Here is a 112031-nt window from a genome sequence, read left to right on the forward strand (position 1 = left end):
CTTCCTCCAGCCATGCTGCCGACTGCCGGAATAAGCTTCCATCGCCTAGCCCTTCGTCGCGCCGGAGGTGAGCCCCTGGATGAACTCCTTCTGTGCCAGCAGGAACAGAAGGATGCCGGGCGCGAGCACCATGATGCAGAAAGCGTAGAGCGCCCCGGTCGTATCCTCCTGATAGGACAGGAAGCGCGCCAGCCCGAGCGGCAGGGTCTGCATCTCCGGCGTCCGCGTCATGATCAGCGGCCAGAGGAAATTGTTCCAGGACCAGATGAAGGAGAGGATCACGTTCGTCGCCATGGCGGACTTGGCCAGCGGCAGCATGATCGTCCAGACGATGCGCCATTCCGGCAGTCCGTCGACCTTGGCCGCGTCGATCAGCGAGCCCGGGATCGCATCGAAGCTCGCCTTGAACACGAAGATGCAGATGATCGTCGAGAACTGCGGCAAAGCGAGGCCGACATAGGAATTCAGCAACCCGAGCTGGCCGGTGATCAGGTAGGCCGGAATGATCGTCGCCTGGAACGGCACCATCATGCAGGACAGGAACAGGATCAGGATGAAGCCCTTGCCCCGGAATTCGCGGGTCAGCGCATAGCCCGCCATCGCGTTGAAGACGACATTGGCGGCGATGGTGATGACCGAGACGATGACGCTGTTCAGGAAGTAGCGGGCGAACGGGATCGCGTACCAGACATCGACGTAATAGAAGAGGTGCGGGTTCCGCGGGATGATGCTCGGCGGAAAAGTGAAGATGTTTTCGCCCGAGACGGATGTCTTCAGCACCCAATAGAAGGGCACCAGCATCACGAAGCAGACGGCGATCAGCGCCAGATGGATCGGCCAGGTCGGGGAGCGGCGCATCATTCCATGTCCCAAATCATTCCATGTCCCTCGCGCCGGCATTGCCGCCGGAGATGCGATTCGCCGCCCAGGCGACCGTGATCAGGAAGATGAAGAACACGACCGTGACGGCAGCCGCATAGTCGAAGCGCGTCTGCACGAAGCCGAGCTTGTAGATGTAGGTGACGAGGATCTCGGTGGCGCGGCCGGGGCCGCCGCCGGTCATGACATAGACCAGGTCGAAGCTGGTCACCGAGTTCAGCATGCCGATGACGAAGCACAGGAAGATCGACGGCCGCAGCAGCGGCAGGATGATGCGCCAGAAGCGATCGCTGGCGGTGGCGCCGTCGATCTCGGCCGCCTCGAACAGCGAGCTCGGGATGTTCTGCAGCCCCGTCAACAGGATGATCATGTAGAAGCCGAGCATCTGCCAGATATTGGCGACGACGACCGAAGGCAGCGCCCAGAAGAACGAGTTCAGGAACGGGATCGGCGTATCGGTCAGGTGCAGGAGCCGCGCCACATAGTTCAACAGGCCGACGCGCTCGTCATACATCCAGCGCCAGATGATCGCGACCGCGACCGTCATCAGCGGATAGGAGAGGAAGATCAGCGTGCGATAGAGGTTGCGGCCGCTGATGTTCGAGTTGACCAGCAGCGCGAGGCCGAGCGCCATCGCGATGCCGACCGGCGCCGACAGGATGATGAAGACGGTGTTCCAGAGTGATTGCCAGAACACCTCGTCGGTCAGCATCTCCTCGTAGTTCTCGAGGCCGATGAAGACCGCCGGCTTCAACGGCGACCAGGCCTGGAACGAGAGGACGATGTTCCAGGCCAGCGGCAGGATGCGATAGAGCAGGAAGACCAGTAGCGACGGCGCGAGGAAGCACCAGACCAGCATGGCCTGGCGCGTCGTCGCCTTGCGCAGGAAGGAAGTCGACCGCCGTTCGGGCGCGGCGGGCAGAGCCATTGCCATGGCAGGCGCTATCCTCAGCTTCAGGAGCGACGCATGACGCGCGTCACGGCGCGTTCGGCATCCGCCAGCGCCGTCTTGGCGTCCTTGCGGCCGAGCACGGCATTCTGGACCTCGGCCCAGAATGCGTCCTTGACCTGCGCGTCATTCGGCAGGGGCCAGTTGCCGCACATCTTGTCGGTGTGCTCGAGCTGGGTCAGCAGCACGGCATGGGCCAGCGGATCCTCGGTCTTGACCTTCTCCAGCCCGGCCTTGTCCGCGGCGAGGTTGCCGGTGAGGATGCGGCGGCGCAGGGAGAATTCCGTCGCCCATTTGTTGCTGGTCATGTGCTTGACCAGGGCCCAGGCGAGATCCGGATTCTTCGACGATTTCGAGATGGCGAAGCCGTGATTGGTCGGGGTCGACCAGTTGCCCGGGTTCTGGACAGCGCCGAGCGTGTCGGGATTGACCCAGGGCGCCTGGCCCTTGACGAAGAAGTACGAGGCCGAGTGGGCCTGCAGCATGCCGACATTGCCAGAGGCGAAGGCGCCGTTGGGCTCGACCCAGCGCCCGGTCCAGGCGATCTTGTTGATCCCGCCCGACGCCGTGGCCTTGGCCAGCTTGTCGAGCACTTCCATTGTCTTCGGCGTATTGAAAGCCGGCGTCTTCATGTCGGGCTTCAGCAGCTCGACGCCGTTCATCTGCATCAGCGGCCAATAGAGCCAGTCGAAGTTCAGCGTCAGGAAACCGGTCTTCTCGCCCTTCGCCATCGCCTGGCTGAAATTGACGATCTCGTCGAACGATTTTGGCGCCTCCGCCAGGCCCGCCTCCTTGAACATCAGCTTGTTGTAGAAGAGCAGCGTCTTGGCGATGTAGAAGGGCACGACATAGTTCTTCTTGTCGTAGACGAAGCTCGCCAGGTAATCCTGATTGTAGAGCTTGGCGACATCCGGCTCCTTCTGCATATAGGGCGTCAGGTCGAGCAGGGCGCCGTTCGCCGCCCACTCCACCCAGATCGCGCCCTGGAGATCGACGATATCGGGCGCCGTCCCAGCGACGAGCTGCGTCTGGTAGAAGGCCGGCAGCTCCGGCCCCTTCTTGTCGAGCCACTCGATCTCGACGCCCGGATTCTGCGCCCTGAAGTCGGCGAACTCCTCTTTGAACAGGGCCTCCTGGTCGGCGATGTTCCAGGTCAGGATGCTGAGCTTGCGGTTCGACTGGGCCCGCAGATAAGCCGGCATCGCGACCGTCCCTGCCGCAGCCAGGCCGCTCTTGATGAGTGTTCTGCGGTCCATGCCGTCCTCCCTGAAATGATCTGGTGCCCCGCCTCTCCGGGCGAGCTTCGTCGACGATGATAGCGGTTACATTCGATCGGTCAAGGCGACTTAGAGCCAATACGAATTTCCCTTTTCTATGCATTTTGCAGCGCATTTCGTTTGATTGACAGGCTCATGAAAGCGATGTCATTTAACTTCCCGCCTTGCCGAGGAGTCCGCGCCGTTGCCGTCCCGCCGCCCAGAAGAATTGCGCAGCGCGCGCTGGTATTCGGCGCAAGGCATGCGCGCCTTCGCCCATCGCCAGCGCATGCAGCAGATGGGCCTGCGCCGCGAGGAGTTCATGGGGCGGCCGGTGATCGCGATCCTGAACACCTGGAGCGATCTCTCCCCCTGTCACGCCCATTTGCGCGAGCGCGCCGAGGCGGTGAAGCGCGGGGTCATCCGCGCCGGCGGCCACCCGGTCGAACTGCCGGCTTTGTCGCTCGGCGAGGTCATGGTGAAGCCGACCACCATGCTCTACCGCAACTTCCTCGCCATGGAGGCGGAGGAGCTGCTGCGCCAGCACCCGATCGATGGCGCCGTGCTGCTCGGGGGATGCGACAAGACCACGCCCGGCCTGCTGATGGGCGCGCTCAGCATGGACCTGCCTGCGATCTTCTGTCCGGCCGGCCCGATGCTCAACAGCAGCTGGCGCGGCACGCGCGTCGGCGCCGGCACGCACACCATGAAATACTGGAACGAGTACCGCGCCGGGAAGCTCAGCGAGACCGAGCTGGTCGAGATCGAGGGCATCTCGACCCGCTCCCCCGGCACCTGCAACACCATGGGCACGGCCTCGACGATGACCTCCATCGTCGATGCGCTCGGGCTGACCTTGCCGTTCGCCTCCAGCATCCCGGCCATGGACTCCGCCCATACCCGCATGGCCTCCGCCTGCGGCGAGCGGATCGTCGAGATGGTCTGGGAGGATCTCAAGCCCTCGCGATTGCTGACGCAGGGTTCGGTGCGCAACGCGCTGCATGTCGATGTCGCCCTTTCCGGCTCGACCAATGCGGCGATCCATTTCATCGCCATCGCCCGGCGAGCAGGCTTGTCGATCTCCCTCGACGATTTCGATGCGGTTGCGCGTGAGACCCCGATCCTCGCCAATGTCTTCCCGGCGGGGAACTACCTGATGGAAGACCTCTATTTCGCTGGCGGCCTCGGCGGACTGATGTCGCGGTTGAAGGACCGGCTCGACCTTGGCGCCCGCAATGTCCTCGGCCAGACGCTGGGCGAGGCGCTGGAGCGAGCGCGGATCGTCGACGAGGACGTCATCCGGCCGCTCTCGAACCCGGTCAGCCAGGCTCCGGCCATCGCCGTGCTGCGCGGCAATCTCGCGCCCGATGGAGCCGTCATCAAGCCGTCAGCGGCGACGCCTGAGCTGCTGGTCCATCGCGGACGGGCAGTGGTCTTCGACGGCCCTGCCGCCCTTGCCAAGGGCGTCGAGGACCCCGACCTCGATGTCGACGAGACCAGCGTGCTCATCCTGCGCGGCGCCGGCCCGGTCGGTGCGCCAGGGATGCCGGAATGGGGCGCGCTGGCGCTGCCGAAGAAGCTTCTCGCCAAGGGCGTGCGCGACATGGTCCGCATCTCCGATGCGCGCATGAGCGGCACCCATTACGGCACTTGCGTGCTGCATGTTGCGCCGGAATCGCATGTCGGCGGACCGCTGGCGCTGGTCCAGACCGGCGACGAGATCGTTCTCGACGTGCCCAACCGGCGCCTCGACATGCTGGTCGATGAGGCCGAGCTCGCCCGGCGGCGCGCCGCCTGGAAGCCGCCGCCGCCGCATTATGGCCGTGGCTACGGCATGCTGTTCCAGCGCACGGTGACGCAAGCCGACAAGGGCTGTGATTTCGACTTCCTCGAACACGGTCCGCCGACGGCCGAGCCGGGCATCTTCTGATGAAGGCTGAGAAGGGAGCCGACGGGACGAAGCCGGCGCTACGCGAGCGGCACGGCACGGCGCGCCCGCGCATGGCCGATGTCGCGCGCATCGCCGGTGTCTCGACCGCGACCGTCTCGCGCGCGCTGCGCCAGCCCGAGCTGGTCTCGCCCCAGGTCCGCGGCAAGATCGAGGCGGCGGTCGAGCATCTCTCCTACCGGCCGAACCTGATGGCGGGCGCGCTGGCCAGCGCCCGCAGCAAGACGATCGGCGTGATCATCCCCTCGATGATCAACGCCTTCTTCTCGGTGACGCTCGAGGCGATCGAGGAAGGCCTTGCCGGCGCCGGCTACCAGCTCCTGATCGGCAACAGCCATTATGAACTGGAGAGCGAGGAGCGGCTGATCGCCTCGATGCTGGCCTGGTCGCCGGCTGCGCTGGTCATCACCGGCTGCCGGCACAGCCGCGGCGCGATGCGCGCCCTGCTCGATACCGACGTGCCAATCGTCGAGATGTGGGAGCTGACCGACAATCCGATCGACACTGCCGTCGGCTTCTCGCAGCGCGATATCGGCGTCGCGGTCGCCCGGCATTTCAAGGAGCGCGGCGCAAGGCGGCTCGGCTTCGTCGGCGCCATGCACCAGCGCGATTACCGGGCCGATGCAAGGCGTGCCGGCTTCTTCGAGACGGCGCAGAGTATCGGCTTTGAGCCTCCGGCGGAGGTGCAGCTCCCCGGCCTTCCGACCTCCGTCAGAGGCGCCAAGGCCTTCGCCGAGCTGATCGCCGGCCATCCCGATGTCGACGCCGTGCTGTGCACGAACGATGTCGTGGCGCTCGGCGCCCTGTTCGAGGCCCAGCGCCTCGGCTGGTCCGTGCCAGACCGGCTGAAGATCTGCGGTGTCGGCGATGTCGACTTCGCCGCTGCCTGCGAGCCGGGCCTCAGCACGGTCAGCCTGCCGCGGCGGGCCATCGGCCTCAAAATCGCCGAGGTGCTGCGCGAGCGCATCGCCGGCCGCCTGCCAACCGGCGGCGTTCACGATCTCGGCTTCGAGCTCGTGAGGCGGGGCAGCACGTGAGCCCTCCGCTACGCCGTGCGCGCGACGATGCTCTCAAGGTCGTCGGCAAGGCCGATGCCCGGTCGCTGGCTCAGCGTCACCTTGCCGCCCGCGAGCGGCATGAGATCCGCAATGAGATCGTCGCGCCACGGGTTCGGGTTGCTGTCGATCTCCAGCATGCCCTCGCCGCCTGCGGCGGCAAGCAGATGGGCCGAGGCCAGGAGGCCAACGCCGCCGCCGAGATAATGTGGGCAGTAGACGAGGCCGGCCGCGCGGGCGGCCCTGGCCACCGCCAGGCAGCCGCTGAGGCCGCCCCATTTCGCCGCGTCCGGCTGCAGGAAGCGGAATATTCCCGAGGCGATGGCGGCCTCGAATTCCGGGACCGCATTCATGTTCTCGCCAGCCGCGATCGCAATCGGCATCGCCTCGTGCAACGCACGCCACTCTTCAAGCGGCCGATCGGCCCGCAAAGGCTCCTCCAGCCAGTCCAGCCCGTAATCGGCGAGGCGCCTGCCATGCGCGATGGCCTGGTCGAGGCTCCAGCCCTGATTGGCGTCGATCATCAGGCGGCGTTTGCCGATCGCGCCACGGATCGCGTCGAGCGAGCGTGTGTCGGTCTCCGTGCCGAAGCCGACCTTCAGCTTGAAACACTCGTGCCCTCGGGCAAGCTCGCGGGCTGCTACCTCAGCCGGTGCTTCCGGGCCGATGCCGCTCGCATAGGCGCCGACGGTGCCGGACGCCTGGCCATCGAGATAGGCGTAGAGCGGCAATCCCGCGCGCCGCGCCGCCAGATCATGGCAGGCGATGTCGAGGCCGGCGCAGACCTGGCGCAGCGGCCCCCATTCGCCGGACTGGATGGCGAGGACATGCAGCTTTCCCATCAGCGTCGCGAAGACGTCGCCGACCGGCAGCGGCGAGAGATCGCGCAGCAGCGGCCCCGCCGTTTCCAGTACGAGGCGCACCCTGTGCTCGGCGCCGACCGAGGGGAAGTTGCACCAGATCTCGCCGAGACCGCGCTGGCCGCGGTCGTCCTCGACCTCGACGAAAACTGCGGGCCGGTCGCGCATGATGCCGAAGGAGGTCCGCACATGCGTCTCGATCGGCGCGCGCACCGCGACCGCCCTCACGGCGACGATGACGACCTCATCCGACGGGTAGGCCATGTCCAGCGCGCTCCGGCTCGTCCTCCTGCCGGCTTAGACCGTGCTGGAGGCCATGCGCCAGTCCTTTCGCGCGGCCTGCGGACGCGCAAACCAAACAAACCTAACCATCTCCTGGAGAGACGCACATGACCGCCAGCGACATCCACGCTACCCGGCCGAACCCGTTCCGCGAGGCGATGCGCCAGGGCCGGCCGCTCGTCGGCATCTGGTCGATGCTGAACTCCGTCGATGCGACGGAGGCGCTCGGCTGGTCGGGCTATGACTGGCTCCTGGTCGACGGCGAGCACGCGCCGGTCTCGCTGCACGACGCGATGGCGCATTGCCGCGCCATCGCCGCGACGCCGACCGTCCCGATCGTCCGGCTGCTCTGGAACGATCCCCTGCTGATCAAGCAGCATCTCGACGCCGGCATCGCCACGATGATGCTGCCCTTCGTGCAGACGCCGGAGGAAGCCGCCCGCGCCGTCCAGTCGTTGCGCTATCCGCCGCACGGCATCCGCGGCATCGCGGCGATGCACCGGGCCAGCCGCTATACCCGCTTCAAGGATTATGCGGCGCAGGCGAGCCAGTCGCTCTTCCTGATCGTGCAGATCGAGACCAAGGAAGCGCTCGACCGCTGCGAGGAGATCGCGGCGGTCGACGGCGTCGATGCCGTCTTCTTCGGACCGGGCGATCTTGCTGCCAGCATGGGCCTACCCGGGCAGGCGAACCATCCCGACGTGACGGCAGCGATCGAGGACGGGCTCAGGCGCTGCCGGCCGTCCGGCAAGGCGGTCGGCGCGCTCGCTCCCAATGACGAGATCGCCGAGCGCCATATTCGCTCCGGCTTCGATTTCGTCTCGGTCGCCAATGACTTCTCGCTGCTGCTGCGCAACGCCGATGCAGCCGCGACCCGCTTCCGCGGCGTCGCCGACGGCATCGCGACCAAGAAGGGCTGAGCGCGATGCGGGTCGGGCTCGCCGGTTTCGGCGCCTGGGGGCGCCTGCACGCGCAGGTCTACGCGCGGCTGCCGGGCGCGGAGCTGACCGCCATCTTCTGCCATGGCGACGCGACGGCGCAGGCTGCCGCGTCCGCCCATCCCGAGGCCGTGCTCGTGCGCAGTTTCGAGGACCTGATCGCCCTGCCGCTCGACGTCGTCGCGATCACGGCGCCGAACCACCTGCACGCGCGCTACGCTGTCGAGGCGCTGAAGGCGGGCAAGCACGTCATCCTGGAAAAGCCGCTCGGCACCACGCTGGCCGAATGCGACTCGGTCCTCGCCGCGGCGCAGGCCAGCGGCCGCAAGGTCGCGGTCAATCACGAGCTGCGGGTGTCGCAACAATGGCGGCAGGTGCGCGAGATCATCGCCGCCAATGAGATCGGGCGGGTGACCCACCAGCACCTCTCGCTGTTCCGCCGTCCCTTCAAGCCTGGCTCCGGCGGCTGGCGGCAGGATCAGGCGCGCGTCGGCTCTTACAGCCTGGAAGAGCTCGTCCACTTCGTCGATCTCGTGATGTGGTATGCGAGGGAGAACGGCCTGCCCGAGCGCGTGACCGCACGCGCCAGCGACAGCTCGGCGATGCCGCAGACGCTCTCGGCGCTGCTCGACTGGCAAGATGGCTCGACCGCCCTGGTGACGCAGTGCCTTGCCGGCTTCCAGCACCATTCCCTGCTCGAGATCGCCGGCAGCTTGGGCGCGATCCGCACCAGCTGGAGCGGCGCCTTCGACCGGGCCGAGCATCCGAGCTTCTCGCTCTGGGTCCAGGCGGACGGTGAGAGCGACGCCGGCGAGCGCGCCATCACCTTCTCCGGCGAGTTGTTCGAGCTCGAACAGAACCTCGCGCGGGCGCTCGCCTCCTTTGGCGGGGCTCCGGAGACATTGAGCCTCACCGAGGCGCGCCACGCTGTGGCCTTGTGCCTGGCGATCGACGCTGCCGGCCGCAGCGGCGAGCCGGCCCTGCTCGCGAATTACGGGATCGGGCAGACGGCCGGGCTCGGCTGAGCCGGGCCCCGCACCCCTCTTCAGCGAGAACGGCGGTGGATTGACGCAGGTGTGGGCAGGCGTGCTCCTCACCTATGACGTTGACAACACGATCATGCTGAAGAACATCAGCAGGACTAATCTCCATGCTGACGATTTTCTGTTCGTCTGAGCTGGCGCGCGAGAGCTGAGTGGGTACCATGCAGAAGTATGCAGGTAACGAGCTGCGTGCTTTCGACGATGACATCCCGGCCAGCGGCCTCGCCGATTCTGGGAGTCAGGGCAATCCTGTCCAGTCTTTTGCCAAATTGCTGCCGGATCACGACAATGGCGTTGGGGAAGGCTCGGGGCCGGAAGCCGGCCATTCCGGTCCGGAATCACTCCCGGCCGGACGCAGTCAGCCTCGTTCGGCGTCCTGTTTCTCCTGATGTGTGAGTTCCTGCATTGAGCCGTCCGGCTTCATCTCCTGCTCAGGGCTCGGTCGTCTCTTCGGCGCTGGCTTCCTGCCGCGGCTCGTTCGTGGTCATCGGCGTCTTCTCCGGCATCATCAACCTTTTGATGCTGTCGGGCTCGCTCTACATGCTCCAGGTCTATGACCGGGTGCTGAGCTCGCGCAGCGTCCAGACGCTGATCGGCCTGTCGCTGCTCCTGCTCGCAGCCTATGTGCTGCAAGGCTTCCTCGACGGCGTCCGCGTCAGGCTGCTCGCCCGGATCGGCGCGCGCTTCGACGAAGCGGTCTCGCCGGCCGCCTTCGCCGCGGCCCAGAAGCTGCCGCTGCTCGGCTTTCGCCCGGATCAGGCGCTGCAGCCGATCCGCGATCTCGACCAGGTCCGCGGCTTCCTGTCCTCGCTCGGCCCGACCGCGCTGCTCGACATGCCCTGGCTGCCGCTCTTCCTGGCCGTCACCTTCTTCCTGCATTCCTGGCTCGGCTGGCTGGTCGTTGCCGGCGGCCTCGTCATCGTCCTCCTGACCTTCCTGACCGAACTCAAGAGCCGCAAGGCGACCCAGGCCCAGCTCATGAGCGGCGCGGCGCGGCAGGCGATCGTCGAGGCCAGCCGGCGCAATGCCGAGGCGTTGACCGCGATGGGCATGGGCGCCAGCTTCCAGCGCAAATGGCGCGAGCTCAACCTGCGCCATGTCCAGGACTGGCTCGCCGGCTCGGATGCGACCAGCGGGATCGGCGCCTTCGCCAAGATCTTCCGCATGGTGCTGCAATCGGCGGTGCTGGGCCTGGGCGCCTATCTCGCCATGCACAACGAGATCTCGGGCGGGGCGATGATCGCCGCCTCGATCATGACCTCGCGTGCGCTGGCGCCGATCGAGATCGCCGTCGCGCACTGGAAGGGCTTCGTCGCGGCGCGCCAGGGTCTGAAGCGCCTGCGGCAGGTGCTCGATTCGCCGGCCTTCACCGAGGCCGAGCGCACCACTTTGCCGGCGCCGCGCCGTGATCTCACCGCCGACGGGCTGATCGTGGCGGCGCCGGGCAAGCAGGCGCCGATCCTGCAGGGCGCCTCGCTGACGCTGAAGGCCGGCCAGGGCCTCGGCATCATCGGGCCGAGCGCATCCGGCAAGTCGACGCTGGTTCGCGCGCTGGTCGGGGTCTGGCGTCCGCTCAAGGGCGAGGTCCGGCTGGACGGCGCGGCGCTCGGCCAATGGGAGCCGAGCGAGCTCGGCCGGCATGTCGGCTATCTCCCGCAGGATATCGAGCTGTTCGAGGGCACGGTCGCCCAGAACATCGCCCGCTTTGATGAAGGTGCGCAGGACGAGGCGATCGTCGCGGCCGCACAGGCAGCCGGGGCGCATGAGCTGATCCTGCGGCTCGAGCAGGGCTACGACACCCGCATCGGCGAAGCCGGATCAAGCCTTTCGGGCGGCCAGCGCCAGCGCATCGGCCTGGCGCGGGCGCTCTATGGCGAGCCCTTCCTCGTGGTGCTCGACGAGCCCAACTCCAATCTCGACCATGATGGCGACGAAGCGCTGACACTGGCGATTCGCGGCATTCGTGAGCGCGGCGGCATCGTCATTGTCGTGACCCACCGCCAGACCGCGATCGCCGGCGTCGACCATGTCGCGATCATGACGGAAGGCCGCATCCAGGCCATCGGCCCGAAGGAGGAGATCCTGCAGAAGGTGCTGAAGCAGGGCGGACTGCCGCAGGCCATGCACAACAGCCAGCGCCAGCCGGCGGTGGCGTCATGAGCGAGAGCGCCACCTCAACGGAGCACCAGGGCTTCGGCCGTTCCCTGCGCAAGCTCGCGCTCGCCGGCGGCGTCGGCGTGGTCCTGTTCGCCGGCACCGTCGGGGTCTGGGCGGTGGCGGCGACCTTGTCCGGCGCGGTCGTCGCCAGCGGCCAGTTCGTCGTGGACGGTAACGTCAAGAAGGTCCAGCACGCGACCGGCGGCATCGTCGGCGAGCTCAGGGTCCGCGAGGGCGAGCGGGTCGAGCAGGACCAGGTGTTGATCCGGCTCGACGACACGGTGACCCGCGCCAATCTCCAGGTCGTGACCAAGCAGCTCGACGAGCTCGCCGCAAGGCGCGGCCGGGTCGAAGCCGAGCGCTCGGGCAAGGACGCCATCACCGTCGCCGCCGAGCTCACCGCCCGCCGGCACGGATCGGAGATCGCCGAGCTGATCGGCGCGGAGGAGAGCCTGTTCGAAGCAAGACGCGCGGCCCGCGACGGCCAGAAGGCGCAACTGCGCCAGCGCATCGGCCAGCTTCACGATGAGATCGCCGGCCTCAAGGCCCAGCAAGGCGGCCGCGACCGCCAGGCCGTGCTGATCGAGGAGGAGCTGGGCGGCGTCAGGGGGCTCTACGCCAAGAACCTGGTCTCGCTCAGCCGTAAGACCCAGCTCGAGCGCGAGGCCGCCAATCTCGAAGGGCAGCGGGGCCAGCTCATCGCCGCGCTGGCGCAGGCCGAGGGCAAGATCGCCGAGACACAGCTGCAGATCATCCAGATCGACGCGACCTTGCGCGAGGAGGCGATGAAGGAGCTGCGCGAGATCCAGGGCAAGAGTGCCGAGCTGGTCGAGCGCCGCATCGCCGCGCAGGACCAGATGAAGCGGATCGATATCCGCAGCCCGAGCGCCGGGTTCGTGCATCAGCTCGCCGTGCACACGGTCGGCGGGGTGATCTCGCCGGCGGAGCCCGCCATGCTGATCGTCCCGGCCGAGGATGGGCTCCAGGTCGAGGCGCGGATCAACCCGCCCGACATCGACCAGATCGCGCTCGGCCAGGAGGCGCGGGTCAAGATCCACGCCTTCAACCAGCGCACCACGCCCGAGCTCGCCGGCAAGGTCGCGCGCATCTCGGCCGACACCAGCCGCGACCAGCAGACCGGCGTGACCTTCTACACCATCCGCGTCACACTCCCCGCCGCCGAATTCGCCCGCCTCGGCCACAGTCGTGTCAGCGCCGGCATGCAGGCCGAGGTGTTCGTCCGGACCGAGGACCGGACCCCGCTCGAATACATCGTCAAACCTCTCAAGGACCAGATCGCAAAAGCCTTCAGGGAGCGGTGAGGGGGCGCGCCGCCGGCGAACACGGGCCTGTGGAGTGGGCGGAGCCAATCTTCTCCAATGGGCTCGACCTGACGCGATCGATCATCACCAGCGGCCTGGCAAGGTTTTCGGTCTTGGCGAGGTGCCCATCGACGCGCTTTCAATGGCGACGGGGGCGGTCCGCGACGACAGTGCGGTGTCTGGTTTCGACAGCGGTGCAGAGCCCGTCCTTTCGGTCACGGACAGAGACCCACGCGGCCCCGTTCGGCAAAGCGATCGTCGGTCACCGGCAGTGATAGGCGCAGATGCCTGCTGAGACGACCAGTTGATCTCCGTTGGAATTCGTGCAATTAAATGACCGACCGGTCGGTTGATAAAAACGAACAGCAGATTTCGGGGAGAGAACCATCGTGGCGGACGCCTTCATTTGCGATGCGGTTCGCACGCCCGTTGGCCGCTATGGCGGGGCGCTTTCAAGCGTCCGTGCCGATGACCTCGCTGCGATCCCGCTCACGGCGCTGATGCAGCGCAACCCTTCCGTCGATTGGGCTGGTGTCGACGACGTCATTCTCGGCTGCGCCAACCAAGCCGGCGAAGATAATCGCAATGTCGCACGCATGGCCGTGCTCTTGTCCGGACTGCCGGTCGAGATTCCCGGCAGCACGATCAACCGGCTCTGCGGCTCCGGGCTCGATGCGCTCGGCCTGGCCGCCCGCTCGATCCGGGCCGGCGACTGCGAGTTGATGATCGCCGGTGGCGTCGAGAGCATGTCGCGCGCGCCGTTCGTGATGCCGAAGGCCGACGCCGCCTTCTCGCGCGCGAATGCGGTCTACGACACGACCATCGGCTGGCGCTTCGTCAACCCGAAGATGAAGAAGGCGCATGGCATCGACTCCATGCCCGAGACGGCCGACAATGTCGCGGCGGATTTCGGTGTGTCGCGCGCCGACCAGGATGCGTTCGCGCTGCGCAGCCAGCAGCGCTGGGCGGCCGCGCAGGCCGCCGGCCGCTTCGCCGACGAGATGGCACCGGTATCCGTGCCTCAGCGGAAGGGCGATCCTCTGGTCGTCGACCGCGACGAGCACCCGCGTCCCGACGTGACACTGGAGCAACTGGCGAAGCTCAAGGGCGTGAACGGCCCCGATCTCAGCGTGACCGCCGGCAACGCCTCGGGCGTCAATGATGGCGCTGCGGCGCTGGTCGTCGCGAGCGAGCAGGCGGCGAAGGCGAACGGCCTGACGCCGCGCGCCCGTGTCGTCGCCATGGCGGCTGCCGGCGTCGCGCCGCGCATCATGGGCATCGGCCCCGTGCCGGCGGTGCGCAAGGTGCTGCAGCGCGCCGGGCTGGAGCTCGCACAGATCGACGTGATCGAGCTGAACGAGGCGTTCGCGGCGCAGGGGCTCGCCGTGCTGCGCGAGCTCGGCCTGCCGGACGATGCCCCGCATGTGAACCCGAATGGCGGCGCGATCGCGCTCGGCCATCCCCTGGGCGCGAGCGGCGCCCGGCTGGCGACGACGGCGATGTGGCAACTCCAGCGTACCGGCGGGCGTTTCGCCCTGTGCACGATGTGCGTTGGCGTGGGGCAGGGAATTGCAGTGATCCTCGAGCGCGTCTGAGGCGCGAACCGGAACAGGAGGCGAGCCGATGTATGCCCAGATGGTCAAGACCGAGGCGAAGCGTGTCCGCAGTCTCGACGAGATGGAGCCGCAGGAGCGCGCCTTCCAGGAGCGCATCGATGCCGGCCAGAAGATCGAGCCCAAAGAATGGATGCCGGAGGATTATCGCAAGACGCTGATCCGGCAGATCAGCCAGCACGCCCATTCCGAGATCGTCGGCCAGCTGCCGGAGGGCAACTGGATCACGCGCGCGCCGACCCTGGAGCGCAAGGCTATCCTACTCGCCAAGGTCCAGGACGAGGCCGGCCATGGCCTCTATCTCTACTGCGCGGCGGAGACGCTCGGCATCAGCCGCGACCAGATGTACGAGCAGCTTCACTCGGGCAAGGCGAAGTATTCCTCGATCTTCAACTATCCGACGCTGAGCTGGGCCGATATCGGCGCGATCGGCTGGCTGGTCGACGGCGCCGCGATCATGAACCAGGTGCCGCTGCAGCGCTGCTCCTATGGGCCCTATGCCCGCGCCATGGTGCGGATCTGCAAGGAGGAGAGTTTCCACCAGCGCCAGGGCTTCGACATCATGAACGTGCTCAGCAAGGGCACGCCAGAGCAGAAGGCGATGGCGCAGGACGCGCTCGACCGCTGGTGGTGGCCGTCGCTGATGATGTTCGGCCCCTCCGACGACGCCTCGGTGCATTCGGCCCAGTCGATGGCCTGGAACATCAAGCAGGATTCCAATGACGAGTTGCGCCAGAAATTCGTCGACCAGACCGTGCCGCAGGCGAAGTTCCTCGGTCTCACCGTCCCCGATCCGGTGCTGGCCTGGAACGAGGCGAAGGGCGGCCATGATTTCGGCGAGCCGGACTGGAACGAGTTCTTCGCAGTGATCGCCGGCGAGGGCCCTTGCAATCGCGAGCGCCTGGAGGCGCGGCGCAAGGCCTGGAACGACGGCGCCTGGTTCCGCGACGGGCTCACCGCCCATGCCAGCAAGCAGACGGCACGGCGCCAGGCCGCCCGTATCGCCGCCGAATAGCGCGCCAGCGGAAGGAGCGAAACGATGTCGAGCGAATGGCCCCTGTGGGAGGTCTTCATCCGCGGCCAGCACGGCCTCAACCACCGGCATGTCGGCAGCCTGCACGCGCCCGATGCCGAGATGGCGATCCTCAATGCGCGCGATGTCTATACGCGCCGCAACGAGGGCGTGAGCATCTGGGTGGTGCGCTCGGCCGACATCGTCGCCAGCGCGCCCTCCGACAAGGGTCCCCTGTTCGATCCCGCCAATGCGAAGGTCTATCGGCACCCGACCTTCTTCGACGTGCCGGACGAAGTGGGGCATATGTGATGAGCGACCTGGCCCCATCGCCGGCCATCGCCGAGTTCGCGCTGCGCATGGGCGATAGCTGCCTGATCCTCGGCCATCGCAACTCGGAATGGTGCGGCCACGCCCCGGCGCTGGAAGAGGACATCGCGCTCGCCAATACCGCGCTCGACCTGATCGGCCAGACCCAGCTCTGGCTGGAGCTCGCCTCTGAGGCCGAGGGCAAGGGCCGGACATCCGATGAGATCGCTTTCCTGCGCGACGTTTCCGGCTACCGCAATCTCCTCCTGGTCGAGCAGCCGAATGGTGATTTCGGCCGCACGGTGATGCGGCAATACCTGTTCGATGCCTGGCATCTGCCACTGCTCAAGGCGCTGATCGGCTCGGCCGACAAGCGCGTCGCCGCGATCGCCGAGAAGGCTTCCAAGGAGGTCGCCTATCATCTGGAACGCAGCGCCGATCTGGTGGTCCGCCTCGGCGACGGCACGGCGGAAAGCCACGCCCGCATGCAGGCGGCTGTGGACTTCCTCTGGCCCTATACCGGCGAGATGTTCATCGCCGATGCGCTCGACGAGGAGCTGGTGGCTTCAGGCCTCGCGCCGGAGCCCGGCTCGCTCAAAGCGGCCTGGCAGGAGCATGTCACGCGCACTTTTGCCGAGGCTACCTTGAAGGCGCCGGAGAAGACATTCGCCCAGAAGGGTGGCCGGCGCGGCGTTCATTCCGAGCATCTCGGCTTCATCCTGGCTGAGATGCAGTTCCTGCAGCGCGCCTATCCCGGCGCCGGCTGGTGAGGAGGCGCTGATGGACGCCGCCACCCTGTCGCGCCCGGCTATTGCCGAGATCTGGTCCTGGCTCGGCGAGATTCCGGATCCCGAGATCCCGGTGATCTCGCTGGTCGATCTCGGCATCATCCGCGACGTCGCCTGGGCCGGCGATCTGCTGGAGGTGACGGTGACGCCGACCTATTCGGGCTGCCCGGCCACCGGTGTCATCAATTTCGAGATCGAGCGCGGCCTGCGCGAGCACGGCATCGAGAAGATCAAGCTCAAGCGGCAATTGTCGCCGGCTTGGACCACGGCCTGGATCGGCGCCGAAGGCCGCGCCAAGCTGCGCGACTATGGCATCGCGCCGCCGGTCGAAGGCACGGCTGCTTGCGCCGGGGCGCTGGTGCCGCTGCTTGTGTCCTGCCCGCGCTGCGGTTCGCAGAGGACCGAGCGCGTCAGCCAGTTCGGCTCGACGCCCTGCAAGGCGCATTTCCGCTGCACCGACTGTCTCGAACCCTTCGACTACTTCAAGAGCATCTGAGGACCCGATGGCTCGCTTCTTTCCGCTGGAGGTCGCCGATATCCGCCGCGAGACGCGCGATGCGGTGGTCGTGACGCTCGCGCCGCGCATCGAAGACCGCGCCGCCTTCGACTTCACGCAAGGCCAATATTTGACCTTCCGCCGCGACTTCGAGGGCGAGGAGCTGCGTCGCTCCTATTCGATCTGCGCCGGCAAGGACGAAGGCGTGCTCAAGGTCGGCATCAAGCGCGTCGACGGCGGCGCCTTTTCGAGCTGGGCGAACGAGGAGCTGAAACCCGGCGACGTGCTCGAGGCCATGCCGCCGATGGGGGCCTTCCATGTGCCGCTGAAGCCGGAGGAGCGGCGGCATTATCTCGCCTTTGCCGGCGGCAGCGGCATCACGCCCGTGCTCTCGCTGATCAAGACGGCGCTGGCGCGTGAGCCCAAATCCCGCTTCACGCTGGTCTACGGCAACCGCTCGGTCAATTCGATCATGTTCCGCGAGGAGCTGGAGGACATCAAGAACGTCCATCTCGGCCGCTTCAACGTGGTCCATGTGCTGGAGAGCGAAGCGCAGGAGGTCGAGCTCTTCTCCGGCCGCATCGACGCCGAGAAATGCGCCAGGCTGTTCAAGGGCTGGATCAACATCGCGGCCATCGACATGGCCTTTATCTGCGGGCCCGAGCCGATGATGCTGGCGATTGCGGCGGCGCTGCGCGAGCACGGCTTGCGCGACGACCAGATCAAGTTCGAGCTGTTCGCCTCGGCGCCGCGCCGCGCCAAGCATGTCGCCCGGACCGCCGCCGACAACGGCAAGGCGGCGATGTGCACCGCGACGATCACGCTCGACGGCACCACCCGCGTGATCGAGATGGCCAAGACCGGGCAGACCATCCTGGAAGCCGCGCTCGGCGCCAGCCTCGATGCGCCCTATGCCTGCAAGGCGGGCGTCTGCTCGACCTGTCGCGCCATGGTCGTCGAGGGCGAGGTCGAGATGGCGACCAACCATGCCCTCGAGGACTACGAGGTCCGGCAGGGCTATGTGCTGACCTGCCAGTGCTATCCGCTCTCCGACCGGGTGGTGGTGACCTATGACCAGTGACACCGCCGACACCATGCCGCTCGAGGCCTATCTCGCGCAGGGCGGCAAGCTGACCACGCCCGAGAACGCGCCGCCGCGCTATCGCGGCGAGCTGCTCAGGCTGATGGCGACCTTCATCGACAGCGAGCTCGCAGGAGCCGCCGGCTTCGCCGACATCATCAACCAGGGGCCGGGCATCAAGGAGCGCATCGCCGCCTCCCGGATCGTGCTGGAGAAGCTCGACCATGCCGAGCGCGTGCTCGCCGTAATGGGCGAGTTCGGCGCCGATATCTCGCGTTATGCGAACCACCATCCCTGGGCCGACCGCGTCGCGCGCGACAGTGATCTCGGCGCAGCGCGCCACGGCGCCGACATGCGGCTCGCCGTGCTGCACTATCCGCTGCAGGACTGGCTCGACGCGGTCGTGATGAACGTGCTGATGGGCCACGCCGTGGTGATTCAGATCGACGAATTCGCCCGGCTCTCCTACCAGCCGCTCGGCGAGATCTTCCGCGCCATCCTGCCGCGCGAGCTCCGGCATACCGAGCTCGGCGAGGAGGGCTTGCGGAAATTGCTGCAGGAGCCCGGCAATCGGCCACTGGTCGCCACCGCCATCGCCTATTGGCGGCCTCGCGTCGCGGCGAGCTTCGGCAGCGGCAGCTCGGCTCATTTCGAGACGCAGAAGAAGTTCGGCCTGCGCCAGACCGGCAATGCCGAACTCGCCGCCGCCTGGGAGCGGCAGGTGGACGACGTGCTGCGCACCGCCGGAATGGCCTGATCTGCACCAACCGACGACGGCGACAAGCCGCGCACCGTGATCGACAGGGGATCTCAAGGGATGAATGCGCCAGTGAAGACCGTCCGCCAGCTCGAATCCTTCATCGCCGGAGAGTGGGTCCGCGGCGCCGGCAAGGCCGTGCCGCTGCTCGATGCCGCGACCGGGGCGGAGGTCGCGCTGATCGATGCCGGTGGGATCGACATGAAGCGCGCCCTGGCACATGGCCGCGAGGCCGGCGGGCCGGCGCTGCGCAAGCTCAGTTTCCATGAGCGCGCCTTGATGCTGAAGGCGCTCGGCCAGGCGCTGATGGAGGCGAAGGAGGAGTTCTACGCGCTCTCGACCGCGACCGGCGCGACGCGCACCGACAGCTGGATCGACATCGAGGGCGGCGTCGGCACCTTGCTGTCCTATGCCTCGAAAGGCCGGCGCGAATTGCCGAACACGCGCACCCTCGTCGACGGCGATGTCGAGGCGCTCTCGCGCGACAACAGCTTCTCCGGCCAGCATATCCTGACGCCGCTGGAAGGCGTCGCGATCCACATCAACGCCTTCAATTTCCCGTGCTGGGGCATGCTGGAGAAGCTCGCGCCGACGCTGCTCGCCGGCATGCCGGCGCTGATCAAGCCGGCGAGCCAGACCGCCTATCTGACCGAATTGATGGTGCGCAGGATCATCGCGACCGGCATCCTGCCCAAGGGGGCGCTGCAACTGATCAGCGGCTCGGTCGGCGATCTGCTCGACCATGTCGACTGCCAGGATGTCGTGACCTTCACCGGCTCGGCCGCGACCGGGCGCAAGCTCCGGACCCACAAGGCGATCGTCGAGAATTCGGTGCGCTTCACCATGGAGGCGGATTCGCTCAACGCCGCGATCCTCGGGCCGGATGCAGTTGCAGGGACCGAGGAGTTCGACCTCTTCGTCAAGGAGGTCGCCCGCGAGATGACGGTGAAGGCCGGGCAGAAATGCACGGCGATCCGCCGGGTGATAGCGCCCCGCAAGACGGTCGAGCCGCTGATCAAAGCGCTTGGCGAGCGTCTCGCCAAGACCGCGCTCGGCAACCCGGCCGAGGAGGCGACGCGGATGGGCCCGCTCGCCAGTCTGGCGCAACGTGACGAGGTCCGCGCCCGCATCGCCGAATTGCGCGGCGATGCCGAGATCGTGGCCGGCGATCCCCGCAAAGCCAATCTCACTTCGGGCGACGCCGAAGCCGGCGCCTTCTTGAGCCCGGTGCTGCTCTATTGCGACAAGCCCGGCTCCGCCCGGGCGGTGCACGATGTCGAGGCCTTCGGGCCGGTCAGCACGATCATCCCCTATGAGACGGCAGACGAGGCCGCGGAGCTCGCGCGGCGCGGCAAGGGCAGCCTCGTCGCCTCGGTCTTCACCAATGACTCCGCTTTCGCCCGCGAGGCCGTAGAGGCGCTCGGGCCGTGGCATGGCCGCGTCATGCTCGGCAACCGCGTCAGCGCCAAGTCCTCGACCGGCCATGGCTCGCCACTGCCGGTCCTGGTCCATGGCGGACCCGGCCGCGCCGGCGGCGGCGAGGAGCTCGGCGGCATGCGCGCCGTCAAACACTACATGCAGCGCACCGCCGTCCAGGGCGCGCCCTGGCTGCTGTCGGAAGTCACCGGGCGCTGGATGCAAGGTGCTCAGACGCGCCAGGATGGCATCCATCCCTTCCGCAAATCGCTGGCCGAGCTAGAGATCGGCGACCAGCTCGTCACGGCTTCACGCGCGGTGACGCTGGAGGACATCGAGCATTTCGCCCATTTCACCGGCGACACCTTCTACGCTCATATGGACGAGGAGGCGGCCAAGGCGAACCCGTTCTTCGACGGCCGCGTCGCGCATGGCTATCTGATCGTCTCCTTCGCGGCCGGCCTCTTCGTGGATCCGGCACCGGGCCCGGTGCTCGCCAATTACGGCGTCGACGCGTTGCGCTTCCTCACCCCGGTCAACCCGGGCGACGCGCTGCAGGTGACGCTGACCTGCAAGCAGATCAATCCGCGTGAAACCGAAGAGTACGGCGAGGTGCGTTGGGACTGCACGGTCAGCAACCAGGAGGCCCAGCTTGTCGCGCAATACGACGTGCTGACGATGGTGGCGAAGAACTGGTCGCAGTAGCCTCGACGCCAAGAAAAGCGGTGCCGGTCACACCGGCACCGGCCCGTGCACCTTGATCTCCCTCAAGACGAGGTTGGTGCGGACATTGGCGATGCCCGGCAGCCTGAACAGGAAGTGCTCCAGGAAATCGTTGTAGGCATCCTTGTCGCGACAGACGACATGCAGATGGTAATCGGCCTCGCCGGTGGTCGCGAAGCATTCCAGCACCTCGGGGCGCCCGGCCACGCGTGAGATGAAGGTCGTCACGTGGTCGGCCTCGTGGCGAACCAGCGCGACATGCACGATCGCGCTGAAGGCGAGCCCAGCCTTGGCCGGATCGACGACCGCGCGATAGCTTGAGATCACGCCGGCTTCCTCGAGCGCCCGCACCCGCCGCCAGCAGGCGGAGGCCGACATGCCCACGCCCTCGGCCAGCTCCTGATTGGAGATGCGGGCATCCGCCTGCAGCAGCGTGATCAGCCTGCGGTCCTGTTCGGTGAGCTCCATTACTCCGCTCTGAAAGGATTGTCCCTAATCGAGCGCATGGTTGGTCAATTCTACCGATGCGGCAACGGAAATCGGCAAATCAGACAAATCTTTCCAACTGCCCGAGTTTAGAATCTCCCGAATAAATCTTTCGGGAGGCCACGCCATGGCCAGTATCGCGTCGACCAGTCCGCTCGCCGACTATGCGCTCGGTGACCGCTACACCCGGGCCTCCGGGCGCGTTTTCCTGACCGGCACCCAGGCTCTCGTCAGGATCGCGCTCGATCAGGCCCGGCGTGACCGCGCTGCAGGCCTCGACACGGCGGGTTTCATTTCCGGCTACCGTGGTTCGCCGCTCGGCGGCGTCGATCTCGAACTATGGCGCGCCACCGATCTGGTGAAGCAGCACGGCATCGCGTTCCTGCCGGCCGTCAACGAAGACCTCGCCGCCACCGCCGTTCTCGGCTCGCAGCAGGTCGAGTCCAATCCGGACAGGACGGTTCAGGGCGTCTTCGGCCTCTGGTACGGCAAGGGCCCTGGTGTCGACCGGGCCGGTGATGCACTGAAGCACGGCAACGCCTATGGCTCGTCGCCTCATGGTGGCGTGCTGGTCGTCGCCGGCGACGACCATGGCTGCGTGTCGTCATCGATGCCGCACCAATCCGACGTCGCCTTCATGGCCTGGTTCATGCCGACGCTGAATCCGGCTTCGGTCGGAGAATATCTCGCTTTCGGCGAGTATGGCTACGCGCTGTCGCGCTATTCCGGCATGTGGGTCGGTTTCAAGGCGATCTCGGAGACGGTCGAGAGCGGCCAGTCGGTCGAATTGCCGGAGCCGCGGCTGTTCGAGGAGCCTGCTTACACGCCGCCTTCCACCGGGCTGCATTATCGCTGGCCGGACCTGCCCGGACCGCAGATCGAGGAGCGCATGGAGGCGAAGAAGATGGCCGTCTTCGCCTTCGCCGAGGCGAATCCGATCGACCGGCGCATCTACGACATTCCGGGTGCATCCTTCGGCATCGTCACCACCGGCAAGGCGCATCTCGACCTGATGGAGGCGCTGCGCCTGCTCGGCCTGGACGAAGAGGCCTGCCGGAGCCACGGCATCGACATCTACAAGGTCGGGATGGTCTGGCCGCTAGCGCGCCGGTCGGCGCTGGAGTTCGTGCGCGGCAAAAGTGAGATTCTCGTCGTCGAGGAGAAGCGCGGCATCATCGAGAGCCAGCTCAAGGAATATTTCTACGACTATCCCGGGCATAAGCCGCATTCCATGGTCGGCAAGCGCGACGAGGACGGCAATCGCCTGATCTCGTGGATCGGCGAACTCTCGCCGCGCCTGCTCGCGCCCATCGTTGCGAAACGGCTGGATGCGCTGTTCCCCGATCTGCGCCTCTCCGAGCGCGCCGCGGCTCTTGTTCCAGAGACCGGCCGCATCATCCAGGTGCCGGGTGCGACCCGCACGCCCTATTTCTGCTCCGGCTGCCCGCACAACACCTCGACCAAGGTGCCTGAGGGATCAAAGGCCCTGGCGGGGATCGGCTGCCATTTCATGGCAAGCTGGATGGACCGCGAGACCACGTCCTTGATCCAGATGGGCGGCGAAGGCGTAAACTGGGCGGCGTCCTCCCTGTTCACCGGCAGGGGACACATCTTCCAGAACCTCGGCGAAGGCACCTATTACCATTCCGGCTCGATGGCGATCCGCCAGGCGGTCGCCGCCAAGGCGAACATCACCTACAAGATCCTGTTCAACGACGCCGTCGCCATGACCGGCGGCCAGCCGGTCGACGGGCCGATCAGCGTACACGCGATTGCGCAGGAGGTCCGTGCCGAAGGCGTCGTGCGCATCGCACTGGTCTCCGACCAGCCGGAAAAGTTCGCGCCCGCCAGCCTGCCTGATGGCGTCACCATCCACCATCGCCGTGAGCTCGATGCGGTCCAGCGCGAACTGCGCGAGATCAAGGGCGTCTCGGTGCTGATCTACGAGCAGGCCTGCGCCACCGAGAAGCGCCGCCGGCGCAAGCGCGGCACGATGGTCGACCCGCAGCGCTTCGCCACCATCAACGATCTCGTCTGCGAGGGCTGTGGCGATTGCTCGGTGGCGTCGAACTGCCTCAGCGTCGAGCCGAAGGAGACGCCGTTCGGCCGCAAGCGGCAGATCAACCTCTCCAACTGCAACAAGGATTTTTCCTGCCTCGACGGCTTCTGCCCGAGCTTCGTGACGGTGGAGGGGGCTGTTCGCAGAAAGAAGCAGGGAAGCGGGGATGACTTTGCCGGCCGCGCCGCGCTGCTGCCGACGCCGGCCCTGCCGTCACTCGACAGGCCCTACGACCTCCTCGTCACCGGCGTCGGCGGCACCGGCGTCGTCACGGTCGGCGCGCTGATCGCCATGGCGGCCCATCTCGAAGGCAAGGGCAGCTCGGTGCTCGACTTCACCGGCTTCGCCCAGAAGTTCGGGCCGGTGCTGTCCTTCCTGCGGCTCGCCGCAACACCCGAGGCGGTCAATCAGGTTCGCATCGACAATGGCTCGACTGACGCGCTGATCGGCTGCGACATCGTCGTCTCGTCCTCGCCCAAGGCCTCGGCAACTTACCGGTCCGGCATGCGAGTCCTGGTCAACCTGGCCGAGATGCCGACCGGGGACATCGTGCGCCGTCGCGACGCCGACCTCGCGACACGCCGCCGGCTGAAGGAGATCGAACAGGTTGCCGGCGCCGAAAACGTCCGCGCCATCGATGCCAATGCGCTGGCGGAACTGCTGTTCGGCGATGCCGTCTTCGCCAACATCGTCATGCTCGGCCATGCCTGGCAGCAGGGGCTGGTTCCCGTCGGGCTCGACGCCTTGCACCGCGCCATCGACCTCAACGGCGTCGCGGTCGAGCGCAATCGAGAGGCCTTTGCCGCCGGGCAGCTCGCGGCCGCCGACCCGGCTGCCTTCGCGCCGGCCCCGGCCGCTTTCGAGACGGAAAACCTCGACGAGCTGATCGCCCGGCGCGAGCGCTTCCTCGTCGATTATCAGGATGCGGCCTGGGCGCGGCGTTACCGGGCTGGTGTCGACAAGGTCCGCGCGGCGGAAAGGCCTTTCGGCAGCGAAGCGGTCACCGACGCGGTCGCTCGCTCGCTGTTCAAGCTGATGTCCTACAAGGACGAATACGAGGTTGCGCGGCTCCATATGCAGACCGGCTTCCTCGACGAGCTCCGGCGCAATTTCGCCGGCGATTTCAAGGTCAACTACCACTTTGCCCCGCCCTTCCTCGGAGGCGACAAGGATGCGCGCGGGCGGTCGCTGAAGCGGCAATTCGGGCAATGGATCCAGACGCCGCTGCGGCTGATGGCCAGGCTCAAGGGCTTGCGCGGCACGGCCTTCGATGTGTTTGGCTATACGGCGGAGCGCAAGATGGAGCGCGCGCTGATCGGCTGGTACGAAGGCCTCATCGACGAGATGGTGGCGCGGCTGCCTTCGCAAACGCCGGACGCCTTGGTGGCGCTCGCCAAGGCGCCGATGGACATCCGTGGCTACGGCCCGGTGAAGGACGCGGCCGTCGCAGAGGTCAAGGCGACTGTAGCCAAGCTGCAGAAAGAGGCTTCGGTGCCCACTGCCAAACAAGCCGCCTGATCGGGTTTTGCAATTGGCGCGGCCGCTATTTCATCGCCGCGGCGCCGTCGAGGAACAGCGTGGTGATCATGTCGGCATAGCCTTCGCGGCTGAGTGCGCCGCTGGGCCGGAACCAAGTGTAGACCCAGTTCAGGATGCCGAACAGCGACATGGTGACCGGCGTCACGCCGGCCCGGCTCTGCGCCAGCGCCGGATTGATGTCGGTCAGGACGTCGGAGAACGCCTTGACGATGCGGCGCTCCATTTCCCGCAGCTCCAACCTCTGGGGTTCGGTGAGCGAGCCCGTGCCGTTGAGCAGCACCAGATGGAAGTTCGCGGCGGTGCGGTAGTTCTCGAGGACCCCGCCGATCAGGTGGCGCAGCCGCGCCCGCGGCTCGAGATCGGGCCGGTCGGCCTCGCCGATCGCCGCTTCCAGCTCGATGAGATGGGTGCGGCCGATATCGAAGATCAGCAAATCCTTGCTCGGATAGTAATGATAGAGCAAGGCCTTGGAGACGTTGTTCTCCTGGGCGATCTGCGCCATCGAGGCGCGCTCCATGCCGAGCTTGGCGAAGACGGCCGCGGCGCTATCGAGGATGCTGCGCCGCTTATCGTCGAAATCTGCAGCCCTGGTCCGGGCCATCGCCTGTCACCCTTTCGGCCGGTTGTCGACGACGCGCCTGGCTTTGCCCGCCGAACGCTCGACCGAATCGGGGTCGCCGACCCTCACTTTGGTGCTCACTCCCACCACGCTTTTGATGTGGTGTGCAAGTTCCCTGGCGGATGCGGCGCGCGCATCCACAGCGGCGGCGTGCGGCATGGCCTCGACATGCACGACCATGTCGTCCATCCGCCCGGCGCGCACCAGCTCGATCTGAAAATGCGGAGCCAGCCCAGCGCATTTCAACAGCTGCTCCTCGATCTGCGTCGGGAAGATGTTGACGCCGCGCAGGATCATCATGTCGTCGCAGCGGCCGGTGATCTTTTCGATGCGGCGCATCGCCCGCGCCGTGCCGGGCAGAAGCCGCGTCAGGTCGCGCGTGCGATAGCGGATGATAGGCAGCGCCTCCTTGGTCAGCGAGGTGAAGACCAGCTCGCCGAGCTCGCCGTCGGGAAGGACCTCGCCGGTCTCGGGATCGATGATCTCGGGATAGAAATGGTCTTCCCAGATATGCAGCCCGTCCTTGGTCTCGACGCATTCGCAGGCGACGCCGGGTCCGATCACCTCCGACAGGCCGTAGATGTCGACGGCATGCATGTCGAAATCCTGCTGGATCTCCTCGCGCATGGCGTTGGTCCAAGGCTCGGCGCCAAAGATGCCGACTGCCAGCGACGAGCTGCGCGGGTCGATGCCCTGGCGGCGGAACTCATCCAGGATCGACAGCATGTAGGAGGGCGTCACCATGATGATGCGCGGCTTGAAGTCCTGGATCAGCGTCACCTGGCGCTCGGTCATGCCGCCGGAGATCGGGATCACCGTGCAGCCGAGCTTCTCAGCGCCGTAGTGTGCGCCCAAGCCGCCCGTGAACAGGCCATAGCCATAGGCGACATGGCAGATATCGCCGGAGCGACCGCCCGCTGCCCGGATCGAGCGCGCCACACAGGTCGCCCACATCTCGATGTCGTTCTGCGTATAGCCGACGACCGTCGGCTTGCCGGTGGTGCCGGAGGAGGCATGGATCCGAGCTATTCTTTCGCGCGGCACCGCGAACATCCCGAACGGATAGGTGTCGCGCAGGTCCTTCTTCACCGTGAACGGGAATTTCGAGAGGTCTGACAGTGTCCCGAGATCGCCGGGATGGACGCCGGCCTTGTCGAACTGCGCCCGGTAATGCGGCGAGTTGCGATAGGCATGGTCGAGCGTCGTCTTCAGCCGATCGAGCTGGAGCGCCGTGATCTCGTCGCGGGAGGCTGTTTCGATGGGGTCGAGATCGCCCGGGCGGGGCGAAAGGTCTTCCATAGGTTTCCTCCGTTTGGTTTTTGGCTCGGCCCGAGCGCTCAGCCCGGCACGGGTATCGGCGTTCCCTTGACGGTGCGGGAGTGGCCGCGGAATTCCGCGACGTGCTCGCCGTTCTGGTTCGTCACCTTGATGTCGTAGATGCCGCCGCGGCCGATGCGCGAGATCTCGCCGGCGCTGGCGGTCAACCGATCACCCTCGAAGGCGGGTCGCAGGAACGTCACCGAGCAATGCTGCGCGACGGTGTTCTGGTTGTAGCTGTTGCAGGCGAAGGCGAAGGCCGAGTCGGCCAAAGTGAAGATGTAGCCGCCATGACAGGTCTTGTGGCCGTTGGTCATGACCGCCGTGACGGTCATCGACAGCCGCGCCTCGCCCGGGCCGACCGCATCGAGGCTCATGCCCAGGCTGCGGGAGGCGAGATCCTTCTCCCACATCGCCTCGGCGGAGGCCCGGGCGACGGCAACCGGATCGGAGAAGTCGAGGCTCATCGTCCGCTGAACTCGGGCTGGCGCTTGTCGAGGAAGGCGAGGACGCCCTCGGCATAGTCGGCGCTGCGTCCGGCGCGGCGCTGCAGGTCGCGCTCGAGATCGAGCTGCTGGTCGAGCGTGTTGCCGGCCGAAGCCTGGATCGCCTGCTTGATCAGGCCGAGCCCGAAGGTCGGGCCGGCCGCGAGCTTCCTGCCGAGCGCCTCGGCTTCGGTCTCCAGCTCGGCGTCGTCGACGACGCGCCAGATCAGGCCCCAGGCCGCGGCGGTCTCCGCCGTGAGCGGCTCTGCCGTCAGGGCGAGCGCCTTGGCGCGCGCTTCGCCGAGCAGTTGGGCGAGGCTCCAGGTCCCGCCGGAATCGGGAACGAGGCCGATCTTGGAAAAGGCCTGGATGAACTTCGCCGAGCGGGCCGCGAGAACGATGTCGCAAGCGATCGCGATATTGGCGCCGGCGCCGGCAGCGACGCCGTTGACCGCGCAGATGACCGGCTTGTCGAGGCTGCGGATCTGGCGGATCAGCGGATTATAGAAGGTCTCGATGGTACGGCCGAGGTCCGGGGCGGTCTCTTTGCGCGGGTCGCGGTCGCCCAGGTCCTGGCCAGCGCAGAACCCCCGGCCTGCGCCGGTGAGCAGCACCGCGCGGACAGCACTTTCGTCGTGCGCGCGCTGCAATCCGGCGCGCAGCGCCAAGTGCATCTCGTCATTGAAGGAATTCAGCTTGTCCGGGCGATTGAGCGTCAACCGGAGCAGGCCGTCGGCGAGCGCCACCTTGACCGTATCGGACATGCGCTTTCCTCCCATGCAGTCGCGGCCTTTGAGCCGTCGCTTCAAAAAATCCCTTGCATAGTCCGAACGGTCGGTCAATTATTAAGTCAACGAAGGCGCGAATTGGTCTCGGGAAAAGGTTGCGAACCTGATCCGGGGCTCACCACGCGCCACGCTGGGAACGACGACGACCGCGCTCTGAGCGTTCAGCCGCGCGGCGACGAACTCAATAAAAAACACGTGGCACTCGGAGGAAACAATGAAGCTCAACGTTTTCGGCAGCGCGCTTGCGCTGGCGCTCGGCCTTGCGAGCCCGGCCTTCGCCGACATCAAGATCGGCGCCTCGGTCTCCGAGACCGGACCGGCCTCCTCGCTCGGCGACCCCGAGGCCAAGACCCTCAAGCTGCTGGTCGACGAGATCAACGCCGCCGGCGGCGTGCTCGGCCAGAAGCTCAAGCTCTTCCTCTATGACGATGGCGGCGATCCGAACAAGGCACGCACCTTCGCCACGCGCCTGGTCGAGGATGACGGGGTCGTCGCTATCGTCGGCGGCTCGACCACCGGCACCACCATGTCGATCATCTCTGTCGTCGAGAATGCGAAGATCCCGTTCATCTCGCTGGCTGGTGCGATCGAGATCGTCGATCCGGTCAAGCCCTTCGTCTTCAAGACGCCCCACACCGACCGCATGGCCTGCCGCAAGATCTTCGAGGACATGAAGGCGAGGGGCTTCACCAAGATCGCCTTGATCTCCGGCTCCGACGGCTTTGGCGCCTCGATGCGCAAGCAATGCCTCCAGGTCGTCGGCGAGTTCGGCATCACCGTGCTGGCCGAGGAGACCTACGGCCCGAACGACGCGGACATGACCCCGCAGCTCACCAATATCCGCTCCAAGGCGGAGGTGCAGGCGATCCTCAACCCGGGCTTCGGCCAGGGCCCGGCGATCGTGACCCGCAACTATGGCCAGCTCGGCATCAAGACGCCGCTCTACCAGTCGCATGGCGTCGCCTCGAAGAGCTTTATCGACCTTGCCGGCCCGGCCTCCGAAGGCGTGCGCCTGCCCGGCACCGCCGTCCTCGTCGCCAACCTCCTGCCGGCGAACGATCCGCTGAAGGCGGTCGTCACGGCCTACAAGACCAGCTACGAGGCTAAGTTCAACCAGCCTTCCTCCACCTTCGGCGGCTATGCGCATGACGGCCTGCGGCTCCTGGTCGACGCGATCAAGCGCGCCGGCAAGGCCGAGCCACAGGCGATCCGCGACGCACTCGAGGGCACCAAGGGCTTCGTCGGCGTGACCGGCACCTTCAACATGGCGGCAGGCGACCATCTCGGCCTCGACCTCTCGGCCTTCCGGATGCTGGAGGTCAAGCGCGGCGACTGGGCGCTGGCCCAGTAAGGCTGCACTGGTTGAACACCTTCGAGCGACGACAGACGGAGCATGCGCGGGATCCCTCTCCCGGATGGGAGAGGGATAGGGGCGAGGGCCCGCCGTTGATTGTCAGGGCGAGGCGGCGCTGTTGCGCCTTCTACGAATAGGGCAGGCCCTCATCCCTGCCCTTCTCCCACAGGGGAGAAGGGTTCCTCGCGCCCGCATCTCCGTTGTTAGAACGAGGAAGCGACCACCATCGGTCGGCAGCCAGGCACGGCTTGCCACGGGGAGCATAGAGTGGCGGAACTTCTGCAATACCTGTTGTCGGGCGTGACGGTCGGGGCGGTCTACGCGCTCGTCGCGCTCGGCTTCACCCTGATCTACAACGCCTCCGACGTGGTGAACTTCGCTCAGGGCGAGTTCGTCATGCTCGGCGGGATGATCACCTTCTTCGCCTGGCAGGCCGGCATTCCGCTGCCACTGGCCGCGCTGCTGGCCATCCTCGCCGCCGCGACGATCGGCGTGCTCCTCAACAAGCTGGCGATCGAGCCGGCGCGTGGCGCCCCCGTCGCCAGCCTGATCATCATCACGATCGGCGCCTCGATCTTCCTGCGCGGCAGCGCCCAGCTCGTCTTCGACAAGCAGCTCCACCGCTTTCCGAGCTTCTCCGGCGACGATCCGCTCAGGATCTTCGGCGCGACGATGCTGCCGCAGGGCCTCTGGGTCATCGCCGGGGCGGTCGCGATCTTCCTTGCGCTGTGGCTGTTCTTCGCCCGCACGCTGACCGGCAAGGCCGTGCTCGCCACCGCCAACAACCGCATCGCGGCGAGCCTTGTCGGCATCAACCCCAACCACATGATGACCCTGAGCTTCGCCGTCTCGGCAGCGATCGGCGCCCTGGCCGGCGTGCTCGTCACCCCGATCACCCTGACCAGCTACGATCTCGGCGTGGCGATGGCGCTGAAGGGCTTCGCTGCCGCCATGCTCGGCGGCATGGGAGTTCCGGCCGGCGCGCTGGTCGGCGGCCTGCTGCTCGGGCTGATCGAGGCGTTCACTGCCGGCTATATCAGTTCGGTCTACAAGGACGCCGTCGCCTTCGTGCTGATCCTCGCCATCCTGTTCGTGAGGCCACAGGGCCTGTTCGGCCGCAAGGCGATGGACCGGGTGTGACGATGCGCCTCTCCCGCAAGCACCTGACACTCATCATTCTGGCGGTGCTGATCGCGCTGGCGCCGGCCCTCTTCCCGTCGAATTTCTACTACCGGATCGGCGCGCTGATCTTCGTCAACGGGCTCGCGGTCACCGGTCTCGTCGTCCTGATCGGCTTCGCTGGCCAGATCAGCCTCGGCCATGCGGGCTTCGCCGGCATCGGCGCCTATGCCTGCGCGCTGGCGCCGGGCTATCTCGGCCTGCATCCCGGGCTCGCGATGCTGCTCGGTGCCGTGCTTTCAGGCGGCGTCGCCTGGCTGATCGGCCGGCCGATCCTGCGGCTCAAGGGCTATTACCTCGCCGTCGCCACCCTCGGTTTCGGCATCCTCGTCTCGATGGTGCTCGCCAACGAAGCCCGGATCACCGGCGGTCCGGACGGGCGCGAGGTCGCCGAGCTCGGGCTGCGCAGTGCCTTGGCCGCAATCGGCATCGGGCTCACCAACGCGCAGTTCTGGTACGCCGCCACCGGCCTTGCAATGCTCGCCGGTGCCTGGATCGCGCTCAATCTCCAGGACAGCCCCTCGGGCCGGGCGCTGCGCGCTTTGCATGATTCCGAGGTCGCGGCTCTTACGGTTGGCGTCGACGTCGCCCGGCTGAAGCTCTCGGCCTTCGTGATCTCGGCCGTCTACGCCTCGCTCTCGGGCTCGTTGCTGGCGCTGATGAATCGCTTCATCACGCCGGATGTCGCCGGCTTCCTGCACTCGGTCGAGCTGGTGACGATGACCGTGTTCGGCGGCGTCGGCTCGGTGCCGGGCGCCATTCTCGGCGCGGCGACGCTGACGCTGCTGCCGCAGGCACTCACCGTGCTGCAGCAATACGAGAACCTCATCCTTGGCCTGATCATGATGCTGGTGATGATCTTCATGCGCGACGGGCTGCTGCCCTCGCTCATGCGCCGCCTGAAGGGGAGGGGCTGATGACGCTCCTCTCGGTCGAGGGTCTTGGGATCGATTTCGGCGGTCTGCGCGCCGTGAACGATGTCGGCTTTTCGGTCTCGCCGGGCGAGATCGTCTCGGTGATCGGCCCCAATGGCGCCGGCAAGACCACGCTGTTCAACATGATCTCGGGCGTCTACCAGCCCCAGCGCGGCAGGATCGGGCTGGACGGCAACGACGTCACCGGCCTGGCGCCGAACCGGCTGGCCGAGCGTGGCCTGTCGCGCACCTTCCAGAACCTGCAGATCTTCCAGCGCATGAGCGTGCTGGAGAACGCCATGACCGGCTGCCATCTCAAGGAGCGCGGCCCGGTTCTCGGCGACCTCCTCAGCCTGCCGTCCTCGCGGCGCCGGAGCGCTGCGGCAAAGGCCCGGGCGAGCGAGCTTTTGGAGCGTGTCGGCCTCGGCCGCGCCGCCGAGCGAGAGGCCTCATCGCTTTCCTATGGCGCGCTGAAGCGCCTGGAGATCGCCCGGGCTCTGGCGCTCGAGCCGCGCATCCTCTTGCTCGACGAGCCGGCTGCCGGCTGCAACGCGGTCGAGACCGAGGAGATCGACCATCTGATCGCCGAGGTCGCCAAGTCCGGCGTCGCCATCCTCTTGGTCGAGCACGACATGAAGATGGTGATGCGCATCTCCAAGCACATCGTCGTGCTCGATCGCGGCGAGAAGATCGCCGAGGGCGCACCGGCTTCCGTCTCGCGCGATCCCAAGGTGATCGAAGCCTATCTCGGCACGCAATCGGCGGAGGCAGGCGATGCTGTCGGTTGAGGGGCTGCGCTCGCGCTATGGCCGCATCGAAGTCCTGCACGGCGTCGACCTCGAGGTCGGCTCGGGCGAGATCGTCACCGTCGTCGGCGCCAACGGCGCCGGCAAGACGACGCTGCTGCGCTGCATCTCGGGCGTCCAGCCGGCGAGCGGCGGCGCGATCATCTTCCGCGGCGAGGCGCTGAAGGTGATCCCGGCCCATCGCCGTGTCGGCCTGGGCCTCTCGCAATCGCCGGAAGGCCGGCTGATCTTCACCAACCTGACCGTCGAGGAGAATCTGCGGCTCGGCGCCTATCTCTTTGCCGACGAACGGGTCGAGCGCGACATGGCCGACGCCTTCGCCATGTTCCCGATCCTGAAGGAGAAGCGCAATTTGCCGGCCGGCGGCCTCTCCGGCGGCCAGCAGCAGATGCTGGCGATCGGCCGCGCGCTGATGGCCCGACCCGCCTGCCTCCTGCTCGACGAGCCGAGCATGGGGCTGGCGCCGATCCTGGTGGCGCAGATCTTCGATGTCGTGAAGACCCTGAAGTCGCTCGGCGTCACCGTGCTGCTGGTCGAGCAGAACGCCTATGCGGCCCTGCGGATCGCCGATCGCGGCTATGTCATGGAGACCGGCCGCATCAGCATCAGCGGCACAGCCGATGAGCTGATCGCCGATCCGCGGATCCGTGAAGCTTACCTCGGAATCTGACCGGCCTGTGGCGCGTGGTTGCGCTGAGCGGCCCCATCGCGGCATGCGCCTGATAGGGATAGCTGTCGGTCGCGGTGACGCAGCTCAAGCCGGCTCCGGGTAGCCGGAAGCAATCGCCTCCTCCTCCCACCTGTCGAGGACTTCGTAGCGCGCTGCGTCGACAGGCACGAACCGCTCGAGCCGGAGCCTGTCGAGAATCGGGCGGGCTGCGAGAGCATCCGCGCTTGCGAGCAGGGCAGCACGCAACCGCTGCGCCGTGCCCGGATCGAGCAGGGGCGATGCCACCAGGATCGGGATGGGTGCCGGCGCGGTGCTGGCGACGGCGCGAAGGCCATGCGCCGGATCGCCAGGATCCTGCAGCATCAGGTCGAAGGCATAGGAATCGAGCGGCCCGATATCGATCTCGCCGGCGAGCAACGCCTTGACCACGCCGCGCGGCGTGTGGAGCGGGCCGATGCTCTCGCGATAGAGCCGTGATCGCTGCGGCGTGCGCCAGCGCAGCAGATGGTGGCGCAAAGCGTTGAAGCCGGACTGGCTCTCCTCGATCGTGTAGCCGAGCCGGCCTCCGAAGCTGTCCGCAAGACTCCGGATCGGCCCATCGGCGCGGACGACGAGATTGGTCCAGTAGCGCGGCTGGCCACCATAGCCGGCAGATGCCGGCACTGGTGCGGCGAGCGGAACCGGCTTCGGGTCCGCGCGCCGCCAGGGCCTGCCGCACATGAAGACGCAGCCGAGGTCGCCGCGCTGCCAGAGGTCGGCCATCGGCTTCGGGACGCCATGGTCGATGATCTCCAGATCGACGCCGCTCGCCTGCGACAGCCACTGGAAGAAGGCGTCCCAGGCTGCCGCTGCGTCGGCTGTGGCGGCATACATCCGGGCATTGGCGACGAGGCGCATCGGCTGCCGTCCTTCTCAGGCGTAGCGCAGGCGCTGACCGATGCCGAGCCGGCGCGCCTTGGTCAGCATCGCATGGCCGAGCGCGATGTCGGAAAGTGACAGGCCGCGATGCCAGAACAGGTTGGTCTCGTCGTCGCTCTGCCGGCCGGGCTTCAGGCCGGCGACGATCTGGCCGAGCTCGGCATGGAGTGTTTCCGCCGAGAGCTTGCCGGCTTCGACATGGGCACGCAGGCTGCCGAACTTGCCGCCTTTGCACTGGCCCCAGTCGTCGACGACGAGCTTGTCCATGATGTCGGTCAGCGAGAGCTCGATCGCGCTCATCGTCCCATAGGGGACGACGAAGGCGCCCTTCTTGATCCAGCTTGTCTTCAGCATCGGCGCCGGCGCGTCGAGGCGCGACGCCTCGACGATGATGTCGGCGCCTTCGACACAGGACTGCCAGTCATCCGTCGCCACGACCGGCTTGCCGAGGTCGCGGCTGAGCCGCTCGGCGAAGCCGTTGCGGCTCTCGGGCCGGCGCGAATGGACACGGATCTCGTCGAAGTCGAAGATGTGGTTCAGCAGCCGCACGTTCCAGTAGGCGGTGCCGCGCGCGCCGACATGGCCGAGGATCTTCGACCCCTTGCGCGCGAGATATTTCGCGCCGATGGCGGTGACCGCCCCGGTGCGCATGTCGGTGATGGCGCTGGCGTCGAGGAAGGCCTTGGGCACGCCGGTGCGCGGATCGAACAGCAGGAGGCTCGCCAGTTCCGAGGGCAGGCCGTGCTTGTAGTTGTCGACGAAGTCGCCGACGACCTTCACGCCGGCGGAGTCGATCGGCTCCTTCAGTGCGCCGCGCAGCACGTTGAAGTGCCCGTTCGCGACGCCCGGCTCCAGATGAACGCGCGGCTCGATCACGGTCTCGCCACGCCCTTGCGTCGCCAGGCTGGTTTCGATCGCCTCCAGGATCTCGGCATCGGTCATGGCGAGTTCCTCGACGTCGAGGCGGTTGAGGTAGTCCATGTAGATTGCCTTCATCATTCCCTCCGGGTCTGGTTTTAAGGGCGCAAGTCAGGCTTCGCCGCGCGAAGGCGCGGCGCCTCGCGCCGGTTTGGCTTGTCATCGTGCGGTACGGCGGGAGAGGAGCGGCTGTCGGCGCTCCCGTGGTCTCCGGCCTCCGCTCGCTCTTCAGCTCGTCACGACAGCGGCAGTCTCCTGAACACGTCGGGTCTGTCCGGATCGTGGAATTTGTCGAAAGGACCATTCTCGACGAAATGGCGGTGGCAGAAGGCGAGCCTGTCCTGCGACAGCGTCACCCCGATGCCGGGCCCGGTCGGCACGGGCACGAGGTTGTCGCGCGGACGCAACGGGCCTTCCTCGATGACATCGAAAGGCTGCATGTGGAACAGCGACTGCGAGGGTTCGCGGATATGGTGGTGAGCTGCCGCCAAATGCAGGTAGACCGAGCTCGCAATGCCGGAATCCCCAGAATAGCACCAGAAATCGAGACCCATATGCTCGCAGGCGGCGATGAACTTCAGCGCGCGGCCGATGCCGCCATGGACGTTGACATCGGTACAGAAGGCGTCGGGCACGCCGAGCGCCACCGCCCGGCGCAGGTCGGGCGTATGCACCGAGAACGGAATGGCGGTGTGGCGACGCAGCTTGGCCATGTCCTCGAAGGTTGCGACCGGGTCTTCCCAGGCGCGGATGCCGAGCGGTTCGATCGCCCGGGCGATGCGCGTCGCGGTCCCAAGCGAATAGGCCTTGTTGGAATCGACGCGCAGGACGGCGTCCTCGCCAAGTCCTTCGCGTAGCCGCTCCAGCGTCCGGATCGAGGGCTTCGGATCGGCCGTCGAGAGCTTGCCCTCGAACATCGTCGTGCCGAAACGCTCCTTCTGGCGCAGGCAGTAGTCGAGCACGGCCTCCGGGTCGCTCTCGCCGCCGACGCCGCCCTTCTCCTCGCGAAAGGCAAAATAGTCGGTGAAGGCCACGGCGTCGCGCACGCGCCCGCCGAAGAGATCGTGGAGCGGGCGGCCCGAGGCCTTGCCGCGCAGGTCCCACAGCGCCATCTCGACGGCGCCGAAAGCCCGGATGCCGGCGAAGTCGACGTCGGTGTAGACGCCGCGCCAGGACGGCAGGCACAGCCGCTCGCAGGCGGCGATGTCGATGGCGTCCTGCCCGATCAGGCGCGGTGCGAAGACGTTGAGGATGGTGGCGGCGTTGGTGTGGGAGGGGCCTTCGCCGAGACCGACGAGACCGTCCGAGGTCTCGACCTCGACGATGGTCTTGGAGAAGCCCGCGAGCGAGCCATAGGACCAGAGATAGGGCGCTTCCAGCGGGATGTTCACCGGCGTCGCGCGGATGGCGGCGATCTTCATGCGGCGCAGACCTCTTCGATATGGGCCAGCAGGTCCGGATCGACCTCGACGCCATGGGCGCGAGCGGTCATGCGGGCCGATAACCTGCGATCCCCGGGAAGGCGGGCGCCATCCTGCGCCGTGATCGCGGAGAAAAGGCCTTCGATCCGTTCAAGGAAATCGGCGGAGAAGGCCGAGGGGTCGAAGGCGACGATACATTGGCCGACGCCAGATGGCGGGCCGTCGGCGCGGGCATAGGGCGAGGCGTCCTTCGAGAAGTTCGCTCCCGCCAGGCCGGCGGCGAGGATCTCGACGATGAGCGCCAGCATGGCACCCTTGGCCCCTCCGAACGGGGCCATCGAACCGGAGAGCGCTGCGGCGGGATCGGTGGTGGGGCGGCCCTCGTAATCGAAGGCCCAGCCTTCCGGAAGCGGTCCGCCTTTCTTGGCGGCGGCCACGAGCGTGACCTTGGCGACCTGGGTCGTGGCGAGATCGATCACCAGCGGGGGCTTGCCAGCGCGGGGCGCGGCGAAAGCCAGCGGATTCGTGCCGAAGAGCGGCTTGCGCCCGCCCCAAGGGGCCATGTTCGCGGGCGAATTGGTGAAGGCGAGCGCGATCAACCCCTCCGCAGCGATATCCTCGACGGGGTGGCCGACGACGCCGATGGAATAGGAGCGCCGGATGGCGAGGACCGCCGTGCCCACCTCGCGCGCGGCTGCGACGAGAACGGGCCCGGCGCGGTCGAAGGCCGGGTGGGCGAAGCCGTGGCCCGCATCGGCCAGGATGGCGCCGGCGCGCAGGCGTTCGACGCTGGGCTCGGCCCGGCCGTCCACCTTGCCGCTTCTGAGATGCGACAGGTAGGTGCCGAGATAGCCGAGGCCGACGCTGCCGAGGCCATCCTCCTCGGCGCGGCGCACGGAGCGCGCCACCGAGGCGGCGGCCATGTCGCTCGCGCCACAGGCCGCAAGTGTCCGCCTTGCCAGGGTTTCGATCTCATCGAGAGACAGTATCGGCATCAGGCGGCCACCAAGTCGTCGGTCAGCGGGAAATGACAGCGCACGCTCTGCCCTTCTCCGACAGTGCGCAGCTGCGGAGCCTCCTGCGCGCAGCGCGGCGCCGCGCGCGGGCAGCGCGTGTGGAAGCGACAGCCGCTGGGCAGGTTGATCGGGCTCGGGATCTCGCCGCGCAGCACGATCCGCTGCCGGCGTTTGGCCGGATCGACCACGGGATTAGTCGAGAGGAGCGCCGCCGTGTAGGGATGGGCGGGTGTCCGGAACAAGGCGGCCGTCGATGCTTCCTCGACCACCTGCCCGAGATACATCACGACGCTGCGGGTGGTGATCCGCCGGATCACGTTGAGATTGTGGCTGACGATCAGATAGGTCAGCGTGAACTCGTCGTGCAGATCGAGCATCAGGTTGAGCAGCTCGCCCTGAACCGAGACGTCGAGGCCCGCCGTCGGCTCGTCGGCGACGATGACCTGGGAGCGCAGGACGAGCGCGCGCAGGATGGCGACGCGGCGCGCCTGCCCGCCGGAGAGCTGATGCGGGAACTTCTCCATGGCGTTGGCCGGCAGGCCGAGCCGCTTCAGCAGCACCTCGATGCGCGCGCGTCCGTCTTCGAGCGGGAGCCGATGCACATGCAGCGGCTCCTCGACCAGCTTGCGGACCCGCATGCGCGGCGAGAGCGAGGCCACCGCATCCTGCAGCAGCATCTGGACCTCGCGCCGGAAGCCCAGCCTGTCGCGGGCGAGCCGCGCGCCGAGCGGTTCGCCGTCGATCTTCACGGTTCCGGAGGTCGGCTCGCCCAGTCCCATCAGCGTCCGACACAACGTGCTCTTGCCGGAGCCGGATTCGCCGACCAGCCCGACGATCTCGCCACGGTGCAGGTGCAGGGAAACGCCGTCGAGGGCGCGCACCTTGCCGCCGAAGACGACGCTGACGTCCTCCAGCGCGATCACGGGCGTATCGGCGGTCATGGCAGCACCTCGAGCGATCGCTTGCAGGCGGCCTTGCGTCCCTCGCCGACCGGAAGCAGCGCCGGCGGACCCTGCAGGCAGATATCGGCCGCATAGGCGCAGCGGCTGGCGAAGATGCAGGAATCCATCGTCCAGGTCGCGCTCGGGACTTCACCCGGGATGGTGGCCAGACGACCCTCATGGCCCTCCTCGATCTCGCAATCGAGCAAAGCGCGCGTATAGGGATGGCGCGGCCGGGCGAGTACCTCGGCAACCGGGCCGGTCTCGACGATCGAGCCGCCATACATCACGCAGAGATCGTCGCAGAGCTCGGCGACCAGGCCGAGATGGTGCGAGATGAAGACGATCGACCCCGAGAAATCCTGCCGGAGCCGGTCAAACAATTCCACGATCTGCGCTTCCACCGTTGCATCGAGCGCCGTGGTCGGCTCGTCCGCCAGCAGCAGGTCGGGCTCGACCAGCAGCGCCATCGCGATGACGATGCGCTGGCGCATGCCGCCCGACAGCTGGTGCGGATAGGCATCGAGCCGCGCCGACGCGTCGGAGATGCCGACCTTGGTCAGCATGGCGAGGCAGCGGTCCCGGATCTCCTGCCGCGACAGCTGCGGGAAGCGCCGCCGCAGGATGTCGCGCAAATGGGTGCCGACCGTGAAGAGTGGGTTCAGGGCCGTCATCGGATCCTGGAAGATCATGGCGATCTTCCGGCCGCGCCAGTCGTTCATCTCGGCCGGCGACAGCTTGAGCAGGTCGGTGCCGTCGAACAGGATCTCGCCTTCGATGCGGTCGAGATTATTGGGCAGGAGCCGCAGCAGGCAGGACACCAGCGTCGACTTGCCGGAGCCGGATTCGCCGACGACGCCGATGATGCGCCCGCGCGCGAAATCCAGATCGATGCCGCGCAGGATATGAGCCGGGCCCTGGTCGGTCCTGGCGTCGAGCCTGAGGTTGCGAATCGCGACCATCGCCTCAAGAGCAGCGGCCATCTCAATGTCCTCCCCGGTCGAGGCGAGGGTCGACGGCATCGCGCAGCGCTTCCCCGAACAGCGTGAAGCCGAGCGTCGCGACGCCGAGCGCCGCGCTGGCGACGATCACCGGGATCATCGAGTCCGAGAGATATGCGTAGCCGTCGTAGATCAACGTGCCCCAGCTCGCGAGCGGCGGGCGCACGCCGAGCCCGATGAAGGACAGCCCGGCCTCGATGGTGATGACGACCGGGATGTCGATGCTGGCCAGCACGACGAGCGGGCCTGCGATGTTGGGCAGCACATGCGACAGCACGATGCGCGTCGCGGAGGTGCCGAGCAGGCGTTCGGCCTCCATGAAGGGCGCGTTGCGCAGGGTCAGCATCTGGGCGCGGGCGACGCGGCCGAAATGCGGCACCAGCGTCACTGCGACGATCACGGTCACCAGCGCCGTGGAAGGCCCGAACACCGCCACCACCGCCAGCGCCAGGACCAGGCTCGGGAAGGAGGAGATGATGTCGAAGACGATCAGGATCACCCGCTCCCAGCGCGTGCTGAGCGTGGCGGCCAGGATGCCGAGCAGCGTCCCGAGCACCAGGGCGGAGGTGATCGCGATCAGGGCGACCAGCATCGCCACCTGCGCGCCGAAGACGAGGCGGCTGTAGAGATCGCGCCCGAGATGGTCTGTGCCCAGCCAGTGGGCGACTGAGGGGCCGGAGAAGCGGTTGAGGATGTCGAGCGCGTCGGGATCATGCGTCACGATCAGCGGCGCGAGGATGGCGGCGCCGACGACCAAGACGATGATGACGGTGCCGACGGCCCCGGCCAGGGTCGACAGGATGCGGCCGAACGTCTGCCTGATGGCGATGAGGCTCGTCATCGGGAGCCCTGCCGCCGGATGCGCGGGTCGATCGCCGCGTAGCTGATGTCGACGAGCAGGTTCGTCAGCACGAAGATGAGCACCACGACCAGCACCGCCCCCTGTAGCACGGGGAAATTGCGGGTCGAGATCGCGTCGAACATCAGCCGGCCGAGGCCCGGGCGGGCGAAGACGATCTCGATGAGCACGGCGCCACCGAGCAGCCGCCCGACACCCATGCCGAGTACGGCCAGCGTCGGGATGCAGGCGTTCTTCAGCGCGTATTTGTAGGTGACGAGCCGGCCCGGCAGCCCATAGGCGCGCGAGAGCCGGATGAAGTTCTCGCCCATGGTCTCGAGCATGGAGCTGCGCACGAGCCGGGCGATGAAGCCGATCCAGCCGACGCTGAGCGCGATCGTCGGCAGGATCAGGCGTTTGGCCTGGTCGAGCCAGTTGCCCTCCTCGCCGGCGCCGAGCACGGGCAGCCAGTTCAGCCAGATCGCGAAGATGAGCAGGAGGAAAATCGCGATCACGAAGGCCGGGATCGCGATGAAGGCGACGCTGACGAAGGCGAAGACATGATCCAGCACCGAGCCGCGATGCGTCGCCGCATAGCAGCCGAGCGGCACGCCGATGGCGACGGCAAGGCCGATTGCCGTGAAGGTGAGGATGAAGGTGTAGGGCAGCACATCGGCGACGACCCGCGTCACCGGTCGTCCTGACAGGACGTCCGTTCCCAGATTGCCGAGGAGTACGTTGCCGAGGAAGGTGAAGAGGCGCCGGTACCAGGGCTGGTCCAGCCCCATCTCCATGATGAAGCGCTTTGCATATTCGGGCGTCGCGGAAGGCCCCAGCAAGGCGGTTGCCGGATCTCCCGGAACGAGCGCCGACAGCGCGAAGAGCAGGAGCATCGCCCCGAGCACGATCAGGGCCGTGGTCGCCAGCCTGCTGGCGACGTAGTGAGCCGTTTCACTCATCCGGGGCAGCTCCCGTTCCGCGTCGTCGCTCAGGCGCGGGCGAACTGTTCGAGCTGCCAGTCGATCGCGCCGGGCAGGAAGGCCGGTTTGACCGTGCTGCGCCGCACGACATAGGCGACGTCGTTGGTCAGCCAGACGAAGGCGGCGGACTTGTCCATCTCCTGCTGGGCCTTGACGACGATCTCGGCGCGCTTGGCCGGGTCGGCCTCGCTGATCGCGGCCTGTGCGAGCTTGTCGTATTCGGGGCTGTCGAAGCGCTGCCAGTTCCAGATGCCGATCTGGCTCGCGGTGAACCATTGCATCAGGAAGCTCGGGTCGAGCTTGCCGTTGAAGCGCATCATGAACATGTCGAGGGTCTTGCCTGCCTCGCCCTTGCCGGCATCCCAATAGGTGCCGCCTTCGCGGATATCGACATCGGCGGTGATGCCGACCTCCCGGAGCAGGGCCTGCGCGACCAGCGCCATGGTCTGGAAGGCCGGCTGGTTCAGGACGGTGATGCGGGTCTTGATCGCGGTCTGCCCGGCTTCCGCCAGCAGCCGCTTGGCCTCGGCGACGTTACGCTTGTAGACGGGCGCATCCTTCCACTGCCCCAGGATAGGCGCCATGATCAGCGTGTTGAGGCGCGGGGCCTTGCCGTTGAAGCCGGCCAGCAGCATCTGGTCGACATCGAGCGCAAGCCGCACGGCCTGCCGTACGCGGACGTCGGTGAAGGGCGCCTTCTGCATGTTGATGCCGAGCCAGATGAAGGCGAGGCCGGGCTGGCTCTCGACGCTGAGGCCAGATGCGCCGCGCATCGGCTCCGCGATGGCCGGTGGCAGCACGGCGAAGTCGAGCTCACCGGAGCGCAACGCCAGTTCCGCGGTCTTGGGGTCCTGGATGAAGTTGACCTTGACCTCGTCGAAGGCCGGCTGGGGGCCCTTGTAGCCGGAGTTGCGCCGGAGCACCGCGCCACGCTGCTTCTCGACCGAGACGACCTGATACGCGCCGGAGCCGACCGGCTTCGTGTTGTGTTCCGCGCCGCGCGTGGTGACAGCCGTCTTCGAGACGATGCAGCCCGAGCAGTCGCCGATGGCGATCGTCATCAGGCCCGCATTCGGCTGGCTGAGCTTGATGCGCCCGGTATGCGTCCCGGTGACCTCCACCTCCGCCAGCCCCGACCAGTCGGCCTTATAGGGGGAAACCTTGCCGTCGACGGGCGCGACCGCGAAGCGCTCGAACGAGAACTTGACGTCCTCGGCGGTCATCTCGCCGAAGCCGTCGGTGAACATCTGCCCCGGCTTGAGCGTGAATTCGATGAGCGTCGGGCTAACCTGTTTCAGCTCGGAAGCGGCGTCGAGCTCGAGACCAGAACCGTCCAGCTTCAGGGCGGCCAGCCTCTGGAACACGCAGCGGATGACGTTGGCATCGTGCGGGCCGCCGCGGAAGGCCGGGTCGAGCGCGGTGATGTCGCGCTCGATGCGGACGGAGATGCTGTTCTTCTGCTGGGCGAATGCCGAAGAGCGTGCGCCCGATGCGAGAGAAAGCGCCGCCGCGGATGCGCCGACGAACGCACGACGAGACAAGGAACGATCCATGGTGATCCCCTCATTTTGCATTGAGATGCGGGTCGTTGCCCGATCCGTCGAAGCGATCCTTTCCCAATTTGGAAAGGCCGTAAAGTCACGCGGCATGATTTGCATATGCAAAAGAAAATCCATCTGGCAGATCGATGGAACGCAAACTTTCCTTCGCAAGATCGACCGCAAAATAGACTGTTGTTACAGTTGTAATCCTTGGGCGCTCTTGCGAAGTTTTTGGTGACCATTCGCCGCAATGGTATCGTAGCGCAACAGGGTCACTGCGGGCATTCACGGTGGTACGCCTTCGCCGGAGACTGCCATGAGCCTCGACGTCATGCCTGCCGCTTCGCGCTTCCTGGCACGCCGGCGCGGGGTCGAATGGCCGACGATCCTGCTCGCCGCGGTGGTCTACGGAGGCTGGCTCGCCGTGACCTATTTCCATGCCAGCCTGCCCGCCTGGCTGGTCGCGGCTGTCGGCGCCTGGCTCGTCGCATGGCACAGCTCGATGCAGCACGAGATTCTGCATGGCCACCCGACGCGGTCGCGCCGCGTCAACCGCGGCCTGGCATCAGTGCCGCTTTCGATCTGGCTACCTTATGAGAGCTATCGGGTTTCCCATCTGCGCCATCATTGCGACGAGCGGCTGACCGACCCGCTGGACGATCCGGAATCGCGATACCTCACCGTCGCGGACTGGGAGGGGCTCGGCCCCGTCGGCCGCACCCTGCTGCGGGCGCAGAAAACGCTGCTCGGGCGCCTCGTGATCGGCCCGTTCTGGGCAGTGGGACATTTCCTCGCCGACGAGGTCCGGGCCCTGAAGCGCGGTGACAAGGTGTCGCGACGCGCCTGGGGGGAGCACCTGCCCATGCTGCTGCTGGTACTCGCCTGGCTCGTCCTCGTCTGCGAGATGGGTTTGACCTTCTATCTGCTGGCGATCGTCTACCCGGCGACGGCGTTGATGCTGCTGCGCTCCTTCGCCGAGCACAAGGCGGCCGAGGGCGTGCTGGAGCGCACCGCCATCGTCGAGAATGCGCCGATCCTCGGCCTGCTCTACCTCTACAACAATTTGCATGCCGTCCATCATGAGCGCCCGGTCATGCCCTGGTACGAGATTCCGCGCTGGTACCGCGCCAATCGCGATCGGCTGGTCCGCGAGAACGGCGGCATGGTCTATGACGGCTATCTCGACGTCGCGCGCCGCTTCCTGCTGCGCGAGCACGACGTGGTCACGCATCCTTTCGAGCCAGCGGGCGAGCGCCCCGGTGCCGCGCTGCGCGATACGGCTTCGCGCAGGACGAACGTGATGTAGCCGGCTCGATGGTTCTGCACTCCCGATCCGGCCCGTGCCTGGCGCTCAACCGAGCTCGCTCAGGATGTCGTCGACCGTCTCCGCGATCTGGTGGGGCTGGACCACGGCGAGTTTGATCAGCTCGTCGAACCGCCTGCTGAACAGCCTGACATAGTCGATGCCGTTCAGCACCAGATAGCTCGTCCCGAGAAAGAGTGTCACGCGCTTGGGACCGAAGACGGTGAAGGGATTCGAATAGGTCTCCGTCAGCGTATAGAAGTACATGCGCAGGCTGGGGTAGAGCTCGGCGTAGAGCTTGCCGAAATGCTCGAGCTGGCGGCGGCGCGCAGTCTGGTTGAGCCCCTCCCACTTGCCTTCGCCCTTGGCCATCGTCGTCAACGCCTGGATGGAGGTGCAAACCTCCAATTCGCTTTCCGGCCGGCGCATCAGCGCGAGGCGCGCCCCGAACGACTGGCTGACGTTGTTGAGCGACGCGCCCTGATACTCGTAACGCAGCACCTCCTCGGTCTTCAGGAAGTCCGGGAGGCTGTCCGGCACCGTCCGGACACGGTAGCCCTCGACCTCGCGCAGCCAGCCGAGGAAATGGTCGTCGATGGGCGAGCGGGTATGCGTCTGGATCTGCATGATCGAGTCGATGATCTGCGTCCCGACCTCCTTGCGCGGTGTCAGGCCGAGCAGCCAGTCGACCGAGACCTGGCAGGCCTTCGCCAGGGCGATGAGCGTGTCCGCGCGCGGCATGCGCGGGCCATCCGCCGAGAGAAGCTGCGACAGGGTCGAGCGGTCGATCTCGGCCATGCGGGCGAAGGCCGCCTGGTTCAGGCCCGATCCATCGATCAGCGATTGCAGGCGATGACGAAAGCCAGCGGCGGCATCGACGGCGTTCATGAAACCATCCGATCGTTCTGGTTTGTCTACAACTGTCTCTCAAAGACGCAGACAAGTTTTGAAAGCTAGGATTGTCAACAAACATCACATGATGCGCCTTGGCCCGTCCGCTCGCTCCACCTTAACTCGATGCGAACCGGGGAATGCAGGCGATGAACCGCTGGAAGGCTGGCGAAAGGGCGGAAGACCGGATGAGCCGGGAGCGGATGGCGCATCTCCTTGCGGAGCGGGTGCCGCACACCTCGCTGCCGCACCCGTTCTACAACGACCCCGAATTCTTCCGTCTCGACATGCAGGCGATCTTCGAAAGCCGCTGGGTCTTCGCCGGCCTCGCCTGTGAAATCCGCAAACCCGGCGCGTTCTTCACATTTGAAATCGGCGAGACCTCGGTCATCGTCTGCCGCGACCGGGAGATGACGGTACGGGCCTTCTTCAACAGCTGCCGGCATCGTGGCTCGCTCGTGCTGGATCAGCCGTGCGGCCGCAGGACGACCTTCGTGTGTCCCTATCATCACTGGAGCTACGATCCGGCTGGCCAACTCGTGCGCGCGCCGAACCTCGATCCGGCAGTCGACAAGGCCAAGCTCGGCTTGCGGCCGGTCCATGTCCGCGAGATCGCCGGGCTGATCTATGTCTGCCTTGCCGAAGACGCTCCGGACATCGCGCCTCTTGTCGCTGCGCTCGGGCCTGCGGCCGCGCCGCACCGTTTGGGCGAGGGCAAGGTCGTTCACACGATCACGCTGCGCGAGCAGGGCAACTGGAAGCTCGTGATGGAGAACGCCCGCGAATGCGATCATTGCCAGGCGGGGCATCCCGAGCTGATGAACACGCTCCTGATCTTCGATTTCGCCGACCCCTGGAACGATCCCTACATCACCGAGTTCTGGCGGCGCTGCGAGGCCTCCGGCCTGCCCAGCGTCACCAGGGACGGCGCCGATTTCCGCGTCGGGCGCATGCCTTTCAAGGCCGGCAATCTCTCGATCACGATGGACGGCAAGCCTGCGGTGTCCCGCCGCCTCGCCGACTGGCCGGACCAGGATATCGGGTCTCTGCGTTTCACCCATTATCCCAGCATGTTCGGACATATCCACGCGGACTATGCCATCGTCGTGCAGATGCTGCCGAGATCGGCGGGCGAGACCATCGTCACCTGCAAATGGGTGGTGCATGCCGAGGCGGTCGAAGGGACGGACTACGATCTCGAGCGGCTCGTCGAGGTCTGGCGCGCGACCAACGACCAGGACCGGCAGCTCGTCGAGCGCAACCAGCGCGGGGTTCGCTCCGTCGGCTATCGCCCTGGCCCCTATGCCGAGGCCTCCGAGCACGGCGTCTGGACCTTCGTCGAATGGTATGCCCGGACGATGCAGGGCTTTGCCGAGGCCGTCTCCCACCCCGCGGCCGCCGAATAACACGGCCATGCCACGTCCATTCCGACGACTGAAAGGAAACCCGCGTGAGCGTCATGCAACTGGGCTCGACGAGCGTCGGCCTCGGCACCATCCTCTCCATCGTCGATGAGGGGCGCGCGATCGCCCTCGATCCCGTCGCCGTCGCGCGGGTCGCCGCGGCGCGGGCCGTCGTCGATCGCTATATGCATCGCGACGAACCGATCTATGGGCTCAATACCGGGCTCGGCGGCAATGTCGGCTACCGGATCCCGCCGGACGAGATCGAGGCCTTCCAGGTCAAGCTGGTGCGCGGCCGCTGCATCGGCGTGGGCGAGCCGTTCCCGGAGCGGGCCGGCCGCGCCATGCTGCTGAGCCGCATCGTCGGCATGGCGCAGGGCGGCTCGGGCGTCTCGCCTGCGGTGCTCGACCTCGCGGTCGCCATGTTCAATGCCGGCATCACGCCGGTCGTCCCCGGCCGCGGCTCGATCGGCGCCGGAGACCTCGGCCTGTGCGCGCATCTCGGCGCGGCCCTGATCGGCCTGGGTGATGTCTACCTGAAGGGGCGCCGAATGCCGGCAGCCGAGGCGCTGCGCGCCGCCGGGCTCGCGCCCGCCCGGCTTGGACCCAAGGACGGGCTAGCGATCCTGAACGCGAGCGCGGTCAGCTGCGGCTATGCGGCGCTCGTCCTGGCGGATCTCTCCGACGTGCTCTCGTCCTCGATGGTCGTCGCAGCCCTGGCGGGCGAGGGCTACGCCGCCAATCCGCGCATCTTCGATGCGCGATTGGCCGCAGCGCGGCCGGCACGCGGACAGGTCCAGGCAGCGGCCGCCTTCCGTACGGCGCTGAACGGCAGCTACCTCCACGACGCAGGCGCCGCCCGCTCCATCCAGGATGCGCTGTGCTTCCGCGTGCTCTCGCAAGTCTACGGGCCGGCGCTCGCCAGTTTCGAGACCGCCGTCGCCAGTGTCGCTACGGAAGTCAATTCCGCCGCCGACAACCCGCTCGTCATGGCCGATGACGACCTTATCCTGTCGACCGCCAATTTCCACACCCCTGACATCGCGCTGTCCTTCGATGCGCTGGCGATCGTCAACGTCCAGCTCGCGACGGCCTCGGCCTATCGCACGATCAAGCTGATGAACGCGCAGCTCTCGGGGCTGCCGAAATACCTCTCGCCGCTGGGCGGAGCCTCCAACGGCTACAACTCGATGCAGAAGACGGTGTCGGCCCTGCAGGGCGAGGTGAGGCTGAAGGCCACGCCGGCGAGCACGGATGCGATTCCGGTTTCCGAGGCGGTCGAGGACCACGCGCCGCAGACGCTGCTGACGATCCGGAAGCTCGATGAGCAGATCCTGCCGCTGCGGCTGATCTTCGCCATCGAGGCGCTGGTCGCGGCGCAGGCGGTCGACCTGCGCGGCAAGCCCCGCCTCGCCAGAACGACGGGCGCGCTCTACGAGGCGATCCGCGCCGACATCCCGATGCTCCAGGACGATCGCGAGAACGGTCCGGATGCCGATCGCGTCGCTGCGATCCTGCGTGGCGGAGAGCTGCTTCGCAGGCTGCGCCAGGGCCTCGGGGACGCCGCGCTCTTTTCGATGGGATGAGTCCCCGAAGCCCGGCGGGGGGCGTCTCCGATCGGCGCTCTTCGTCGTAAGGGGCCGTGGCTCAGGGCACCGCGATCAGGCGGATGAGGCCGAGCGAGATCGCCGCGAGCGCGAGGAGCGAGAGCACGACCGTCGCCGTGACGCGGGGGCCGGCCTTTGCGACAGACCGGATGTCGACACTGAGCCCGAGTGCCGCCATCGAGATGATCGTCAGCAGGTTCGCGACGGTGGCCAGCGGGGTCAGCAGGACCGCTGGAATGAGTCCGGCCGAGCGAAACGCCGCCATCACCAGGAAGCCGACGATGAACCAGGGCACGAGGTGATGAACCGCGATCGGGCGCGACGCGGGACGAGATCCTGTCGCCTCCTGCCGGGTCGGCACGTCCGTCTCCTGGCGCAGTCGGCCGGACAGCAGCGACAGCACGAGGATGACGGGCCCCAGCATGAGCACGCGCACCAGCTTGACCAGCGTTCCGATTTGGGTTGCGGCCTGGCCCGCCGGCGCCGTGGCCGCGAGGACCTGGGGAACGGCATAGACCGTCAGGCCCGACAGGATTCCGAACTGATGGACGCTGAGGCCCAGCATCGGGATCAGGAGCGGCAGGCAAAGCACGACCACGACCCCGAGCACCGCTGTGAAGGCGATCGAGGCGGCGACGTCGTCGCCATTAGCGCCGATGACCGGCGCGGTGGCTGCGATGGCAGAATTTCCGCAGATGGAATTGCCGCAGGCGACGAGGATCGCCATCCTTTGCGACAGCCCCAGCAGGCGGCCGATGCCGTAGCTCAGGCCGATCGCAAGCAAGACCACGGCGGCGATGCCGAGGAGAAGCGGGGCGCCGGTGGCGGCGATCGTGGCGGCACTCAAGGAGGCGCCGAGCAACACGACCGCGAGCTCCAGCAGGGTCTTCGCCGAGAACGAGATACCCGGGCGCCAGCGGCTACCGGGCCTCCAGAGCGACCTGACCAGAGTTCCGATCAGGATCGCCAGGACGAGGGCTTCCAGCCAGGCCCGCTGGAAGAACCTGGCTTCCAGATGCTCGGCGGCGAGAGCAACACCCGATACGGCGAGGCACAGCAGCAGGCCGGGCCAGAGGCGCTTCACGCCGAGCGCGATTTGATCGGCGAAACTCGTTTGGAGTCGGCTTTGAAGCGTCATTGCAGCACTCGGCACTTTGATACGCCGAGTTTGATTTGTTCGATCCAAGCAATCCAACGTGTTGTTTGTCTTGTTTCAATTGAATAATTCGATCATTCTTGCCGCTGGCTTGCCTGTTGATACCCCATGATCGGCCCTGGCGTCGGAAGAGTGTTCGCTCGCAGAAGCACTCGCGCACGACAGCTCGGGCCGGACCCTGATCCCGGCTTCGCGGAACCATCTGACGGCCATGACACTCGAACAGCTTCGCATCTTCGTCGCGGTCGCCGAGCGTGAGCACGTCACGCGCGCGGCCTCGGAGCTGAATCTCACGCAATCGGCCACGAGCGCCGCGATCGCGGCGCTCGAAAATCGCCATGCCGTGAAGCTGTTCGACCGCGTCGGGCGCCGGATCGCGCTGACCGATACGGGGCGCCTGTTCCTCACCGAGGCCCGGGCGATCCTGGCCCGCGCTGCCGCGGGTGAACAGGTCCTGTCGGATCTCGCCGGGCTGAAGCGCGGGCGGCTGTCCTTCGCCGCGAGCCAGACGGTCGGCAATTACTGGCTGCCGCGGAAGCTCGCCATGTTTCGCGCCCGGCATCCGGGAATCGAGACGCCGCTCGTGATCGGCAATACCGAGACGGTCGCGGCCTCCGTCCACGATGGGCTCGCCGATATCGGCTTTGTCGAAGGTGAGATCGACGATCCGCTTCTGGCGCAAGAGGTCGTCGCAGTGGACGAGATGGCAATCGTCGTCGCGCCCGATCATCCCTGGGCGCGGAGGGACCGCGTCGATGCGTCGGCGTTCGTCGGAAGCTCCTGGGTCTTGCGGGAACCGGGCTCGGGCACCCGGCAAGTCCTGGAAACAGTTCTCGCCGGCGCAGGATACTCGGTGGCCGACCTCGATGTCGCGCTGGAACTGCCCGCCAACGAGGCGGTGCGCGCCGCCGTCGAAGCAGGCTCTGCCGCCGGCCTCATGTCGAGGCTCGTGGTCGCCAGTGCCTTGCAGTCGGGCGCGCTCGCTGAAGTCGCGGTGGAGATCCCATCCCGTCGCTTCTTCATGTTGCGACATAAGGAACGCTATATCGGTCGGCCGGCGCAGGCTTTCCGCGCACTTCTTGGCGACGACGACGGTGCCCCCTTACGGTCGCGCTGATCCGCGGACCGTCGCGCTCCATCATCGATCAGTGTGAGCCGGTCGAGGCAGGCCATTTTCGGCATGCCGGAGGCGTTGGACTCGCGGAGGCCGGTGCCAGCGACGCGGAAATCATGGCGCGGCTTGAACCTGCCACGGATCATGCCGCCAGGATCCATTGGCAGCAGGCCAATAGCAATTTTATCTGTGCCGTCCATTCTTGTATTCAGTAAATGAAATTGTTTGTGTCGTTGTTTGCGTGATAACGCTATGCCGGCTCTATCTATGTTATAAATGTGTTTCTTTGGCTATTTTTGCCGGTCTGTAAATTAGTTTCGACTCAATATTTATAATTATATGTCTAATTTCAGGACGTAAGTTGGAAACTTTGTAATTACTATTGTAAATTAGCGCGGCCGGACAGTCAGCGCCCGCGATGCCGGGGTGGAGGCGGCAGCGGGCGACGGTTGCGCTGGCGGTAACGATGCCAGTTCTTCCGCCGGCGCCTGGGGTTGCGGGGGTGGGCCGGAACGCTTGTGGCGCCCGGAGCCCGCGGCTGCGGCGGCCCCTGCGTGAATTCGGCATCCAGCGTGTCGAGCGCGCCGGCCGTCGGTGTGGGCAGCCTTTCGATTGGCGCAGCCTCTGCCGTCACCGCGGCCAACACGCCGCCGAGGAGTGCGGTCAAAAATGCCCTGCGTTCCATCTGCATCCCGTCAAGTATCGTGATCATCATGCGCGCCCGGAAAAGGCGGCGCGACAGGTTGGTCATGCCTGTCATAGTCGCACAAGCGCTTACCGCTGTTCGAGCGCGCGCTTAACCATGGCGGATCGCATTCTTGTCGATATCCCAATCTTCATATCAATAATCGCAAGCCGATAGCGGGGATATCGGCAGGGAATCTCAGATCTAGACCCCTTGTCCCAAAATCGAATCCAGCACCGCGAGGCCACGGGCCTGGGCTTGTCCGCGCCGGGGCAGTTTTCTACGGTCTGTCCCGCATGCGAATCTTAGCATCATGAGAATCCTAGCAGCGATGAGCGGCGGGCTCGGAGAGGGGCGAGACCGGGCCGGGGCGCATGAGTGTGGGAAGGCGTGCGCCGAGAGCGCCGCGGCAAGCGCGGCGAAATGGCCGGCGCGGCGGCGATTCCTGGAGCGGGTCCGCCCTGCCATGGTCTTGCCAGTCGCGCTCGCAGCCGGCCTTGCGGCCTGTGCCTCGACACCGCGCGGACTGCTGCAGCCTGTAGCCTCCGTTCCTGGCACGGACAGCGTCAACATGTTGGCGGCGACGACGCGCGCACCGTCGGCCGATGCCGGTGTCCTCTTCAGCGGCGAGCGGGGGGAGGGCGTTTCATTCAGAAACATCGTGGTCTCGATTCCACGCAACCGCGAGGTCGGCACCATCCAGTTGCCGCGATCGGTTCCCGGCAACCCCGCCACGGATTTCGTCGTCACCGCCTCCACGCCGATGCCCAAAGCCAAGCTCGTCGACTGGTTCAAGTCGACGAGCGGGCGTTCGAAGCGGGTTTTCGTATTCGTTCACGGCTTCAACACGCCGTTCGATCGCGCGGTCTTTCGCTTCGCTCAACTGGCGCACGACGCCGATGCTCATGCCGCCCCGGTTCTTTTCTCCTGGCCCTCGCGCGGCTACCTGCTCGATTATAGCCGCGACTTCGACAACGCTTCCTATTCCCGATCAGACCTCGCGGACCTGCTCGATGTGGCCGTTGCGAGCCCCTCGGTCCGGGAGGTCGTGATCCTCGCTCATTCGATGGGAAGCTGGCCGGCTGTCGAGGCCGTCAGGCAAATCGCACTGAGAAACGGCGGCGTTACGCGCAAGATCAGCAATCTCATCCTGGCCTCGCCGGATCTCGATGTCGGTGTCTTTCGGCGCCAGGTCGAGGATATGGGACCGAAACGGCCGCGGATCACGTTGTTCACGGCGCAGCACGATCGCGCGCTGCAGGTATCCCGTTTCATCGCGCGCGGGGCGACGCGGCTCGGCGGCATCGATCCGACGCAGGAGGAATATCGCCGCCAGTTCGCGGGCCAGGCCGGGATCACCGTGATCGATCTTACCGCTGTCAACGCGGGCGATCGCTTGAACCATGATCTCTTTGCGGCGAGCCCCGATGCCGTGCGCTTGATCGGCGGCAGATTGCTGCAAGGGCAGGTGATCACGGATTCCGACGTCCCGGCTCCGCTCGCTGCGGCAGGATTGATCGGCTCTGCTGCGACGCTTCTGGTCACCGCGCCGATCCGGGTCTTCGATGCGGCGACACCATAGGGTTGACGAACCCGGTGGCAGGAAGAGATAATTGGATAACATGTTTAGGAGTAAAGTATAATTTTACGAATACTGACCCGGCTCGATCGTTTGATCTAGGTTAATTTGCCTGATTTCGTCGCGTGTTAGGGTCCGCTCCTGCAGCTCGCGTTTCGCACGAAATGCAGCATGATCGGCTGATTTGATGCCGGCTTTCTCTCTGGGCGGCGTGAGAAGGAACAGCAGCATGTTTTCGATGCCGCGTTTGTGTACGGTAGGACTGCGGGCGCAGGACCAGTTCGACGCTTGGCGTTCCCTGCACAAGGATTCGATCGAGCTTCTTCCGACAGGGGACGCGTCGGCGGGATTCGTTGCCGAATTTTCCTCCTGGACCTTGGGAGAACTCGTTTTGACGCATGTCGTCTACGCGGGGGCGCCGGTTCGGCAGTGGCGTCATCGCCCCAAATCCTATCTGGATCATTGGTGCGTGGTGCTGGCGCGCACGGCGGCGGCGGATGGCTTGTCGTGTGAGGATCTGAGCTTCCGTTCCCTGGCGCTGCCTTTCGAGGGGCAGGCCCAGGACAGCGAGGTCATCACCCTCTACCTTCCGCGCGACCGCCAGCCCGCGGACGAGCAGCGCCTCGACGATGCCCATGGCCTCGCGGTGAACGAGGAGTTTGCGCCCTTGCTGACCGATTACATGGATGGCCTGGTCCGGCGGTTGCCTTACGTCACCCCAGAGCATGCCGCGAATCTCGAGATCCCGACCAAGGCCCTCGTCGCGGCCTGTGTCGCGACCCGACCGGTTTGCCATGAGCTTGTGCGGCATCTGCCGGGCTCCGTCCTGATCGACAGGGCGCGCGCCGTCGTGCGCCAGAATATGCATTCCCCCGATTTCGGGCCCGAGCGGCTGGCCCGGCTGCTGGCCATGTCCCGTTCGAAGCTGTATCGGCTATTCGAGAGCAGCGGCGGCGTTGCCCATTTCATCAACCGGGAGCGCCTGCGCGAGGCGCATTACCGGTTGAGTTCCCATCGTTTCGCACGTTCCATCCACGCCATCGGCAACGAAGTGGGCTTTGCCGATCATTCGACCTTCAGCCGGGCCTTCCGACGTGAGTTCGGCTACAGTCCGACCGAAGCGCGCGAGCGCGGCCTCATCCGTTATTTTGCCGACGAGCCGGAGGTGCCGGTCCCAGGCTGAGCCGTGCCGCTTCTCTCATTCTTGCGGGAAAAGGCCGGGAATGCGGCCGCAGTGATTGCGCCGGATGTGCCCGTCGGCCGGCTGGCGCTGCTCTATGCGTGCCTGTTCTTCGAGCTCGGGATCAATCTTCCGTTCTTCCCACTCTGGCTGAAGGCGCAATCCCTCGATAGCGACTCGATCGGCATCGTCCTGGCGGCTCCGCTGCTGATCCGTATCGTCGCGAATCCCACGGTCGGGGCGTTCGCCGACCGAAGCGGCCGCATTGCCGTGGTGCTCACGCTCTGCGCGGTGCTGGTCGCGGCGGGGACCGGGCTTCTGACGATGACGAACGGCTTCTGGCCGATCCTTCTCGTCGTCGTCGCCATTGCGGCTGCACAGGGGCCTCTGATTGCCCTGACCGATACCATGACGCTGAGGCGCCTCGCGCGGACGGTGCGACCCGAGCTGACCTATGGCCGCATCCGCCTCTGGGGATCGCTCGGCTTCGCCGCCGCCAGTCTTGTGGCCGGCTGGTCGCTCGAATGGTTTTCGGCCGCATCGATCATCGTGCTGCTGCTGGCCTCGGCCATCGTCACGGCAGTTGCGGCCGCGGGCTGCATGACGGTGGCGTCGCGCCATACGGATGCCGGAGAGCAGGGCGATAGCTGGCCGGCCCATCCTCTGTACCTTGCCGGCGCGATTGCCGGCGCCGCGCTCGTGCAGGCGAGCCATGCGGGGTTTTACGGTTTCGGTGCGCTGCATTGGCAGGCGGCCGGAATCTCCGGCATCATGATGGGCGGATTGTGGTCGCTCGGCGTGCTGTCGGAGGTCGCCCTGTTCGCCTGTCTGGGCTACCGGATGAACGGGGCCGGCAGCGCCGCCGGGTTGCTGGTGGCGGCCGCCGCGGCTGCGCTCCTGCGCTGGGGAGCGATGGCGCAGGACCCCGGCCTTTCGACCCTGATATGCCTTCAGCTGATGCATGGCATGACGTTCGGAGCCACCCATCTCGGCAGCATCTTCCTGCTGGCCGGGCTGGCGCCGGGCCGGATGCAGGCGAGCGCCCAGGCCTGGCTCGCCGGAGGCTGGGCCGGCCTGATGGCCATTCTGATGACACTGTCCGGCCGGCTTTACGAGAGCTGGGGAGAGGAAATCTACCTCGTGATGGCTGCGGCCGCTGCAATGGGGCTCCTGTTGCTGTTGCCGGTCGCTTGCGGTCTGCGCCGTGCCGCTGCACCGCCGTGCCCACAAATGAGATGACCAGCCCAGAGTTGGGATTCTGAGCTGATCCGTGTTCCCGTCGGTGTTGCTAGCGTTCACGGGATTGCGCGGGTGCAAAAAAGCGCCCGTGGGCGCATGACGTCGTGGCCGTCAGGGGATAGAGCGCGATGCAGAGGCAAGGCTTCAGGCGTCCGGGCGCACGGTTGGAGCAGCGGCGACTGCCGGAGGGCAGGCATGAGGGGTAATGACGCTTCGCCCAGTTCGGGCCGCCTTCTTGCCATGCTGGTCATCACGCTTGCCGTCGCCTCCTGCAATCGGGAGGAGAAAGAGCCGCCGCCGGTGCGCATCGTGCGAACCGTGACCGTCGAGCCGCTGCGTCAGGCGCCCGATCTCGCCTTTACCGGCCATGTCGAGGCACAGGACCAGGCTTCGTTGGCGTTCCGCATCGGTGGCCGCATGACCGAACGGCTGGTCGGAGTCGGTGCGAATGTCCGCGAGGGCGAAGTCGTCGCGCGGCTCGATCCCGCGAACGAACTCAACGACCTACGTTCGGCCCAGGCCGTTCTGACCGCCGCACTGGGCGACCTGCGCAAGGCGGAGAACCAGTTCCGGCGTCAAAGCCATCTCCTCGAAAGGCACATCACCACGCAGGCGGATTTCGATGCCGCCAGGCAGGCGCTGACCGCTGCTCGCGCCCAGGTCGAGGCCGCGCAGGCGCGTGTCCGCTCGGCAGAGGACCTCGTCGGTTTCACGACGCTGAAGGCAGACGCGCCGGGCGTCGTCACGCGCGTGGGCGCCGAGCCGGCCGAAGTCGTCGCTGCCGGCCAGATGATCGTCCAGCTGGCGCGGCGGGATGGGCGCGACGCGGTGTTCGAGATTCCGGCGGATCTGGCGCGCCGGCTCACGCCGGGCATGTCGGTGCGGGTCGCGCTGGCCGGGGAGGCGGGCGCGGAAGCGGCGGGCCGGGTGCGCGAGATCGCGCCGCAGGCCGACCCCGTCACGAGGACATTCAGGATCAGGGTCGGCCTCACCGATCCGGCATCGGCCTTCCGGCTGGGAGCAGCCGTTTCGGGTTCGATACGCGCCGAGGGGGCGGAAGGTATCGCCATTCCGGCGACGGCGCTGACGCAGCGTGACCAGAAGGTCGGAGCCTGGGTGGTCGACCCGAAAACGCTGACTGTTTCGCTGCGCGGGCTGGAGGTGGCGAATACCGACCCAGCCGCCGCCCATATCTCCAAGGGATTGCAGGTCGGCGAGATCGTCGTCACCGCCGGTGCCGGGCTTCTGCGCGAAGGCCAGCAGGTGCGCCTGATCGGAGCCGAGCCGCGATGAGCTTCAATCTGTCAGAATGGGCGCTGAAGAGCCGCTCGGTCGTGATCTATCTCATGATCGTCGCGGTCGCTGCCGGCGTCTTCGCCTTCATCCGGCTCGGCCGCAACGAGGACCCGGCCTTCGTCATCAAGACGATGGTCGTCTCGGCGATCTGGCCCGGCGCCAGCATGGAGGATACGCTGAGCCAGGTGACCGAGCGCCTCGAGCGGCAGCTCGAGGAGACGCCCGGGCTCGACAGCGTGCGCAGCTTCACCAGGCCCGGCGTGACCACGATCTTCGTCAACCTGAAGGGGGATGTGCCGGCACGCCAGGTCCAGGATACCTGGTACAGGGTGCGCAATCTCGTTGCCGACATGCGCCACACCCTGCCTTCCGGCACATTGGGGCCGTTCTTCAACGACCGTTTCGGCGACACTTTCGGCATCATCTACGGCTTCACCTCGGACGGCTTCACAAACAGGGAGCTGCGCGACCATGTCGAGGCCATCCGGTCGCGGCTGCTGCTGGTGCCCGACGTCTCGAAGATCGAGATCGTCGGGACGCAGGATGAGCGCATCTTCATTGAATTCTCGGTGCGGGGCCTGGCCAATCTCGGCCTCGACCGCGCCGGACTGCTCGCGGCCCTGCAGGCGCAGAATATCGTGCGGCCGGCCGGCGAAGTGCAGACGCAGAGCGAGAAGTTCTCGGTGCGGGTCTCCGGCGCCTTCCAGTCCGAGGCCGACCTTTTGAATATCAACTTCCCGGTCGGGGACCGGATGGTGCGGCTCGCCGATATCGCGACCATCCGGCGTGGCCATGTCGATCCGCCAACGCCGATGTTCCGCGTGAACGGGCGTGAGGCGATCGGGCTCGGCATCGCCATGCGCGATGGCGGCGACATCCTGGCGCTGGGCGTCAACATCAAGAAGGCGATGGCCACGGTCACCGCCGGCCTGCCGCTCGGCATCGAGCCCTATCTCGTCGCCGACCAGGCGGTGACGGTCTCGCACGCGATCGACGATTTCATGATGTCGCTCTGGCAGGCCGTCGGCATTATCATGGTGGTCAGCTTCATCAGCCTCGGCGTGCGGCCGGGCCTCGTCGTCGCGCTCGCCATCCCGCTGACGCTCGCCATCGTCTTCGCCTGCATGCTGGTCGCCGGCATCGACATGCAGCGCATCTCGCTTGGGGCCCTGATCATCGCGCTGGCGCTGCTGGTCGACGACGCGATGACCACGACCGACGCCATGGTGACGCGGCTCGCCGCGGGCGAGGAAAAGCTGAAGGCGGCAACTTTCGCCTTCGACAAATACGCCACCGCCATGTTGGCCGGCACGTTGGTGACGATTGCCGGCTTCGTGCCGATCGGCTTCGCCGCGAGCTCGGCCGGCGAGTACACCTTCTCGCTCTTCGCGGTGGTGACGATCGCGCTCATCGTCTCCTGGTTCGTCGCCATCCTGTTCGCGCCGGTGCTCGGCGTCGCCATGCTGAAGGCGCCCGCCGCCTCCGCGCAGGACCAGGAACCGGGGCGGGTCGAGCGCGGTTTCCGGGCCATGCTCTCGGGCGCGATCAGGCTGCGCTGGGTGACCATCGCGGTGACGCTCGCGCTATTCGCCGGTTCCATCCTGGCGCTGCCGCTCGTTCCGCGGCAGTTCTTCCCGGCCTCGGACCGGCCGGAACTGCTCGTCGATCTCACCTTGCCGCAGAACGCCTCGATCTATGCGAGCGAGGACCTGGTCAATCGCCTTGAGGACTCGCTCAAGGGCGATCCCGATATCGAGCGCTGGAGTACCTATGTCGGCCGCGGCGCGATCCGCTTCTACCTGCCGCTCAATGCCCAACTGCCCAACGATTTCTTCAGCCAGGTCGTGATCGTCGCCAAGGACGTGCCGGGGCGTGAGCGGCTGCAGAAGAAGCTCGAAGCGCTGCTCGCCCAGCACTTCCCCAATGTCGTGGGGCGCGTGTCGCCGCTCGAGCTCGGTCCGCCTGTCGGCTGGCCGGTCCAGTATCGCGTGAGCGGGCCGGACATCGCCGAGGTTCGCACCATCGCGATGAAGCTCGCACAGGTCGTCGCGACGAATCCCAGCGCCAAGCAGATCAATTTCGACTGGATCGAGCCTTCGCGGGAACTCAGGCTGCGCGTCGATCAGGACGAGGCGCGCCGTCTCGGACTCAGCTCCGCGGCGGTTGCCGCGATCGTCAATACGGTCGTCTCCGGTACGGTGGTGACACAGCTGCGCGATTCCATCTATCTCGTCGACGTGGTCGTGCGGGCGCAGGATGCCGAGCGCGCCTCGCTCGATACGCTGCGCAGCATGCAGGTCGCGCTGCCCAACGGCCGCTCAGTCCCGTTGTCGCAGTTCGTGAGCTTCGACTACGGGCTCGACTCACCCCTGATCTGGCGGCGCGACCGCGTGCCGAACCTGACGGTCTCGGCCGATGTCCCGCCGGGCACCTTGCCGGACGCGTTGGTCAACGCGCTGCAGCCTTCGGTGGAGGCGCTTCGGAGGACGCTGCCCGCCGGCTACGGCATCACTGTTGGCGGCACGGTCGAGGAGAGCGCCAAGTCGCAGGCCTCGGTCATCGCCGTGGTGCCGGTGATGCTGCTGATCATGTTCACCGTGCTGATGGCCCAGCTCAGGAGCTTCAGGCTGTTTGCGATCGTGCTCAGCATTGCGCCGCTCGGCCTGATCGGCGTAGTCGGGGCGCTGCTGCTCTCGGGCAAGCCGCTCGGCTTCGTCGCACTGCTCGGCATCCTCGCCCTGATCGGCATCATCACCAAGAACGCCGTGATCCTGGTCGGGCAGATCGAGGACGAGCGGGCGGCCGGGAAAGGGGTGATCGACGCTGCGATCGACGCCGCCGGCTCACGCTTCCGGCCGATCGTGCTGACGGCGATCTCGACCGTGCTCGGCATGATCCCGATCGCTCCGACCGTGTTCTGGGGGCCGATGGCCTTCGCGATCATGGGCGGGCTGCTGGTGGCGACGGTGCTGACCCTCGTCCTGTTGCCGGTGCTCTACGTCACGGTTTTCGACGCTTCGACCTCACGAAACAAGGAGACGCCGGTGGCCGGCGCGGGAGCCTCCCTGTCATGAGCGCGCGCTCGACAAGGCGGATGCCGATGGATCTTGCGGGGCGGGCTGCGGGCCTTGCGCTGCTCGGCGTCGTCCTGGCCTCCTGCGGCAACGAGCCGGTGCCGCCGTCGGAAGGGCGGCTTGTCGGCGTCGTCACGGTCGCGGCGGGGCAGTTCTCCGACGACATCCAGCTCAGCGGCGAGATCCAGGCGAAGAAGGATGTCGGGCTTGCCTTCCGCATCGGCGGGCGGGTGCTCGAACGCCCCGTCAATGTCGGCGACCGGGTGATGGCCGGGCAGGTCATCGCCCGGCTCGAGCCCACCCTCGAACAGAATGCGCTGGCGGCTGCCAAGGCGGCGCTGGAGGCCGCGCGCGGCGAGGTCAGCACGGCGCGCAACACCTTCGAGCGCCAGGAGCGCCTGATGGCGCAGGGCTTCACCACCCGCCCGCGCTACGACCAGGCAAGACGGGCGCAGGAGACGGGGCAGGCCGGCCTGGAGAATGCCGAGGCGCAGCTCGAGCTGGCGCAAGACCGTCTCAGCTTCACCGAACTGCGCACGGCTGTCGCCGGCGTCATCATCGCCCGGCAGATCGAGCCGGGCGAGGTGGTCCAGCCCGGCCAGATCGTCGTGCAGGTCGCCCGCGACGACAGCCGCGACGCGGTGTTCAACGTGCCGGCCGCGGTGCTCGACACGCATCTCAGCGATGCCAAAATCCGCGTCGCGCTGGCCGATGCTCCGTCCGTGACTGCCTATGGCTCGGTGCGCGAGGTCGCCCCCCAGGCCGATCCGGTGACCCGGACCTTCGCGGTTCGAGTCGGATTGCAGGATCCGCCGGAAGCGATGCGCCTCGGCTCGACGGTCGTCGGCACGATCGAGCTCGCCACTGCGGCGATCATCTCGATCCCTGCGAGCGCGCTGACCCAGCAGGGCCGCTCGCCCGCGGTATGGGTCGTGGACCCGGCCAAATCCACCGTCTCCCTGCGCGATATCGACGTACTGCGGTTCGATGCCGACAAGGTCATCCTCTCCCAGGGGCTGGCGCCCGGCGAAACGATCGTGTCCGCCGGTATTCAGGCGCTCCACCCCGGCCAGCGCGTCCGGCCGTTGCCTCAGGCGCAGACGGCGTCTGCATCGCCGTCGCGACCGTGAGCGAGGGCATAGGCATAGGGCAAACGAAGATGCCGCGATTTTTCGAAACGGCCGAAAGCCGGGGACACCGGTTCGTCATTTTCCCCACCACTCAAGCCACGGAGTCATCGACATGAGCGATCTTGTTTTCATTGCCTTTCCGACCGAGCAGAAGGCGGAGGAGGTTCGCCAGAAGGTCCTGTCCCTCCAGCGCGAATATCTGATCGAGCTCGGCGATGCCGTCGTCGTGGTCAAGGACGACCAGGGCCATGTCAAACTCAACCAGATGATCAACCTGACCACGACGGGGGCCGCTTCGGGGGCGCTGTGGGGCACGCTGATCGGATTCATCTTCCTGAACCCGCTGATCGGCACGGCGATCGGCGCCGCATCGGGCGCGCTTGGCGGCAAGTTCAGCGATGTCGGCATCAACGACCAGTTCATGAAGGACGCCGCCTCGGCCTTGCAGCCGAACACGGCCGGCCTGTTCCTGCTTGTCCGCAAGATGACCACGGACAAGGTTCTGGCGGACCTCAAGGGCGTCGGCGGCACGCTGATCCAGACCTCCTTCGATGAGACGAAGGAAGCGGCGCTGCGTGCCGCGCTCGCGGCCGTTGCCGAGACCGGCACGGCGGAGGCCGGCGCGGCAGGGGCGTGACCCCAGGAGGGAGGCAGGCTTCGCCAATCGAAAGAGGTGCTCCGATGAGCAAGAGGCCTTCCGCCTCCTCCAGCCGCGTCGCCGGGACGCGGGAGCCGCTCGACATCGACCTCGCCTTGCAAGGTGGCGGCGCACATGGCGCCTTCACCTGGGGCGTGCTGTGCCGGATCCTCGAGGAGGACTGGCTGACGATCGAGGCGATTTCGGGCACCTCGGCGGGGGCGATGAATGCGGCCGTGCTGGCGTCCGGCTACGCCATCGGCGGGCGCGAAGGAGCTCGCGAGGCGCTTAACCGATACTGGCGGAAGGTCTCGGAGGCGGCGCGCTTCAGCCCGTTCCAGCGCTCGCCGCTCGACGTGCTGCTCGGGCGCTGGACGCTCGACACTTCGCCGCTCTTCGTGGCGATGGACATGATGTCCCGCGTCGTCTCACCCTACAGCCTCAACCCGTCGGGCGCGAATCCGCTGACGGACATCCTCACCGAGGTCATCGATTTCGACGCCATCGCGACAGGCCCGATCAAGCTTTTCATTTCCGCGACGAATGTCAGGACGGGGCGCAACCGGATTTTCCGGAACGCCGAGATCACGCCGGAAGTGCTGCTCGCCTCGGCCTGCCTGCCGACCCTGTTCCAGGCGGTCGAGATCGGCGGCGAGAGCTATTGGGACGGCGGTTATTCCGGCAATCCGACGATGACGCCTCTGATCAAGGAGAGCACGGCCAGCGACACGATCCTCGTCCAGATCAACCCGGTCGAGCGGCCGGACACGCCGCGGACGGCGCGCGATATCCTCAACCGCCTCAACGAGGTCTCCTTCAACGCGGTGCTGCTGAAGGAGCTGCGCATGATGGCGCTGCTGCAGCGCGAGGCGCTTTCCAGCGGTGGCGAGGCTGCGCGCTGGGCGCGCATGCGCATTCATCGCATCACCAGCGACGCCATGATCGACCTGGGCTATTCCTCGAAGCTCAATGCCGAATGGGAGTTCCTGACCATGCTCCATGACGAGGGCAGGCGCTCCGCCGAGGCGTTCTACCGGGCGCATCGCGACGAGATCGGCAAGCGCTCGACGCTCGATCTCGCCGAGTTCACCGAGGGGGTCTGACGGGTGACGCCACAGAAGGATCTCGCCGCTGCCGCGCATCCCGAACGGGACACTCCCATCACGGGCGGCAAGTCACATCAGGCCGCGCAGGTCATCATCGCCATCATCCTGGTGGTGGCGGCCTTGTCGACCGCGAGCTCGGTCTTCGCCCCGGTCGCCTTTGCGCTGTTCATCATCGCGCTGATCTGGCCGCTGCAGCAGATGCTGCAGAGCATCCTGCCGCGCCTGCTGGCGCTGGCGATCAGCCTCTTCGTCATGGTCGTGGCCTTCGTCGCCTTCGGCTCCCTGATCGCCTGGGCCTTCGGCCGCGTCGGCCGCTGGATCGTCAGCGACATCGGCCGTTTCCAGGCTTTCTACGAGCAGGTGACGCTCTGGCTCGAAGGGCATGGCATCGCCGTCGCATCGGTCTGGTCGGAGAATTTCAGCACGGCCTGGATCCTGCGCATGGTCCAGACCATCAGCGGCCGGCTGAACAGCACGATGAGCTTCTGGCTGGTTGTGCTCGTCTACGTGCTCCTCGGTCTGCTCGAGGTCGAGGATTTTGGCCGCAAGCTCAGGGGAATGCGCAACCGCACCGTGGGCCAGCTGCTCCTGCACGGCAGCCTCGCGACGGCCGCCAAGATCAGGCGCTACATGCTGGTCAGGACGCTGATGAGCGTGGTCACCGGCCTGCTGGTCTGGATCTTCGCCAAGTCGGTAGGCCTGCCCTTGGCGGCGGAATGGGGCTTCATCGCCTTCCTGCTGAACTATGTCCCGTTCATGGGCCCGCTGATCGCCACCGTCTTCCCGACACTGTTCGCGATGACACAGTTCGGCTCCTGGCAGGCGGTGATCGCGGTCTTCGCCTGCCTGAACCTGATCCAGTTCATCGTCGGCAGCTATGTCGAGCCCCGGGTCGCCGGCAACGCGCTGGCGATATCGCCGGCGAGCGTGCTGTTCTCGGTCTTCTTCTGGACCTATCTCTGGGGCGTGTTCGGCGCCTTCATCGGAGTGCCGATCACCATCGCCCTCATCACCTTCTGCGCCCTGCATCCTTCGAGCCAGTGGCTGGCCGAATTGATCGGCGCGCCACGAAAGGGCGAGGACGCAGTGGATATTACCGCCGTCAGAGCCTGACCGGGGGGCGAGGGCGATCCTGCTGCGCTACGGCGCGGCGAGACGCGCCGCCGGAACGCCAGGGAGAATGGGACGCGGCGCACAGGCGTGAGACATCGGGCTGATGTTGCCCGCGGAGGCGGTGGCTACCCTGCGCCGCAGACGTGACGGAGCATCGACCGGAGGCAGCGGAGACGATGGGGACGATGGCCGTGGCCGAGGATACGCGGTTTCCGACGCTCCTGGTCCGGGGGCTGTGCCTGCTGCTGCTATGGGTGATCCTGATCGGTCCCGCGCCGAAGAATCTGCTCGTCGGCCTCGTCGCCAGCGCCGCGGGAGTCTGGGCCAGCACGAAGCTGTGGCCGGCTGGAGGTACGCTGTCCCTGGCGGGCTTCATCGGATTTCTGCTTCGCTTTCTGGCGCAATCGATCGTCGCGGGCCTCGATGTGGCGCGGCGGGCCTTCGCGCGCGAACCGGACCTGCGGCCGGGCTTCGTAACCTGCCGCTCCAGCGTCCCCGCCGGCCTGGCGCGCGATTCCGCCTGCGCCGTGATGAGCCTGCAGCCGGGCAAGCTGCCGGTTTCCGCCGCAGCCGACGGGACGCTGCTGATCCATTGCCTCGATCTGCGCGAGGCCGTGGCAGAACAGGTCGCCGCCGACGAGATGGCGTTCTGCCGGATACTCGGATCGGAGAGGCGCGATGGCTGATGTCCTGACCGCGGCGGCGCTCTTCATCCTGGCGGTCACGGCCGTCGCGCTGTTGCGGGTCCTGCGTTCCCGCGTCCTGGCCGAACGCATGATGGCGCTGCAATTGCTCGGGACCGGCGGTGCGGCGGTGCTCCTGCTGCTCGGAGGCGCCTCGGGCGCTCCGGCGGTGAACGACGTCGCGCTGCTGCTCACCCTGTTCGCGGCATTCTCCTGCGTGGCCTTCGCGCTTGGCACCACGGAGCCGGCCGCTGAACCCGATCCGGCGAAGAAGCAGCCATGAGCAGCCTCGCCGATATCGTCACTGTCGTCCTGGTGGCTGCGGGAGCGCTGCTCTTCCTGGCCGGCGCGCTCGGCCTGCTGCGCTTCCCCGATACGCTGAGCCGGCTGCATGCGATCAGCAAGGCCGACAATCTCGGCCTTGGGCTGATCGTGATCGGCCTCCTGCCGCAGGCTGCGAGCATCGCCGACGGCCTGAAGCTCCTCTGCATCTGGCTGCTGGCGCAGCTTTCGGCGGCGACGGCGAGCCAGTTGCTGGCGCGCGCCGTCCATCGCGGCCGAGCCGGTCGATGATGCTGCTGTTCGATCTCGCGCTCGTCGCCAGCCTGCTGGCGCTTGCGGTCCATGTCGTCGTAGAGCCGGACGAGCGCAGCGGGATCATCGCCTTCCTCGCCTTCGGTCTGCTGCTCGGACTCGTCTGGGCCCGGCTTGCGGCGCCTGACGTGGCCTTGACCGAGATCGCCATAGGCGGGGGCGGGACGGGGGTTCTGCTGCTGCGGGCTGAAGCCGCGATCCGTGGCCGCGGCAAGCATGAGGAGCCGATGACGCGCACCAGCAAGCTGGCCGCGGCCATGGGCTGCGCTGCCATTTCCGTCGGGCTCGGCTTCGCCGTGTTGAGCTTCGCGTCACCGGCTCCGACGCTCGCACCGACGGCTGTGGAGGCGCTTCCCGCGACCGGGCTCGGCAATCCCGTCACCGCGGTCCTGCTGGCTTATCGCGCGCTCGACACGCTGCTGGAAAAGATCGTGGTGCTGCTCGCGCTGATCGGGGTCTGGTCGCTGGCGCCCGACGCGCTCTGGGGCGGCGCTCCCGAGGTAAGACCCAGTGCCGTGCCGGACCCGCTCGCTTATCTGGCCCGGGTCCTGCCGCCTTTCGGCGTGGTGATCGGCGTCTACATGTTCTGGGTCGGGGCCGATGCGCCGGGCGGCACCTTCCAGGCCGGGACCGTGCTTGCGGCGATGTGGCTGCTGGTGATGATGGGCGGGCTCAGGCCGCCGCCCGAGACGGCCGCGCTGCCGCTGCGGCTCGCTTTGGCCGGCGGGCCGGTGCTGTTCCTGGCGATCGCTTTCCTCGGTTTCGCCTTTGCAGATGGCTTCCTCGCCTATCCGAAGGCGCTGGCGAAGCCGCTGATCGTGGCGATTGAGGCGGCGCTGACCGTGTCCGTTGCGGCAGCGCTGGCCATGCTGGTCGCCGGCCCGGCCCGGAAGGCACCTTCATGATGATGGCGGCGTTGCAGCCCGGTGCCCTGTTCGGCCTGTGCGGCGCGGCGCTCGTCGGTATCGGCCTGTTCGCCGTTGTCGCGTCTCCCGGCCTGCTGCGCCGCATCGTTGGCTGCAACATTCTCGGCGCAGGCATCTTCCTCGTCTTCGGAGCCGTCGCCCGTCGCGGCGCCGGTGCCGGCTTTGCCGCCGATCCGGTGCCGCAGGCGCTGGTAATCACCGGCATCGTCGTCGCCTTTTCGGCCAGCGCGTTGGCCGTCGCCTTGCTGAAGCGCCTCGCCGAGCCGGCGGAGGAGGCCGCGCCCGCCGAGCCGCGAGGCGGGTCGTGACCTCGCCCATCCACGCCACCACGCCGGGCGGCTTCCTGCTGGTCCTGGCCGTGATCCTGCCGGTCTGCGCGGTACTCGCAATTCTCGCCTGCGGGCCGCGCAGCACGGTGCGGATCGCGATGCTGACGCTCGCGGCCGGGCTCGCTGTTGCCGTCGCGATCGCCGTCGAGCTGGTCTCAAGCGGGGCGGCGCTGTCCTATGTCGTCGGCGCCTGGCAGCCCCCGCTCGGGATCGCGCTTAGGGCGGACGGGCTGTCGGGCGCGATGCTGCTGATGACGGCGCTGGTCGTTGTCGCGGTCGGGCTCTACGCGCATGTCCAATACGGGCTCCGCGAGGACGCTCGCAACCAGCGGGCGCAGACGACCTTCTGGCTGATGCTCCTCGCGCTCTGGAGCGCGTTGAACGCCGTCTTCATCGGCGAGGATCTGTTCAACCTCTATGTCGCGCTGGAACTTCTAACCTTCGCGGCCGTCCCGCTGGTCTGCCTCGATGGCCGCACCGAAACCGCTAACGCCGCCTTGCGCTATCTGCTGTTCGCCCTCCTCGGCTCGCTGCTCTATCTGCTCGGGGTCGGCTTGCTCTATGGCCAGTACGGCACGCTCGACCTGCTCGCGCTGTCGCGCCTGAGCCGGTCCGACCCGGCGCTGTCGGTGGCGCTGGCACTGATGATCGTCGGGCTCCTGGCGAAGGCGGCGCTGTTTCCCCTGCATCTGTGGCTGCCGCCGGCCCATGCCGGGGCGCCGGCGCCGGCGAGCGCCGTTCTCTCGGCGCTGGTGATCAAGGCGCCGGTGTTCCTGATCCTGCGACTGGTGCTCGACGTCGCCCCGCCGCAGGCGGCCGCGGTCGCCGGCCAGCTGCTCGCGGTGCTCGGCGCCGCCTCGATCCTGTTCTGCAGCGTCATGGCGCTCAGGCAGGCGCGGCTGAAGCTGATGATCGCCTATTCGACGGTCGCGCAGCTTGGCTATCTCTTCATCGTCTTCCCGCTCGCGGCGGGTGGTACGGGCCTGCCGCCCTGGGAAACGATCGCCTGGACCGGCGGCGCGCTCCAGCTGATCTCCCATGCTTTGGCCAAGGCTGCCATGTTCCTGGCAGCCGGCGTGATCATCCAGGTCTATGGCCATGATCGCATCGCCGATCTCGGTGGCTTCGGCCGGGTCCTACCGGTCAGCGCGGCGGCCATGGGCCTGGCCGGGCTGTCGCTGATGGGCGTCCCGCCGAGCGGCGGCTTCGTCGCCAAGTGCCTGTTGCTGACGGCAGCGGTCATCGAGGGCTATCCCTGGCTTGCGGCGACCATCCTGGCCGGCGGGCTTCTCGCTGGTGGCTATGTCTTCCGCGTGATCGACAGGGCGCTCGCTGTCCCCGCCGGCGCGCTGCCGTCGCGCCGGGCGGTTCCGCGCCGTCTCGAGCTCGCGGCACTCGTCCTGGCGGTCGCAGCCGTGCTGCTCGGCCTCGTGCCGCTGCGTCCCTTCGGTATCCTGCAGATCGGCCGTGGCGGCCTCGCGATGGCGGGGCTGCCATGAGCGCCGCCGGCCCGCTCCTCGCCGCGGCGCTGCTCGTCCCGCTCGGGCTGGCGCTCTGCTGCCTGTCGGCCTGGTTCAGGGCGCAGGCCCTGGCTGTCCTCGCCGTCGCCCCGTTGCCGGCCCTGGCGGCCGCGATCCTGGTGCCGAAAGGCGGCTTCGCGCTTTTCCCAGCACCGTTCCGGCTGACGTTGGTACTCGACGAGCCCGGCGCGATCCTGCTCGCGGGGGCGGCGCTGCTCTGGAGTGCGGCCGGCGCCTACGCCGCCTCGCTGATGGCCGGCGACGACGGCGCGCCGCGCTTCTCGGTCTGGTGGTTGCTGACGCTCACCGGCAGCCTCGGCCTGTTCGTCGTCGGCGACGTCGTGAATTTCTATCTGCTCTTCACCCTGGCGAGCCTGGCCGCCTACGGGCTTATCGTCCATGAGCAGAGCGCGCCCGCCCGGCGGGCGGGCACGATCTATGTCGTGCTCGCTTTGGCGGCGGAGGCGATCCTGCTGATGGCGCTCGTCATGCTGGCGGCGAGCCATCCCGACGCCAACCCGCAGATCCGCAGCGTCATCGCCGGCCTCTCCACGTCCCCGATGCGCGACGGCATCGTCGCGCTGCTCATTCTCGGCTTTGCGCTCAAGATGGGGTTGGTGCCGCTGCATGTCTGGCTGCCGCTGGCGCACCCGGCGGCGCCGACGCCGGCCTCGGCGGTGTTGAGCGGCGTCGTGGTCAAGGCCGGGGTGATCGGGCTGATCCGATTCCTGCCCTTCGAGGCGGGAGCGCCATTCTGGGGTGCTGTCCTGATCGGGGTTGGCATCGTCACCGCCTATTACGGCGTGCTCGTCGGCATCACGCAGCCGCGGGCCAAGACCATCCTGGCCTATTCGACCGTGAGCCAGATGGGGCTGCTGGCGGTGCTGCTCGGCACTGGCCTCGCGACGGCCGACCCCACCGCCGCCGATCTGACGGCCTATTACGCAGTCCACCATACGTTGGTGAAGGGCGCGCTCTTCCTCGGCATCGGCATCCTGGCCAAGGCCGGCGGGCGCCGCTTGCGTCTCGTGCTGCTGCTGACCGCCGTGCTCGCCCTGAGCCTCGGCGGCATGCCACTGACCAGTGGCGCGCTGGCGAAGCTCGCTGCCAAGCCGTTGCTCGGCTATGGCTGGCTTGCCGCCGCGATGACGCTCGCCGGAGCTGGCAGCTCCATGCTGATGGTGCATCTGCTCCTGATCCTGCGTCGCGACAGCGCCGACAATCCCGCCGCATCGCCGCCGCTGGGGCAGCTCGTTCCCTGGCTGGTCGTGGCCGCTGCCTCGCTCGTCATCCCGTGGTCGCTCTATCCGGCAGTGTCCGGCGAGACGATCGCATACCTGCTCCAGCCGGAGGCGCTCTGGAAGGTGACCTGGCCACTCCTGCTCGGGACCGGGGCGATGCTGCTGTTGGCTCAACGCTGGCCCCGGCGCCTCGGCGCCGTTCCGGAGGGCGACATCGTCGTCCTGGCCCAGGCCGGGCAACCGCTCGTGCGCAGCCTCTCGAACCGCATCGGCGAGATCGATGTCCATCTGCGGCGCTGGCCGATGGCGGGGCTGGGGCTGATCGCCCTTGCCATCCTGCTCGGCGGGGCTTTGATGCTTCGGGCCTGACGAGCTGTGCGGGAGGCTCCGAGATGACACCAATCACCAGCACGGCTCTCGTCATCGTCGCTGCGATCGTCCTGTTCTGCTGGAACAGGCTGCCGGTCGTCGTCGTCGCGGTCGGGGCGGCGCTGGCGCTGTGGGCGACGGGTGTGGTGACGCTCGACCAGGCCTTCGCCGGCTTCGGCGACCGCGCGACGCTTTTCGTCGCCAGCCTCTTCGTCGTCAGCGCCGCCCTGGAAAGGACCGGCGTCACCGCCTGGGCGGGCCAGTACCTGATCGCCAGGGCTGGCAGCAACGGGCTGACGCGCCTTTTGATCATCATGACGGTCGCGGCCGGCGCCCTGAGCGCGCTCATCACCGGCAGCGGTGCGATTGCCGCGCTGATGCCAGTCGCGGTGATGGCGGCGGTGCGGCTGCGACAGTCCCCCTCCCAGCTGCTGATGCCGCTTGCCTTCGCCTCGCATGCCGGCGCCAACCTGCTGCTGACCGGCGCGCCGAAGAACATCCTGGTGTCCGAGGCGCTGGAAGATGCCGGCCTGAAGGGCTTCGCCTTCGCGGAGTTCGCCCTTGTCGGCCTGCCGCTGCTGGCCGGAACGATCGTGATCATCCTGCTGCTGGGCAAGCGGCTCCTGCCGGTGCAGAGCAGTGCGCGCCTGCCGGCCGATTTCAGCCGGCACGCCCAGACCCTCGTCGAGCATTACGGCCTGAGCGACGGCGTCTTCAGGCTGCGCGTGCGCTCCAGCTGCGATTATATCGGCCTTGCTCCGGCCGCCATCGATCTCGGGACCGACGGGCGGCTCAGCCTGATCGTGGCGCAGGCCGGGGAAACCGGGGCGCCTCTGCGCACGCCGGCGATCGCCGAGGGCGACTATCTGCTGGTGCGCGGCGATGCCGAGGCCGTCGCCAGCTTCGCGGCGGAAAAGCACCTCGCTCTGCGCGGCGAGGGCGAGCAGCCTGGGCTGCTGAGCAAGCGCTCGGGTCTCGCCGAGGTCGTGATCCCGCCTCGCTCGGCCATGATCGGTCGCTCTCTGTTCCCCGGTATGGTGACCGATAGTGGCGACCTCGTCGTGCTGGCCGTGCAACGGGCCGGAGCCGACATCGAGCCGGGAGAGACCCTGCGCGCAGGCGACACCCTGCTGCTCGAAGGCAGCTGGGAAGCGCTCGACCTCCACCTCGACGATCCCGACGTGCTGGTCGTCAATTCGCCCGACCTGGTCCGGCGCCAGGCTGTTCCGATGGGCGCGGGCGCGGGCGTCACGCTCGCGGTGCTGGGCTGCCTCGTCGCGATGCTCGCGACCGGGATCGTGCCGCCGGCGGTCGCGGGGCTGCTCGCCGCCGGGGCGCTGCTTCTCGCCGGGATCATGACGCCGGAGCAGGCCTATCGCGCGATCAACTGGACGACGGTGATTCTGATCGCGGCGATGATGCCGCTCTCGACGGCGATGGTGCAGTCGGGCGCAGCCAAGATCGTCGCCGCTCAGCTCGTGGCGCTCACGGGCGGGGCGGGGCCGCTCGCCTTCCTCGCCGGGCTCTTCGTCCTGACCGCCGTCCTCGGCCAGGTGATGAGCAACACCGCGACGACGATGCTGGTCATCCCGGTCGCCATTGCCGCCGCCGAGGGCCTGGGCGTCTCGCCGCGCCCGGTGCTGATGAGCCTGTGCGTCGCCGGCTCGGCCGCGTTCCTGACGCCGATCGCGACCGCGACCAACCTGATGGTGATGAGCCCGGGCGGCTACAGCTTCAACAGCTACTGGAAGTTGGGGATGCCGTTGATGCTGTGGTTCTTCGTCATTGCCGTTTTCTATGTCCCGATGGTCTGGAGGTTTTGAATGTCGTCTCGCGATCATCGGCACATCGCCCGAACCTGTCCTCGCGGCCAACGGATACGATGATGAGCCTCGGCGCCAGAACCCTTCTCCTCCCGCTGCGTTGGAGCCGGGGCCTGTCCGGTATCGGCGTGGCACTGGGGACTTTCCTGTTCGCGGCCTCGCTCACCCCGACGCTCGTTCCACGTACGGCCTTGATGCAAGGAGTTCTCGGCGGGGTCTGCTTCGCCGCGGGCTATGGCTTCGGCACGTTCTGGCGCTGGCTATGGGCCTATCTGGAGATGCCGGCGCCCAATGAGCGGGTGCGCCGGGTCGCCAATGCCGTCGTTGCGGTCGTCTGCCTGCTGGTCGCCGGGGCCTTCCTGGCGAATGCGGCGCAGTGGCAGAACTCGATCCGGGCCGTGATGGCGATGGAGCCGATCGAAAGCGCCCATCCGTTTCGGGTCAGCCTGATCGCCCTGGCGACGTTCGCGGTGCTGCTGGCGCTCGGACGGCTGTTCAGGCATGTCGCGCTCTCCCTGGCGCGGCGGCCGCTGGGCTTCATGCCGCGGCGCGTTGCGCTGGTGGCCGGCCTTGCGATCACGACGGTGCTGGTGTGGTCACTCGCCAGCGGCTTCCTGGTCCGCGTCGGCTTTCGCATGCTCGATTCCTCCTTCCGCGAGCGCGACGCCCTGATCGAGCCGGCGAGCCCGCAGCCGACCGATCCGCTCCAGTCCGGGAGCCAGGCTTCGCTCGTGAGGTGGCGGGATCTGGGGCGCGCGGGCCGGGAGTTCGTGGCCTCGCGTCCGGGCTCGTCCGAGATCGCGGCGCTGACGGGCCGGCCGGCCAAGCAGCCGATCCGCCTCTATGTCGGCTTGCGGGCCGCCGAAACGGCCGAGGCGCGCGCGCGGCTGGCGCTGGAAGAGCTGAAGCGCTCGGGCGCTTTCGATCGCGCGATCCTCGTCGTCATCACGCCGACCGGCACCGGCTGGGTCGATCCCTCGGCGATCGCCCCGATCGAGTATCTCGGCGACGGCGACGTCGCCAGCGTCGCCCTGCAATACTCCTATCTGTCGAGCCCGCTCTCGCTGCTCGCGCAGCCCGAATACGGCTCGGAGGCGGCGCGGGCGCTGTTCGCCGAGGTGTATGGCTACTGGACCCGGCTGCCCAAGGCGAACAGGCCACGGCTCTACCTGCATGGGCTCAGCCTCGGCGCGATGAATTCGGAGCGGTCGGTCGAATTGCTCGAGCTGATCGGAGATCCGATCGACGGCGCCCTGTGGAGCGGCCCTCCCTTCGGCAGCCGCTTCTGGCGCGACATCACCAGCCGGCGCAATCCCGGTTCTCCGGCCTGGCTGCCGGAATATGGCGACGGCCGCGCCGTCCGCTTCATGAACCAGAGCGGGCCGACCGTTGCGCCCGGCACGCCCTGGGGAATCATGCGGATCGTCTATCTGCAATACGCCAGCGATGCGGTGACCTTCTTCGATAACCGGAGCTTCTTCCGCGCGCCCGCCTGGCTCCAGCCGCAGCGTGGCCCTGACGTCTCGCCGGAATTTCGGTGGTACCCGGTCGTGACCGGCCTGCAGCTCCTGCTCGACATGGCCGTCGCGACCAGGACGCCGATGGGCTACGGGCATGTCTACGCCCCGCAGCATTACGTCGAGGCCTGGACCGCGGTGGCGAACATTCAGAGCTGGCCGCAGGAGAAGCTCACGATACTGAAAGCGCTTCTCTGGGAGAAGGCTCAGCGCAGGCCGGGCGATCGCGACGGTGAGGAGGGCGCCTACGACAATCGCGGGGGTTGAGCGCCAGCGCGGGTGGCAGCTTCAGGGGCCGCCTTTCGCGCTCTGAAAATAGGCCGCGACGGTCCGGGCGAGCTCGGGCAGGGTCAGGTCGTGGTCGAAGCGCCCAGTCCTGATGAAGCTCAAGGCCTGGGCGACGACCAGCGGGTTGTTCATCATGAAGGTATGGGTCACGGGCAGCACGATGTGATCGGTCATGCCGTCCAGCTTCGTGCTCTCCACTGAAACCTTGCCATCGTTTGGCCCGGCGAAGAAAGGCGACAGGAGCGGGTTGAGCGAGAGGCTTCCGGCGATGATCCCGAGCTCGTAATCCGCCTTCGGCAAGAGGTTGGGCAGGCTGTCCGGGCTCGTTCCAAGCTGCTGGCCGGCGGGGCCGTTGATCAGCTCGAAGGCCGGCAGCCGCCCGAGCCCATCAACCAGCTCCGAGCCATGATTGGGCGGAGCCAGCATCACGACCCGTCCGAGGCCGGGCGGGCGGTCATGTCGCAACCAGGCGCGCAGGAGGATGCCTCCCATCGAATGCGTCACGAAATGCAGCCGCTTCCCCCTGCATTTTCGGGCAGCGCTCTCGACATGATTCAGCAGGTCTTCGACCGCGTGGCCCGTTGAATCGTAGGTTTCGTTGATGACCTCGTAGCCGATGGCCGAAAGCAGCTTTTCGATGAGCAGGAGCGATGTCCTGCTTCGTGCGAGGCCGTGAAGCAGGATGACGGTTTCGACGTCTGTCGTCATGCGGTTTGCATCTCGCGCCGCCCGTACCGAAATCCGGGCGTGCTGCCGGACTACTGTTTTGGTATGCCCGGGATGGTTGCCCGCCCCTTCAACACGCCGCGTGCCTTCCGAGATAGGCTGGATACCGCGAGGAGGATAGGGGGCGGTGGCTCGGCTTGGGCGCTGGCGATTGCATCAGCGTTTTGATGGGGCGGAATGCGGGGCGGCGTTGCCCTGTTCCTGCCGACAACGGGCAGGCCAAGGTCGACAACGTCATCGACCTCCGCGCCAAGCGGAAAGCCGAGAACCAAGCTTGAATGGGGAGCTGTAAACCGGCCTGTAAACGGAGCCCCTCAATAGGAGCTAAGTAGTGGCGCGCCCGAAAGGATTCGAACCTCTGACCCTCAGATTCGTAGTCTGATGCTCTATCCAGCTGAGCTACGGGCGCGTGACAGCGGAGCGGTTTGAAGGCCGCCGTGGGCTGACGAAAACCGACTTAAAGGCTCGCGCTGCGCTTGGCAAGCCCTGTTCTGTCGCCTTCGTCCGCTTTCTCACAGAGCCTGCCGGGCGGTGGCCAAGAAGCCGTCGGGAAGCCGTCAGCCATGCTTGCCGTGCAAAAGCAGAGGCTGCGGAGCATCCTGCCGCGATCCATCCTCGCTTGCCCCGGTATCCGGCGCGGCTATTCGGCTGCCGCCATGTCGCGATTTCGGCAGCTTCTCGGCGATGCCGTAGAGCGCTTCACGCCGGTCCATCTCGCGCCAGATCTCGCCGGGGGTGATGCCGAGTTCGCTCCAGAGCACCACGAGATTGTAGAGAAGGTCGGCACTTTCGCGGACCACCGCCGGGCGATTGCGCTGCACTGCCTCGATCCCGACCTCGACCGCTTCCTCGCCGAGCTTCTTGGCCATTTTCGGCAGGCCTTCGCGGATCAGCTTGGCGGTTCGCGACCGGGCCGGATCGCGCGCCCTCGCCGTCAGGACGGCGGCGTAAAGTTTCTGGACCGAATCAGTCATCGGCACAGAATCGGCGCGCCATGTAAGGGTTTCGTGACGCTCCCGCCGCCTGCGCCGGGCGCTCATCGCGCGACCCTCGCGAACAGGCGCGCGACCTCCCGGTAGACGTCGCGCTTGAACGGGATGATCAGCTCCGGCGTCTCTGCCAGCGGAACCCAGCGCCAGGCGTCGAATTCGGGTTTATGGCCGCCGCCCGGGCTCTGGATGTCGATCTCGCTCTCGTCGCCCTCGAAGCGGAAGGCGAACCATTTTTGCGACTGGCCACGGTATCTGCCGCGCCAGGCCTCCTTGCCGATCTCGCGCGGCAGGTCGTAGCTCAGCCAGTCCGGCGCCTCGGCGAGCAGCGAGACAGACGCGACATTGGTCTCCTCGCGCAATTCGCGATAGGCGGCCTCGATCGGCTGTTCGCCGGCATCGATGCCGCCCTGGGGCATCTGCCATTCATGACCGGGCGCGACATGCTCGCGCTGGCTGCGATTGGCGCGGCGGCCGATGAAGACGAGGCCGGCCGGGTTGAACAAGGCAAGGCCGACGCAGGGGCGATAGCCGGCGGGTGGTTTCGTCATCGCAGCGCACCGGTGGTGGAGGGGTTGCGGAAGCCGCGGGCGGCGCTGACCGGAACGATGACCAGATTCTTCGCCTCGAGCGTGCGGGCCCAGCGGCTGATGCGCTCGACCGTGACGGGCAGGGCACTGGCGATGGCGACGGCGGCGCCCTGATCGCGGGCGAGGGTCTCGAGGCGCGCCAATTCCCTGTCGATGGTCTCGGCGCGCGGGATGGCGTCCAGCGAAAGATCGGCCTTGAGCGCCGGGATCTGGGCTCTGCTCGCCGAGGAGGCGAGCAGGCTGCGCGGCGAGGAGCCGTCGTCGACGACCATCAGCCCGCGCCCGGCGAGCTCGCGCAGCAGCGGCGTCAGCGCGCCATCGTCGGAAGTCAGGCGGCCGCCGAGGAAGTTGACAATGCCGACATAGCCGGAGAAGCGGCCGAGCACCCATTGTAGCCGGTCGAGATTGTCGGTGCCCTTCGGTCCGGTGAGCAGGGTGTGCGGGCCGGGGTCGTTGTCGGGATAGTCGAACGGCTCCATCGGCACCTGCAAGAAGACCTCATGGCCTTCGCTGCGGGCGCGCTGCACGGTCTTTTCCAGCTCGGCGCCATAGGGGGCGAAAGCGAGCGAGACAGGGCCCGGCAGGCGCGCGATCGCCTCGCTGGTCGAGCTCTGGCTGATGCCGAGGCCGCCGACGAGGATGGCGATCCGGCCCGCCGGCTTGGTCGTGGGTGCAGGCCCGAGCGGGCGGGCATAGACCTGCGCCGGCGTCGCGCCATCGGGGCCGGTTTTAGGCAGGAGGCCATGGCGGGTGCGTTCGGCGAGCCGTTTGTCCGGCGCCGGTGCGAGCTTGATCGTGCCGTCATCGGGCACGGTGATGATGATCGCGCCGGGGGCATCCGAGCCCGGCCGGACGACGGTGACGCCGGATTCGGTCTCGAGCTGGCTGGCGCTGGCCGGGCCGCGCCTGTCCTCGCGGGCGGGCTCGGGCGAGGCCCCGGCGATATCGGGAGCCACGGGGCGCTCCCGGATCATGGCGGTGGCGATCGGCTCGCCGCCATTGGGGTCGCGCTTCAGCGCGGCGTAGAGGATCAGTCCGGCAAAGAGAGCCGCCAGCCCACCGGTCAGGCCGCGCCAGAGCCAGCGCCCATAGGGGTTCTGCGCACGCGCGCGCTTCGCCTGCCCGAGCGGCTGGTCGAGTTCGCTGAGCGGCAATCCGGCCAAGAAGCGCCGTCCTCTTCGACGTCATAACGCATGCGAATCAGTTCGCAGTGCTAGAGTCGGATGATTCGGGCCGGAATCAATCGCCAATCGGCCGCAGGGAAAACAATCTCCTGCGGCCGTTGCACAAGTGCCGAGTTGTCGGCTGGGACAGCCGGCGGCTCAGTTGGACTTGCCGGCCTCCGGAGCCGGAGCGGGCGCCGGATTGGCGGGCAACGCCACGTCCTTCTTGCCGCGCAGCAGGTTGAGCGCCGCGGCGAGCTGGGTGTCCTTGGCCGAGTCGATCGGGACGTAGGACGGCGAGCCGGCCTGCTCTTCCTTGCCGTCGCCATTGCGCAGATGGCCCTTGAGCGAGGCTTCGCCCTTGTTCTCGACCTTCTCCTTCAGCTCGGTCGGCACGTCCTGGATTATCTCGATGTCGGGGGTAATACCCTTGGCCTGGATCGAATTGCCGGACGGGGTGTAGTAGCGCGCCGTGGTCAGCCGCAGGCCGCCATTGTCGCCGAGGCGGATGACGGTCTGCACCGAGCCCTTGCCGAAGGAGCGCGAGCCCATGACGGTGGCGCGCTTGTGGTCCTGCAGGGCGCCGGCGACGATCTCGGCGGCAGAGGCCGACGAGCCGTTGATCAGCACGACGACCGGCTTGCCCTTTGCGAGGTCGCCCGACTTGGCGTTGAAGACCTGGGTTTCCTCGGCGTTGCGGCCACGGGTGGAGACGATCTTGCCACGCTCGAGGAAGGCGTCGGAGACCAGGACCGACTGGTCGAGACGGCCGCCGCGGTTGTTGCGCAGGTCGATGATGTAGCCCTTGACCTTGTCGAAGCCGATCTCGGCGTTGACCTTGTCGAGTCCCTTGCGCAGGCCCTCATAGGTCTGCTCGCTGAAGGTGCCGATGCGGATGTATCCGACATCGCCTTCGACGCGCTCTTCGACCGCCGGGACGACGATGTTGGAGCGGGTCAGGGTGAATTCCAGAGGCTCGGTCTTGCCGGTGCGCTCGATCGTCAGCTTGACCTGCGTGTTGATGATGCCGCGCATCTTCTCGACGGCCTGGTTCAGGCTGAGGCCCTTGACCTCGTCATTGTCGATCTTGCGGATGATGTCGCCGGCCAGGATGCCGGCCTTCGAGGCGGGCGTGTCGCGGATCGGCTTGGCGACCTTGAGAACCTCGTTCTCCATTGTCACCTCGATGCCGAGCCCGCCGAACTGGCCGCGCATGTCGATGTCCATGTCGCGGAAGCTCTTGGCATCGAGATAGGCCGAGTGCGGGTCGAGCGAGGAGACCATGCCGTTGATGGCGGCCTCGATCAGCTTCTGCTCGTCGGGCTTCTCGACATAGTCGGTGCGGATCTTCTCGAAGATGTCACCGAAGAGATTGAGGCTGCGATAGACCTCGGCCGAGGCCGCGACCGCGCTGGTCGAGGAGAGTAGATGCGTCTGCGTCACGACGCCGGTGAGACCGGCGCCGGCGATGGCGCCGACCAGAACGAGAGAAACCTTGCGCATCATCCGCGAACCTTTTCGCCTTGCGATTTCGTCCACCACGGCGTCGGATCGATCGAGACGCCGTCTTTCCTGAACTCGACATAGAGGACCGGCTCGCCGGTCCCCGCTCCCACATTCGTCGCGGCCGCTCCCGCGGTCTCGCCCATCACTGCAATCGGCTCTCCGGCGAGCACAAACTGATTCAACGACACATCGATGCGCTGCATGCCCGCCAAGAGAATATAGTAACCATTGCCGGCATTGAGGATCAAGAGTTGGCCAAAGGAGCGGAACGACCCCGCATAGACCACCCAGCCATCGGAAGGTGACGAAACCACGGCATTTTGCCGGGTCGATAGCGAAATTCCACGGGTTGCACCACCAACTTCATCGGTTGCACCAAATCCACGCAATTGTGAACCGGCGACCGGCAAAGGCAACATGCCGCGCAATTCCTGGAAGGCGGCCTTGGGCGCGAGCCGGGCCGGATCGCGGAAGGCGAGTTGGGCCATGCGCTGGCGCTGCTCCTGAGTCTCCGCTTCGAGCGCGCGGCGGGCCGCATCGGCGGCGCGGGTGGCGACGGAGATGTCCTTTTCGATGCGCTCGACGAGATCGCGCAGGGTCTTGGCCTGCGCCGCGAGCTCGCCGCCGGCGGCGCGCTGCGTGTCGATGTCCTGGGCGGCGCTGGTCTCGCGGGCGCGCCTCGCTTCGATCAGCGATGCGAGGCGCTGGCGCTCGCCCGCCAGCCCTTCCATCTCGCCGGCGATGGCCTTGCGCTCGTCGGCGATGCGCTCGCGCAGGCGCACCAACTCGGCGAGATCGGTGCCGAGGATGGCGATCTCCTGGCGCAGATCGGGCACGACCGCGCCGAGCAGCATCGAGGCGCGCACGGCTTCGAGGATGTCCTCCGGCCGGACCAGCACCGCCGGCGGCGGCCGGCGGCCGATGCGCTGGAGCGCGGCCAGCACCTCGCCGATCAGGCCGCGCCGGCTCTCCAGCGAACGCCGGATCGCGGTCTCGCTGGTCTGCATTAGGGAGAGGCGCTGTTCGAGCCCTGCAATGCGCCCCTCGGCGCCCTGCGTTCGTGCGGTGGTGTCGAGCAGAGCCTGGTTGAGCTTGGTCCGGTCGGCGCGGATGCCGGCGATCTCGGCTTCGAGTTTCACACGGGCGTCGGCATTGCCGGCGAGCCGCTCCTCGATCGCCTTGAGCTCGGCCTCGCGGCTGCGCTTCTCCTCGCGCTTCTGCTCGGTCTCGCGGGCGGTCTGTTCCGAATCAGGCGTTGGAGCGGTCTGGGCCATGACCGCGCTGGCTGACAGGCAGGCGCATAGCAGCGCCGGCCAGGGCCGGAGCTTGCGCGAAATCCGAATCAGCCGGGAACGCTGGATCATGCGCGATGATAAGGGTGTCCGGCCATGATCGTCATCGCCCGATAGAGCTGTTCGAGGACGAGCGCACGGACGATCTGGTGCGGGATGGTCAAGGCGCCGAAGGACAGCACCAGCGTGGCGCGCTCGCGCAATTCGGCATCGAGCCCGTCGGCGCCGCCGATCAGCAAGGTCGCGGCCGGCGTGCCGGCGTCGCGCGCGACCGCGAGGCGATTCGCGAAGGCGTCGCTGTCGAGGCTCTTGCCGCGCTCGTCCAGGGCGATGATCAGGCCGGAGGGCGGCAGGCGCTCGCCGATCAGCCTGGCTTCCTCGCGGCGGCGTTCCTCGGTGCGGCGGCCGCGGCCCTCGGTGAGTTCGACAACGTCGGGACCGCTCAGGCCGAGCCCGCGCGCAAGCCCTTGCGCGCGTTCCTGGTAGCGGGCGCAGAGATCACGCTCCGGCCCGTCCTTGAGACGGCCGACCGCGATGACCGACAGGCGCACGAGAAAAGGGACTCAGCCGTCGAGGCGCTCGCGCGGCCGGTCGGCGCCCCACATCTTCTCGAGATTGTAGAACTGGCGCACTTCCGGCCGGAAGATGTGGATGATCAGGTCGCCGGTGTCGATCAGCACCCAGTCGCAGGCGGGAAAGCCCTCGACCTTCGGTGTCTCATGGCCGGCCTTCTTGAAGGCTTCGACCAGGCTGTCGGCGATCGAGCCGACATGGCGGTTGACGCGGCCGGAGGCGATGATCATGGCGTCGGCCAACGAAGTCTTGCCGACGAGGTCGATCACGGTGGCGTCCTCAGCCTTCATGTCGTCCAGGACCTGCAAGGCGAGCGCGATGCTGCTCGCGGCGGGGTTCTCGGTCATGGCGGCCGGGGGAAGCGGCTCTGTGCCGGCTTCGCCGATGGATTGACGGTTCAGTGCCGTATCCTCACGTGACGACGCGCTCAGGGCGCGACGACCCAATTTAAGCGCCGGAGAGGTCGAGTTCAATCGGTTTCAGCGAGTTCGCGCAGATAGGTCGAGGACAGATCGGAGCGACGGCCATGCAGGAAGATCCAGGCGGGCGGGGTGCGCACCGGCAGAGCCGCTCCCTGATTCTCCGACAAACGCCAACGCGCCATCCAGTTGGCGGCGGGCGAGGCGATCGAGCGATGGGTCGAGCCGGGCCGGTCGATCACCGCGATCGGCATCATCCTGGCGATGGCGCGCCATTCGTTCCAGCGGTGGAAATTCGCGAGATTGTCCGAGCCCATGATCCAGACGAAGCGCACGCCGGGGCAGCGGCGTTTCAGCTGGCGCAGCGTGTCGGCGGTATAGCGGGTGCGCAATGTCGCCTCGATGCCGGTGACATTGATGTGGCCGTGGTTGGCGAGCGCACGGGCCGTCGCGATGCGCTGCGTCAGCGGCGGGAGAGCGTCGTTGTCCTTCAGCGGGTTGCCGGGCGTGACCAGCCACCAGACCCGGTCGAGCTGGAGCCGGCGCAGCGCCGTCAGGCTCGCCATGCGATGGCCGTCATGGGCCGGGTTGAAGGTGCCGCCGAACAGCCCGATGCGCAGACCGGGGGCGTGCGGCGGTAGGCGCAGTTCGTCGGAGCTCACGGGCGGACCTGGCCTTTGCCGTGGACCAGGTACTTGAAGGAACAGAGCTGCTCGACGCCGACGGGACCGCGCGCATGCATGCGGCCGGTGGCGATGCCGATCTCCGCTCCGAAGCCGAATTCGCCGCCATCGGCGAACTGGGTCGAGGCGTTGTGCAGGACGATCGCCGAATCGACCTCGGCGAGGAAGCGGGTGGCGGCGGCCTCGTCCCCCGTCACGATCGCGTCGGTGTGGTGCGAGCCATAGCTCTCGATATGGGAGATCGCTGCGTCGAGACCGGGAACCACCTTCACCGCGATGATGCGGTCGAGATATTCGGTGCGCCAGTCCTCCTCGCTCGCCGGAGCGACGCGCGGATCGATGGCCCGCGTCGTCTCGTCACCGCGCACGGCGCAGCCCTCGTCGAGCAAGGCGGTGACCAGCGGCTGCAGATGCGTCGCGGCGCAGGCCTCGTCGACCAGCAGCGTCTCTGCGGCGCCGCAGACGCCGGTGCGGCGCAATTTGGCGTTGAGCAGAATCGCCCGGGCCATGGCGAGATCGGCTTGCCCATGGACGTAGACATGGTTGTTGCCGTCGAGATGGGCGAAGACCGGCACGCGCGCCTCTTGCTGCACGCGCGCCACCAGGCTTTTGCCGCCGCGTGGCACAACCACATCGACAGCGCCGTCCAGTCCCTTGAGGATCTCGCCGACGGCGGCACGGTCGCGGCTGGGCACCAGCTGGATCGCCTCGCGCGGCAGGCCGGCGAGGCTAAGCCCGTCCTGCATGGCGGCGGCGATCTCGCTGGAGGTGCGGAAGCTGTCGGAACCGGCGCGCAGGATCGCGATATTGCCGCTCTTCAGGCAGAGCGCGCCGGCGTCGGCGGTGACGTTGGGGCGGCTCTCGAAGATCACCGCGACGACGCCGAGCGGGGTCGCGACGCGCTCGAAGAAGAGGCCGTTGGGCTGGGTCCAGCTCGCCAGCACCCGCCCGACCGGATCGGGCAGGGCGGCGATGTCGGCGACCGCCTGGGCGATCGCCTCGAGGCGGGCATCATCCAAAGCGAGGCGATCGATGAAGGCGGCGGCGAGGCCGGCAGCCTGCCCATCCGCGAGATCCTGGCGATTGGCTGCGAGGATCGCCGGACCGTGTTGACGCAGGGCTTCGGCCATCGCCGCCAGCGCCTTGTCGCGCTGCTCGGCAGAGGCGGTGCTGACCTGGCGCGCCGCGGCGCGAGCGCCCCGGCCGAGCCCGCGCATCAGCGCGACGACATCGCCGTTCTCATTGTCGGGCGCGGGGACGCGCCTTGCGTTCTGCCGTGCATTCTCTTGGGTCATCGCTGCCCTGGATTTCTGCTTACGCATCGGGATCGTAGCCGAGGCGCAGCGCCATGTCGTCCCGGTGAATCATCTCGGCGCGGCCGGGGTAGCCGAGCACCGCCTCGATTTCGCGCGAGGCCTTGCCGAGCACGCGCACCGCCTCGTCCGCGTCATAGGCGACGAGGCCACGGCCGAGCTCGCTGCCGTCGCCGGCGCGGATCATCACGGCATCGCCGCGACTGAAGGTGCCCTCGATCCGGGTTACGCCGACCGGCAGCAGGCTCGCACCGCCGCGCAGCGCCCTGGCGGCACCGTCATCGACATGAAGCGTGCCGCGTGGCTCGAGCGAGCCCGCGATCCAGGTCTTGCGCGCGGTCGCGGGCGTCGAGGCGCTGAGGAACCAGGAGCAGCGGGCGCCTTGCGTGACGGCGCGCAGCGGGTTCTTGGACCGGCCATCGGCGATCAGCATATGGGCGCCGCCGGCGGTCGCGATCTTGCCGGCCTCGATCTTGGTGCGCATGCCGCCGCGCGATAGCTCGGAGGCGGCGCCGCCGGCCATCGCCTCGATCGCCGGCGTGATCGCCGGGATGACCGGGATGTGCTGCGCGTCCGGGCTCGACAAGGGCGGGGCGGTGTAGAGGCCGTCGATGTCGGAGAACAGCACCAGGAGGTCGGCGCCGGCCATGGTGGCGACGCGGGCGGCGAGCCGGTCATTGTCGCCATAGCGGATCTCGGAGGTGGCGACGGTGTCGTTCTCGTTGATGACCGGGACCGCGCGCAGGTCGAGCAGGCGGCCCAGCGTCGCGCGGGCATTGAGATAGCGCCGGCGCTCCTCGGTGTCGGCGAGGGTCAGAAGAATCTGGCCGGCATTGAGGCCGTGATGGCCGAGCGCTTCCGACCAGTTGCGCGCCAGCGCGATCTGGCCGACGGCGGCGGAGGCCTGGCTCTCCTCGAGCCTGAGCGGGCCGGCCGGCAGCTTCAGGACGGTGCGACCGAGCGCGATCGCGCCCGACGAGACGACGAGCACATCGGCGCCACGCCCGTGCAGTTCGGCGAGATCCTCGGCCAGCGCTGCGAGCCATGCATGGCGCAGGCGCCCCTGCGCCCGGTCGACGAGCAGGGACGAGCCGACCTTGACGACGATGCGGCGGAACTGGTCGAGGGCAGGCAGGTTCACGAGCGGGACCGGGCTTATCGGCTGGGCTGGATCACGCCCGCTGCCGTTCCTTGGCCAAATTGCCGGCATTGTAAAGCAGCGCTGGGCGCAATTCTGCTGCGCCTGGCGCGACATAGACCCGTCAGACCGGCGCGCTGAGCACCCGCGCCATCCAATAGGCCTGGTAGGCGATGTGAAGCAGCGCCGTTCCGAGCTGGAGGCGCTTGTTGGCCCAGAGCGAAGCGACCAGGCAGATGCCGAGACCGAGCGGGACCTGGACGAGATAGTCGGCGCTGTAATGACTCCAGTGGGCCTGCCCCTTGAGGGCGGTGTCGACGACGTCGAGGACGAAGGTCAGGGCGAAGAGCCCGAAGAACCAGCGTCTGCGATTGAGGAAATAGTCCTCGTAGTCGGCATATTCGTCGAGATCGTCCGGGAACAGCAGCGCACAGAGCAGGAAGAGCGTCAGCGCATAGACGATCAGGAAGGCGAAGGTGCCGAACGTCAGGCTCGGCAGCCGGGACAGGGCGAATTCCCACCACCAGAACAGAGCGAGCTCGACCAGCAGCGAGAACACCCAAAGCAGATGGATCGCCGAGATGCGATAGCGCTTGGGGTGCTGGATCAGCCGGGCGATGCCGGTCAGCAGCCGGGCGATGGCGAGGCCGATCACCATGCCGATGACGATGCGGATATGCGGGAAGAGCTCGTTGACGGCTTGAGGATCCATGGCATTCGGCGCGGTCGAAAGATGGCTCATAGGTGCATGACGGGCTGCTCTGTGCCAAGAGCCTGACATGCTGCCTGCTTGCCATGCGCCGGGCGGGACACGATAGGGGTGGCGCTGGTCGCGGAATTCTGCTACCGCGGCGCACAAATCCTAAGGGTCGGGCGTTGCCTGACCCTTTTTCCTTCCATCCTGCAAAGCTGGAGACACGGATGCAGGTTCTCGTCCGCGACAATAATGTCGATCAGGCCATTCGCGTTCTGAAGAAGAAATTGCAGCGCGAAGGCGTGTTCCGCGAGATGAAGCGCCGGGCTTCTTACGAAAAGCCGTCCGAGCAGCGCGTCCGCGAGCGGGCCGAAGCCGTCCGCCGTGCCCGCAAGCTCGCCCGCAAGCAAGCTCAGCGTGAAGGCCTGCTTCCCGCGCCGAAGCCGAAGGTGCTCAAGCCCCGCGCTGCCGGCGCAGCCGCCCCGCGTTGATTCCACTACAAAACTGCCGCGAGCTGCCTTATTTGCAGCGCGCGGGCGGCATTCTCGCCCAAGCAACTCCAGAAGGCCAACCTTGAAGAATCCGAACGACCGCCATTTCACCGATCGCCAGGTCAATTCCGCGAATGCGAAGAAGGCCCTGCTCGAGCGCTTCAAGAAGCGCCCCGGGCCGGACGATCCGGTGATGGTGCAGCGTCGGGCTGAGCGCGAGGCGATCGCGGTCGCGCGTGCCGAGCGCGATGCCAAGAAGGAAGCCGAGCGCCTGGAGGCCGAGCGCCTCGCCGTCATCGCGCAGGCTGCGCGCGAAGAGGCCGAGCGCCTGGCCGAAATCGAGCGCGAGGTGCAGCGCAAGGCCGAACAGGCCAAGCGCGATGCCGAGCGTCCGCGCCGCGTCCTGCTCGAAGCCGTGCAGTACATGGAGATGCGGGTCGCCGGTAAGCGCCGCTGATTCCCAAGCTTCCGATCACATTGTTTGATCGCTGACGGCGCCGCACTTTGTGCGGCGCCGTTTTGCTTTGGTGCGTCGGCTTTGTCGCGCCGTTTCTTTCCGTTGCGGAATAGCACTCGTTCCAGTTGCGAACGGTATCCGTTCCGCTTGCAACTAAAGTGCTACATCCTCCCGACTTGCTATCTCCGCGCGTGGCCGGAACTCTCAGTGCGACCGGCCAGCAGAGCCGCAAACAATGCTCGCCGGCCTCAACGGCGCCATTTCTCTGGGGAGAGAACCATGACGTCCGAAGTGACGAAGACGCGTGCCAATCGACGTAACTTCCTGAAAGTGGCCGGCCTCGCGGGCGCCGGCGCCATCGCGATGCCGCAGGTCAGCCGGGCGCAGACCGTGACCTGGAAATTCCAGTCGACCTGGCCGACCAAGGATATCTTCCACGAATTCGCCGGCGATTTCGCCAAACGCATCAACGACATGTCGGGCGGCCGGCTGAAAGTCGACGTGCTCGCCGCCGGCGCCGTGGTGCCGGCTTTCCAGATGCAGGACGCGGTCGCGGCCGGCATTCTCGATGGCGGCCATGGCGTCTCGGCCTATTGGTACGGCAAGAACAAGGCGTTCTCGCTGTTCGGCACGCCGCCGGCGCTGGGCTGGGACGCCACCAACTTCCTCGGCTGGATGAATCATGGCGGCGGCTACGATCTCTACAACGACCTCGTTCAGAACCAGCTCAAGCTCAACCTGGTCGGCTTCTTCTCCGGGCCGATGCCGTGCCAGCCGCTCGGCTGGTTCAAGAAGGAGCTGAAGACCGCCGATGACTTCAAGGGCCTGAAATACCGCACCGTCGGCCTTGCGGCCGACCTGATGCGCGAGATGGGCGCGGCGGTTACGATCCTCGCCGGTGGCGAGATCGTCCCGGCGCTGGAGCGCGGCGTCATCGACGGCGCCGAGTTCAACAACCCGTCCTCGGACTCGATCCTCGGCTTCCAGGACGTCGCCAAGGTCTACATGCTGCAGAGCTACCACCAGGCGGCGGAGAGCTTCGAGTTGCTCTTCAACAAGACCAAGTTCGACGCGCTCTCGCCCGAGCAGAAGGCGATCGTCAAATACTCGGCCGAATCGGCGTCCTCGGACATGATCTGGAAGGCGCTCGACCGCTATTCCAAGGACCTCGAGATGCTGCGGGGCAAGGGCGTCAACGTCGTCGCCACGCCGGAAGTGATCCTGAAGGCGCAGCTCGCCGCCTGGGACAAGGTGCTGGAGAAGCTCGGCGGCGAGAGCCCCTTCTTCAAAAAGGTCGTCGACAGCCAGAAGGACTGGGTCAAGCGCACCGTGTCCTATCAGCGCCTCAACGAACCCTCGCGCGAACTTGCCTTCAACCACTTCTTCAAGACCTGAAGGCCGTCGCCCTCGACAACGCCGCGCCCGCCACCGTCCCGGTGGCGGGCGTTCTTTGCCCGAGAAGCAGCAGCAGGCGCGCATGGGACTGATCCTGGCGATCGACAAGTTCAACACGGCCATCGGCAAGCTTGCCGGCTGGACGATCCTGATCCTGACCCTGGCGATCAGCTACGAGGTCTTTGCCCGCTATGTGCTGCGGGCGCCGACCGAGTGGGCCTTCGACGTCAGCTATATCCTCTACGGCACGCTGTTCATGCTGGCCGGACCCTACGCGCTCGCGCGCAATGCCCATGTCCGTGGCGATTTCCTCTATCGCGCCTGGAGCCCGCGGACACAGGCGCGGCTCGATCTTACGCTCTATTTTCTCTTCTTCTTCCCGGGCATCATCGCGCTCGCCTGGGCCGGCTACAAATTCGCGGCCTTCTCCTGGATGATCGGCGAGCACTCCTCGAACTCGCCGAACGGGCCGCCACTCTATCATTTCAAGACGCTGATCCCGATCGCCGGCGTGCTGATGACGGTGCAGGGGCTGGCCGAGGTGGCGCGCTGCATCATCTGCCTGCGCACCGGCGAATGGCCGCCGCGGCTGCACGACGTTGAGGAAACCGAGAAGCTCATTCTCGAACAGGCCGCGGCCGCGCAGGGCGCGCCCAATGCCGGGAAAGCGATCTGATGTTCGGCATGGGCAATCCGGAACTGGGCGTGGTGATGCTCGTCCTGTTCATCTTCTTCATCATGCTCGGCTTCCCGATCGCCTTCACGCTGATGGCTCTCGGTGTCGGCTTCGGTTACTGGGCGATGGGCGACATCGTGTTCAACCTGGTGGTCCAGCGCACCTATTCGGTGATGGCCAACGACGTCCTGGTCTCGATCCCGCTCTTCATCTTCATGGGCTACATCATCGAGCGGGCGAACATCCTCGACAAGCTGTTCCACTCGATCCAGCTCGCGCTCGGCAATGTGCCGGGCTCGCTCGCCATCGCGACGCTCGCGACCTGCGCGATCTTCGCGACCGCGACCGGCATCGTCGGCGCGGTGGTGACGCTGATGGGGCTGCTCGCCTTTCCGGCGATGCTGCGCGCCGGCTACGACGTCAGGCTGTCGGCCGGCGTGGTCTGCGCCGGCGGCTGCCTCGGCATCCTGATCCCGCCCTCGGTGATGCTGATCCTCTATGGCGCGACTGCCGGCGTCTCGGTGCCGAAGCTTTATGCCGGCGCGCTCTTCCCCGGCCTGCTGCTCGCCGGGCTCTACATGCTCTATGTGCTGATCCGCTGCTGGCTCAACCCGGCGCTGGCGCCCAAGCTGCCGAAGGAGCAGACCGACGTGCCGTGGACGACGGTGGCCTGGGCGCTTGCGACCAGCTTCTTTCCGCTCACCATCCTGATCATGTCGGTGCTGGGCGCGATCTTCTTCGGCCTGGCGACACCGACCGAGGCGGCCGCGATCGGCTCGCTCGGCAGCCTGATCCTGGCGGCTGCCTATCGCTCGCTGACCTTCACCAAGGTCAAGGAGTCGGTGATCCTGACCGCGCGGACCTCGGCGATGGTCTGCTGGCTTTTCGTCGGCTCGTTCATCTTCTCGTCGATCTTCGCCATCCTCGGCGGTCACGAGCCAATCAAGAACCTGGTGACGGCGCTCAACCTGTCGCCGACCATGTTCCTGATCGTGGCGCAATTGATCATCTTCGTGCTGGGCTGGCCGCTGGAATGGACCGAGATCATCGTGATCTTCGTGCCGATCTTCCTACCGCTGCTGGAGTTCTTCAAGATCGATCCGCTGTTCTTCGGCATCCTGATCGCCCTGAACATCCAGACCTCGTTCCTGTCGCCGCCGGTGGCGATGGCGCCGTTCTACCTCAAGGGGATCGCGCCGCCGCACGTCACCATCAACCAGATTTTCTCGGGCGTGATGCCCTTCCTCTGGATCGTGCTGGTGGCGATGGTGCTGGTCTATATCTTCCCGGGCATCGCGCTCTGGCTGCCGAAATATCTCTACGGCTGAGATTGCGGGCCGTTTGAGAATCCCAACCCTCATCCTGAGGAGCCGCGCAGCGGCGTCTCGAAGGAGGTTCCAGCTGGTTCCGGCGCCTCCTGGAGCATCCTTCGAGACGCCATTCCTGACGGAGTGGCCCTCAGGATGAGGACTTCAGGGCATGTTCAGACGGGCCCTAATCCTCGGAGCGGGCGTCCTGGCCGCACCGGAAGGCCTCGGCCGTCTCGTCGGCGAGGCGGCGGGCCGCGGTATTGGCGTCCAGCTTGCGGGCATCGACGCTGCCGATGATGCAGGACGAGCCGTCCGGCGAGAGCCGGTAGACCACGAGCCGGCTGCCATCGAGCTTGCCGACGCTCTGGCCCGTCGCATAGCGCACGATCGCGGCCTGTAGCTTCCCGCCCTTCGGCCCACGCCATTCGATCGTCTTGCCAACTTCGAAGAAGGCGGCCTTGTCCGAGATCGTCTCCTGCAGCGCCTTGGTGCCGAACTCGACCGCCGATGAATCGTCGCCGGCGGTCCAGATCACGGTGAGGCCCGCCTTGCCGGGGCAGCGATGCACCGAGACCGGGTCGCCATTGCCCTTGTCCTTGCGGCATTTTGCGTAGTCGTGACCGGTGTAGCTGCTCGCCCATTGCTCCGCCCGCAGCGGCGTCGCCAGCACGACCGCAAAGCCGATGGCAAGAGCGAGCGGTCCGATCGTCATGGCGTGATTTCCCTGTCCCGAGATGGTCGATCCGACGACATCCGGCCTCCATCGGCAAGCCGCCATGTGCGGGCGCCGGCGGGAACCTGGTGGCATTTCGGGAATTTTTTATGCGAACCGCGCGATTCCGGTCCTGCAACCGACAAGTCTCGTGCATGGCGAACGGTTCGCCACCCGGCTATCCATTCGGAGAATGAACATGACCCGCACCAAGAAGAGCTTCGCCGCCGCCGTCGCCGCTTTGGCGCTGGGCGCTTCCGTTTTCGCCACCTCGGATGCCGAGGCCCGCCCGCGCTATCGCGGCGCTGCGATCGGCGCCGGCATCGTCGGTGCGCTTGCCCTCGGCGCTCTCGCCGCCGGCGCCGCCAGCGGCCCGGCTTATGGCTACTATGATGACGGTTACGCCCCGGCCTACGCCCCGGCTCCGGTCCGCCGTTGCCAGCTCGTCGACCGCGTCAACTACTACGGCGAATATGTCGGCACCCGCCGCGTTTGCCGCACCTATTACTGAGCTTCCAGGGCCCTCCTCCCCGGCCCGACATCCTGGTCCGCCGGTTCGCCCGGCGGGCCTTTTTCGTGCTTCAGCCGCCGGTCGACATGGTCAGCGGCGGCTTCACCTCGGCCGGGACCGGCGAGGTATAGCCGCCATCGGCGGCGACGCGCTTCTGGAAGTCGGCCTTGGCCGCAGCCATCAGCGCCGGATCGGTCAGCACCGCCGCGCCGGTCGCCGCCATCGCCTTGGCGACCTGCACCATCGCCTTGTGCGCCGCCGGCATCTTGCCCTGCGCCACCACCTGCCAGGTGTGGAAGGGCGTGCCGATCGCGACCGTCGGCGCATGGGCCTGCACGGTCGGGACGACCCAGCTGACGTCGCCGACATCGGTCGAGCCGATCGCTGGGTTGCGGGGCGAGTCGAGCGGCACGGTGAAATCGGCGAGCTCGGCATCCGTCTTTGGCACGCCGATCGCGCGCCAGACGGCTGCGATGTCCTTCTGCGACAGGGTCGAGCGGATCTGCCTGGCGAACTCCTTGTCGGCGTCGTCGAAATGCGGCGGGCCGAGATCTTCCATGATGCCCTGCAGAGCCTGCTCCAGCGGGCCGTTGCCGACGACGTTGGAGACGGCGCTGACGATCTTCATCTCCATCGTCGTCTCGGTCATCAGCGCGGCGCCTTCGGCGATCTTTTTGACGCGGCCGACCAGCTCGAGCATCCCGGGCAGATCACGGGCGCGGATCGAATAGCGCACGCGGGCATGGGCCTGGACGACGTTGGGGGCGATGCCGCCGGTGTCGAGCAGGGCGTAGTGGACGCGGGCGTCGCTCGGCATGTGCTCGCGCATGTAATTGACGCCGACGCTCATCAGTTCGACGGCGTCGAGGGCGCTGCGGCCAAGCTCGGGCGAGGCGGCGGCGTGCGAAGCGCGGCCGGTGAAGATGAAGTCGGCGCGGGTGTTGGCCAGCGAGAGCGGCGGGGTGACCTCCCAGAAGCTGCTCGGATGCCAGGAGATGGCGATGTCGGCATCCTTGAAGGCGCCGGCGCGGACCATGAAGGCCTTGGCGGCGCCGCCTTCCTCGGCCGGGCAACCGTAATAGCGGACGCGGCCGGGCAGCTTGTTCTCGGCGAGCCAGTTCTTCATCGCGGTGGCAGCCAGCAGGGCGGCGGAGCCGAGCAGGTTGTGGCCGCAGCCGTGGCCGTGGCCGCCGGTCTCGATCTCGCTATGCTCTGCGACACCGGACTCCTGGCTCAGGCCCGGAAGCGCGTCGTATTCGCCGAGGAAGGCGATGACCGGGCCACCTTCGCCGGCCTCGCCGACCACCGCGGTCGGGATGTCGGCGACGTTCTCAGTGACGCGGAAGCCCTGGTGCTGCAGCTCGGCGACATGTTCTGCGACCGAGCGCTTTTCGGTGTAGCAGACCTCGGGAATCGCCCAGACCCGGTCGCTGAGCTCGATGAAGCGCTCCTTGCTGGCGTCGACATGGCGCCAGAGGTCGTTGCGATTGTCCATTGTTCGTCTCGCTATCGGTGGGCTTTCGGCCCTTTCTCGCAAGCGTGGGCCGTTGCGTCCAGCAACCGCAGGGCATGGCAGCCCTGCCAGTCGCCGTGCTTGGCGCTTGATTTTCGCGGCGGCATCGGCCTGATGCGCGGCATGGCCCGCCAGAAGCTGCTTTTCGTCGCCACCGAGGACTGGTTCTTCGCCTCGCATTTCCTGCCGATGGCGCGGGCTGCGGGCGAAATGGGCCTCGACGTGGCCGTGATCGCCCGGGAGCGCAACCACCGACGCGTGATCGAGGCGACCGGCGCCCGGCTGATCGCGCTCGAGGCGGAGCGGCGCTCGCTTTCGCCGGTTGCGCTCGCCAAGCAGGTCATGGCGCTGAAGCGCCTGATCGAGCGGGAGAAGCCCGACATCCTGCACTGCATCGCGCTGAAGCCGATCGCGCTCGCCGGCCTTGCCGGGCGGCTGGCAGGGGTCGACCGGCGGGTCTATGCGTTGACCGGCCTCGGCTTTCTCGGGGCGCGCGAGGGGGGCGTCGCGGATGCTGCGCGGCTGGCGGCGAAGTTCTGGCTGCGCGAGGCAGTCGACGGGCCGCAGGTGCGTTTCCTGTTCGAGAATCCCGATGACCCACTGACGCTCGGGCTCGATCCGGCCGATGCATCCAAAGTCGCGATCGTCGGCGGCGCCGGTGTCGACCCGCTGATCCTGATGCCTGAGCCGATGCCGCTGCAGCCGCCGCTCAAGGTCGCGCTCGTCGCCCGGATGCTCTGGTCGAAGGGCGTCGACCTCGCGGTCGAGGCGGTGACTTTGGCGCGCAAGCAGGGTGCGCGCGTCGAGCTGACGCTGCATGGCGCGCCCGACCCGTCCAACCCCAAGGCGGTGCCGGAGGCGACCCTGCGCGAGTGGTCGGCGCGGCCGGGGATCAACTGGGCCGGGCCGACGCGCGACATCGAGGATGTCTGGCGCAAGCACCATGTCTGCTGTCTGCCCTCGCGTGGCGGCGAGGGCTTGCCGCGGACCTTGCTGGAAGGCGCCGCCTGCGGGCGGGCGCTGCTGACCACCGACGTCCCCGGTTGCCGCTCTTTCGTCCGCACCGGCCAGGACGGCTTCGTCGTGCCGGCCAATGACATCGCCGCGCTGGCGCAGGCGCTGGTGACGCTCGCGGCCTCGCCCGGTCAGGTCGAGCGCATGGGCCAAAGCGCGCGCGAGCGCCTGCTCGCCGGCTATACCGAACGCGACGTCATGGACGGGGTGAAGGGGCTCTACCGTTCCCTGCTCGGGCAGCACCAGGCGGATCTGGTCGCGTGAGCGAGGTGGACGCGACGCTCGACCGGCTCGCCTTCATCCGCCTCCATACGCGGCTCTTGCCCGTGCCGCATGCGCCGGAGATTTCGCTGCACGTCGCCGAGGAGGCGACCGAGCTCTGGCAGAAGACCGAGGACGAGCTGGCGACGATCGGCCTGCCGCCACCGTTCTGGGCCTTCGCCTGGGCCGGCGGACAGGCGCTGGCGCGCTATATCCTCGACCATCCCGAGACCGTGCGCGGCCGGCGCGTGCTCGATTTCGCCAGCGGCTCCGGGCTCGTCGCCATCGCCGCGGCCAAGGCGGGAGCGGAGCAGGTGATCGCGGTCGATATCGACGCCTTCGCCGCAGCTGCGATCGGCCTCAATGCCGGGGCGAACGGGGTATCCGTCGAAGCGCGTCTCGATGATTTCGTTGGCCTCGATCAGGGCTGGGAGGTCATCCTCGCCGGCGACATCTGCTATGAGCGCGAGCTGGCGGCGCAGGTGATCGACTGGCTCTCAGGCCTGTCGCAACGCGGCGCGACCGTGCTGATCGGCGACCCTGGCCGCAGCTATCTGCCCAAGGACAGGCTCAGCGAGGTCGCGACCTATCAGGTCCCGGTGACGCGGGCGCTGGAGGATGCCGAGATCAAGAAGAGCTCGGTGTGGCGGCTGGCGGGCTGAGGAGCGACAGGCGGCTTGAGCTCTCGCTCAGGCGGCCCGGCTCGGCGCCTTCTCCGGCGGCATGCCGTCCTTGATGACGCTCTTGAGCATATCCCGCAATTCGGGCGTATCCTGATGCCCGTGAACCTTGACGGCATGCTGAACGGCCGCCTCCAGCAATTCGCCCTCGCTATCGGCGCCGATCGCGATCGAGCAGTTCATCTCGCTGGGAAATTCACGGCAGTCGATGAATTTGCGTCCCATGGCGTCCTCCCTGATTGGAAGATCGGGCGCCCCTCACATCGAAGGGCTGCCTGGCTCACGATACGCCCGGGCGCGACTGTCGCAAAAGCGATATGGGCCCCGCAGATGACGGCAAGCGTGACTATTCGGTCTATCGGCGTCGGTGGCGCGGGCGCTGGAGGGTGCCGAGATCAAGAAGCACGGTGTAGCGGCTGGCGGGAAGGGCGGCAGACGGTCAGATTCTTTTACGCGATTGCCCGCGATGGATGGGACGCGGACCTCTGAAGGGCGGACGGCTCATTCCCCGGATTTCGACGTTTCTTAACGCGTGAGCGTTATAGATCTTGCTGCCTAGGGTAGTGAGACGGCGTGATCGGAAGGAAATTCAGTGAGTATTAGAGCTCTAAAACTGCTCCACGACGTCGGTTGGATCTTTACCGTTTTGCCCCTTGCCCTAATGTCTTTTGATGTCATCTACAGCTCATGGATTATAATTATAAACTTTATCGGCATTTTCTTGATGATTATTGCCTATTTTGTTTCAAAGAATTTTCCAGAGGCTCGTCTTAATGATGAGTTGATACAGAACGAAACGAAAGATTACTATAAAAAATATCCTTGGCGACCTATATCAGTAGGAATTATTGCTTTATTTGGGTTGATGTTACCATTTATCAAGGAGCAATTTAACTTAAAAGACTCTCAAATAATCTACCTTGCGTTATTTCTGTGGTACATGCCGCATATGATCGGCAATGCGCTCTTCGGTGGCCGGCGAGCGTTGCGCTCAAAAGCTCGCAGCGGGTAATCGACCAATAGTAGCAAATGTCTGTGACGGGTCGGAAGCAGTCTCGTTTTTGTCCCTCGCTACGAAATCGCTTCCTTCAAATCCAAGGTCCCCTGCACGCCGATCGCCGCGTAGTTGCGTTTCAGCCAGCGCTTGGCCGCGGTGCGGCCGAGGTCGCGCAGGCTGAGCAGGAAATTCCATTCGGAGTTGAGGCGCGAGGAGGAGGTCAGCTGCGCCAGCGGCAGGCCGCCGTCGATCCGGTGCATCAGCACGCGCTTGTAATCGCCGGTCGAGAGCTTGCCGTCGTCGAGCAGGCGGTTGACGAAGTCGATGGCCCGCAACTCGCGCAACAGCGAGGCGTTGAAGGTGACCTCGTTGAGCCGGTCCTGGATCGCCCTTGCATTGGTCGGCAATTCGCGGCGCTCGAGCGGGTTGATCTGGACGAGCATGATGTCGTCGCCCGCAGCCTCGTAGAACAGCGGGAAGAGCGGTGGGTTGCCCATATAGCCGCCGTCCCAATAAGCTTCGCCACCAATCTCGACCGCCTGGAACAGCATCGGCAGGCAGGCTGAGGCCATCAGGTGGTCGGCGCTCAGTTCCTCGCGGGTGAAGATCCTGATCTTGCCGGTGCGGACATTGGTCGCCGAGATGAACAGGTTGACGTCGGCGCAGCCCTTGACCTTGTCGAAGTCGATCAGGTCGGCGATCACGCCGCGCAGCGGATTGATGTTGAGCGGGTTGACGTCGTAGGGGCTCGCCACCTTCGACAGCAGCTCGAACCAGATCAGCCCCGGCGGGCGCCCATCCGTCCAGGCGCCGAGCATGGTATCGAGCAGCGAGCGCTCCGAGCCGCCATATTTGCCGTCGACGCTGATCCGGCGCCAGAAATTCTCCAGCGCGGTGCGAGCGCCATCGCTGCCGCCGTCGAGCCAGCCCTCGGTCAATACCACCGCGTTCATCGCGCCGGCGCTGGCGCCGGTCATCGCCTCGATGGCGATGCGGCCATCGGCGAGGATTTCGTCGAGCACGCCCCAGGTGAAGGCGCCGTGCGCGCCGCCGCCCTGGAGCGCGAGGTTGACCGACTTCTCGGCCTTCGGCCCCGCCAGGCCCTTGACCTGCGGGACCCTGCGCTTCTTGCGGCCGGTCACGCGGCGGTCCAGCCGCCGTCCATCGGCAGGGTCGTGCCGGTGATCGACTTGGCGGCATCTGTGCAGAGGAAGACGGCGAGGGCCGCGACCTGCTCGACCGTGACGAACTCCTTGGTCGGCTGGGCCAGCAGCAGAACGTCGTTGATGACCTGCTCCTTGGTCATGTTGCGGGCCTTCATCGTGTCGGGAATCTGCTTTTCGACCAGCGGCGTCCAGACATAGCCCGGCGCGATCGCATTGACGGTGATGCCGTTGGTCGCGACCTCGAGCGCCACCGTCTTGGTGAAGCCGGCGATGCCGTGCTTGGCCGAGACGTAGGCTGATTTGAATGGCGAGGCGACGAAGGCGTGGGCGGATGCGGTGTTGATGATCCGGCCCCAGCCCTTCGCCTTCATCTTCGGCAGGGCGGCGCGCGTGGTGTGGAAGGCCGAGGACAGGTTGATCGCGATGATCTGGTCCCATTTCTCGATCGGGAATTCCTCGACCGGGGCGACATGCTGGATGCCGGCGTTGTTGACGAGGATGTCGATCGCGCCGAATTCCTTTTCGGCCTCGGCGACCATGGCGGCGATTTCGTCGGGCTTCATCATGTTGGCAGCGGAGTAGCGCGCCTTGACCTTAAAGTCCTTTTCGATGCCGGCGCGCTCCTTCTCGATCGCATCAGCCTCGCCGAAGCCGTTGATCACGACATTGGCACCCTCGGCCGCGAGCGCGCGGGCGTAAGCCAAGCCGATGCCGGAGGTGGAGCCGGTGACGAGTGCGGTACGATCTTTGAGGAACATGGGGCGGCTCCTGACATTTGGCCTGAGAAGGCTTAGCTTACCGGCGGGGGCTGGCATTGCGCCAGCGAGGGAGCGTCGGTCACCAGGACGGTGCCCGATGAGCTATTGCAACGCAACATGACGAAAATGCAGCCTGCAAATCCAGAACACCACCACCATGATCACGATCATGAGCACGGTCTCTGCCAGCACGCGCACGACCATTCGCGCCATGCGGCCGCCGGCCTGGCGCGGGCCGAGGTGGTCTGCCGCGAGCGCGGCCTGCGCCTGACGCCGATCCGGCGCAAGGCGCTGGAGGCGCTCTATGCCGACCACAAGCCGGTCGGCGCCTATGATCTTGCCGACCGGATCTCGCCGCCGGGGGGGCGCCGGCTGGCACCGATCTCGATCTACCGGGCGCTCGACTTCCTGGTCGAGCAGGGCTTCGTGCATCGCCTGAGCTCGCGCAACGCCTTCATCGCCTGCCCGCACGGCCATGGCGCCAACGAGGCGGTCGCCTTCCTGATCTGCGAGGTTTGCGGCGGCGTCGACGAGGATGCCTCGCCGGCGATGCGCCAGGCGATCAGGGGCATGGCCGAGGGAAGGCGCTTCCAGACCTCCTATCAGGTCGTCGAGATCGTCGGCCGCTGCGAGCATTGTCGCGACGCAGGAGCCCGTTCCGATCAGCTTGCATTGCAAGCCGATCGGTAAAACGGTCTCCATCTAAAGTGGGAGACGGATTCACCGATCAGGTTGCTTCAACCTGATCGGATCCGGCTCCAGGGCGGCTTGACGACCACGAGGCAACGGCGCAGTGCACCCGTAACGAGCCGTTGCCGGCGAAGGATCCGGATCATTCCATGAGCGAACAGCCGCTGACCTGCCTGCCCGAAGGGCCTGAAGCCGCTCCGGCGCCGCGCAAGCGCACCGTGCCGGTGATGGTCGGCCATGTGCAGGTCGGTGGCGGCGCGCCGATCGTCGTGCAGTCGATGACCAACACCGACACCGCCGACATTCCGGCGACGGTCGGGCAGGTCGCGGCATTGGCGCGCGCCGGCTCGGAGCTGGTGCGCATCACCGTCGACCGCGACGAGGCGGCGGCGGCTGTGCCGCATATCCGCGAGCGGCTCGACATCCTCGGCATCGACGTGCCGCTGGTCGGCGATTTCCACTATATCGGCCACAAGCTGCTGAGCGACCATCCAGCCTGTGCACAAGCGCTGGCGAAATACCGCATCAATCCCGGCAATGTTGGCTTCAAGGACAAGAAGGACCGGCAGTTCAGCCAGATCGTCGAGCTTGCGATCAGGCACGGCAAGAGCGTGCGGATCGGCGCCAACTGGGGCTCGCTCGACCAGGAATTGCTGACCTCGCTGATGGACATCAACGCTGCCGCGCCAAAGCCGCTCGATGCGCGCGCGGTGATGCGCGAGGCGATGGTGCAGTCGGCCCTGCTCTCGGCCGAGCGGGCCGAGGAGATCGGCCTGGCCAAGGACAGGATCATTCTCTCGGCCAAGGTCTCGGGCGTGCAGGACCTGATCGCGGTCTATCGCCTGCTGGCGCAGCGGGCGGACTACGCTATCCATCTCGGCCTGACCGAGGCCGGCATGGGCTCGAAGGGCCTCGTCGCCTCCTCGGCGGCGCTCGGCGTGCTCTTGCAGGACGGGATCGGCGACACTATCCGCTTCTCGCTGACGCCGGAGCCGGGCGGCGATCGCACGCTCGAGGTGAAAGCCTCGCAGGAACTGCTGCAGACCATGGGCTTTCGCGCCTTCGTGCCGCTGGTCGCGGCCTGCCCGGGCTGCGGGCGGACGACGTCGACAGTGTTCCAAGAGCTGGCGATGGACATCCAGAGCTGGATCTCGACCTCTATGCCGGAGTGGAAGACGCGCTATCCCGGGATCGAGGCGCTCAACGTCGCGGTGATGGGCTGCATCGTCAACGGCCCCGGCGAGTCGAAGCATGCCGATATCGGCATTTCGCTGCCGGGCACGGGCGAGGTGCCGACCGCACCGGTCTTCGTCGACGGCAAGAAGGTCGCGACCTTGCGCGGGCCTGCCATCGCCGCAGAGTTCAAGACGATGGTCGAGACTTATGTGGAGCGGCGCTACGGCGCTCGAGCAGCTGCAGCCGAATAGGCGTCGGCGGCAATTCAATCGTTTGAAGCGATTTACGGCGTGGGCCGCGTGAAAGTGGCTCCCGTCCTCATGGAACATGCTCTAGCGTCTTTGCCTGAAAGATATGCCGTGCTAGAGGCCCCGGCCTTTTCGCTGCATCGCAGCACCCGCGGAGCGCCCTGATGGGTCATGACCAGCAGCACCCCCCGGCCTCCAAGCCGGACGGTGATCGCTTCGGGCTCGACGAGCCGGCCGGCAATGGCCATTCCACGCAAAGCTATGCCGCGCTCGCCCTGGGGGCGCTCGGCGTCGTCTATGGCGATATCGGTACCAGCCCGCTCTACGCGCTGCGCGAGACGATCCTCGCCGCGACCGGTGCTGCCGCCGGCGGGCATGGTGGCGGCGTCGAGGTCGTCCTGACCGGCCCGCTGCCGCGCGCGGCGGTGATCGGCGTGCTCTCGCTGATCCTGTGGTCGCTCGTCTTCGTGGTGACGCTGAAATACGTCGTGCTGCTGCTGCGGGCCGACAACAACGGCGAGGGCGGCACGCTGACCCTGGTCGCGCTGGCGCAGCGCGCGCTCGGGCGCACCCGCGGCGGCATCGTGCTCTTCCTCGGCATGGCCGGCGCGGCGCTGTTCTATGGCGACGCCGTGATCACGCCGGCGATCTCGGTGCTCTCGGCGGTCGAGGGCCTGAAGCTGGTGACGCCGGTGTTCGACGACTACGTCATCACCATCGCGTCCGTGATCCTGATCGCACTGTTCCTGGTGCAGAGTCGCGGTACCGGCAAGGTCGCCAATTTCTTCGGCCCGATCATGACCGTCTGGTTCCTGACCATCGCGGGCCTCGGCATCTATCATATCGCCGACGATCTCGGCGTCTTCGCCTCGATCAACCCCTATTACGGCGTGCGCTTCTTCTTCGACCATCCGGGGCTGTCGCTCGCCGTGCTCGGCAGCGTCTGCCTCGCCGTGACCGGCGCCGAGGCGCTCTATGCCGATATGGGTCATTTCGGCCGCGGGCCGATCCGCAGCGCCTGGATCTTCCTGGTCTTCCCGGCGCTCTGGCTCAATTATCTCGGCCAGGGCGCGCTGATCCTGTCCGACCCGACGGCGATCGACAATCCGTTCTACAAGCTGGCCCCGCCCGCGCTGATCCTGCCGCTGGTGATCATGGCGACGCTTGCCACCATCATCGCGAGCCAGGCGGTGATCACCGGCGCCTTCTCGCTGACCCGCCAGGCGATCCAGCTCGGCCTGCTGCCGCGCCTCGAGATCCGCCACACCTCCGAGCACACCTCGGGGCAGATCTACATCCCGCGCATCAACATCCTGTTGCTCTTCACGGTGCTGCTGCTGGTCTGGACCTTCAAGACCTCGTCCAACCTGTCGCATGCCTATGGCATCTCGGTGTTCGGGGCGATGCTGGTCGATTCGCTGCTCGCCTTCATCGTGATCTGGCGTGGCTGGCGCTGGGGGCTGACGGCTGCCGTGGCGGTGATCCTGCCCTTCCTCATCATCGACGTCGCCTTCTTCTCGGCGAACCTCTTGAAGCTGCTCAGCGGCGGCTATGTGCCGGTGCTGTTCGCGATGGCGCTCGTCCTCCTGATGTGGACCTGGGTGCGCGGCACCAAGATCCTGTTCGACAAGACACGCAAGACCGACGTGCCGCTGCTCGAACTGGTCGGGATGCTGACCAAGAGCCCGCCTTATCGGGTCAAGGGCATGGCGGTGTTCCTGACCAGCGATCCCGAGACGGCGCCGGCCTCGCTGCTGCACAACCTCAAGCACAACAAGGTGCTGCACGAGCGCAATGTGATCCTGACCGTGCGCTCGGCCGATACCCCGCGCGTCGCCGAGAGCGAGCGTGTCAGGCTCTCGCGCATCACCGACGATTTCTGGCGCGTCGAGATGATCTACGGCTACATGGAGAGCCCGAACGTCCCCAAGGGCTTGGCCATCCTGCGCAAGCAGGGCTTCAAGTTCGACATCATGTCGACCTCGTTCTTCCTGTCGCGCCGCTCGATCAAGGCATCCCCGCAATCGGGCATGCCGATCTGGCAGGACAATCTCTATATCGGCCTGACCAAGAGCGCGACCGACGCGACCAACTTCTTCCAGATTCCGACTGGCCGTGTCGTCGAGGTCGGCACGCAGGTCACGGTGTAAGGGACGACCTTTCGTCATTGCGAGCGTAGCGAAGCAATCCAGAGGCGGCAGAGTGAGCCCTCCTGGATTGCTTCGTCGCTTTGGTCCTCGCAATGACGGCTACGCGCCTCAGCTCTTGCGCTGCGCGGTGAACTCGGCCGCCGCGCGCAGCAACGCCGCCTCCGACCCGAACACCGCGAGCGCTGCGATCGCCTCGCCGCTGAGGCGATCGCGCGCGCGCTTGGCGGAATCGAGGCCCAGCGCGGTCACCAGCGTGGCCTTGCCCTTGGCGTCGTCCTTGGCGGTCGCCTTGCCCATCTGCTCCGGGCTGGCTTCGAGGTCGAGGATATCGTCGGCGACCTGGAAGGCGGCGCCGAGCGCCTTGCCATAGCGCTCCAGTGCGGCCATTCGCGCCGGATCGGCCTGGCCGAGGCGGGCGCCGATCAGGACGCTGCCGGCGAGCAATGCGCCGGTCTTCATCGCCTGCATCCGCCGGATCTCGGCTTCGCCGAGCTTGTCCGGGGCACCATCGGCGGCGAAGCGCCCCTCGGCGGAAAGATCGAGCATCTGGCCGCCGACCATGCCGCCGAGGCCGAGCGCGCGGGCGAAGAGCAGGATGATCGCGGCCCGCGTCTCGCCATCCGGATGCGTCCTTGGATCGGCGATCACGTCGAAGGCGAGCGTCAGCAGGCCGTCGCCGGCGAGGATGGCTGTCGCCTCGTCATAGGCCTTGTGAACGGTTGGTCGGCCACGGCGGGTGTCGTCGTCGTCCATGGCCGGCAGGTCGTCATGGACGAGCGAATAGCAATGGGCGAGCTCGACGGCCGCCCCGGCGCGCGCAGCCTGTTCAACCGGTACGCCGAAGAGCCTGGCTGTCTCGACGACGAGGAAAGGCCGCAGGCGCTTGCCGCCGGCGAGCGCGCCATGGCGCATCGCGGCGAGCAGCCGGGCGGGGCGATGGGCTTCGCCGGGCTCGGGCTTGTCCTGCAGCAGCGCATCGAGCAGGGTTTCGATTGCCGCCGCGGTCTCGGACAAGGCGCTGGCCAGCGCCGCGGCAGGGGCAGTCCGTCGCTCGGAACTCATCGTCGCTTCTCGCGTTGGCTGGCCGGGCTTGGCGCGCGGGGCTTGCCGGAGGCGGCCGTAATCGTCAAGCGTGGGGGAATGACGCGCATGACTGACACTCCGGCTCCGCGACGCGGGAGCCTCGCGGGACGGATCATCCGCGCCCTGGTCCGGGTGGTGGTCGTGCTGGCGGTCGTCTTTGTCGCCCTGCTGCTGCTCTATCGTTTCGTGCCGGCGCCCTCGACGCTGATGCTGGGCCGCTGGCTGACCTTTCGCACGGTCGAGCGCGACTGGGTGCCGCTCGCCCAGATCTCGCCGCACCTGATCCGCGCGGTGATCGCTTCCGAGGACCAGCGCTTCTGCTCGCATAAGGGCGTCGACTGGGGCGAGCTCAATGCCGTGCTGCAGGACGAGGACGGGCCGAGCCGCGGCGCCTCGACGCTGACCATGCAGACCGCCAAGAACCTCTTCCTCTGGCCGGGCCGGTCCTATTTGCGCAAGGGGATGGAGTTACCGATCGCCTTGGCGATCGACTTCGCCTGGCCGAAGCGACGGGTGATCGAGGTCTATCTCAACATCGCCGAATGGGGCGACGGCGTCTTCGGGGCGGAAGCGGCGGCCCAGCGCCATTTCGGCAAGCCGGCCGCGCGATTGACGCCGGCAGAGGCGGCGCGGCTCGCCGGGGCGCTGCCCAACCCGATCCTGCGCAACCCGTCGCGCCCGAGCCGGGCCTTGCAGGCCGCTGCCGGCCGGGTGCAGCGGCGGATGAACCAGCTCGGGCCGCTTGGAAACTGTGCGCTTCCGACTGGTGCGAGCGCGCAGGCGCCACTTTTTCCGCGGCATGGTCTAGCCAGAGCCCGCGCGAGCGTGTAAAGGCCAGCCCTCATCACGAATGTGACGTCGTCGCGACAGTGGTGCGGGTGAAATGCCCCGCCTCGCGCGAAGGCATGATGGAGAGTACCGATGGCCGTTCCGAAGAGAAAGACTTCGCCGTCGAAGCGCGGCATGCGCCGCTCGGCCGACGCGTTGAAGCAGCCCACCTATATCGAAGACAAGAACTCGGGCGAGCTGCGTCGTCCGCACCATATCGACCTGAAGTCCGGCATGTACCGTGGCCGTCAGGTGCTGAAGGCCAAGACCGAGGCCTGACATGGCGGGCCTTCGGGGCCCTTGCCTGCATGACCGAAGAGCGCCGGCCGAGAGGCCGGCCTTTTTCGTTTGGACCTTCGGGTTCGACCTCAAGCCGAGCGCAGGAGCCTTTGCGGAAGGCCGCGGCTCGCGATCCCTTCGTAATAGCGACGGGCGCCGATGAACGGCGTCTCGCGGTCGCGGCCGGCGAATGGGCCGATCCCGGCCTGGCTGGCTGCGAGCTGGACGAGGAAAGCCGCGGGGACGCGCGGTATGCGCTCCTCCTGCTCAGTGAAGGCCGCCTCGGCGGGCGTTTCCGTCCCAATCATCGTGCCGCTCCGAAAAACCAGGGGTTTCGAGAGCGAATCGCAGCAATCAACGTGCCGATCTTAACCGTTCGTTCACGCAGTCAAACGCATCGTTTCGGGACAGTTTCTTGCAATCCGTCTCCAGAACGGGACGGTTCCCCACTCCGTCGTCCGAGGCAGCCGCACCATGTCTGCGCCGTCCCTGTTCGGTTCCCGCGACGAGAGGATCGTCGAGCCGCGCAGCCTGCTCTCGTCGATCGGCGAAGTCGCCTATAGCTGGGACATCGGTAGCGACACGCTGAGCTGGGGGCCGAACGCCGCCGAGGTGCTGGGCCAGGTGCCGGCAACGGTGCTGGAGCGGGGCCTCGCCTTCGCCGGGCTGGTCGAGCCCGGCAGCGGCCGCAGCCGCTATGATGCGATCTTCTCTTCGGGCGGGCATGATTTCGGCGACGGCGCGGTCTACCGCACGCGCTACGCCGCCGACCTCGCCGGCCGCAAGATGTGGATCGAGGATGCCGGGCGCTGGTTCGCCGGCATCGACGGCCGGCCGGCGCACGCACGCGGCGTGCTCAGGCTGGAGCGTGCGGTCCGGCCGGAAGAGCTGACGGCGACCGACACCGATCTCTGCGACCGCAATAGGCTGGTCGAGCGCGTCGATGAGGCCCTGGCCGAGCATCTGCCGGCGGAACGCTCCGTCGTGGTGCTGATCGCGGCGATCGGCGAGCTTTCGCGGCTCAACGATGATTTCGGCCATGAGGGCACGGAAGAGATCATCGAAGAGGTCCGCCAGCGCCTGCACTCGGTGATGCGCCGGCGCGACCAGCTGATGCACTATTCAGGCAACCGCTTCGCCATCCTGCTCAGCGGCTGCCCGGCGAACCAGATCGAGGCCGCGGCGCAGCGCTTCATCAAGGCGGTGGCGCGCTCGGCGGTCGAGACCTCGCGCGGGATCGCGCTGGCCCGGCTACGCGTTGGCGCGGCCATCGCTCCGGACCTGTCCCGCCACGGCTCGGTGCTGGTCAAGGCGGCCGAGAACGCGCTCGCCAGCGCCGAGGCGATGGGCCTCGACAATGCCGTGATCGCGCGCCGAGCCATCGCGGCCGAAGCCGGCGGCGCCGCGCCGCGGCTCGATCTCGAGGCGGTCGCCGCGCTCAACGAGCGCAAGGTGAGGCTCGCCTTCCAGCCGGTGGTGACGGCGAAGGGCCGTGCACTCGCTTTCAACGAGGCGCTCCTGCGGGTCGAGCGCCCGCTGGGCGGTTTCCTTGCCGCGGCGGAGCTGGTGCCCCTGCTCGAAAGGCGGGGCCTGGTCGGCCTGTTCGACCATCGCGTGCTCGAGCTCGCCATGACGCATCTGGCGGAGCGGCCCGAGGCGGTGCTGTCGATCAACGTGTCGCCGCGCACGCTGGCGGAGGCGGACTGGATCGAGGGGTTCGAGGCGAGTGCCAGGGCGAACCCGGTTGCGGCGAAGCGCCTGATCGTCGAAGTCACGGAGACGGCGACGATCGAGGATCCTGATCGGATGGCCAAGCTGCTGGCCCGGATCAAGCAGCGCGGCGCCCGGGTCGCGATCGACGATTTCGGAGCGGGGCACACCTCGCTCCGGCACTTGCGCGCTTTTCCGATCGACATCCTCAAGCTCGACGGCGCCTTCACGCAGAATCTGCGGCGCTCGACCGATGATCGCTTCTTCGTGCGGACCCTGCTCGAACTGGCCCATCACCTCGGCGTCGAGACGGTCGCCGAATGGGTCGACGACGAGCTGCAGGCCTCGATGCTGTGCGATTGGGGCGTCACCTATCTGCAGGGGCACCTGATCGGCAAGGCCGAGCTGAGCCCGCAGGAGGACGCGCAGGACGACCCGCCGCTGCGCGCGGCCGGCTGACAGCCGCCGCGCTCAGCGTCGAAAAGGGTTGTGCGAGAGGGCTGCCCGGGCCGTCGCCCGAGCAGACCGGGCCTCACTTGCCCTTGGCCAGCTTGTCGAGCCGCTCGCGCATCTCGTTGAGCTCGCGCTTGAGGTCGCCGAGCTCGCCGATCTCGCCCTGGACCGGGGCTTCGCCCTTGGCTTTCGCAGCGGCGGCCGCCGTGAACGGGTTGAACAGGCGGAAGGCCTCGGTGAACATCGCCATGTTGGCGCGCGTCTGGGCCTGGAGCGCATCGATCGCGCCAGTGCCGAAGGTCTTGCCCATCTGCTCCCGGAACTTGTTCTGCTCCTGGGTCAGATTGTCCATCGAGAATTCGAGGTAGCGCGGCACCAGTGCCTGCATGCTGTCGCCGTAGAAGCGGATCAGCTGGCGCAGCACGGCGATCGGCAGGAGGTTCTGCCCGTCCTTGCTCTCTTCCTCAAAGATGATCTGGGCCAGCACGGAGCGCGTGATCTCCTCGCCGCTCTTGGCGTCGTAGACGACGAAATCCTCGCCCTTGCGCACCAGTCCGGCCAAGTCCTCCAGCGTCACGTAGGAGCTCGTACCTGTGTGGTATAGCCGCCGATTGGCGTATTTCTTGATGACAGTCGGTTCTTTGTCGCTGGCCATCGACCCCACACGGCTAGTTGCGGCCAAGCCTCAGGGATCGGGCAAGGCCGGAGAACGGTCCCGAGGGGAACGATAACTCTTCGGCCGCCTGCTGCAAGTTTTTTGAGCGGGGGGCGAGATCGCGCCGAGTTTGCCTTGAAGATGAGCTTGGCCGCTCAGCCGGCTTGACGGCGCCGTTTTGCCCTTCGAAGGTGGGCGGGACAAGCCGTTCGGCCGGATGGCCGGCGGAAATGAACCGGAGGACGGGCCCCATGGCTGAGAATGACATCGTGATCGTCGGCGCAGCGCGCACCGCGGTCGGCGCCTTCAACGGTGCCTTCGCCAACACGCCGGCTCACGATCTCGGCTCGGCGGTGATCAAGGAGGTGCTCAAGCGCGCCAAGGTCGATGCCGGCGAGGTCGACGAGGTCATCCTCGGTCAGGTACTGACAGCGGCTCAAGGCCAGAACCCGGCCCGCAAGGCAGCAGTCGATGCCGGCGTGCCGCAGGGCGCCACCGCCTGGGGGCTCAATCAGGTCTGCGGTTCCGGCCTGCGCGCGGTGGCGATCGGCATGCAGCAGATCGCCAATGGCGATGCCAACATCATCGTCGCCGGCGGCCAGGAATCGATGTCGCTCTCGGCCCACGCCGCCCATATGCGCGCCGGCACCAAGATGGGCGACGTGAAGTTCATCGACACCATGATCAAGGACGGCCTCTGGGATATCTTCCACGGCTACCACATGGGCACCACTGCCGAGAACGTCGCGACCCAATGGCAGATCAGCCGCGAGGAGCAGGACCGCTTCGCCGTCGGCTCGCAGAACAAGGCCGAGGCGGCCAGGAAGGCCGGCCGGTTCAAGGACGAGATCGCGCCGGTGACGATCTCGACGCGCAAGGGCGACATCGTCGTCGACACCGACGAATATATCCGTGACGGCGCGACGGTCGAGGCGATGGCCAAGCTCAAGCCGGCCTTCTCGAAGGACGGCACGGTGACCGCCGGCAACGCCTCCGGCCTCAATGACGGCGCCGCAGCGCTGGTGCTGATGACGGCCAAGGAAGCGGCCAAGCGCGGCCTGACCCCACTCGCCCGCATCGCCTCCTGGGCGACGGCCGGCGTCGATCCGGCGATCATGGGCTCGGGTCCGATCCCGGCGACCCGCAAGGCGCTGGAGAAGGCCGGCTGGAAGGTCGGGGACCTCGAGCTGGTCGAGGCCAACGAAGCCTTCGCGGCGCAGGCGCTGGCGGTGAACAAGGATCTCGGCTGGGATCCCGCGATCGTCAACGTCAACGGCGGGGCGATCGCGATCGGCCACCCGATCGGCGCGTCCGGCGCGCGCGTGCTGGTGACGCTGCTGCACGAAATGGCCAAGCGCGACGCCAAGAAGGGCCTCGCCACGCTCTGCATCGGCGGCGGCATGGGCATCGCCCTGGCCGTGGAGCGCTGAGCAGCACCGCGTCATGCCGAAGCAGACCACGCTCTACCGCTATCTCACCGGCCCCGATGACGCCTCGTTCTGTCATCGGGTCTCGGCGGCGTTGAGCCAGGGCTGGGTGCTCTACGGGCATCCGGCCCTGACCTATGACGAGAAGGCGGGACGCGTGATCTGCGGCCAGGCGATCATCAAGGACGTCGACCGGACCTACGAGCCCGGTCTCGATCTCAGCAAAGAATAACGCGGCATCCATAGCCGCGTCTAAGAGGGAGACGACGACGATGGCTAAGGTTGCATTGGTTACGGGGGGCTCGCGCGGCATCGGCGCTGCGATCTCGAAAGGCTTGCAGGCGGCCGGCTACACTGTGGCGGCGAGCTATGCCGGCAATGACGAGGCGGCGACCAAGTTTACCGCCGAGACCGGCATCAAGACCTATAAATGGGACGTCTCGGATTATGATTCCTGCGTTGCCGGCATCGCCAAGGTCGAGGCGGAGCTCGGGCCGGTCGACGTGCTCGTCAACAATGCGGGAATCACGCGCGACGGCATGTTCCACAAGATGACCAAGGAGCAGTGGGACGCCGTCATCAACACCAACCTCAACTCCCTCTTCAACATGACCCGCCCGGTCTGGGAGGGCATGCGCTCGCGCAAGTTCGGTCGCGTCATCTGCATCTCGTCGATCAACGGCCAGAAGGGCCAGATGGGCCAGGTCAACTACTCCGCCGCCAAGGCCGGCGACATCGGTTTCGTCAAGGCGCTGGCACAGGAGGGCGCACGGGCCGGCATCACGGTGAACGCGATCTGCCCCGGCTACATCGCGACCGAGATGGTCAAGGCGATCGACCCGGCCGTGATCGAAAAGTCGATCCTGCCGCATATCCCGGTCGGGCGTCTCGGCGAGCCCGAGGAGATCGCGCGGGCGGTGGTGTTCCTGGCCAGCGACGATGCCGGCTTCATCACCGGCTCGACGCTCTCCGCCAATGGCGGCCAGCTCATGGCTTGACGGCAATCATCGGCTGATACGCGAAGGGCGGAGCTTCTGGCTCCGCCCTTTTTCGTTGAGATCGCGTCCGCGCCGCTCAGCTGCGCGCTTCCTTCGGCAGCAGGAAGGTGAGCAAGCCGAAGGCCGGCAGCCAGGCGCAGAGCGCGAAGACCTGGACGATGCCAATCCTGTCGGCGAGCGCGCCGAGCGCTGCGGCCGCTATGCCGCCAAGCCCGAAAGCGAGGCCGTAAAACAGTCCGCCGACCAGCCCGACGCGGTGCGGCACCAGGTCGATCGCGTAGATCAGGATCGCCGAGAAGGCGCTCGCCATGATGAAGCTGATGATCACGCTGAGGATCGCGGTCCAGACGAGGTCGGCATAGGGGAGGGCCAGCGCAAAGGGCAGGCAGCCGAGGATCGAGAGCCAGATCACGCGGTGGCGGCCGATGCGGTCGCCGATCATGCCGCCGATGATCACGCCGGCGGCGCCGACGACGAGATAGAGGAAGAGCAGGATCTGCGAGAGCTGCAGCGAAACCTGGAAGCGCTCGATCAGATAGAAGGTGTAGTAGGAGGTGAAGGCGGCCGAATAGGCGTTCTTCGAGAACAGGATGACGATCAGCACCGCCATGGCGAGCAGGACGCGGCTGCGCGGCATGCCATGCGTGGCGACGTCGTCGGCATGCGCCTTCGCGGCGACCTGCTCACGGCGGAAAGCGGAGTAGCGCGAGCCGATCCAGGCCATCAGCAGCATGGCGACGAGCACGATGCCGGAGAACCAGGACAGGCTCTGCTGGCCGTTCGGCACCACGACGACGGCGGCGAGCAGCGGGCCGATCGCGTAGCCGGCATGGCCGCCGACCTGGAAGACGCCCTGCGCCAGTCCCTGGCGGCCGGCGGCGGCATGGCGGGCCATGCGGGTCGCCTCGGGATGGAAGACGGCCGAGCCGGTGCCGACCAGGGCGGCGGCGATGAGCACCATGCCGTAGCTGTGGGCGAAGGCGAGCGAGAGCAGGCCGGCCAGCGTCGCGCCCATGCCGGCGACCATCGCATAGGGCCAGGGCTTCTTGTCGGTGACGTAACCGAGGAGCGGCTGCAGCAGCGAAGACGTGACCTGGAAAGCCAACGTGATCAGGCCGATCTGCACGAAGTCGAGCTGGTAGGTCTCCTTGAGCAACGGGTAGACCGCCGGGATCATCGACTGGATCAGGTCGTTGAGCAGATGGGCGACGCTGAGGGCCGCCAGGACCGGCATCAGCGGACGGGCGGCAGTCGGCAAGGGGAGCGTGGTCATGCCACGACGCTTGCGCTCGCGCGCGAGCGCGGTCAATCGCCCGGCGAAGCGCGCCGTGCATGGCCGCTCTCGCGTGGAAGCCATGCAGCGGGCTAGATCGATCAGGTCGACGCCAGGCTCGCCGCGAGCGCTTCACCGGCTGCGACGATATGAGCTTCGAGCGCCTGGGCGGCAGGCTCGATCCGCCCCGCTGTCAGTTCGGCGAGGATGTGCCTGTGCTCCGCCTCCGAGCGTGGCTGCCAGTCGAGGCCCTGCCAGGTCGCAAACAGGAAGCGCGCGCTCGTGCGCTGCAGGTCCTCGATCGTCGCCAGCAGGCGCGGCAGGCCGCAAGGCGCGGTGATGGCGTGATGGAAGCGACGGTTGGCCGCCTCCCAGACCAGGGCCGCATCGCTCGCCTCTGCTTCGGCGATGGCCGCTGCGGCCGTTTCCAGATCGGCTGCGGCGAGTTTAAGGAAGCCGCGGCGCAGGGCGAGAGCCTCCAGTGCGGCGCGCATCGCCGTCACCTCCAGCACCAGCCCCGGCTCCAGCGGAGCGACGCGCACACCGCGGCGTGGCGCGCTGACGAGCAGGCCTTGCGCCTCCAATGTGCGGAAGGCTTCGCGTACCGGCACATGGCTGGCGCCGAACTCGGCCGCGACGTGGTCCTGCCGCACGGCGGCTCCCGGGGCCAATGCTCCGGTGAGGATGCGCTGCGCCAGGCTTCTGGCGATGCGGCTGGTCAGCGGGGCGCCGGCCTCGCTTTCGTCTTGAAAGCTCATGGCTCGTATGATTTCATATATAATATATGAAATTTGGTTTCACGATGATGCGTCCTCGTCCGTCACGCCTGCGCCATATCGCCGGAATCGGCGTCGACCGCATGGGATCGATTGCCGACGCCTCGGGCAAGGATTTCCTGCGGCTCGAAAACCTCGACACCGATATCCTGCCCGACGCCGAGGCGATCGCGCGTACGGTTCGCGCCGCCAGCGAGGATGCCGACAACAGCTATCTGCCCTTCGTCGGCCAGGTGCCCCTGCGCGATGTCGCGGCCCGCCATGTCTCGGCGATGTCCGGCGTGAGCTATAGCGGCGAGCGCAACTGCGTGATCTCGGCGGGCGGTCTTTCCGGCATCCTCAATGTCTTGCTGGCGACGATCGAGGTCGGCGACGAGGTGATCGTCACCGACCCGACCTATGCCGGGCTGATCAACCGGGTGCGGCTTGCCGGCGGGGTGCCGCGTTTCGTGCCGTTCGGGTTCGAGGCGGGCAGCGAATGGCGGCTCGACCGCGAGGCGTTGCGCGCCAGCATCGGGCCGAAGACCACCGCCATGTTGCTGATGTCGCCGTCGATGCCGTCGGGCGGCTGCCTCGATGCCGGCGACTGGGCCCTCGTTGCCGAGCTCTGCGTCGCGCATGACCTGCTGCTGATCGTCGACACGGCGATGGAACGGCTGGTGTACGACGGCCGGCCGGTGCTGCATCCGGCCGGGCTGCCGGGCATGGCGGAGCGGACGATCACCGTCGGCTCCTCGGCCAAGGAGCTGCGCATGATCGGCTGGCGTGTCGGCTGGATCGTCGCGCCGGACGCGTTCATGCCCGACCTCGTCGCGGTCTCGCTCGCCAATGTCGTGGTGCCGGTCGGCATCGGGCAGGATGCGGTCAGGGTCGCGCTCGAGAACTCGGCGACCACCCTCGCGCCCTATGTCGACGAATTGCAGGCGCGGCGGGATTGCGTGCTTGAGGAATTGCGCGGGCTGCCGGTCGGGGTGCCGGGCGGCGGCTGGTCGCTGCTGCTGCGGGTATCGGATTTCGGGCTCGACGGGGCGGCGATGTCGGAGCGTCTGCTGGAGCAAGGTGTCTGCGCCACGACGATGGCGGGCTGGGGTGAGACGCATGGCAAGCAGTACATTCGCTTCGTGTACGCCAATGAGCCGGTCGAGCGCCTGCGCGGGCTCGGCGAGCGCGTTAGCGCCGCGCTCGGCCTGTAGGAGCCGATTGCGTCCGCTCGGCGGGGCGAGGATAGCGGAGTTGGTCGGCCGGCTCAGGCGAGGGCGACGCCGAAACGGCGGCGATAATCAGCTGGCGCAAGCCCGGTGATGCGCTGGAACAGCTTGCGGAAGGCCGAGGCGTCCTCGTAACCGACATCCCAGGCGATCTGTGCGACCGGGCGGCGGCTCAACTCCAGCGCCTCGCGCGCCTTGGCGATGCGGATCTGCTGGGCGTATTCGGTCGGCCGCAGGCCCGTCGCCTTGCGGAAGCGGCGCAGGAAGGTGCGCTCCTCCAGCCCCGCCCGCTTCGCCAGCGCGGGCACGTCGTGATCGCGGGCTCCGCTCGCTTGCAGCCAATGCTGCACCTTCAGGATCGCCGCGTCGCCATGGTCGAGCCGCGGTACGAAATGGCTGTAGGGCTGCTGCGTACGTCCGGGCGGATCGACCAGCAGGAAGCGGGCGGTCTCGAGCATCACGCTCGGTCCGAGCAAGCGCTCGACCAGCGTCAAACCGAGATCGGTCCAGGCCAGGATGCCGCCAGCGGTGATGATGTCGCCATCGTCGATCACCATGCGGTCGGTATCGACCCTCGCGGTCGGAAAGCGCGCCGCCAATTCCTTGGCGAACGCCCAATGCGTCGTCGCCTCGCGGCCTCCCAGCAGCCCGGCCTCGCCGAGCAGGAAGGCGCCGGCGCAGACCGAGCACAGCGTCGTGCCCTGGCCATGGCGCTCGGCCAGCCAGGTCGCGAGGCCGTTCATCGGCTGCATCTTCGCCGGCATGATCAGGCTCGGCGGCGCGATCAGGTGGCTCGGATCGTGCACATCACCGGCGTGGCTGTCGAAGACGCAATCCACGCCCACGCCATCCGTCTCCTGGCGCCAATGGCTGACGCGGATCGCGGGAGCCTCCGGGCCGCCGCGATCCCGGCTCATCTCGCCCGCGATCCGGAACAAGTCGGTCAGCCCGTAGACGGCCGCAAGCTGCACATCCGGGTAGAGCAAAAGCCCGATCTCGGCGACAATCTGCTTTCCTATCGTCATGCTGTCAGTTTTGCCCCGGAGATTGTCGGTTCCGCCAAGCGGCAGCATGCAACGCCGCGCCTATAACCGTCCACATCGAAGGGCGACGATCCTGCCGCCCGCAAGCCGAAGGAAGCGACAGATGAGCACGATCACCACCAAGGACGGCACCGAGATCTTCTACAAGGACTGGGGCTCGAAGGACGCGCAGCCGATCGTCTTCCACCATGGTTGGCCGCTCAGCGCCGACGATTGGGACAACCAGATGCTGTTCTTCCTGCATCAGGGCTTCCGGGTAATCGCGCATGACCGCCGTGGCCATGGTCGCTCCAGCCAGACCGCGACCGGCAACGAGATGGACACCTACGCCGCCGACGTGGCCGAGCTCGCCGCTCATCTGAACCTCCGGAACGCCATCCATATCGGCCATTCCACCGGTGGCGGCGAGGTCGCTCACTATGTCGCCCGCGCCGAGCCCGGCCGCGTCGCCAAGGCGGTGCTGATCGGTGCTGTCCCGCCGATCATGGTCAAGTCCGAGAAGAACCCGGGCGGCCTGCCGATCGAGGTCT

At 67.0% G+C, this 112031-nt stretch carries 108 protein-coding genes and 1 tRNA gene (2 of these 109 running past the window's edge); 63 read left to right on the forward strand and 46 right to left on the reverse strand.

Annotated features, from left to right (window positions below):
• The 4 genes in view from ASE66_RS10900 to ASE66_RS10915 are tightly spaced (at most 20 nt apart) and all read right to left on the reverse strand, a layout consistent with a single transcriptional unit that may run on beyond the window.
• Window positions 1-42, reverse strand: the beginning of a protein-coding gene (locus ASE66_RS10900; protein ID WP_057189636.1) for a carboxypeptidase-like regulatory domain-containing protein. The gene continues 366 nt to the left of window position 1, outside the view; 42 of the gene's 408 nt are visible here — the first part of the coding sequence; it begins with the start codon at window positions 40-42; the stop codon falls past the left edge of the window.
• Window positions 43-45: 3 nt separating this feature from the next.
• Window positions 46-858, reverse strand: a complete 813-nt coding sequence (locus ASE66_RS10905; protein WP_159650145.1) for a carbohydrate ABC transporter permease — start codon at window positions 856-858, stop codon at window positions 46-48.
• Between the two features lie 16 nt (window positions 859-874).
• Entirely contained in the window at window positions 875-1813 is a 939-nt protein-coding gene (locus ASE66_RS10910; protein WP_082613348.1) for a carbohydrate ABC transporter permease, read from the reverse strand.
• Between the two features lie 20 nt (window positions 1814-1833).
• Complete coding sequence (locus ASE66_RS10915; RefSeq protein WP_057189639.1) at window positions 1834-3084, reverse strand: ABC transporter substrate-binding protein; 1251 nt, start codon at window positions 3082-3084, stop codon at window positions 1834-1836.
• 205 nt (window positions 3085-3289) lie between these two features.
• Here ASE66_RS10915 and araD point away from each other — a divergent pair, with 205 nt between their 5' ends.
• Both araD and ASE66_RS10925 read left to right on the forward strand, forming a co-directional pair.
• Entirely contained in the window at window positions 3290-5014 is a 1725-nt protein-coding gene (gene araD, locus ASE66_RS10920) for an L-arabinonate dehydratase (RefSeq protein WP_057189640.1), read from the forward strand.
• Window positions 5014-6069 (forward strand): LacI family DNA-binding transcriptional regulator, encoded by a 1056-nt coding sequence (locus tag ASE66_RS10925; RefSeq protein ID WP_057189641.1) that lies wholly within the window; start codon window positions 5014-5016, stop codon window positions 6067-6069. The genes araD and ASE66_RS10925 overlap by 1 nt, the downstream gene beginning before the upstream one ends.
• 8 nt (window positions 6070-6077) lie before the next feature.
• Here ASE66_RS10925 and ASE66_RS10930 read toward each other — a convergent pair whose 3' ends face one another.
• Window positions 6078-7211 carry a mandelate racemase/muconate lactonizing enzyme family protein gene (locus ASE66_RS10930; protein WP_057189642.1) on the reverse strand — a complete coding sequence of 378 codons (1134 nt, stop codon included), beginning with the start codon at window positions 7209-7211 and terminating at the stop codon, window positions 6078-6080.
• A gap of 125 nt (window positions 7212-7336) precedes the next feature.
• Here ASE66_RS10930 and ASE66_RS10935 point away from each other — a divergent pair, with 125 nt between their 5' ends.
• The 13 genes from ASE66_RS10935 to paaZ all read left to right on the forward strand — a co-directional run bounded on the left by ASE66_RS10935 (window position 7337) and on the right by paaZ (window position 20866).
• Window positions 7337-8149 carry an HpcH/HpaI aldolase family protein gene (locus ASE66_RS10935; protein ID WP_057189643.1) on the forward strand — a complete coding sequence of 271 codons (813 nt, stop codon included), beginning with the start codon at window positions 7337-7339 and terminating at the stop codon, window positions 8147-8149.
• Between the two features lie 5 nt (window positions 8150-8154).
• Entirely contained in the window at window positions 8155-9192 is a 1038-nt protein-coding gene (locus tag ASE66_RS10940; protein WP_057189644.1) for a Gfo/Idh/MocA family protein, read from the forward strand.
• Between the two features lie 179 nt (window positions 9193-9371).
• Complete coding sequence (locus tag ASE66_RS32040; protein WP_156412102.1) at window positions 9372-9599, forward strand: hypothetical protein; 228 nt, start codon at window positions 9372-9374, stop codon at window positions 9597-9599.
• Window positions 9600-9615: 16 nt separating this feature from the next.
• Window positions 9616-11370, forward strand: a complete 1755-nt coding sequence (locus tag ASE66_RS10945; protein ID WP_057189645.1) for a type I secretion system permease/ATPase — start codon at window positions 9616-9618, stop codon at window positions 11368-11370.
• Window positions 11367-12689 carry an HlyD family type I secretion periplasmic adaptor subunit gene (locus tag ASE66_RS10950; RefSeq protein ID WP_057189646.1) on the forward strand — a complete coding sequence of 441 codons (1323 nt, stop codon included), beginning with the start codon at window positions 11367-11369 and terminating at the stop codon, window positions 12687-12689. The genes ASE66_RS10945 and ASE66_RS10950 overlap by 4 nt, the downstream gene beginning before the upstream one ends.
• 389 nt (window positions 12690-13078) lie before the next feature.
• Window positions 13079-14284 (forward strand): 3-oxoadipyl-CoA thiolase, encoded by a 1206-nt coding sequence (gene pcaF, locus ASE66_RS10955; protein ID WP_057189647.1) that lies wholly within the window; start codon window positions 13079-13081, stop codon window positions 14282-14284.
• 28 nt (window positions 14285-14312) lie between these two features.
• Window positions 14313-15317 carry a 1,2-phenylacetyl-CoA epoxidase subunit PaaA gene (gene paaA / locus ASE66_RS10960; RefSeq protein ID WP_057189648.1) on the forward strand — a complete coding sequence of 335 codons (1005 nt, stop codon included), beginning with the start codon at window positions 14313-14315 and terminating at the stop codon, window positions 15315-15317.
• A gap of 24 nt (window positions 15318-15341) precedes the next feature.
• Complete coding sequence (gene paaB / locus ASE66_RS10965; protein ID WP_038360406.1) at window positions 15342-15626, forward strand: 1,2-phenylacetyl-CoA epoxidase subunit PaaB; 285 nt, start codon at window positions 15342-15344, stop codon at window positions 15624-15626.
• On the forward strand, window positions 15626-16393 hold the full coding sequence (gene paaC, locus ASE66_RS10970) for a 1,2-phenylacetyl-CoA epoxidase subunit PaaC (protein ID WP_057189649.1): 768 nt from the start codon (window positions 15626-15628) through the stop codon (window positions 16391-16393). Before paaB ends, paaC begins: the two co-directional genes overlap by 1 nt.
• Before the next feature lie 10 nt (window positions 16394-16403).
• Window positions 16404-16907, forward strand: coding sequence for a 1,2-phenylacetyl-CoA epoxidase subunit PaaD (gene paaD, locus ASE66_RS10975; protein WP_057189650.1), 504 nt, complete (start codon window positions 16404-16406; stop codon window positions 16905-16907).
• Between the two features lie 7 nt (window positions 16908-16914).
• On the forward strand, window positions 16915-17988 hold the full coding sequence (gene paaE / locus ASE66_RS10980) for a 1,2-phenylacetyl-CoA epoxidase subunit PaaE (protein ID WP_057189651.1): 1074 nt from the start codon (window positions 16915-16917) through the stop codon (window positions 17986-17988).
• Window positions 17978-18745 (forward strand): Phenylacetic acid catabolic protein, encoded by a 768-nt coding sequence (locus ASE66_RS10985; protein WP_057189652.1) that lies wholly within the window; start codon window positions 17978-17980, stop codon window positions 18743-18745. Before paaE ends, ASE66_RS10985 begins: the two co-directional genes overlap by 11 nt.
• A gap of 60 nt (window positions 18746-18805) precedes the next feature.
• Complete coding sequence (paaZ, locus tag ASE66_RS10990; protein ID WP_057189653.1) at window positions 18806-20866, forward strand: phenylacetic acid degradation bifunctional protein PaaZ; 2061 nt, start codon at window positions 18806-18808, stop codon at window positions 20864-20866.
• A gap of 27 nt (window positions 20867-20893) precedes the next feature.
• On the opposite strand, the gene ASE66_RS10995 is transcribed toward paaZ, so the two are convergent.
• Window positions 20894-21352, reverse strand: coding sequence for an Lrp/AsnC family transcriptional regulator (locus tag ASE66_RS10995; protein WP_057189654.1), 459 nt, complete (start codon window positions 21350-21352; stop codon window positions 20894-20896).
• A gap of 145 nt (window positions 21353-21497) precedes the next feature.
• Between ASE66_RS10995 and ASE66_RS11000 the strand changes: the two genes are divergently transcribed.
• Window positions 21498-24947 carry an indolepyruvate ferredoxin oxidoreductase family protein gene (locus ASE66_RS11000; protein WP_057189655.1) on the forward strand — a complete coding sequence of 1150 codons (3450 nt, stop codon included), beginning with the start codon at window positions 21498-21500 and terminating at the stop codon, window positions 24945-24947.
• Window positions 24948-24972: 25 nt separating this feature from the next.
• Here ASE66_RS11000 and ASE66_RS11005 read toward each other — a convergent pair whose 3' ends face one another.
• Genes ASE66_RS11005 through paaG form a run of 4 tightly spaced genes read right to left on the reverse strand, consistent with a single transcriptional unit; the run spans window position 24973 to window position 28153 of the window.
• Window positions 24973-25569: a TetR/AcrR family transcriptional regulator gene (locus tag ASE66_RS11005; RefSeq protein WP_057189656.1), complete on the reverse strand. Its 597-nt coding sequence runs from the start codon at window positions 25567-25569 to the stop codon at window positions 24973-24975.
• A gap of 6 nt (window positions 25570-25575) precedes the next feature.
• A complete protein-coding gene (gene paaK, locus ASE66_RS11010) occupies window positions 25576-26886 on the reverse strand; it encodes a phenylacetate--CoA ligase PaaK (RefSeq protein ID WP_057189657.1) in 1311 nt (436 codons plus the stop codon).
• 38 nt (window positions 26887-26924) lie between these two features.
• A complete protein-coding gene (gene paaI, locus ASE66_RS11015) occupies window positions 26925-27371 on the reverse strand; it encodes a hydroxyphenylacetyl-CoA thioesterase PaaI (protein WP_057189658.1) in 447 nt (148 codons plus the stop codon).
• Window positions 27368-28153, reverse strand: coding sequence for a 2-(1,2-epoxy-1,2-dihydrophenyl)acetyl-CoA isomerase PaaG (gene paaG / locus ASE66_RS11020; RefSeq protein WP_057189659.1), 786 nt, complete (start codon window positions 28151-28153; stop codon window positions 27368-27370). Before paaG ends, paaI begins: the two co-directional genes overlap by 4 nt.
• A gap of 238 nt (window positions 28154-28391) precedes the next feature.
• Between paaG and ASE66_RS11025 the strand changes: the two genes are divergently transcribed.
• From ASE66_RS11025 to ASE66_RS11045, 5 genes are all read left to right on the forward strand, one after another.
• Window positions 28392-29528: an ABC transporter substrate-binding protein gene (locus ASE66_RS11025; protein ID WP_057189660.1), complete on the forward strand. Its 1137-nt coding sequence runs from the start codon at window positions 28392-28394 to the stop codon at window positions 29526-29528.
• Between the two features lie 270 nt (window positions 29529-29798).
• Window positions 29799-30671 (forward strand): branched-chain amino acid ABC transporter permease, encoded by an 873-nt coding sequence (locus tag ASE66_RS11030; RefSeq protein WP_057189661.1) that lies wholly within the window; start codon window positions 29799-29801, stop codon window positions 30669-30671.
• Between the two features lie 2 nt (window positions 30672-30673).
• Window positions 30674-31627 carry a branched-chain amino acid ABC transporter permease gene (locus tag ASE66_RS11035; protein WP_200964574.1) on the forward strand — a complete coding sequence of 318 codons (954 nt, stop codon included), beginning with the start codon at window positions 30674-30676 and terminating at the stop codon, window positions 31625-31627.
• Window positions 31627-32412 carry an ABC transporter ATP-binding protein gene (locus ASE66_RS11040; RefSeq protein ID WP_057189663.1) on the forward strand — a complete coding sequence of 262 codons (786 nt, stop codon included), beginning with the start codon at window positions 31627-31629 and terminating at the stop codon, window positions 32410-32412. The genes ASE66_RS11035 and ASE66_RS11040 overlap by 1 nt, the downstream gene beginning before the upstream one ends.
• A complete protein-coding gene (locus ASE66_RS11045; protein ID WP_057189664.1) occupies window positions 32399-33100 on the forward strand; it encodes an ABC transporter ATP-binding protein in 702 nt (233 codons plus the stop codon). Before ASE66_RS11040 ends, ASE66_RS11045 begins: the two co-directional genes overlap by 14 nt.
• 84 nt (window positions 33101-33184) lie before the next feature.
• Here ASE66_RS11045 and ASE66_RS11050 read toward each other — a convergent pair whose 3' ends face one another.
• The 9 genes from ASE66_RS11050 to ASE66_RS11090 all read right to left on the reverse strand — a co-directional run bounded on the left by ASE66_RS11050 (window position 33185) and on the right by ASE66_RS11090 (window position 42674).
• Window positions 33185-33997 (reverse strand): phosphate/phosphite/phosphonate ABC transporter substrate-binding protein, encoded by an 813-nt coding sequence (locus ASE66_RS11050; RefSeq protein ID WP_057189665.1) that lies wholly within the window; start codon window positions 33995-33997, stop codon window positions 33185-33187.
• A 15-nt stretch (window positions 33998-34012) separates the two neighbouring features.
• Window positions 34013-35014 (reverse strand): ornithine cyclodeaminase family protein, encoded by a 1002-nt coding sequence (locus ASE66_RS11055; RefSeq protein ID WP_057189666.1) that lies wholly within the window; start codon window positions 35012-35014, stop codon window positions 34013-34015.
• A gap of 158 nt (window positions 35015-35172) precedes the next feature.
• Entirely contained in the window at window positions 35173-36357 is a 1185-nt protein-coding gene (locus ASE66_RS11060; protein WP_057189667.1) for a mandelate racemase/muconate lactonizing enzyme family protein, read from the reverse strand.
• Complete coding sequence (locus ASE66_RS11065) at window positions 36354-37352, reverse strand: Ldh family oxidoreductase (protein ID WP_057189668.1); 999 nt, start codon at window positions 37350-37352, stop codon at window positions 36354-36356. The genes ASE66_RS11060 and ASE66_RS11065 overlap by 4 nt, the downstream gene beginning before the upstream one ends.
• On the reverse strand, window positions 37352-38314 hold the full coding sequence (locus tag ASE66_RS11070) for an oligopeptide/dipeptide ABC transporter ATP-binding protein (protein ID WP_057189669.1): 963 nt from the start codon (window positions 38312-38314) through the stop codon (window positions 37352-37354). Before ASE66_RS11070 ends, ASE66_RS11065 begins: the two co-directional genes overlap by 1 nt.
• Window positions 38311-39297 carry an ABC transporter ATP-binding protein gene (locus ASE66_RS11075; protein ID WP_057189903.1) on the reverse strand — a complete coding sequence of 329 codons (987 nt, stop codon included), beginning with the start codon at window positions 39295-39297 and terminating at the stop codon, window positions 38311-38313. The genes ASE66_RS11070 and ASE66_RS11075 overlap by 4 nt, the downstream gene beginning before the upstream one ends.
• Before the next feature lies 1 nt (window position 39298).
• Window positions 39299-40156, reverse strand: coding sequence for an ABC transporter permease (locus tag ASE66_RS11080; protein ID WP_082613349.1), 858 nt, complete (start codon window positions 40154-40156; stop codon window positions 39299-39301).
• Window positions 40153-41112: an ABC transporter permease gene (locus ASE66_RS11085; protein ID WP_200964575.1), complete on the reverse strand. Its 960-nt coding sequence runs from the start codon at window positions 41110-41112 to the stop codon at window positions 40153-40155. The genes ASE66_RS11080 and ASE66_RS11085 overlap by 4 nt, the downstream gene beginning before the upstream one ends.
• A 29-nt stretch (window positions 41113-41141) precedes the next feature.
• Window positions 41142-42674, reverse strand: coding sequence for an ABC transporter substrate-binding protein (locus tag ASE66_RS11090; RefSeq protein WP_162262471.1), 1533 nt, complete (start codon window positions 42672-42674; stop codon window positions 41142-41144).
• Window positions 42675-42990: 316 nt separating this feature from the next.
• On the opposite strand from ASE66_RS11090, the gene ASE66_RS11095 reads away from it, so the two are divergent.
• Window positions 42991-43980 carry a fatty acid desaturase gene (locus tag ASE66_RS11095; RefSeq protein ID WP_244494865.1) on the forward strand — a complete coding sequence of 330 codons (990 nt, stop codon included), beginning with the start codon at window positions 42991-42993 and terminating at the stop codon, window positions 43978-43980.
• 45 nt (window positions 43981-44025) lie between these two features.
• Here ASE66_RS11095 and ASE66_RS11100 read toward each other — a convergent pair whose 3' ends face one another.
• A complete protein-coding gene (locus ASE66_RS11100; RefSeq protein ID WP_057189671.1) occupies window positions 44026-44865 on the reverse strand; it encodes a helix-turn-helix domain-containing protein in 840 nt (279 codons plus the stop codon).
• 152 nt (window positions 44866-45017) lie between these two features.
• Here ASE66_RS11100 and ASE66_RS11105 point away from each other — a divergent pair, with 152 nt between their 5' ends.
• Window positions 45018-46274: an aromatic ring-hydroxylating oxygenase subunit alpha gene (locus ASE66_RS11105; RefSeq protein WP_162262472.1), complete on the forward strand. Its 1257-nt coding sequence runs from the start codon at window positions 45018-45020 to the stop codon at window positions 46272-46274.
• Between the two features lie 53 nt (window positions 46275-46327).
• On the forward strand, window positions 46328-47857 hold the full coding sequence (locus ASE66_RS11110) for an HAL/PAL/TAL family ammonia-lyase (protein WP_057189673.1): 1530 nt from the start codon (window positions 46328-46330) through the stop codon (window positions 47855-47857).
• Between the two features lie 61 nt (window positions 47858-47918).
• Here the strand turns inward: ASE66_RS11110 and ASE66_RS11115 are convergent, their stop codons facing one another.
• Window positions 47919-49016 carry a YeiH family protein gene (locus ASE66_RS11115; RefSeq protein ID WP_057189674.1) on the reverse strand — a complete coding sequence of 366 codons (1098 nt, stop codon included), beginning with the start codon at window positions 49014-49016 and terminating at the stop codon, window positions 47919-47921.
• A gap of 229 nt (window positions 49017-49245) precedes the next feature.
• Here ASE66_RS11115 and ASE66_RS11120 point away from each other — a divergent pair, with 229 nt between their 5' ends.
• Window positions 49246-50151, forward strand: a complete 906-nt coding sequence (locus ASE66_RS11120) for a LysR family transcriptional regulator (protein ID WP_057189675.1) — start codon at window positions 49246-49248, stop codon at window positions 50149-50151.
• Window positions 50152-50554: 403 nt separating this feature from the next.
• Here ASE66_RS11120 and ASE66_RS11125 read toward each other — a convergent pair whose 3' ends face one another.
• Window positions 50555-50899, reverse strand: a complete 345-nt coding sequence (locus ASE66_RS11125; RefSeq protein ID WP_156412104.1) for a hypothetical protein — start codon at window positions 50897-50899, stop codon at window positions 50555-50557.
• Between the two features lie 505 nt (window positions 50900-51404).
• Here ASE66_RS11125 and ASE66_RS11130 point away from each other — a divergent pair.
• The 18 genes from ASE66_RS11130 to ASE66_RS11215 all read left to right on the forward strand — a co-directional run bounded on the left by ASE66_RS11130 (window position 51405) and on the right by ASE66_RS11215 (window position 72456).
• Window positions 51405-52415 carry an alpha/beta hydrolase gene (locus tag ASE66_RS11130; RefSeq protein ID WP_244494866.1) on the forward strand — a complete coding sequence of 337 codons (1011 nt, stop codon included), beginning with the start codon at window positions 51405-51407 and terminating at the stop codon, window positions 52413-52415.
• Between the two features lie 226 nt (window positions 52416-52641).
• Window positions 52642-53595: a helix-turn-helix domain-containing protein gene (locus ASE66_RS11135; protein WP_162262473.1), complete on the forward strand. Its 954-nt coding sequence runs from the start codon at window positions 52642-52644 to the stop codon at window positions 53593-53595.
• Between the two features lie 21 nt (window positions 53596-53616).
• On the forward strand, window positions 53617-54831 hold the full coding sequence (locus tag ASE66_RS11140; protein ID WP_162262474.1) for an MFS transporter: 1215 nt from the start codon (window positions 53617-53619) through the stop codon (window positions 54829-54831).
• A 72-nt stretch (window positions 54832-54903) separates the two neighbouring features.
• Window positions 54904-56124, forward strand: coding sequence for an efflux RND transporter periplasmic adaptor subunit (locus ASE66_RS11145; protein ID WP_244494867.1), 1221 nt, complete (start codon window positions 54904-54906; stop codon window positions 56122-56124).
• Window positions 56121-59201, forward strand: coding sequence for an efflux RND transporter permease subunit (locus ASE66_RS11150; protein WP_057189681.1), 3081 nt, complete (start codon window positions 56121-56123; stop codon window positions 59199-59201). The genes ASE66_RS11145 and ASE66_RS11150 overlap by 4 nt, the downstream gene beginning before the upstream one ends.
• The gene (locus ASE66_RS11155) at window positions 59198-60331 is read left to right on the forward strand and encodes an efflux RND transporter periplasmic adaptor subunit (RefSeq protein ID WP_057189682.1); all 1134 of its coding nucleotides are present in this window, start codon (window positions 59198-59200) and stop codon (window positions 60329-60331) included. Before ASE66_RS11150 ends, ASE66_RS11155 begins: the two co-directional genes overlap by 4 nt.
• A 112-nt stretch (window positions 60332-60443) precedes the next feature.
• On the forward strand, window positions 60444-60968 hold the full coding sequence (locus ASE66_RS11160) for a DUF1269 domain-containing protein (RefSeq protein WP_057189683.1): 525 nt from the start codon (window positions 60444-60446) through the stop codon (window positions 60966-60968).
• A gap of 44 nt (window positions 60969-61012) precedes the next feature.
• The gene (locus ASE66_RS11165; RefSeq protein ID WP_057189684.1) at window positions 61013-62071 is read left to right on the forward strand and encodes a patatin-like phospholipase family protein; all 1059 of its coding nucleotides are present in this window, start codon (window positions 61013-61015) and stop codon (window positions 62069-62071) included.
• Window positions 62072-62128: 57 nt separating this feature from the next.
• Window positions 62129-63187, forward strand: coding sequence for an AI-2E family transporter (locus tag ASE66_RS11170; RefSeq protein ID WP_057189906.1), 1059 nt, complete (start codon window positions 62129-62131; stop codon window positions 63185-63187).
• 185 nt (window positions 63188-63372) lie between these two features.
• Window positions 63373-63873 (forward strand): Na+/H+ antiporter subunit E, encoded by a 501-nt coding sequence (locus ASE66_RS11175; protein WP_057189685.1) that lies wholly within the window; start codon window positions 63373-63375, stop codon window positions 63871-63873.
• Window positions 63866-64153 (forward strand): monovalent cation/H+ antiporter complex subunit F, encoded by a 288-nt coding sequence (locus ASE66_RS11180; protein WP_057189686.1) that lies wholly within the window; start codon window positions 63866-63868, stop codon window positions 64151-64153. Before ASE66_RS11175 ends, ASE66_RS11180 begins: the two co-directional genes overlap by 8 nt.
• On the forward strand, window positions 64150-64443 hold the full coding sequence (locus tag ASE66_RS11185; protein ID WP_057189687.1) for a monovalent cation/H(+) antiporter subunit G: 294 nt from the start codon (window positions 64150-64152) through the stop codon (window positions 64441-64443). Before ASE66_RS11180 ends, ASE66_RS11185 begins: the two co-directional genes overlap by 4 nt.
• Window positions 64440-65369, forward strand: coding sequence for a hydrogenase subunit MbhD domain-containing protein (locus tag ASE66_RS11190; RefSeq protein ID WP_057189688.1), 930 nt, complete (start codon window positions 64440-64442; stop codon window positions 65367-65369). Before ASE66_RS11185 ends, ASE66_RS11190 begins: the two co-directional genes overlap by 4 nt.
• Window positions 65366-65698: an NADH-quinone oxidoreductase subunit K gene (locus ASE66_RS11195; protein WP_057189689.1), complete on the forward strand. Its 333-nt coding sequence runs from the start codon at window positions 65366-65368 to the stop codon at window positions 65696-65698. Before ASE66_RS11190 ends, ASE66_RS11195 begins: the two co-directional genes overlap by 4 nt.
• Entirely contained in the window at window positions 65695-67218 is a 1524-nt protein-coding gene (locus ASE66_RS11200) for a complex I subunit 5 family protein (protein ID WP_082613354.1), read from the forward strand. Before ASE66_RS11195 ends, ASE66_RS11200 begins: the two co-directional genes overlap by 4 nt.
• Complete coding sequence (locus ASE66_RS11205; protein WP_057189690.1) at window positions 67215-68849, forward strand: complex I subunit 5 family protein; 1635 nt, start codon at window positions 67215-67217, stop codon at window positions 68847-68849. Before ASE66_RS11200 ends, ASE66_RS11205 begins: the two co-directional genes overlap by 4 nt.
• A gap of 23 nt (window positions 68850-68872) precedes the next feature.
• Window positions 68873-70672: an SLC13 family permease gene (locus ASE66_RS11210; protein WP_057189691.1), complete on the forward strand. Its 1800-nt coding sequence runs from the start codon at window positions 68873-68875 to the stop codon at window positions 70670-70672.
• A gap of 59 nt (window positions 70673-70731) precedes the next feature.
• Window positions 70732-72456, forward strand: a complete 1725-nt coding sequence (locus ASE66_RS11215) for an alpha/beta hydrolase (RefSeq protein ID WP_057189692.1) — start codon at window positions 70732-70734, stop codon at window positions 72454-72456.
• Between the two features lie 21 nt (window positions 72457-72477).
• Here ASE66_RS11215 and ASE66_RS11220 read toward each other — a convergent pair whose 3' ends face one another.
• The 13 genes from ASE66_RS11220 to ASE66_RS11280 form a co-directional block, all read right to left on the reverse strand.
• Window positions 72478-73185, reverse strand: coding sequence for an esterase/lipase family protein (locus tag ASE66_RS11220; protein ID WP_057189693.1), 708 nt, complete (start codon window positions 73183-73185; stop codon window positions 72478-72480).
• A 350-nt stretch (window positions 73186-73535) separates the two neighbouring features.
• Window positions 73536-73612: transfer RNA gene (locus ASE66_RS11225), tRNA-Arg, on the reverse strand.
• 148 nt (window positions 73613-73760) lie between these two features.
• Window positions 73761-74177: a phosphoribosyl-ATP diphosphatase gene (gene hisE / locus ASE66_RS11230; protein WP_082613356.1), complete on the reverse strand. Its 417-nt coding sequence runs from the start codon at window positions 74175-74177 to the stop codon at window positions 73761-73763.
• A gap of 62 nt (window positions 74178-74239) precedes the next feature.
• Entirely contained in the window at window positions 74240-74743 is a 504-nt protein-coding gene (locus ASE66_RS11235; RefSeq protein WP_057189694.1) for an RNA pyrophosphohydrolase, read from the reverse strand.
• Window positions 74740-75945, reverse strand: a complete 1206-nt coding sequence (locus tag ASE66_RS11240) for a divergent polysaccharide deacetylase family protein (RefSeq protein ID WP_057189695.1) — start codon at window positions 75943-75945, stop codon at window positions 74740-74742. Before ASE66_RS11240 ends, ASE66_RS11235 begins: the two co-directional genes overlap by 4 nt.
• 159 nt (window positions 75946-76104) lie before the next feature.
• On the reverse strand, window positions 76105-77448 hold the full coding sequence (locus ASE66_RS11245) for a S41 family peptidase (protein WP_057189908.1): 1344 nt from the start codon (window positions 77446-77448) through the stop codon (window positions 76105-76107).
• Window positions 77448-78725, reverse strand: coding sequence for a murein hydrolase activator EnvC family protein (locus ASE66_RS11250; protein WP_244494868.1), 1278 nt, complete (start codon window positions 78723-78725; stop codon window positions 77448-77450). Before ASE66_RS11250 ends, ASE66_RS11245 begins: the two co-directional genes overlap by 1 nt.
• An 86-nt stretch (window positions 78726-78811) precedes the next feature.
• Window positions 78812-79294 (reverse strand): 23S rRNA (pseudouridine(1915)-N(3))-methyltransferase RlmH, encoded by a 483-nt coding sequence (gene rlmH, locus ASE66_RS11255; RefSeq protein WP_057189697.1) that lies wholly within the window; start codon window positions 79292-79294, stop codon window positions 78812-78814.
• A 12-nt stretch (window positions 79295-79306) separates the two neighbouring features.
• Window positions 79307-79663: a ribosome silencing factor gene (gene rsfS / locus ASE66_RS11260; protein ID WP_057189698.1), complete on the reverse strand. Its 357-nt coding sequence runs from the start codon at window positions 79661-79663 to the stop codon at window positions 79307-79309.
• Between the two features lie 122 nt (window positions 79664-79785).
• The gene (locus ASE66_RS11265) at window positions 79786-80397 is read right to left on the reverse strand and encodes a nicotinate-nucleotide adenylyltransferase (protein ID WP_057189699.1); all 612 of its coding nucleotides are present in this window, start codon (window positions 80395-80397) and stop codon (window positions 79786-79788) included.
• The gene (locus ASE66_RS11270; RefSeq protein WP_057189909.1) at window positions 80394-81635 is read right to left on the reverse strand and encodes a glutamate-5-semialdehyde dehydrogenase; all 1242 of its coding nucleotides are present in this window, start codon (window positions 81633-81635) and stop codon (window positions 80394-80396) included. Before ASE66_RS11270 ends, ASE66_RS11265 begins: the two co-directional genes overlap by 4 nt.
• 97 nt (window positions 81636-81732) lie before the next feature.
• Entirely contained in the window at window positions 81733-82872 is a 1140-nt protein-coding gene (gene proB / locus ASE66_RS11275; RefSeq protein ID WP_244494869.1) for a glutamate 5-kinase, read from the reverse strand.
• A 121-nt stretch (window positions 82873-82993) separates the two neighbouring features.
• Window positions 82994-83581: a hypothetical protein gene (locus tag ASE66_RS11280; protein ID WP_057189911.1), complete on the reverse strand. Its 588-nt coding sequence runs from the start codon at window positions 83579-83581 to the stop codon at window positions 82994-82996.
• A 209-nt stretch (window positions 83582-83790) separates the two neighbouring features.
• Here ASE66_RS11280 and rpsU point away from each other — a divergent pair, with 209 nt between their 5' ends.
• From rpsU to ASE66_RS11305, 5 genes are all read left to right on the forward strand, one after another.
• Window positions 83791-84054: a 30S ribosomal protein S21 gene (rpsU, locus tag ASE66_RS11285; protein WP_057189700.1), complete on the forward strand. Its 264-nt coding sequence runs from the start codon at window positions 83791-83793 to the stop codon at window positions 84052-84054.
• An 82-nt stretch (window positions 84055-84136) separates the two neighbouring features.
• Complete coding sequence (locus tag ASE66_RS11290; protein ID WP_244494871.1) at window positions 84137-84511, forward strand: DUF6481 family protein; 375 nt, start codon at window positions 84137-84139, stop codon at window positions 84509-84511.
• Window positions 84512-84790: 279 nt separating this feature from the next.
• Window positions 84791-85906, forward strand: a complete 1116-nt coding sequence (locus ASE66_RS11295) for a TRAP transporter substrate-binding protein (protein WP_057189701.1) — start codon at window positions 84791-84793, stop codon at window positions 85904-85906.
• Window positions 85907-85988: 82 nt separating this feature from the next.
• Window positions 85989-86582 (forward strand): TRAP transporter small permease subunit, encoded by a 594-nt coding sequence (locus ASE66_RS11300; protein ID WP_057189702.1) that lies wholly within the window; start codon window positions 85989-85991, stop codon window positions 86580-86582.
• A gap of 8 nt (window positions 86583-86590) precedes the next feature.
• Window positions 86591-87910, forward strand: a complete 1320-nt coding sequence (locus ASE66_RS11305; protein WP_200964583.1) for a TRAP transporter large permease — start codon at window positions 86591-86593, stop codon at window positions 87908-87910.
• Between the two features lie 166 nt (window positions 87911-88076).
• Here the strand turns inward: ASE66_RS11305 and ASE66_RS11310 are convergent, their stop codons facing one another.
• On the reverse strand, window positions 88077-88604 hold the full coding sequence (locus tag ASE66_RS11310) for a hypothetical protein (RefSeq protein ID WP_057189704.1): 528 nt from the start codon (window positions 88602-88604) through the stop codon (window positions 88077-88079).
• A gap of 199 nt (window positions 88605-88803) precedes the next feature.
• Here ASE66_RS11310 and ASE66_RS11315 point away from each other — a divergent pair, with 199 nt between their 5' ends.
• On the forward strand, window positions 88804-89115 hold the full coding sequence (locus ASE66_RS11315; protein ID WP_057189705.1) for a hypothetical protein: 312 nt from the start codon (window positions 88804-88806) through the stop codon (window positions 89113-89115).
• Window positions 89116-89185: 70 nt separating this feature from the next.
• On the opposite strand, the gene ASE66_RS11320 is transcribed toward ASE66_RS11315, so the two are convergent.
• Window positions 89186-90610 (reverse strand): M20 family metallopeptidase, encoded by a 1425-nt coding sequence (locus tag ASE66_RS11320; RefSeq protein WP_057189706.1) that lies wholly within the window; start codon window positions 90608-90610, stop codon window positions 89186-89188.
• Between the two features lie 132 nt (window positions 90611-90742).
• Between ASE66_RS11320 and ASE66_RS11325 the strand changes: the two genes are divergently transcribed.
• On the forward strand, window positions 90743-91906 hold the full coding sequence (locus ASE66_RS11325) for a glycosyltransferase family 4 protein (RefSeq protein ID WP_057189912.1): 1164 nt from the start codon (window positions 90743-90745) through the stop codon (window positions 91904-91906).
• A 5-nt stretch (window positions 91907-91911) separates the two neighbouring features.
• A complete protein-coding gene (locus ASE66_RS11330; protein WP_057189913.1) occupies window positions 91912-92565 on the forward strand; it encodes a class I SAM-dependent methyltransferase in 654 nt (217 codons plus the stop codon).
• A 27-nt stretch (window positions 92566-92592) separates the two neighbouring features.
• Here the strand turns inward: ASE66_RS11330 and ASE66_RS11335 are convergent, their stop codons facing one another.
• Entirely contained in the window at window positions 92593-92808 is a 216-nt protein-coding gene (locus tag ASE66_RS11335; RefSeq protein ID WP_057189707.1) for a DUF1059 domain-containing protein, read from the reverse strand.
• A 367-nt stretch (window positions 92809-93175) separates the two neighbouring features.
• On the opposite strand from ASE66_RS11335, the gene ASE66_RS11340 reads away from it, so the two are divergent.
• Window positions 93176-93595 carry a hypothetical protein gene (locus ASE66_RS11340; RefSeq protein WP_057189708.1) on the forward strand — a complete coding sequence of 140 codons (420 nt, stop codon included), beginning with the start codon at window positions 93176-93178 and terminating at the stop codon, window positions 93593-93595.
• A 59-nt stretch (window positions 93596-93654) separates the two neighbouring features.
• Here the strand turns inward: ASE66_RS11340 and ASE66_RS11345 are convergent, their stop codons facing one another.
• Window positions 93655-94722 carry a patatin-like phospholipase family protein gene (locus ASE66_RS11345; protein WP_057189709.1) on the reverse strand — a complete coding sequence of 356 codons (1068 nt, stop codon included), beginning with the start codon at window positions 94720-94722 and terminating at the stop codon, window positions 93655-93657.
• Window positions 94719-95504: a 3-hydroxybutyrate dehydrogenase gene (locus tag ASE66_RS11350; RefSeq protein ID WP_057189710.1), complete on the reverse strand. Its 786-nt coding sequence runs from the start codon at window positions 95502-95504 to the stop codon at window positions 94719-94721. Before ASE66_RS11350 ends, ASE66_RS11345 begins: the two co-directional genes overlap by 4 nt.
• A 117-nt stretch (window positions 95505-95621) precedes the next feature.
• Here ASE66_RS11350 and ASE66_RS11355 point away from each other — a divergent pair, with 117 nt between their 5' ends.
• The 3 genes from ASE66_RS11355 to ASE66_RS11365 all read left to right on the forward strand — a co-directional run bounded on the left by ASE66_RS11355 (window position 95622) and on the right by ASE66_RS11365 (window position 99768).
• Window positions 95622-96194, forward strand: a complete 573-nt coding sequence (locus ASE66_RS11355) for a transcriptional repressor (RefSeq protein WP_082613358.1) — start codon at window positions 95622-95624, stop codon at window positions 96192-96194.
• Between the two features lie 149 nt (window positions 96195-96343).
• The gene (gene ispG / locus ASE66_RS11360; RefSeq protein WP_057189711.1) at window positions 96344-97621 is read left to right on the forward strand and encodes a flavodoxin-dependent (E)-4-hydroxy-3-methylbut-2-enyl-diphosphate synthase; all 1278 of its coding nucleotides are present in this window, start codon (window positions 96344-96346) and stop codon (window positions 97619-97621) included.
• Window positions 97622-97782: 161 nt separating this feature from the next.
• A complete protein-coding gene (locus tag ASE66_RS11365; protein ID WP_082613359.1) occupies window positions 97783-99768 on the forward strand; it encodes a potassium transporter Kup in 1986 nt (661 codons plus the stop codon).
• 108 nt (window positions 99769-99876) lie between these two features.
• On the opposite strand, the gene ASE66_RS11370 is transcribed toward ASE66_RS11365, so the two are convergent.
• Window positions 99877-100830 (reverse strand): polyprenyl synthetase family protein, encoded by a 954-nt coding sequence (locus ASE66_RS11370; protein ID WP_057189712.1) that lies wholly within the window; start codon window positions 100828-100830, stop codon window positions 99877-99879.
• A gap of 87 nt (window positions 100831-100917) precedes the next feature.
• Between ASE66_RS11370 and mtgA the strand changes: the two genes are divergently transcribed.
• Both mtgA and rpmF read left to right on the forward strand, forming a co-directional pair.
• Window positions 100918-101682: a monofunctional biosynthetic peptidoglycan transglycosylase gene (gene mtgA / locus ASE66_RS11375; protein ID WP_244494872.1), complete on the forward strand. Its 765-nt coding sequence runs from the start codon at window positions 100918-100920 to the stop codon at window positions 101680-101682.
• 90 nt (window positions 101683-101772) lie between these two features.
• Window positions 101773-101958: a 50S ribosomal protein L32 gene (gene rpmF, locus ASE66_RS11380; RefSeq protein ID WP_057189713.1), complete on the forward strand. Its 186-nt coding sequence runs from the start codon at window positions 101773-101775 to the stop codon at window positions 101956-101958.
• Window positions 101959-102047: 89 nt separating this feature from the next.
• Here the strand turns inward: rpmF and ASE66_RS11385 are convergent, their stop codons facing one another.
• On the reverse strand, window positions 102048-102266 hold the full coding sequence (locus ASE66_RS11385; protein ID WP_057189714.1) for a hypothetical protein: 219 nt from the start codon (window positions 102264-102266) through the stop codon (window positions 102048-102050).
• A gap of 166 nt (window positions 102267-102432) precedes the next feature.
• Here ASE66_RS11385 and ASE66_RS11390 point away from each other — a divergent pair, with 166 nt between their 5' ends.
• Window positions 102433-104127: an EAL domain-containing protein gene (locus tag ASE66_RS11390; protein WP_057189715.1), complete on the forward strand. Its 1695-nt coding sequence runs from the start codon at window positions 102433-102435 to the stop codon at window positions 104125-104127.
• Between the two features lie 73 nt (window positions 104128-104200).
• Here ASE66_RS11390 and phaR read toward each other — a convergent pair whose 3' ends face one another.
• Entirely contained in the window at window positions 104201-104776 is a 576-nt protein-coding gene (gene phaR / locus ASE66_RS11395; RefSeq protein ID WP_057189716.1) for a polyhydroxyalkanoate synthesis repressor PhaR, read from the reverse strand.
• A gap of 251 nt (window positions 104777-105027) precedes the next feature.
• Between phaR and ASE66_RS11400 the strand changes: the two genes are divergently transcribed.
• The 3 genes from ASE66_RS11400 to phbB are packed head-to-tail and all read left to right on the forward strand — an operon-like array spanning window position 105028 to window position 107201.
• Window positions 105028-106206 (forward strand): acetyl-CoA C-acetyltransferase, encoded by a 1179-nt coding sequence (locus tag ASE66_RS11400; protein ID WP_057189717.1) that lies wholly within the window; start codon window positions 105028-105030, stop codon window positions 106204-106206.
• 13 nt (window positions 106207-106219) lie between these two features.
• Window positions 106220-106435 carry a DUF1737 domain-containing protein gene (locus tag ASE66_RS11405; RefSeq protein ID WP_057189718.1) on the forward strand — a complete coding sequence of 72 codons (216 nt, stop codon included), beginning with the start codon at window positions 106220-106222 and terminating at the stop codon, window positions 106433-106435.
• A gap of 40 nt (window positions 106436-106475) precedes the next feature.
• Window positions 106476-107201 (forward strand): acetoacetyl-CoA reductase, encoded by a 726-nt coding sequence (gene phbB, locus ASE66_RS11410; protein WP_057189719.1) that lies wholly within the window; start codon window positions 106476-106478, stop codon window positions 107199-107201.
• A 76-nt stretch (window positions 107202-107277) separates the two neighbouring features.
• Here the strand turns inward: phbB and ASE66_RS11415 are convergent, their stop codons facing one another.
• Together ASE66_RS11415 and ASE66_RS11420 are read right to left on the reverse strand one after the other, a co-directional pair.
• Window positions 107278-108474, reverse strand: a complete 1197-nt coding sequence (locus ASE66_RS11415; protein ID WP_057189916.1) for an MFS transporter — start codon at window positions 108472-108474, stop codon at window positions 107278-107280.
• A gap of 101 nt (window positions 108475-108575) precedes the next feature.
• Window positions 108576-109232 carry a GntR family transcriptional regulator gene (locus ASE66_RS11420; protein ID WP_156412105.1) on the reverse strand — a complete coding sequence of 219 codons (657 nt, stop codon included), beginning with the start codon at window positions 109230-109232 and terminating at the stop codon, window positions 108576-108578.
• 44 nt (window positions 109233-109276) lie between these two features.
• Here ASE66_RS11420 and ASE66_RS11425 point away from each other — a divergent pair, with 44 nt between their 5' ends.
• Window positions 109277-110443, forward strand: coding sequence for a pyridoxal phosphate-dependent aminotransferase (locus ASE66_RS11425; protein ID WP_057189917.1), 1167 nt, complete (start codon window positions 109277-109279; stop codon window positions 110441-110443).
• Window positions 110444-110496: 53 nt separating this feature from the next.
• On the opposite strand, the gene ASE66_RS11430 is transcribed toward ASE66_RS11425, so the two are convergent.
• A complete protein-coding gene (locus tag ASE66_RS11430) occupies window positions 110497-111483 on the reverse strand; it encodes a GlxA family transcriptional regulator (protein WP_057189918.1) in 987 nt (328 codons plus the stop codon).
• Between the two features lie 121 nt (window positions 111484-111604).
• On the opposite strand from ASE66_RS11430, the gene ASE66_RS11435 reads away from it, so the two are divergent.
• Window positions 111605-112031: the 5' portion of an alpha/beta fold hydrolase gene (locus ASE66_RS11435; protein WP_057189721.1), read on the forward strand. Its footprint extends 404 nt past the window's final position; the window shows 427 of its 831 coding nt (coding positions 1-427); it begins with the start codon at window positions 111605-111607; its stop codon lies beyond the right edge, outside the window.

The sequence above is a fragment of the Allobosea sp. Root483D1 genome (genome assembly GCF_001429505.1).
Taxonomy (GTDB): domain Bacteria; phylum Pseudomonadota; class Alphaproteobacteria; order Rhizobiales; family Beijerinckiaceae; genus Allobosea.

Coding starts and splice junctions, on each gene's coding strand:
- ASE66_RS10950 (WP_057189646.1), top strand. CDS start 11,367: ATGAGCGAGAGCGCCACCTCAACGGAGCACCAGGGCTTCGGCCGTTCC.
- ASE66_RS11115 (WP_057189674.1), bottom strand. CDS start 49,016: ATGACGCTTCAAAGCCGACTCCAAACGAGTTTCGCCGATCAAATCGCG.
- ASE66_RS11130 (WP_244494866.1), top strand. CDS start 51,405: ATGTTGGCGGCGACGACGCGCGCACCGTCGGCCGATGCCGGTGTCCTC.
- ASE66_RS11060 (WP_057189667.1), bottom strand. CDS start 36,357: ATGAAGATCGCCGCCATCCGCGCGACGCCGGTGAACATCCCGCTGGAA.
- ASE66_RS11235 (WP_057189694.1), bottom strand. CDS start 74,743: ATGACGAAACCACCCGCCGGCTATCGCCCCTGCGTCGGCCTTGCCTTG.
- ASE66_RS11005 (WP_057189656.1), bottom strand. CDS start 25,569: ATGGCCCGGACCAGGGCTGCAGATTTCGACGATAAGCGGCGCAGCATC.
- ASE66_RS11125 (WP_156412104.1), bottom strand. CDS start 50,899: ATGACCAACCTGTCGCGCCGCCTTTTCCGGGCGCGCATGATGATCACG.
- ASE66_RS11295 (WP_057189701.1), top strand. CDS start 84,791: ATGACGTCCGAAGTGACGAAGACGCGTGCCAATCGACGTAACTTCCTG.
- ASE66_RS11405 (WP_057189718.1), top strand. CDS start 106,220: ATGCCGAAGCAGACCACGCTCTACCGCTATCTCACCGGCCCCGATGAC.
- ASE66_RS11025 (WP_057189660.1), top strand. CDS start 28,392: ATGAAGCTCAACGTTTTCGGCAGCGCGCTTGCGCTGGCGCTCGGCCTT.
- paaB (WP_038360406.1), top strand. CDS start 15,342: ATGTCGAGCGAATGGCCCCTGTGGGAGGTCTTCATCCGCGGCCAGCAC.
- ASE66_RS11095 (WP_244494865.1), top strand. CDS start 42,991: ATGAGCCTCGACGTCATGCCTGCCGCTTCGCGCTTCCTGGCACGCCGG.
- ASE66_RS11180 (WP_057189686.1), top strand. CDS start 63,866: ATGGCTGATGTCCTGACCGCGGCGGCGCTCTTCATCCTGGCGGTCACG.
- paaK (WP_057189657.1), bottom strand. CDS start 26,886: ATGGAAGACCTTTCGCCCCGCCCGGGCGATCTCGACCCCATCGAAACA.
- ASE66_RS11215 (WP_057189692.1), top strand. CDS start 70,732: ATGATGAGCCTCGGCGCCAGAACCCTTCTCCTCCCGCTGCGTTGGAGC.
- ASE66_RS11420 (WP_156412105.1), bottom strand. CDS start 109,232: ATGAGCTTTCAAGACGAAAGCGAGGCCGGCGCCCCGCTGACCAGCCGC.
- ASE66_RS11355 (WP_082613358.1), top strand. CDS start 95,622: ATGACGAAAATGCAGCCTGCAAATCCAGAACACCACCACCATGATCAC.
- ASE66_RS11040 (WP_057189663.1), top strand. CDS start 31,627: ATGACGCTCCTCTCGGTCGAGGGTCTTGGGATCGATTTCGGCGGTCTG.
- ASE66_RS11250 (WP_244494868.1), bottom strand. CDS start 78,725: ATGGCCCAGACCGCTCCAACGCCTGATTCGGAACAGACCGCCCGCGAG.
- ASE66_RS11315 (WP_057189705.1), top strand. CDS start 88,804: ATGACCCGCACCAAGAAGAGCTTCGCCGCCGCCGTCGCCGCTTTGGCG.
- ASE66_RS11080 (WP_082613349.1), bottom strand. CDS start 40,156: ATGACGAGCCTCATCGCCATCAGGCAGACGTTCGGCCGCATCCTGTCG.
- ASE66_RS10935 (WP_057189643.1), top strand. CDS start 7,337: ATGACCGCCAGCGACATCCACGCTACCCGGCCGAACCCGTTCCGCGAG.
- ASE66_RS11050 (WP_057189665.1), bottom strand. CDS start 33,997: ATGCGCCTCGTCGCCAATGCCCGGATGTATGCCGCCACAGCCGACGCA.
- paaD (WP_057189650.1), top strand. CDS start 16,404: ATGGACGCCGCCACCCTGTCGCGCCCGGCTATTGCCGAGATCTGGTCC.
- ASE66_RS11085 (WP_200964575.1), bottom strand. CDS start 41,112: ATGAGTGAAACGGCTCACTACGTCGCCAGCAGGCTGGCGACCACGGCC.
- ASE66_RS10925 (WP_057189641.1), top strand. CDS start 5,014: ATGAAGGCTGAGAAGGGAGCCGACGGGACGAAGCCGGCGCTACGCGAG.
- ASE66_RS11390 (WP_057189715.1), top strand. CDS start 102,433: ATGTCTGCGCCGTCCCTGTTCGGTTCCCGCGACGAGAGGATCGTCGAG.
- ASE66_RS11365 (WP_082613359.1), top strand. CDS start 97,783: ATGGGTCATGACCAGCAGCACCCCCCGGCCTCCAAGCCGGACGGTGAT.
- ASE66_RS11070 (WP_057189669.1), bottom strand. CDS start 38,314: ATGACCGCCGATACGCCCGTGATCGCGCTGGAGGACGTCAGCGTCGTC.
- rpsU (WP_057189700.1), top strand. CDS start 83,791: ATGCAGGTTCTCGTCCGCGACAATAATGTCGATCAGGCCATTCGCGTT.
- ASE66_RS10930 (WP_057189642.1), bottom strand. CDS start 7,211: ATGGCCTACCCGTCGGATGAGGTCGTCATCGTCGCCGTGAGGGCGGTC.
- ASE66_RS11105 (WP_162262472.1), top strand. CDS start 45,018: ATGAACCGCTGGAAGGCTGGCGAAAGGGCGGAAGACCGGATGAGCCGG.
- ispG (WP_057189711.1), top strand. CDS start 96,344: ATGAGCGAACAGCCGCTGACCTGCCTGCCCGAAGGGCCTGAAGCCGCT.
- ASE66_RS10985 (WP_057189652.1), top strand. CDS start 17,978: ATGACCAGTGACACCGCCGACACCATGCCGCTCGAGGCCTATCTCGCG.
- ASE66_RS11150 (WP_057189681.1), top strand. CDS start 56,121: ATGAGCTTCAATCTGTCAGAATGGGCGCTGAAGAGCCGCTCGGTCGTG.
- ASE66_RS11280 (WP_057189911.1), bottom strand. CDS start 83,581: ATGGATCCTCAAGCCGTCAACGAGCTCTTCCCGCATATCCGCATCGTC.
- rsfS (WP_057189698.1), bottom strand. CDS start 79,663: ATGACCGAGAACCCCGCCGCGAGCAGCATCGCGCTCGCCTTGCAGGTC.
- ASE66_RS11305 (WP_200964583.1), top strand. CDS start 86,591: ATGGGCAATCCGGAACTGGGCGTGGTGATGCTCGTCCTGTTCATCTTC.
- hisE (WP_082613356.1), bottom strand. CDS start 74,177: ATGACTGATTCGGTCCAGAAACTTTACGCCGCCGTCCTGACGGCGAGG.
- ASE66_RS11175 (WP_057189685.1), top strand. CDS start 63,373: ATGGCCGTGGCCGAGGATACGCGGTTTCCGACGCTCCTGGTCCGGGGG.
- ASE66_RS11425 (WP_057189917.1), top strand. CDS start 109,277: ATGATGCGTCCTCGTCCGTCACGCCTGCGCCATATCGCCGGAATCGGC.
- paaZ (WP_057189653.1), top strand. CDS start 18,806: ATGAATGCGCCAGTGAAGACCGTCCGCCAGCTCGAATCCTTCATCGCC.
- ASE66_RS11155 (WP_057189682.1), top strand. CDS start 59,198: ATGAGCGCGCGCTCGACAAGGCGGATGCCGATGGATCTTGCGGGGCGG.
- ASE66_RS11245 (WP_057189908.1), bottom strand. CDS start 77,448: ATGCGCAAGGTTTCTCTCGTTCTGGTCGGCGCCATCGCCGGCGCCGGT.
- ASE66_RS11310 (WP_057189704.1), bottom strand. CDS start 88,604: ATGACGATCGGACCGCTCGCTCTTGCCATCGGCTTTGCGGTCGTGCTG.
- ASE66_RS11270 (WP_057189909.1), bottom strand. CDS start 81,635: ATGCGCGGGCTCGGCCGGGGCGCTCGCGCCGCGGCGCGCCAGGTCAGC.
- ASE66_RS11055 (WP_057189666.1), bottom strand. CDS start 35,014: ATGAAGGCAATCTACATGGACTACCTCAACCGCCTCGACGTCGAGGAA.
- ASE66_RS11100 (WP_057189671.1), bottom strand. CDS start 44,865: ATGAACGCCGTCGATGCCGCCGCTGGCTTTCGTCATCGCCTGCAATCG.
- ASE66_RS10915 (WP_057189639.1), bottom strand. CDS start 3,084: ATGGACCGCAGAACACTCATCAAGAGCGGCCTGGCTGCGGCAGGGACG.
- ASE66_RS11385 (WP_057189714.1), bottom strand. CDS start 102,266: ATGATTGGGACGGAAACGCCCGCCGAGGCGGCCTTCACTGAGCAGGAG.
- ASE66_RS11430 (WP_057189918.1), bottom strand. CDS start 111,483: ATGACGATAGGAAAGCAGATTGTCGCCGAGATCGGGCTTTTGCTCTAC.
- ASE66_RS11110 (WP_057189673.1), top strand. CDS start 46,328: ATGCAACTGGGCTCGACGAGCGTCGGCCTCGGCACCATCCTCTCCATC.
- ASE66_RS11065 (WP_057189668.1), bottom strand. CDS start 37,352: ATGCCGATACTGTCTCTCGATGAGATCGAAACCCTGGCAAGGCGGACA.
- paaA (WP_057189648.1), top strand. CDS start 14,313: ATGTATGCCCAGATGGTCAAGACCGAGGCGAAGCGTGTCCGCAGTCTC.
- paaG (WP_057189659.1), bottom strand. CDS start 28,153: ATGTCCGATACGGTCAAGGTGGCGCTCGCCGACGGCCTGCTCCGGTTG.
- ASE66_RS11120 (WP_057189675.1), top strand. CDS start 49,246: ATGACACTCGAACAGCTTCGCATCTTCGTCGCGGTCGCCGAGCGTGAG.
- ASE66_RS11300 (WP_057189702.1), top strand. CDS start 85,989: ATGGGACTGATCCTGGCGATCGACAAGTTCAACACGGCCATCGGCAAG.
- ASE66_RS10940 (WP_057189644.1), top strand. CDS start 8,155: ATGCGGGTCGGGCTCGCCGGTTTCGGCGCCTGGGGGCGCCTGCACGCG.
- mtgA (WP_244494872.1), top strand. CDS start 100,918: ATGACTGACACTCCGGCTCCGCGACGCGGGAGCCTCGCGGGACGGATC.
- ASE66_RS11415 (WP_057189916.1), bottom strand. CDS start 108,474: ATGACCACGCTCCCCTTGCCGACTGCCGCCCGTCCGCTGATGCCGGTC.
- ASE66_RS11045 (WP_057189664.1), top strand. CDS start 32,399: ATGCTGTCGGTTGAGGGGCTGCGCTCGCGCTATGGCCGCATCGAAGTC.
- ASE66_RS11320 (WP_057189706.1), bottom strand. CDS start 90,610: ATGGACAATCGCAACGACCTCTGGCGCCATGTCGACGCCAGCAAGGAG.
- ASE66_RS11325 (WP_057189912.1), top strand. CDS start 90,743: ATGCGCGGCATGGCCCGCCAGAAGCTGCTTTTCGTCGCCACCGAGGAC.
- ASE66_RS11400 (WP_057189717.1), top strand. CDS start 105,028: ATGGCTGAGAATGACATCGTGATCGTCGGCGCAGCGCGCACCGCGGTC.
- rpmF (WP_057189713.1), top strand. CDS start 101,773: ATGGCCGTTCCGAAGAGAAAGACTTCGCCGTCGAAGCGCGGCATGCGC.
- ASE66_RS11075 (WP_057189903.1), bottom strand. CDS start 39,297: ATGGCCGCTGCTCTTGAGGCGATGGTCGCGATTCGCAACCTCAGGCTC.
- ASE66_RS11195 (WP_057189689.1), top strand. CDS start 65,366: ATGATGATGGCGGCGTTGCAGCCCGGTGCCCTGTTCGGCCTGTGCGGC.
- ASE66_RS11135 (WP_162262473.1), top strand. CDS start 52,642: ATGTTTTCGATGCCGCGTTTGTGTACGGTAGGACTGCGGGCGCAGGAC.
- ASE66_RS11205 (WP_057189690.1), top strand. CDS start 67,215: ATGAGCGCCGCCGGCCCGCTCCTCGCCGCGGCGCTGCTCGTCCCGCTC.
- ASE66_RS11370 (WP_057189712.1), bottom strand. CDS start 100,830: ATGAGTTCCGAGCGACGGACTGCCCCTGCCGCGGCGCTGGCCAGCGCC.
- phbB (WP_057189719.1), top strand. CDS start 106,476: ATGGCTAAGGTTGCATTGGTTACGGGGGGCTCGCGCGGCATCGGCGCT.
- ASE66_RS11035 (WP_200964574.1), top strand. CDS start 30,674: ATGCGCCTCTCCCGCAAGCACCTGACACTCATCATTCTGGCGGTGCTG.
- ASE66_RS10995 (WP_057189654.1), bottom strand. CDS start 21,352: ATGGAGCTCACCGAACAGGACCGCAGGCTGATCACGCTGCTGCAGGCG.
- ASE66_RS32040 (WP_156412102.1), top strand. CDS start 9,372: ATGCAGAAGTATGCAGGTAACGAGCTGCGTGCTTTCGACGATGACATC.
- paaI (WP_057189658.1), bottom strand. CDS start 27,371: ATGAGCCTCGACTTCTCCGATCCGGTTGCCGTCGCCCGGGCCTCCGCC.
- paaC (WP_057189649.1), top strand. CDS start 15,626: ATGAGCGACCTGGCCCCATCGCCGGCCATCGCCGAGTTCGCGCTGCGC.
- ASE66_RS11335 (WP_057189707.1), bottom strand. CDS start 92,808: ATGGGACGCAAATTCATCGACTGCCGTGAATTTCCCAGCGAGATGAAC.
- ASE66_RS11210 (WP_057189691.1), top strand. CDS start 68,873: ATGACACCAATCACCAGCACGGCTCTCGTCATCGTCGCTGCGATCGTC.
- phaR (WP_057189716.1), bottom strand. CDS start 104,776: ATGGCCAGCGACAAAGAACCGACTGTCATCAAGAAATACGCCAATCGG.
- ASE66_RS11350 (WP_057189710.1), bottom strand. CDS start 95,504: ATGTTCCTCAAAGATCGTACCGCACTCGTCACCGGCTCCACCTCCGGC.
- paaE (WP_057189651.1), top strand. CDS start 16,915: ATGGCTCGCTTCTTTCCGCTGGAGGTCGCCGATATCCGCCGCGAGACG.
- ASE66_RS11160 (WP_057189683.1), top strand. CDS start 60,444: ATGAGCGATCTTGTTTTCATTGCCTTTCCGACCGAGCAGAAGGCGGAG.
- ASE66_RS10905 (WP_159650145.1), bottom strand. CDS start 858: ATGCGCCGCTCCCCGACCTGGCCGATCCATCTGGCGCTGATCGCCGTC.
- ASE66_RS11185 (WP_057189687.1), top strand. CDS start 64,150: ATGAGCAGCCTCGCCGATATCGTCACTGTCGTCCTGGTGGCTGCGGGA.
- ASE66_RS10910 (WP_082613348.1), bottom strand. CDS start 1,813: ATGGCAATGGCTCTGCCCGCCGCGCCCGAACGGCGGTCGACTTCCTTC.
- ASE66_RS11190 (WP_057189688.1), top strand. CDS start 64,440: ATGATGCTGCTGTTCGATCTCGCGCTCGTCGCCAGCCTGCTGGCGCTT.
- ASE66_RS11220 (WP_057189693.1), bottom strand. CDS start 73,185: ATGACGACAGACGTCGAAACCGTCATCCTGCTTCACGGCCTCGCACGA.
- ASE66_RS11165 (WP_057189684.1), top strand. CDS start 61,013: ATGAGCAAGAGGCCTTCCGCCTCCTCCAGCCGCGTCGCCGGGACGCGG.
- ASE66_RS11000 (WP_057189655.1), top strand. CDS start 21,498: ATGGCCAGTATCGCGTCGACCAGTCCGCTCGCCGACTATGCGCTCGGT.